101 protein-coding genes, 1 tRNA gene and 1 riboswitch (1 of these 103 cut by a window edge) are annotated in these 113,143 nt (G+C 63.5%); of the genes, 41 read left to right on the top strand and 61 right to left on the bottom strand.

What is annotated here, in order from left to right; translation table 11 throughout:
• Positions 1–791 carry the 3' portion of a LysR family transcriptional regulator gene (locus GSQ88_RS03045; RefSeq protein WP_159005890.1) on the top strand. It extends 73 nt beyond the left edge of the window, so 791 of the gene's 864 nt are visible here — the last part of the coding sequence; its start codon lies off the left edge, out of view; the stop codon is at positions 789–791.
• A gap of 14 nt (positions 792–805) precedes the next feature.
• Here the strand turns inward: GSQ88_RS03045 and pdeM are convergent, their stop codons facing one another.
• The 4 genes from pdeM to GSQ88_RS03025 all read right to left on the bottom strand — a co-directional run bounded on the left by pdeM (position 806) and on the right by GSQ88_RS03025 (position 6,664).
• The gene (pdeM, locus tag GSQ88_RS03040; protein WP_159005943.1) at positions 806–1,528 is read right to left on the bottom strand and encodes a ligase-associated DNA damage response endonuclease PdeM; all 723 of its coding nucleotides are present in this window, start codon (positions 1,526–1,528) and stop codon (positions 806–808) included.
• A 96-nt stretch (positions 1,529–1,624) separates the two neighbouring features.
• Complete coding sequence (locus tag GSQ88_RS03035; protein ID WP_159005889.1) at positions 1,625–4,213, bottom strand: ligase-associated DNA damage response DEXH box helicase; 2,589 nt, start codon at positions 4,211–4,213, stop codon at positions 1,625–1,627.
• Positions 4,214–4,404: 191 nt separating this feature from the next.
• The gene (locus GSQ88_RS03030; RefSeq protein ID WP_159005888.1) at positions 4,405–5,634 is read right to left on the bottom strand and encodes an ABC transporter substrate-binding protein; all 1,230 of its coding nucleotides are present in this window, start codon (positions 5,632–5,634) and stop codon (positions 4,405–4,407) included.
• A 103-nt stretch (positions 5,635–5,737) separates the two neighbouring features.
• Positions 5,738–6,664, bottom strand: a complete 927-nt coding sequence (locus tag GSQ88_RS03025; protein WP_159005887.1) for a class I SAM-dependent DNA methyltransferase — start codon at positions 6,662–6,664, stop codon at positions 5,738–5,740.
• A gap of 167 nt (positions 6,665–6,831) precedes the next feature.
• Between GSQ88_RS03025 and GSQ88_RS03020 the strand changes: the two genes are divergently transcribed.
• The 5 genes from GSQ88_RS03020 (at position 6,832) to GSQ88_RS03000 (ending at position 12,303) form a co-directional block, all read left to right on the top strand.
• Entirely contained in the window at positions 6,832–7,866 is a 1,035-nt protein-coding gene (locus GSQ88_RS03020; protein ID WP_159005886.1) for a ligase-associated DNA damage response exonuclease, read from the top strand.
• On the top strand, positions 7,863–9,701 hold the full coding sequence (locus tag GSQ88_RS03015) for an ATP-dependent DNA ligase (RefSeq protein WP_159005885.1): 1,839 nt from the start codon (positions 7,863–7,865) through the stop codon (positions 9,699–9,701). The genes GSQ88_RS03020 and GSQ88_RS03015 overlap by 4 nt, the downstream gene beginning before the upstream one ends.
• Positions 9,702–9,775: 74 nt before the next feature.
• Positions 9,776–10,078 (top strand): DUF6460 domain-containing protein, encoded by a 303-nt coding sequence (locus GSQ88_RS03010; protein ID WP_159005884.1) that lies wholly within the window; start codon positions 9,776–9,778, stop codon positions 10,076–10,078.
• A gap of 22 nt (positions 10,079–10,100) precedes the next feature.
• A complete protein-coding gene (locus GSQ88_RS03005; protein ID WP_159005883.1) occupies positions 10,101–10,835 on the top strand; it encodes an MBL fold metallo-hydrolase in 735 nt (244 codons plus the stop codon).
• Between the two features lie 202 nt (positions 10,836–11,037).
• The gene (locus GSQ88_RS03000; protein ID WP_159005942.1) at positions 11,038–12,303 is read left to right on the top strand and encodes an MATE family efflux transporter; all 1,266 of its coding nucleotides are present in this window, start codon (positions 11,038–11,040) and stop codon (positions 12,301–12,303) included.
• 152 nt (positions 12,304–12,455) lie between these two features.
• Here GSQ88_RS03000 and GSQ88_RS02995 read toward each other — a convergent pair whose 3' ends face one another.
• Positions 12,456–13,553, bottom strand: coding sequence for a quinone-dependent dihydroorotate dehydrogenase (locus GSQ88_RS02995; RefSeq protein WP_159005882.1), 1,098 nt, complete (start codon positions 13,551–13,553; stop codon positions 12,456–12,458).
• On the bottom strand, positions 13,550–13,894 hold the full coding sequence (locus GSQ88_RS02990) for a DUF952 domain-containing protein (RefSeq protein WP_159005881.1): 345 nt from the start codon (positions 13,892–13,894) through the stop codon (positions 13,550–13,552). Before GSQ88_RS02990 ends, GSQ88_RS02995 begins: the two co-directional genes overlap by 4 nt.
• Positions 13,895–14,071: 177 nt before the next feature.
• On the opposite strand from GSQ88_RS02990, the gene GSQ88_RS02985 reads away from it, so the two are divergent.
• Both GSQ88_RS02985 and GSQ88_RS02980 read left to right on the top strand, forming a co-directional pair.
• Positions 14,072–14,725 (top strand): S24 family peptidase, encoded by a 654-nt coding sequence (locus tag GSQ88_RS02985; RefSeq protein WP_159005880.1) that lies wholly within the window; start codon positions 14,072–14,074, stop codon positions 14,723–14,725.
• Position 14,726: 1 nt separating this feature from the next.
• Entirely contained in the window at positions 14,727–15,257 is a 531-nt protein-coding gene (locus GSQ88_RS02980) for a mismatch-specific DNA-glycosylase (protein WP_159005879.1), read from the top strand.
• A 579-nt stretch (positions 15,258–15,836) separates the two neighbouring features.
• Here the strand turns inward: GSQ88_RS02980 and GSQ88_RS02975 are convergent.
• The 6 genes from GSQ88_RS02975 to GSQ88_RS02945 form a co-directional block, all read right to left on the bottom strand.
• Positions 15,837–16,619, bottom strand: a complete 783-nt coding sequence (locus GSQ88_RS02975; protein ID WP_159005878.1) for a class II aldolase/adducin family protein — start codon at positions 16,617–16,619, stop codon at positions 15,837–15,839.
• Positions 16,620–16,865: 246 nt separating this feature from the next.
• Positions 16,866–18,506, bottom strand: coding sequence for a lysine--tRNA ligase (locus tag GSQ88_RS02970; protein ID WP_159005877.1), 1,641 nt, complete (start codon positions 18,504–18,506; stop codon positions 16,866–16,868).
• A 169-nt stretch (positions 18,507–18,675) separates the two neighbouring features.
• Entirely contained in the window at positions 18,676–19,530 is an 855-nt protein-coding gene (locus tag GSQ88_RS02960) for an ABC transporter substrate-binding protein (protein ID WP_159005876.1), read from the bottom strand.
• 217 nt (positions 19,531–19,747) lie between these two features.
• Complete coding sequence (locus GSQ88_RS02955; protein ID WP_159005875.1) at positions 19,748–20,338, bottom strand: SCO family protein; 591 nt, start codon at positions 20,336–20,338, stop codon at positions 19,748–19,750.
• A gap of 25 nt (positions 20,339–20,363) precedes the next feature.
• On the bottom strand, positions 20,364–20,558 hold the full coding sequence (locus GSQ88_RS02950) for a hypothetical protein (protein WP_159005874.1): 195 nt from the start codon (positions 20,556–20,558) through the stop codon (positions 20,364–20,366).
• 153 nt (positions 20,559–20,711) lie between these two features.
• On the bottom strand, positions 20,712–21,233 hold the full coding sequence (locus GSQ88_RS02945; RefSeq protein WP_159005873.1) for a hypothetical protein: 522 nt from the start codon (positions 21,231–21,233) through the stop codon (positions 20,712–20,714).
• A gap of 299 nt (positions 21,234–21,532) precedes the next feature.
• Here GSQ88_RS02945 and GSQ88_RS02940 point away from each other — a divergent pair, with 299 nt between their 5' ends.
• The 3 genes from GSQ88_RS02940 to GSQ88_RS02930 all read left to right on the top strand — a co-directional run bounded on the left by GSQ88_RS02940 (position 21,533) and on the right by GSQ88_RS02930 (position 25,781).
• Positions 21,533–23,191 carry an FAD-binding dehydrogenase gene (locus GSQ88_RS02940; protein ID WP_159005872.1) on the top strand — a complete coding sequence of 553 codons (1,659 nt, stop codon included), beginning with the start codon at positions 21,533–21,535 and terminating at the stop codon, positions 23,189–23,191.
• 262 nt (positions 23,192–23,453) lie between these two features.
• Complete coding sequence (locus GSQ88_RS02935; protein ID WP_159005871.1) at positions 23,454–25,352, top strand: putative bifunctional diguanylate cyclase/phosphodiesterase; 1,899 nt, start codon at positions 23,454–23,456, stop codon at positions 25,350–25,352.
• A gap of 78 nt (positions 25,353–25,430) precedes the next feature.
• A complete protein-coding gene (locus GSQ88_RS02930; RefSeq protein ID WP_159005870.1) occupies positions 25,431–25,781 on the top strand; it encodes a RidA family protein in 351 nt (116 codons plus the stop codon).
• 213 nt (positions 25,782–25,994) lie between these two features.
• Here the strand turns inward: GSQ88_RS02930 and GSQ88_RS02925 are convergent, their stop codons facing one another.
• Positions 25,995–26,339: a winged helix-turn-helix transcriptional regulator gene (locus tag GSQ88_RS02925; protein ID WP_174247905.1), complete on the bottom strand. Its 345-nt coding sequence runs from the start codon at positions 26,337–26,339 to the stop codon at positions 25,995–25,997.
• Between the two features lie 103 nt (positions 26,340–26,442).
• Here GSQ88_RS02925 and GSQ88_RS02920 point away from each other — a divergent pair, with 103 nt between their 5' ends.
• The 3 genes from GSQ88_RS02920 (at position 26,443) to GSQ88_RS02910 (ending at position 29,215) form a co-directional block, all read left to right on the top strand.
• Positions 26,443–27,915, top strand: coding sequence for a CDGSH iron-sulfur domain-containing protein (locus GSQ88_RS02920; RefSeq protein ID WP_159005869.1), 1,473 nt, complete (start codon positions 26,443–26,445; stop codon positions 27,913–27,915).
• A gap of 98 nt (positions 27,916–28,013) precedes the next feature.
• Positions 28,014–28,379 carry a nuclear transport factor 2 family protein gene (locus tag GSQ88_RS02915; RefSeq protein WP_159005868.1) on the top strand — a complete coding sequence of 122 codons (366 nt, stop codon included), beginning with the start codon at positions 28,014–28,016 and terminating at the stop codon, positions 28,377–28,379.
• A 275-nt stretch (positions 28,380–28,654) separates the two neighbouring features.
• Complete coding sequence (locus GSQ88_RS02910; RefSeq protein WP_159005867.1) at positions 28,655–29,215, top strand: NMCC_0638 family (lipo)protein; 561 nt, start codon at positions 28,655–28,657, stop codon at positions 29,213–29,215.
• Positions 29,216–29,302: 87 nt separating this feature from the next.
• Here GSQ88_RS02910 and GSQ88_RS02905 read toward each other — a convergent pair.
• Positions 29,303–29,376, bottom strand: a tRNA-Gly gene (locus tag GSQ88_RS02905).
• Positions 29,377–29,528: 152 nt separating this feature from the next.
• On the opposite strand from GSQ88_RS02905, the gene GSQ88_RS02900 reads away from it, so the two are divergent.
• The 5 genes from GSQ88_RS02900 to GSQ88_RS02880 all read left to right on the top strand — a co-directional run bounded on the left by GSQ88_RS02900 (position 29,529) and on the right by GSQ88_RS02880 (position 32,501).
• Entirely contained in the window at positions 29,529–30,107 is a 579-nt protein-coding gene (locus GSQ88_RS02900) for a methylated-DNA--[protein]-cysteine S-methyltransferase (protein ID WP_159005866.1), read from the top strand.
• A gap of 9 nt (positions 30,108–30,116) precedes the next feature.
• Positions 30,117–30,956, top strand: a complete 840-nt coding sequence (locus tag GSQ88_RS02895; protein WP_159005865.1) for a helix-turn-helix transcriptional regulator — start codon at positions 30,117–30,119, stop codon at positions 30,954–30,956.
• Positions 30,957–31,007: 51 nt separating this feature from the next.
• A complete protein-coding gene (locus GSQ88_RS02890; protein WP_159005864.1) occupies positions 31,008–31,367 on the top strand; it encodes a VOC family protein in 360 nt (119 codons plus the stop codon).
• A gap of 189 nt (positions 31,368–31,556) precedes the next feature.
• A complete protein-coding gene (locus tag GSQ88_RS02885) occupies positions 31,557–31,955 on the top strand; it encodes an SRPBCC family protein (protein WP_159005863.1) in 399 nt (132 codons plus the stop codon).
• 129 nt (positions 31,956–32,084) lie between these two features.
• On the top strand, positions 32,085–32,501 hold the full coding sequence (locus tag GSQ88_RS02880) for a hypothetical protein (protein WP_159005862.1): 417 nt from the start codon (positions 32,085–32,087) through the stop codon (positions 32,499–32,501).
• A 3-nt stretch (positions 32,502–32,504) separates the two neighbouring features.
• Here the strand turns inward: GSQ88_RS02880 and GSQ88_RS02875 are convergent, their stop codons facing one another.
• Together GSQ88_RS02875 and GSQ88_RS02870 are read right to left on the bottom strand one after the other, a co-directional pair.
• On the bottom strand, positions 32,505–33,974 hold the full coding sequence (locus tag GSQ88_RS02875; RefSeq protein WP_174247904.1) for an MATE family efflux transporter: 1,470 nt from the start codon (positions 33,972–33,974) through the stop codon (positions 32,505–32,507).
• A gap of 343 nt (positions 33,975–34,317) precedes the next feature.
• Positions 34,318–35,379 (bottom strand): hypothetical protein, encoded by a 1,062-nt coding sequence (locus GSQ88_RS02870; protein WP_159005861.1) that lies wholly within the window; start codon positions 35,377–35,379, stop codon positions 34,318–34,320.
• A 129-nt stretch (positions 35,380–35,508) separates the two neighbouring features.
• Between GSQ88_RS02870 and GSQ88_RS02865 the strand changes: the two genes are divergently transcribed.
• On the top strand, positions 35,509–36,846 hold the full coding sequence (locus GSQ88_RS02865) for a PQQ-dependent sugar dehydrogenase (RefSeq protein WP_159005860.1): 1,338 nt from the start codon (positions 35,509–35,511) through the stop codon (positions 36,844–36,846).
• 279 nt (positions 36,847–37,125) lie between these two features.
• Here GSQ88_RS02865 and GSQ88_RS02860 read toward each other — a convergent pair whose 3' ends face one another.
• The 3 genes from GSQ88_RS02860 to GSQ88_RS02850 all read right to left on the bottom strand — a co-directional run bounded on the left by GSQ88_RS02860 (position 37,126) and on the right by GSQ88_RS02850 (position 41,165).
• On the bottom strand, positions 37,126–38,622 hold the full coding sequence (locus GSQ88_RS02860) for an NHL repeat-containing protein (protein WP_159005859.1): 1,497 nt from the start codon (positions 38,620–38,622) through the stop codon (positions 37,126–37,128).
• Between the two features lie 89 nt (positions 38,623–38,711).
• Positions 38,712–39,926: an amidohydrolase/deacetylase family metallohydrolase gene (locus GSQ88_RS02855; protein WP_159005858.1), complete on the bottom strand. Its 1,215-nt coding sequence runs from the start codon at positions 39,924–39,926 to the stop codon at positions 38,712–38,714.
• A 132-nt stretch (positions 39,927–40,058) separates the two neighbouring features.
• Entirely contained in the window at positions 40,059–41,165 is a 1,107-nt protein-coding gene (locus tag GSQ88_RS02850; protein ID WP_159005857.1) for a 2'-deoxycytidine 5'-triphosphate deaminase, read from the bottom strand.
• Positions 41,166–41,267: 102 nt separating this feature from the next.
• Positions 41,268–41,347, top strand: a riboswitch (SAM riboswitch).
• Between the two features lie 76 nt (positions 41,348–41,423).
• On the opposite strand from GSQ88_RS02850, the gene GSQ88_RS02845 reads away from it, so the two are divergent.
• Positions 41,424–42,629: an O-succinylhomoserine sulfhydrylase gene (locus GSQ88_RS02845; protein ID WP_159005856.1), complete on the top strand. Its 1,206-nt coding sequence runs from the start codon at positions 41,424–41,426 to the stop codon at positions 42,627–42,629.
• A 22-nt stretch (positions 42,630–42,651) separates the two neighbouring features.
• Here GSQ88_RS02845 and GSQ88_RS02840 read toward each other — a convergent pair whose 3' ends face one another.
• The 6 genes from GSQ88_RS02840 to GSQ88_RS02815 form a co-directional block, all read right to left on the bottom strand.
• Entirely contained in the window at positions 42,652–43,188 is a 537-nt protein-coding gene (locus tag GSQ88_RS02840) for a GNAT family N-acetyltransferase (protein WP_159005855.1), read from the bottom strand.
• 30 nt (positions 43,189–43,218) lie between these two features.
• Complete coding sequence (locus GSQ88_RS02835) at positions 43,219–45,576, bottom strand: Orn/Lys/Arg family decarboxylase (protein WP_159005854.1); 2,358 nt, start codon at positions 45,574–45,576, stop codon at positions 43,219–43,221.
• Positions 45,577–45,654: 78 nt separating this feature from the next.
• Positions 45,655–46,836 (bottom strand): patatin-like phospholipase family protein, encoded by a 1,182-nt coding sequence (locus GSQ88_RS02830; protein WP_159005939.1) that lies wholly within the window; start codon positions 46,834–46,836, stop codon positions 45,655–45,657.
• 224 nt (positions 46,837–47,060) lie between these two features.
• The gene (locus GSQ88_RS02825) at positions 47,061–48,092 is read right to left on the bottom strand and encodes an SGNH/GDSL hydrolase family protein (protein ID WP_502706685.1); all 1,032 of its coding nucleotides are present in this window, start codon (positions 48,090–48,092) and stop codon (positions 47,061–47,063) included.
• Between the two features lie 126 nt (positions 48,093–48,218).
• On the bottom strand, positions 48,219–49,073 hold the full coding sequence (locus tag GSQ88_RS02820; protein WP_246735037.1) for an SGNH/GDSL hydrolase family protein: 855 nt from the start codon (positions 49,071–49,073) through the stop codon (positions 48,219–48,221).
• Between the two features lie 8 nt (positions 49,074–49,081).
• Positions 49,082–50,248: an OpgC domain-containing protein gene (locus GSQ88_RS02815; protein WP_502706684.1), complete on the bottom strand. Its 1,167-nt coding sequence runs from the start codon at positions 50,246–50,248 to the stop codon at positions 49,082–49,084.
• Between the two features lie 353 nt (positions 50,249–50,601).
• On the opposite strand from GSQ88_RS02815, the gene apaG reads away from it, so the two are divergent.
• Positions 50,602–50,994 carry a Co2+/Mg2+ efflux facilitator ApaG/CorD gene (gene apaG, locus GSQ88_RS02810; RefSeq protein WP_159005852.1) on the top strand — a complete coding sequence of 131 codons (393 nt, stop codon included), beginning with the start codon at positions 50,602–50,604 and terminating at the stop codon, positions 50,992–50,994.
• Positions 50,995–51,899: 905 nt separating this feature from the next.
• Here apaG and GSQ88_RS02805 read toward each other — a convergent pair.
• The 3 genes from GSQ88_RS02805 to GSQ88_RS02795 form a co-directional block, all read right to left on the bottom strand.
• A complete protein-coding gene (locus tag GSQ88_RS02805; protein ID WP_159005851.1) occupies positions 51,900–52,907 on the bottom strand; it encodes an Hsp33 family molecular chaperone in 1,008 nt (335 codons plus the stop codon).
• A 250-nt stretch (positions 52,908–53,157) separates the two neighbouring features.
• The gene (gene argF, locus GSQ88_RS02800) at positions 53,158–54,084 is read right to left on the bottom strand and encodes an ornithine carbamoyltransferase (protein WP_159005850.1); all 927 of its coding nucleotides are present in this window, start codon (positions 54,082–54,084) and stop codon (positions 53,158–53,160) included.
• Complete coding sequence (locus tag GSQ88_RS02795) at positions 54,081–55,280, bottom strand: aspartate aminotransferase family protein (protein ID WP_174247902.1); 1,200 nt, start codon at positions 55,278–55,280, stop codon at positions 54,081–54,083. The genes argF and GSQ88_RS02795 overlap by 4 nt, the downstream gene beginning before the upstream one ends.
• A 514-nt stretch (positions 55,281–55,794) precedes the next feature.
• On the opposite strand from GSQ88_RS02795, the gene GSQ88_RS02790 reads away from it, so the two are divergent.
• Positions 55,795–56,307 carry a GcrA family cell cycle regulator gene (locus tag GSQ88_RS02790; protein WP_159005848.1) on the top strand — a complete coding sequence of 171 codons (513 nt, stop codon included), beginning with the start codon at positions 55,795–55,797 and terminating at the stop codon, positions 56,305–56,307.
• A gap of 299 nt (positions 56,308–56,606) precedes the next feature.
• Here GSQ88_RS02790 and phoB read toward each other — a convergent pair whose 3' ends face one another.
• The 10 genes from phoB to GSQ88_RS02740 form a co-directional block, all read right to left on the bottom strand.
• Positions 56,607–57,308, bottom strand: coding sequence for a phosphate regulon transcriptional regulator PhoB (gene phoB, locus GSQ88_RS02785; protein WP_159005847.1), 702 nt, complete (start codon positions 57,306–57,308; stop codon positions 56,607–56,609).
• A 41-nt stretch (positions 57,309–57,349) separates the two neighbouring features.
• Positions 57,350–58,066 carry a phosphate signaling complex protein PhoU gene (gene phoU, locus GSQ88_RS02780; RefSeq protein ID WP_159005846.1) on the bottom strand — a complete coding sequence of 239 codons (717 nt, stop codon included), beginning with the start codon at positions 58,064–58,066 and terminating at the stop codon, positions 57,350–57,352.
• Between the two features lie 116 nt (positions 58,067–58,182).
• Positions 58,183–59,004 (bottom strand): phosphate ABC transporter ATP-binding protein PstB, encoded by an 822-nt coding sequence (gene pstB, locus GSQ88_RS02775; protein ID WP_159005845.1) that lies wholly within the window; start codon positions 59,002–59,004, stop codon positions 58,183–58,185.
• The gene (gene pstA, locus GSQ88_RS02770) at positions 59,001–59,846 is read right to left on the bottom strand and encodes a phosphate ABC transporter permease PstA (RefSeq protein ID WP_159005844.1); all 846 of its coding nucleotides are present in this window, start codon (positions 59,844–59,846) and stop codon (positions 59,001–59,003) included. The genes pstB and pstA overlap by 4 nt, the downstream gene beginning before the upstream one ends.
• A 4-nt stretch (positions 59,847–59,850) precedes the next feature.
• Positions 59,851–60,840 carry a phosphate ABC transporter permease subunit PstC gene (gene pstC, locus GSQ88_RS02765; protein ID WP_174247901.1) on the bottom strand — a complete coding sequence of 330 codons (990 nt, stop codon included), beginning with the start codon at positions 60,838–60,840 and terminating at the stop codon, positions 59,851–59,853.
• A 123-nt stretch (positions 60,841–60,963) separates the two neighbouring features.
• Positions 60,964–61,974 (bottom strand): phosphate ABC transporter substrate-binding protein PstS, encoded by a 1,011-nt coding sequence (gene pstS, locus GSQ88_RS02760; RefSeq protein ID WP_159005842.1) that lies wholly within the window; start codon positions 61,972–61,974, stop codon positions 60,964–60,966.
• Positions 61,975–62,115: 141 nt separating this feature from the next.
• Positions 62,116–63,414 (bottom strand): ATP-binding protein, encoded by a 1,299-nt coding sequence (locus GSQ88_RS02755; protein WP_159005841.1) that lies wholly within the window; start codon positions 63,412–63,414, stop codon positions 62,116–62,118.
• A gap of 32 nt (positions 63,415–63,446) precedes the next feature.
• Complete coding sequence (locus tag GSQ88_RS02750; protein WP_159005840.1) at positions 63,447–64,502, bottom strand: lysylphosphatidylglycerol synthase domain-containing protein; 1,056 nt, start codon at positions 64,500–64,502, stop codon at positions 63,447–63,449.
• A gap of 321 nt (positions 64,503–64,823) precedes the next feature.
• Positions 64,824–65,120: a hypothetical protein gene (locus GSQ88_RS02745; protein ID WP_159005936.1), complete on the bottom strand. Its 297-nt coding sequence runs from the start codon at positions 65,118–65,120 to the stop codon at positions 64,824–64,826.
• A 5-nt stretch (positions 65,121–65,125) separates the two neighbouring features.
• Positions 65,126–66,520: an OmpA family protein gene (locus GSQ88_RS02740; protein WP_159005839.1), complete on the bottom strand. Its 1,395-nt coding sequence runs from the start codon at positions 66,518–66,520 to the stop codon at positions 65,126–65,128.
• A 201-nt stretch (positions 66,521–66,721) separates the two neighbouring features.
• Here GSQ88_RS02740 and GSQ88_RS02735 point away from each other — a divergent pair, with 201 nt between their 5' ends.
• Entirely contained in the window at positions 66,722–67,780 is a 1,059-nt protein-coding gene (locus tag GSQ88_RS02735) for a polysaccharide deacetylase family protein (RefSeq protein ID WP_159005838.1), read from the top strand.
• Positions 67,781–68,023: 243 nt separating this feature from the next.
• Positions 68,024–68,824, top strand: coding sequence for an SDR family oxidoreductase (locus tag GSQ88_RS02730; protein WP_159005837.1), 801 nt, complete (start codon positions 68,024–68,026; stop codon positions 68,822–68,824).
• A 196-nt stretch (positions 68,825–69,020) separates the two neighbouring features.
• Here GSQ88_RS02730 and GSQ88_RS02725 read toward each other — a convergent pair whose 3' ends face one another.
• From GSQ88_RS02725 to GSQ88_RS02705, 5 genes are all read right to left on the bottom strand, one after another.
• Positions 69,021–69,860 (bottom strand): alpha/beta fold hydrolase, encoded by an 840-nt coding sequence (locus tag GSQ88_RS02725; protein WP_159005836.1) that lies wholly within the window; start codon positions 69,858–69,860, stop codon positions 69,021–69,023.
• Between the two features lie 19 nt (positions 69,861–69,879).
• Positions 69,880–71,316 (bottom strand): benzoyl-CoA 2,3-epoxidase subunit BoxB, encoded by a 1,437-nt coding sequence (gene boxB, locus GSQ88_RS02720; RefSeq protein ID WP_159005935.1) that lies wholly within the window; start codon positions 71,314–71,316, stop codon positions 69,880–69,882.
• 133 nt (positions 71,317–71,449) lie between these two features.
• Positions 71,450–73,138 carry a 2,3-epoxybenzoyl-CoA dihydrolase gene (gene boxC / locus GSQ88_RS02715; protein ID WP_159005835.1) on the bottom strand — a complete coding sequence of 563 codons (1,689 nt, stop codon included), beginning with the start codon at positions 73,136–73,138 and terminating at the stop codon, positions 71,450–71,452.
• A gap of 133 nt (positions 73,139–73,271) precedes the next feature.
• Positions 73,272–74,087 carry an alpha/beta fold hydrolase gene (locus tag GSQ88_RS02710; protein ID WP_159005834.1) on the bottom strand — a complete coding sequence of 272 codons (816 nt, stop codon included), beginning with the start codon at positions 74,085–74,087 and terminating at the stop codon, positions 73,272–73,274.
• Positions 74,088–74,228: 141 nt separating this feature from the next.
• The gene (locus tag GSQ88_RS02705) at positions 74,229–75,806 is read right to left on the bottom strand and encodes a benzoate-CoA ligase family protein (RefSeq protein ID WP_159005833.1); all 1,578 of its coding nucleotides are present in this window, start codon (positions 75,804–75,806) and stop codon (positions 74,229–74,231) included.
• Positions 75,807–75,945: 139 nt separating this feature from the next.
• Here GSQ88_RS02705 and GSQ88_RS02700 point away from each other — a divergent pair, with 139 nt between their 5' ends.
• The 3 genes from GSQ88_RS02700 (at position 75,946) to GSQ88_RS02690 (ending at position 77,911) form a co-directional block, all read left to right on the top strand.
• Positions 75,946–76,854 (top strand): helix-turn-helix transcriptional regulator, encoded by a 909-nt coding sequence (locus GSQ88_RS02700; RefSeq protein WP_159005832.1) that lies wholly within the window; start codon positions 75,946–75,948, stop codon positions 76,852–76,854.
• A gap of 238 nt (positions 76,855–77,092) precedes the next feature.
• Complete coding sequence (locus tag GSQ88_RS02695) at positions 77,093–77,512, top strand: hypothetical protein (protein WP_210253730.1); 420 nt, start codon at positions 77,093–77,095, stop codon at positions 77,510–77,512.
• A 153-nt stretch (positions 77,513–77,665) separates the two neighbouring features.
• The gene (locus tag GSQ88_RS02690; protein WP_159005830.1) at positions 77,666–77,911 is read left to right on the top strand and encodes a hypothetical protein; all 246 of its coding nucleotides are present in this window, start codon (positions 77,666–77,668) and stop codon (positions 77,909–77,911) included.
• A 181-nt stretch (positions 77,912–78,092) separates the two neighbouring features.
• Here the strand turns inward: GSQ88_RS02690 and GSQ88_RS02685 are convergent, their stop codons facing one another.
• Positions 78,093–78,878, bottom strand: a complete 786-nt coding sequence (locus GSQ88_RS02685; protein WP_159005829.1) for an IclR family transcriptional regulator domain-containing protein — start codon at positions 78,876–78,878, stop codon at positions 78,093–78,095.
• Between the two features lie 121 nt (positions 78,879–78,999).
• Here GSQ88_RS02685 and GSQ88_RS02680 point away from each other — a divergent pair, with 121 nt between their 5' ends.
• From GSQ88_RS02680 to GSQ88_RS02670, 3 genes are all read left to right on the top strand, one after another.
• A complete protein-coding gene (locus GSQ88_RS02680) occupies positions 79,000–80,358 on the top strand; it encodes an aromatic ring-hydroxylating dioxygenase subunit alpha (RefSeq protein ID WP_159005828.1) in 1,359 nt (452 codons plus the stop codon).
• Between the two features lie 46 nt (positions 80,359–80,404).
• Positions 80,405–81,853, top strand: a complete 1,449-nt coding sequence (locus GSQ88_RS02675) for a glutamine synthetase family protein (RefSeq protein ID WP_159005827.1) — start codon at positions 80,405–80,407, stop codon at positions 81,851–81,853.
• A gap of 300 nt (positions 81,854–82,153) precedes the next feature.
• Positions 82,154–82,930, top strand: coding sequence for an RDD family protein (locus GSQ88_RS02670; RefSeq protein ID WP_159005826.1), 777 nt, complete (start codon positions 82,154–82,156; stop codon positions 82,928–82,930).
• A 42-nt stretch (positions 82,931–82,972) separates the two neighbouring features.
• Here the strand turns inward: GSQ88_RS02670 and GSQ88_RS02665 are convergent, their stop codons facing one another.
• The 7 genes from GSQ88_RS02665 to GSQ88_RS02635 all read right to left on the bottom strand — a co-directional run bounded on the left by GSQ88_RS02665 (position 82,973) and on the right by GSQ88_RS02635 (position 89,908).
• Positions 82,973–84,409 carry an MFS transporter gene (locus tag GSQ88_RS02665; RefSeq protein WP_159005825.1) on the bottom strand — a complete coding sequence of 479 codons (1,437 nt, stop codon included), beginning with the start codon at positions 84,407–84,409 and terminating at the stop codon, positions 82,973–82,975.
• Between the two features lie 74 nt (positions 84,410–84,483).
• On the bottom strand, positions 84,484–84,963 hold the full coding sequence (locus tag GSQ88_RS02660; RefSeq protein WP_159005824.1) for a MarR family winged helix-turn-helix transcriptional regulator: 480 nt from the start codon (positions 84,961–84,963) through the stop codon (positions 84,484–84,486).
• A 244-nt stretch (positions 84,964–85,207) separates the two neighbouring features.
• Positions 85,208–85,933 carry an ABC transporter ATP-binding protein gene (locus GSQ88_RS02655; protein ID WP_159005823.1) on the bottom strand — a complete coding sequence of 242 codons (726 nt, stop codon included), beginning with the start codon at positions 85,931–85,933 and terminating at the stop codon, positions 85,208–85,210.
• Entirely contained in the window at positions 85,926–86,693 is a 768-nt protein-coding gene (locus GSQ88_RS02650; protein WP_159005822.1) for an ABC transporter ATP-binding protein, read from the bottom strand. The genes GSQ88_RS02655 and GSQ88_RS02650 overlap by 8 nt, the downstream gene beginning before the upstream one ends.
• Positions 86,686–87,633, bottom strand: coding sequence for a branched-chain amino acid ABC transporter permease (locus GSQ88_RS02645; RefSeq protein WP_159005821.1), 948 nt, complete (start codon positions 87,631–87,633; stop codon positions 86,686–86,688). Before GSQ88_RS02645 ends, GSQ88_RS02650 begins: the two co-directional genes overlap by 8 nt.
• Complete coding sequence (locus GSQ88_RS02640) at positions 87,630–88,547, bottom strand: branched-chain amino acid ABC transporter permease (protein WP_159005820.1); 918 nt, start codon at positions 88,545–88,547, stop codon at positions 87,630–87,632. Before GSQ88_RS02640 ends, GSQ88_RS02645 begins: the two co-directional genes overlap by 4 nt.
• Positions 88,548–88,735: 188 nt before the next feature.
• A complete protein-coding gene (locus tag GSQ88_RS02635; RefSeq protein ID WP_159005819.1) occupies positions 88,736–89,908 on the bottom strand; it encodes an ABC transporter substrate-binding protein in 1,173 nt (390 codons plus the stop codon).
• A 371-nt stretch (positions 89,909–90,279) separates the two neighbouring features.
• On the opposite strand from GSQ88_RS02635, the gene GSQ88_RS02630 reads away from it, so the two are divergent.
• On the top strand, positions 90,280–90,852 hold the full coding sequence (locus GSQ88_RS02630) for a DUF805 domain-containing protein (RefSeq protein ID WP_246735036.1): 573 nt from the start codon (positions 90,280–90,282) through the stop codon (positions 90,850–90,852).
• Positions 90,853–90,884: 32 nt separating this feature from the next.
• Here the strand turns inward: GSQ88_RS02630 and GSQ88_RS02625 are convergent, their stop codons facing one another.
• A complete protein-coding gene (locus tag GSQ88_RS02625) occupies positions 90,885–91,775 on the bottom strand; it encodes a sigma-70 family RNA polymerase sigma factor (RefSeq protein ID WP_159005818.1) in 891 nt (296 codons plus the stop codon).
• A 21-nt stretch (positions 91,776–91,796) separates the two neighbouring features.
• Positions 91,797–92,099, bottom strand: a complete 303-nt coding sequence (locus GSQ88_RS02620; RefSeq protein ID WP_159005817.1) for a hypothetical protein — start codon at positions 92,097–92,099, stop codon at positions 91,797–91,799.
• 181 nt (positions 92,100–92,280) lie between these two features.
• On the opposite strand from GSQ88_RS02620, the gene GSQ88_RS02615 reads away from it, so the two are divergent.
• From GSQ88_RS02615 to atzF, 5 genes are all read left to right on the top strand, one after another.
• Positions 92,281–93,687, top strand: a complete 1,407-nt coding sequence (locus GSQ88_RS02615) for a DHA2 family efflux MFS transporter permease subunit (RefSeq protein WP_159005816.1) — start codon at positions 92,281–92,283, stop codon at positions 93,685–93,687.
• 114 nt (positions 93,688–93,801) lie between these two features.
• Positions 93,802–95,076: an NAD(P)/FAD-dependent oxidoreductase gene (locus GSQ88_RS02610; RefSeq protein WP_159005815.1), complete on the top strand. Its 1,275-nt coding sequence runs from the start codon at positions 93,802–93,804 to the stop codon at positions 95,074–95,076.
• 378 nt (positions 95,077–95,454) lie between these two features.
• On the top strand, positions 95,455–96,177 hold the full coding sequence (locus GSQ88_RS02600; RefSeq protein ID WP_159005814.1) for a cysteine hydrolase family protein: 723 nt from the start codon (positions 95,455–95,457) through the stop codon (positions 96,175–96,177).
• A gap of 2 nt (positions 96,178–96,179) precedes the next feature.
• A complete protein-coding gene (locus tag GSQ88_RS02595) occupies positions 96,180–97,835 on the top strand; it encodes a regulator (protein ID WP_159005813.1) in 1,656 nt (551 codons plus the stop codon).
• Between the two features lie 54 nt (positions 97,836–97,889).
• Positions 97,890–99,692 carry an allophanate hydrolase gene (gene atzF, locus GSQ88_RS02590; RefSeq protein WP_159005812.1) on the top strand — a complete coding sequence of 601 codons (1,803 nt, stop codon included), beginning with the start codon at positions 97,890–97,892 and terminating at the stop codon, positions 99,690–99,692.
• 42 nt (positions 99,693–99,734) lie between these two features.
• Here atzF and GSQ88_RS02585 read toward each other — a convergent pair whose 3' ends face one another.
• The 6 genes from GSQ88_RS02585 to ugpB all read right to left on the bottom strand — a co-directional run bounded on the left by GSQ88_RS02585 (position 99,735) and on the right by ugpB (position 105,136).
• Positions 99,735–100,481, bottom strand: a complete 747-nt coding sequence (locus tag GSQ88_RS02585) for a GntR family transcriptional regulator (RefSeq protein ID WP_159005811.1) — start codon at positions 100,479–100,481, stop codon at positions 99,735–99,737.
• Positions 100,482–100,517: 36 nt separating this feature from the next.
• On the bottom strand, positions 100,518–100,907 hold the full coding sequence (gene hpxZ / locus GSQ88_RS02580; RefSeq protein WP_159005810.1) for an oxalurate catabolism protein HpxZ: 390 nt from the start codon (positions 100,905–100,907) through the stop codon (positions 100,518–100,520).
• Between the two features lies 1 nt (position 100,908).
• A complete protein-coding gene (locus tag GSQ88_RS02575; RefSeq protein WP_246735035.1) occupies positions 100,909–102,300 on the bottom strand; it encodes an AtzE family amidohydrolase in 1,392 nt (463 codons plus the stop codon).
• Positions 102,301–102,328: 28 nt separating this feature from the next.
• Complete coding sequence (locus GSQ88_RS02570; protein ID WP_159005809.1) at positions 102,329–102,511, bottom strand: DUF4089 domain-containing protein; 183 nt, start codon at positions 102,509–102,511, stop codon at positions 102,329–102,331.
• Positions 102,512–102,781: 270 nt separating this feature from the next.
• Positions 102,782–103,759 (bottom strand): aminoglycoside phosphotransferase family protein, encoded by a 978-nt coding sequence (locus GSQ88_RS02565; RefSeq protein WP_246735034.1) that lies wholly within the window; start codon positions 103,757–103,759, stop codon positions 102,782–102,784.
• Positions 103,760–103,822: 63 nt separating this feature from the next.
• Entirely contained in the window at positions 103,823–105,136 is a 1,314-nt protein-coding gene (gene ugpB / locus GSQ88_RS02560; protein WP_159005931.1) for a sn-glycerol-3-phosphate ABC transporter substrate-binding protein UgpB, read from the bottom strand.
• Between the two features lie 454 nt (positions 105,137–105,590).
• Here ugpB and GSQ88_RS02555 point away from each other — a divergent pair, with 454 nt between their 5' ends.
• The 3 genes from GSQ88_RS02555 to GSQ88_RS02545 are packed head-to-tail and all read left to right on the top strand — an operon-like array spanning position 105,591 to position 110,105.
• Positions 105,591–107,648 (top strand): sensor histidine kinase, encoded by a 2,058-nt coding sequence (locus tag GSQ88_RS02555; protein ID WP_502706683.1) that lies wholly within the window; start codon positions 105,591–105,593, stop codon positions 107,646–107,648.
• Positions 107,618–109,363 carry an ATP-binding response regulator gene (locus GSQ88_RS02550; RefSeq protein WP_159005808.1) on the top strand — a complete coding sequence of 582 codons (1,746 nt, stop codon included), beginning with the start codon at positions 107,618–107,620 and terminating at the stop codon, positions 109,361–109,363. The genes GSQ88_RS02555 and GSQ88_RS02550 overlap by 31 nt, the downstream gene beginning before the upstream one ends.
• Before the next feature lies 1 nt (position 109,364).
• Entirely contained in the window at positions 109,365–110,105 is a 741-nt protein-coding gene (locus GSQ88_RS02545) for a response regulator (protein ID WP_159005807.1), read from the top strand.
• A 394-nt stretch (positions 110,106–110,499) separates the two neighbouring features.
• Here the strand turns inward: GSQ88_RS02545 and GSQ88_RS02540 are convergent, their stop codons facing one another.
• Positions 110,500–111,099 carry an NADPH-dependent F420 reductase gene (locus GSQ88_RS02540; RefSeq protein ID WP_174247899.1) on the bottom strand — a complete coding sequence of 200 codons (600 nt, stop codon included), beginning with the start codon at positions 111,097–111,099 and terminating at the stop codon, positions 110,500–110,502.
• Between the two features lie 41 nt (positions 111,100–111,140).
• Positions 111,141–111,875: an SDR family NAD(P)-dependent oxidoreductase gene (locus GSQ88_RS02535; protein WP_159005805.1), complete on the bottom strand. Its 735-nt coding sequence runs from the start codon at positions 111,873–111,875 to the stop codon at positions 111,141–111,143.
• 268 nt (positions 111,876–112,143) lie between these two features.
• Here GSQ88_RS02535 and GSQ88_RS02530 point away from each other — a divergent pair, with 268 nt between their 5' ends.
• The gene (locus tag GSQ88_RS02530) at positions 112,144–113,040 is read left to right on the top strand and encodes a LysR family transcriptional regulator (protein ID WP_159005804.1); all 897 of its coding nucleotides are present in this window, start codon (positions 112,144–112,146) and stop codon (positions 113,038–113,040) included.
• Positions 113,041–113,143 lie beyond the last annotated feature (103 nt).

Genomic DNA, 113,143 nt, shown 5'->3' with positions numbered 1-113,143 from the left:
GGGTTCATCGCACCCAGTCGACCGTCAGCCAGCAGATCAAGCGGCTGGAGGACGATGTCGGCCAGCCGCTGCTCGACCGCTCCGGCAAGGACGTCACCCCGACCGAGGCCGGCGAACGGCTGTTGTCCTATGCGCGCCGGCTGTTGTCGCTGGCCGAGGAGGCCCGCGACGTGATGGCGCGGCCCGGCAGCGAAGGCGCGGTCAGGCTCGGCATTCCCGAGGATTTCGCGGCCTATCGGCTGACCGAATTGCTGGCGGCGTTTTCGCGCTCGCATCGGGGCTTGCGGCTCGACGTGCGGGCCGATCAGAGCGTGTATCTGCGCCGCGACCTCGAACGCGGCGAACTCGATCTGGCGCTGCTCAAGCGCGGCGCCCACGAAAAAGGCGGCATCGCGAGCTGGCCGGAGCGCGTGCATTGGGTCACCAGCAAGAGCCATCCGATTGATCCGGAGATGTCTCCGGTGCCGCTGATCGGTTTTCCCGCCGGCTGCGTTTATCGAACCGGCGCGATCCATGCGATCGAAAGCGCCGGACGCGCCTGGTACATAGCCTTCAGCTCGTCCAGCCTCTCCGGCATCCAGGCCGCGGTCGCCGCCGGATTAGGCCTCAGCATCCTGCCCGAGATGGCGATCCAGTCCGACCATCGCGTGCTGACCGCCAAAGACGGCTTTGCGCCGATCGACAAGACCGAAGTGGCGCTGGTGGCCTCCCCCAACGCCAGCCCCGCGACCTTGCGCCTGGCCGACCACCTCGCCGAGTTTTGCGATGCCGTACAGGCCAAGGCGGCGTAGCAACAAACGCGCGCTCAATAACACCGCGACGCGGCGATCGTATGCAGCCGGCCGTCGCCGAGCACATGCGCGACAAAACCCGGCGATCCGAATATTTTTGCGAACGCCGCGTCGCGGATGTTGAGACCGCCGGCATAGGCGCCGAACGCCGGCATCACCGCGCGTTCGCCGTCACTGGCAAAACAGCGCCGCTCCACCGAACGGCCGCGGGTCGAGACCCGCGCCTTCGGATGCAGATGCCCGGCAATCTCGCCTGATGCGCCGGTCGGCTCGTGCCGGAACGCGATCGGGCCGATCGCGACGTCGCTGGCGACCACGCCGCCGAGGTCGGACGGCAGCGCCGGATCGTGGTTGCCCGAAATCCAGATCCAGTCGCGCCGCATTTGCAGCGCGGTGATGGCGTCGCGGTCTTGCGCGGACAAGCGCCGATGGGCAGTGCGATCATGAAAACTGTCGCCAAGCGCGATCACGGTGCGCGGATCGTGGCGCGCGATGACAGCAGCAAGCCGGCTCAGCGTAGCGATGGTATCATAAGGCGGCAGCAGCACGCCGCGCGTGGCAAAGCTGGAACCCTTTTCCAGATGCAGGTCGGAGACGACCAGCAGGCGCTGCTCCTCCCAGAACAACGCACCGGAAAGATCGGCGACAAATGTGACGTCGGCGACGGTGAGGACGACGTTTTCCCCTCCCCCTTGCGGGGAGGGGTTAGGGGTGGGGGTGGCGCCAGCCGAATGCATCAATGTCGTCACACCCCGCGGCTACCCCCTCCCAACCCTCCCCCGCAAGGGGGGAGGGAGCGCGCCGTGCACGCCGCGAAGATCGGATACCGCTTGTTACCCCATTGCCTCCTTGACGAGTTCGCTGGCGGCCTCCGCCAAGAGCTCGTCGGATGCTTCGCCATAAACTGACTCGCGGCCGATTTCCAGCATCACGGGCACCGCCAGCGGTGAAACATGATCGAGTTCCCGGTGCACGATCCGGCCCTGGATCCGCGCCAGCATATCGCCCAGCCGCTTGAGGTCGAGCAGGCCGGTCGCAGCGTCCGCCCTCGCTGCGCGCAGCAGCACGTGATCGCCCTGGTGCTTGCGCAGCACGTCGTAGATCAAATCGGTCGAGAACAGCACCTGGCGGCGGCTTTTCTCCTCGCCGGTAAAGCGCCGCGCGATCAGGCCGGAGATCACGGCGGCGGTGCGGAACATGCGTTTCATCAGCGCGGATTCGGCCAGCCACGCCTCGAGATCGTCGCCCAGCATGTCCGGATCGAACAGCGCGTTGAGATCGAGGGTGCCATGCCGGATCATGAACGACATGTCGCCCAGCCCCCACACCGCCACCGCGTATTCATTGGCGACGAAACCGAGCGGACGCACCTTGGCGCGCTCCATCCGCCGGGTTAGCAGCATCCCCAAGGTCTGATGCGCCAGCCGCCCCTCGAACGGATAGCAGACCAGGTAATGCTTGTTGCCGCGCGGAAACGTTTCCACCAGCAATTCGCGCGCCGCCGGAACCCGCGAAAAATCGGTTTGCAACGACAGCCAGTCGCGCACCTGGTCCGGCAACGCGCTCCAGGCGCGCTTGTCGTCGAGCAATTTGCGGACCCGTTCGGCGAGATAGGTAGAGAGCGGAAACTTGCCGCCCATATAGGACGGAACTTTTGCATCCTTGTCGTTGGCGCGCGAGACGTAGACCTGATCTTCCATCAGCGCCTCGTACCGCACCACCTCGCCGCCAAAGACAAACGTGTCGCCGGCTACCAACCCCTCGATGAAATATTCCTCGATTTCGCCCAGCATTCGCCCGCCGCGGCCGAGCATGCCGGTCGAGCCCCCGCCAGTTTTCTGGCCGCCGCCGCGCGAGCGCACCAGACGTACTTTCAGCATCGGCTCCTCGACGATGGTGCCGACATTCATTCGATAGCTTTGCCGCACCCTGGGATTGGTGACGCGCCAGCGGCCCTGTTTGTCCTGCTTGATGCGGGCGAAGCGTTCATAGGTTTTCAGCGCGTAGCCGCCGGTGGCGACGAAATCGAGCACGTCGTCGAAGTCTATACGGCTCAGGCCCGAATAGGGCGCGGCCGTGAGCACTTCCTGGTAGAGATCATCCGCCAAAAACGGCTCGCCGCAGGCACAACCGAGCACGTGCTGCGCCAACACATCCAGCGCGCCAATCCGCAAGGGCGGAGTGTCCTGCGCGTTTTCGGCGATCGCATCGATCGCAACCGTGCACTCGAGCACCTCGAAGCGGTTGGCCGGCACCAGCACCGCGCGCGAGGCTTCATCGATGCGGTGGTTGGCGCGGCCGATCCGCTGCATCAGCCGCGAGGAACCCTTCGGCGCGCCGACATTGATGACGAGATCGACATCGCCCCAGTCGACACCGAGATCGAGCGACGAGGTACAGACCACGCCGCGCAGTTTCCCCGCCGCCATCGCGTCCTCGACCTTGCGGCGCTGGGCGACGTCGAGCGAGCCGTGATGCAGCGCGATCGCAAGCCCGTCGTCGTTCATGCGCCACAGATCCTGAAACAGCATCTCGGCCTGGCTGCGGGTGTTGACGAACACCAGCGTGGTCTTGTTGGCCTTGATCAGCTGATAGATCTCGCCGAGCGCGTGGCGCGCGGAGTGACCGGCCCAGGGCAGCCGCTCCCGTGTGTCGAGCATCTCGACCACGGGCGCCGCGGCACCGCCGGCGACGACGATATCGGCCGCTTCGACATTGCCGTCGCGCTGCGGCACCAGAAACCGCGCCAGCGATTCCGGTTCGGCAACGGTCGCGGACAGGCCGATCGCGCGCATATCTGGCGCCAGCCGCCACAGCCGCGCCAGCCCGAGCGACAGCAGGTCGCCGCGCTTGGAGGTTACCAGCGCATGCAATTCGTCGAGCACGATACGTTTCAGCGACGAAAACAGAAACGGCGCGTCATCGGACGACAGCAGCAGCGCCAATTGCTCCGGTGTGGTCAGCAGGATGTCCGGCGGGTAGCGCCGCTGCCGCGCCCGCCGTGACACCGGCGTATCGCCGGTGCGGGTCTCGACCTTGATCGGCAAACCCATCTCGGCGATCGGCGTCTCCAGATTGCGCGCGATATCGACCGCCAGCGCCTTGAGCGGCGAGATATAGAGGGTGTGCAGGCCGCGTGAGCGCTGCACACCGCGACCGGTGGAGACGACATTTTTCTTTGTGCCCTCGGCGGCGAGCGCCGCAGGAGAAGACAACTCCACCAAGGTCGGCAAAAAGCCCGCCAGCGTCTTGCCGGCGCCGGTGGGCGCAATCAACAGCGCCGAGCGGTCGTCGCGCGCTTTCGCCAGCAGCGCCAGCTGATGCTCGCGCGGCGACCAGCCGCGCGCGGAAAACCACTGACGGAAACGCTCCGGCAGCAGCGCATCGGTCTCGATCGGGGGAGCGGGCGAAAGTACAGGCACGCCCCAGAGCTAAGACGTCGGAGCGGCTTCGTCGAGGGGGCGTTGCTGGGGGAACGCACGAACCACCCACTCGTCATGGCCGGGCTTGACCCGGCCATCCACGTCTAGCTTTGCGGTGAAGTAAGGAAGACGTGGATGCCCGGGTCAAGCCCGGGCATGACGAGTTGAGAGGGCGGAAATGGAAAGGCCGCTCACTCCGAGACCGCCTTCTCCGAGATCTGCCAATCCTTGCCGTCAAAGCTCGAGATGTGCAGCGTCTTCATCGGCGAGTAGTCGTCGGGCGTGTAGCTGTAATCGATGTCGTCGAGAAAAAATGGCGAGTGATAGCCGGCTAAGGTGGTCGCGTGTTTCAGCACATTGGCGCGGGTCAGTTCATCGCCGCAGCGGCGCAGGATTTCGCCCATCGTTACCGCCTGGCCGTAACCGGCATAGGCGATGGTATTGTCGGGATCGACCATCGGCAGATATTTCGCGCGCAAGGCCTCGAACGCCATCGCGTCCTTGTCCTTTTCCCAACGCCCCGGTCCGGCCTCCTTGGAATAGCGGATCGCAACGCATCCGGCCGCGTTCTCGAAACCGGCGGCGCTGAGGATGGAACGGCCGACCGATCCCGCCGACAGCAATTGCAGCGGCTTCCAGCCGAGTTCGGCGGCCCTGCGCACCGATTGCGATGTCGCCTTGCCGGTGGAGATATTGTAGAAAACATCCGCGCCCGATTTCGAGAGATTGATCAGCTGGGAATCGATCGTGGGATCGGTCAGATCGTAGGTCTGCTCCAGGACCACCTTGGCGGTGCCGCCGGCTTCTTCCAGAACCTTCTTGAAGGGCCCGAGGAAGTCGCGACCGAAATCGTCGTTCTGGTAGAGGATGCCGACCTTGGCCTCCGGCTTCACCGCCACGACATGCCTGGCGAGAATGCGCGCTTCGGTCGGATACAGCGGCAGGCCCGCCATGGTCCATTTGTTGTTCTTCGGATCGTTCCATTTCGACGCGCCGGTGTTGAGCAACAACTGCGGCACGCCTTTCGAATTGAGATATTTATGCACGGCCGTCTGCGGCGCGGTGCCGAGCGAGCCGAACAGCGCCAGCACTTCTTCCTGCTCCACCAGCCGCCGCGTCGCCTCGACGCATTTCGGCGCGCTATAGGCGTCATCCAAGGTGAGGAAGTTGATCTTGCGGCCGTTGATGCCGCCGTTCTCGTTCAACGACTGGAAATAGGCTTCGCCGACCCGGCCGAGCACGCCATACAGCGAGCCCGGGCCGCTGTGCGGAATGGTCTGACCGAGCTTGATTTCGCTATCGCTAGCGCCGGGATCATACTTTTTTTCCGCCGCACGGACATAAGGCACGGCTACGCTGGAGGCGAGAATCGTCGCAAGCGCGGTGGCGCCGAACTGGCGCCGCGTCTGTTGGTTGTTCATTGTTTTGTCTCTCCCTAGAGCAGGTATTGACCTACATTCCCGAGGGATCGGCAAGTGCGAATTTCAGATTTCGCAACGCAACGCCGTGGTTGCTTTCGCGACCTCACGCTTTGGTCGCGACCACCACAAGGCCGGGCACCGGGACGGCGTCCTCGTTGCGGGCCGAGAGATCCTCGCAATGCGCCAAAGTGAGACCGGCGGCTTCGATCAGCGCACGCACGTAAGCTTCGCCATGGGCGTAGCGCAGCCCCCCGCCGATCCGCACGCCACAGCCCTGATGGGTCTCGACCGTGAAGGCGAGCAAGCCGCCCGGCGCCAGCACGCGCGCCACTTCGCCCAACACCGGCGCGAGATCGGCGACATAGACCATGGCGTCGGCCGCAAGAATCAGATCGGCGCTGGCGTCAGATTGACCGCGCAAGCCCTCGACCATGTCGGCCACTTCCAATTCCGCGTACAGACCGGTGGCGCGCGCCCGCTCGATCATGCGCGGCGACAGGTCGATCCCGATGAAGCGATCGACCTCCCTGGCAAAAGCGGTCGCCGCCAGCCCGGTACCGCAGCCCAGATCAATGGCGCGCGTGAAGAAGGCGGGCTTGCGGGCGCCGGCGCGGACCGACAATACCGCTTTGAACAGCAGCGCAGGGCCACGATAGCCGAGATCACCGACCAGGGACGCCTCGAACCGCGGCGCATATTGATCGAACAGCACCTGCACATAGGCCTTCGGCATATCGGACAACGGCTCGGCGCCAAGCCGCATCAGCCGCAGGCCGGCGCCGTGCAGGTCATCCGGATCGCTGCCGCGCGCGCGGCGAAACGCCGCGATCGCTTCATCGCGCTGGCCGAGTTGCTCCCGAAGTTCCCCGAGCGTGAACCAGGCCGAGGCAAAATTCGGCGCCAGTTCGGTCGTCTGCAACAACAGATCGGCGGCGGCGACCAGATCGCCCTTCAATTGCAGATCGCGGGCGAATTCGAAACGGCGGTCGGCAATCATATCACCGGAGGACAGGAACAAGCGCGCGGGCATTTTTTGGAACCAGATTCCGTCGTTGCCGGGCAATCCGGCAATCATCCATCATTGCCGGGCTTGACCCGGCAATCCATCAATCAAAGGACTCTTCCGGAAGATGGATGCGCGGGTCAAGCCCGCGCATGACAGCTAAAAATCATCAGAGCCCACCCTATATATCCAAGATGCGCCCGCAAGACATCCTGATGCCCGTGCCGGCCGGTCTCTGTTGCAAGCCCGGCGGCTTCCATATCGATCCGGTGCGGCCGGTCGAGCGCGCGGTCATTACCCATGGCCATTCCGACCACGCCCGGCCCGGCCATGGCGCGGTGCTGGCCACACAAGAGACCCTCGACATGATGCGGCTGCGTTATGGCGACAATTTTGCCGGCAGCACGCAGGCGATCGGCTATGGCGAGGAGATCAAGCTCGGCGACGTCACCATCAAATTTCATCCCGCCGGCCACGTGCTGGGCTCGGCGCAGATCGCCGTTAGCTGCAAGGACATCTGCATCGTCGCCTCCGGCGACTACAAGGATGCACCGGATCCGACCTGCGTGCCGTTCGAGGTGGTGACGTGCGACGTCTTCATCACCGAGGCCACCTTTGGGCTGCCGGTGTTTCGTCACGGCGACGCGGCGGTCGAGGTCAAGAAGCTGTTGGCCTCGGTGGCGCTGTTTCCGGAGCGCGCGCATCTGGTCGGCGCCTATTCGCTCGGCAAGGCGCAACGGGTGATCGCGCTGTTGCGCGCCGCCGGCTATGACGCCCCGATCTATCTGCACGGCGCGATGGAAAAGATCACGCGCTATTACGAGAGCCGAGGCGTCAAGCTCGGCGAATTACGGATGGTCAAGGGCGTGAAGAAGGCCGATCTCGCCGGCACCATCACCTTGGCGCCGCCATCGGCCACTTCCGACGTCTGGACCAGACGTTTCCCCGATCCGGTCACCGCGTTCGCCTCGGGCTGGATGCGGGTGCGCGCCCGGGCGCGGCAAGGCGGGGTCGAACTGCCGCTGGTGATTTCGGATCACGCCGATTGGGACGGATTGACCTCGACCATCGATGCCACCGGCGCGCGCGAGATCTGGGTTACCCATGGCCAGGAAGACGCGCTGGTGCATTGGTGCAAGACCAAAGGCCTTGCCGCACGGCCACTCGACCTCGTCGGTTATGGCGACGAGGATGAAGGCGAAGCGCCGGTGGCCGAGGCCGAAGCATGAACCGCTTCGCCGAACTGCTCGATCGCCTGGCCTACGAGCCCGGCCGCAACAACAAGCTGCGGCTGCTAGCGAATTATTTTCGCGCCACCGAAGATCCCGACCGCGGCTTCGCGCTGGCGGCCCTGACCGGCGCGTTGTCGTTCAAACACGCCAAGCCGGGCCTGATCCGCGACCTGATCGCCGACCGCACCGATCCCGTGCTGTTCGCGCTGTCGTATGATTACGTCGGCGATTTGTCCGAGACGGTGGCGCTGATGTGGCCGAAGGCGGCCGCGCTTTCTACTCCCTCTCCCGCTTGCGGGGGAGCGTTGGGGTGGGGGTCTGGCCGCTTGCTCAGCGGAGAGAAAGAACCCCCACCCGGATCGCCGGACAGCGCAAGCGCGCTGCCGGACGATCCGACCTCCCCCGCAAGCGGGAGAGGTGATGAACTCTCGCACCATCTCCACAACAACCCGCCGCCGCCGACCCTGACCGAGGTCGTCACCACGCTGCGCACACTGGGCAAGACCGAACTGCCAAAACAGCTTGCGCGCTGGCTTGATGAGCTGGATGAGACCGGCCGCTGGGCGCTTCTAAAACTCGTCACCGGCGCGATGCGGATCGGCATCTCGGCGCGGCTCGCCAAGACCGCGGCCGCAGCCCTTGGCGACAAGGATCCGCACGAGATCGAATTGATGTGGCCCGGCCTTAAGCCGCCTTATCTCGATCTGTTCGCCTGGCTGGAAGGCCACGGTGAAAAGCCGGTCAATCTCGATCCCGCGCCGTTCCGCCCGGTGATGCTGGCGCACGCGATCGAGGATGCGGATTTTGCCCATCTCGATGCGTCCGACTACATCGCCGAATGGAAATGGGACGGCATTCGCGCCCAGGCGGTCGCCGGCCGCGACCAAAGCGGCAACACCGTCGTGCGGCTTTATTCGCGCAGCGGCGAGGACATCACTAAAAGCTTCCCCGATTTGCTGCCGTCGCTGCATCTTGCGGGCGCCATCGACGGCGAACTGCTGGTGCTGCGTGACGGCCGGGTGCAGACGTTCAATGTGTTACAGCAGCGCTTGAACCGTAAGGTGGTCTCGCCAAAACTGACAAAAGACTATCCGATTCACTTGCGGGCCTACGATCTGCTCAGCGAAGGCGACACGGATTTGCGCGAATTGCCGTTCGCCGAGCGCCGCGCAAAACTCGAAGCCTTCGTCAAGCAACTCGACGACCCCCGCATCGATCTCTCACCCACGATCCCGTTCGACGATTGGCAGGCGCTGGCCGCGGCGCGCGCCGATCCCGCCGCCGCTGGCGCCGGCGAGGATTCTGAAGCGGTCGAGGGCGTGATGCTCAAGCGCCGTGACGCGCCGTATTTGCCGGGCCGCCCGAAAGGCCAATGGTGGAAGTGGAAGCGCGACCCGCACATCATCGATGCCGTCCTGATGTACGCCCAGCGCGGCCACGGCAAGCGTTCGTCGTATTATTCGGATTACACCTTTGGGGTCTGGACCAAGGGCGAGGACGGCGAGCAATTGGTGCCGGTCGGCAAGGCCTATTTCGGCTTCACTGATGAGGAGCTGTTGCAGATCGACCGCTTCGTCCGGCGCAACACTACCGAGAAATTCGGCCCGGTTCGCCACGTCGTGCATGAACCCGATCAGGGCTTGGTGCTAGAGGTCGCCTTCGAGGGGCTGGCGCGCTCGCCGCGGCATAAATCCGGCGTGGCGATGCGGTTCCCGCGCATCAACCGCCTGCGCTGGGACAAGAAGCCTGGCGAGGCCGACCGGTTGGAAACGCTGGAGCAGATGCTGAAATCCGAGATATCCCCGCCATCCGCGGCAACAAGCGACCATTGACCGCCGCAAGCGGGTTCCCCATCGGCCCTCTGCCGTAGTACAATGCGATCAAAGTTTCGTGCAGGAGATCACCGATGCCCAACGACACCAGGGAATTGCCGGCGACGGGCGGCGGCATGCACCGCTTCCTCGGCGGCTCGCCGCTGACCGTGGCGTTTCGGCTGATCCTGCTGTCGATACTGGTCGGCGTGGTGCTGGCCGCGATCGGATTCGACCCGTGGAATATCGTCCACAGCATCCGCTTGCTGTTCCAGCGGATCTGGGATCTCGGCTTTGACGCGGTCAACGGGCTGTGGCGCTACTTCCTGCTCGGCGCCGTGATCGTGATTCCGATCTGGCTGTTATCGCGGCTGTTCGGCACGCCGCGCCCGCGTTAATTTATCGATTGGACAGCGGCCGATGCGATTGCAATTTGTCGGCTGCGGCGACGCGTTCGGTTCCGGCGGCCGATTGAATACCTGCTTCCACGTCGCCGGCGACCGCATCAATTTCCTGATCGATTGCGGCGCATCCTCGCTGCCGGCGCTGAAGCGGCTCGGGATTTCGCGCGATGATATCGACCTGATCCTGATCACGCATTTTCATGGCGATCATTTCGCGGGGCTGCCGTTCCTGCTGCTCGACGCCCAGTTTTCCCGCCGCACCCGCCCGCTGGTGATCGCGGGGCCAGAAGGCATCGAGCAGAAACTGCCGCAGCTCATGGAAGCCTTGTTCGAGCATTCATCCAAAACAAAGCCAAAATTCGATCTCTCGGTCCTCACGCTCAAACCCGAGGAAACGCGCAGCTTTGGTGCCGTCAACGTGACGCCCTACCCCGTCGTGCACGGTGAATCCGGCGGACCGTTTCTCGGCTATCGGATCGAGGCGGAAGGGCGCGTGATCGCCTATAGCGCCGACACCGAATGGACCGAGACGCTGATCCCGCTGGCGCGCGAGGCCGACCTGTTCATCGCGGAGGCTTATTATTACGACAAGGTCGTCAAGAACCATCTCAGCTTGACCACGCTTCAGACGCATCTCGCCGAGATCAAACCGAAGCGGCTGGTGCTGACGCATATGAGCGATGACATGCTGGGACGGCTGGATACGCTCCAGCACACGACCGCGCATGACGGCATGATCGTCGAGTTGTAGGCATGTTTTCTTCGTCATTGCGAGCCAACGGGTCGGCGCGAAGCGCCGCCCGACGACAGGCTCCGCGAAGCAATCCAGAGCCACAAGTGCCGGGGGCTCTGGATTGCTTCGTCGCTTCGCTCCTTGCAATGACGGTGGCGCTCTGTTGAACCCCCCAACCAAAGTCACCACCGCGCGCGTGTTCGCGATCGCTGGTCCTGCGATGATCGCCAATTTGACGACGCCGCTGATCGGCATCGTCTCGACCACCGCGATCGGACGGCTCGGCGATGCCGCCTCGCTGGGCGGCGTCGCGATGGCGTCGGTGCTGTTCGATTGCATGTTCTGGCTGTTCGCCTTCCTGCGCATGGGCACGGTCGCCTTCACCGCGCAGTCGATCGGCGCAGGCGAAACCGGGGAAGTCCGCGCCATCCTGGTGCGCGGCTTTATCATCGCAGGCGTGATCGGCGCCGGCCTGATTGCGTTGCAGCTTCCGCTCGCGGCGCTGCTATTGGGCGCCATGGGCGGCAGCGAAAGCGTCACCCGCGCCGCCCGAACCTATTTCACCATCCGGATCTGGTCGGCCCCGCTGGCGCTCGGCAATTATGTCGTGCTGGGCTGGCTGATCGGACAGGCGCAAGCAAGACTCGCGCTGGCGACGCAGGTCACCATCAACCTGATCAACATGGCCGCCACGATCGTGCTGGTGCTGGTGTTCGACTTCGGGATCGCGGGTGCTGCGATCGCCGCCTTGATCGCCGAGGCGACCGGCCTCGTGCTTGGCGTGCTGATCGCACGGCGCCTCTCGGGTGGACGACTGGCGGTCGCGCGCGCAAGCCTGTTCGATCGCGAAAAGCTGCTGAAGATGCTCGCGGTCAACCGCGACATCATGATCCGCACCGCGTCATTGATCGCAGCGTTCCTGTTTTTCACCGCGCAGGGCGCCCGCGCCGGCGACGTGACGCTGGCGTCGAACGCGGTGCTGAACAATTTCCTGCTGGTCAGCGCCTTCTTCCTCGACGGCTTCGCCAATGCCGCCGAGCAGTTGTGCGGCCACGCCTTTGGCGCCCGTGACCGCGACGGTTTCGCCGGCGCGGTGAGGCTGGTCGTAGCCTGGGGTTTTGGCTTCGCCATGGCGGTCAGCGTGGCCTTCACACTATTCGGCCCGACGCTGATCGATGTGATGACCGCGAGCGAGCCGGTCCGCCACGGCGCCCGCGATTATCTCTGGTTCGTGGTCGCCGCACCGCTGCTCGGCGTGTTCGCCTTTGCCTATGACGGGATCTATATCGGCGCGACCTGGGCGCGCGACATGCGCAATCTGATGGTGCTGTCGCTGGCGGTGTTTTTATCCGCCTGGTTCGCGCTGCGTTCGTTCGGCAACGCCGGACTGTGGAGCGCGCTATTGGTGCACTACGCCGCACGCGGCGGGCTCGAGGCGCTGCGCTATCCCGCGCTGTTCCGGGCGTCGTTCAAGAGAGAAAGCTGAGCCGCCGATCTCGTGTCCCGGACGCGGTGCAGCGTGGAACGCTGCTCCGCAGAGCCGGGACCCACGAGTTTAAACGATGGGCCCCGGATCAGCAGTGCACCACGCCGCAAGCGCGGCGCGTTGCACCGCATCCGGGGCACGAGAGAGCTAACCTACTGCACCGGCCAGTCCTCGGCGGTGATGGTCGCGGCGTCGGCGCCGACGATCTCCGACAAAGAATCGCGACCCGTCCGCAGCAGCGTCGAGGCCAGGTCGTTCTTGATGTCTTCGACCAGACCAAGGCCCTTGTAGATCAGCGATGAATAAAGCTGGATCAGGCTGGCGCCGGCGCGGATCTTTGTCAGCGCGGCGCCGCCGCTATCGATGCCGCCAACGCCAATCAGCGGAAACGCGCCCTCGGCGCGGACATAGGTTTCCGCCACCATCCGGGTCGACAGTCGAAACAACGGCCGCCCCGACAATCCGCCCTGTTCCCGCGCCCGCGCCGCTTCGCGCAAGGTCGAGGGCCGCACCAGCGTGGTGTTGGCGACGATCATGCCGTCGACCCGGCGCGAGCGCGCGATGTGAACCACGTCATCCAGCTCGGACAGGCTGAGATCCGGCGCGATCTTCAACAGCACCGGCGAATCGCCGGCGTTCTGCCGCACCCGCTCCCGCGCATCGATCACCTTGGCGAGCAGATCGTCGAGCGCCGCGGCCTGCTGCAAATTGCGCAGGCCCGGCGTGTTCGGCGACGACACGTTGACGGTGAAGTAGCTTGCGACCGGCGCGAAGGTCTCGATCAACCGCACATAGTCGGCGACACGATCGTCCGCATCCTTGTTGGCGCCCACGTTGACCCCGACGATGCCACCCAAATGGGCGCGCGCGGCGAGCCGGCGCAGCACCGCTTCGGCGCCGTCATTGTTGAAGCCCATGCGGTTGACCACCGCCTCATCGCGCTCCAGCCGGAACAGCCGCGGCCGCGGATTGCCGGCCTGCGGCTTTGGCGTCACCGAACCGATTTCGACAAAGCCGAACCCCAACCGCAGCAGCGCGTCGGGCGCCTCGGCGCTCTTGTCGAAGCCCGCCGCCATGCCGATCGGATTGGGGAAGTTCAGGCCGAACGCCCGCACCGCCAGTTTCGGATCGTCCGGCCGCGGCCGCATCGGCGGCAACAGCCGCAAGCCCTGGATCGCCATGCGGTGGGCGTCTTCCGGATCGAACCAGCGCAGCAATGGCAGCGAGAAGGCATCGAAGGCGCGGATCACGGCTCGAGCTCCGGGAGGTCGTGATAGCCGTCGGACCGCGCCCGCATGCTGAGCACGCCGGTGACCGCGCCGAGATCGAGCTCGCCATAGAGATGCGGAAACAGCTCGTCGTTACGCGACGGCTCCCAGCGCAGCGCGTCGCCGAGCGTGTCGGCATCGACCTCGATCAGGAACAGCCCGGTCTGGCCGAAGAAGTGCCGCCGGGCGGTCTCGTTGACCTGCGAGGCCACCGAGAAATGGATAAAGCCATCGCGGGTATCGTCGGCGCTGCCGCGGTATACCCCCTGCCGCTCGGCCTCGCGCCAGGCCGAAGCCGGGCAAATCTTGTAGATCCTGCGCACTTGCCGAGCGTCCTGTTTGTCGTTGAGTCTCTTGGGATTTCCGAGGAATTTCCGGCCCCGAAAACTGACCGTATCGGCGCCACAGGCGCACTTCAAGGGCAGCGTTCCCGATTGTGAAAATCGTGCCAACAAGGTAATAATTCCTATCTTCGACCTCGTTCGAGACCCCACCGGACCATGGCCAGGCCGCCAAAAGCACAGCCCGTGCTCACCCATGAGCAGATCTGGACCGCGCTGGAGCGGCTGGCGGAGCGCGCGGGATTGTCGGCGTCGGGGCTGGCCCGGAAGTCCGGCCTCGATCCCACCACCTTCAACAAGTCCAAGCGCGTGACCGCCGACGGCCGCGAACGCTGGCCCTCGACCGAATCGATCGCCAAGGCGCTGGCCGCCACCGCCAGTTCGGTCGACAGCTTCGTACAGTTGATCGGCGATGGCCCGCGGCAGGCGCCGTCGATTCCACTGCTCCGCTTCGCGCAAGCGGCAGCGAAGGACGCCTTCGACGAGGATGGATTTCCGGCCGGCAAGCCCCGCGAGGCGATGGCGCTGCCGTCGGCCGATGACGAGCATGCCTATGCGCTGGAGATTTCCGGCGATGCGATGCGGCCGGCCTATCGCGATGGCGACATCATCGTGGTCTCGCCGTCGACGGCGATCCGGCGCGGCGACCGCGTGGTGCTGAAAACGCTCACCGGCGAAATTCTGATCGGCGAGTTGAAGCGCCGGACCGCGCGGACGCTGGAACTGCAATCGCTGGACAAGAGCTGCGACGAGCGCAGCCTCGCGGCGGCCGAGGTCGCCTGGGTTGCCAGGATCCTGTGGGCGAAACAGTAAGATGGCCGCCAGCGCGCCGGATATCTTGCAGGATGTATTGCAGGATGGTCTGCAGATCGTGCTGTGCGGCACGGCGGTAGGCACCGCATCGGCACTCGCGGGAGCTTATTACGCGCACAAGCAGAACAAGTTCTGGAAGATCCTGCACGAGACCGGGCTCACGCCGCAATTGCTGCAACCGCATCAATATCGCGACCTGCTGCGGTATCGGATCGGTCTCACCGACTTCGTCAAGACGCATTCCGGCATGGATCATCAGATCCCGCTGTCGGAACTGGCGGAGATGTCGCGCGCACGCCTCGGGGAGACGATCGCAACCTTTCGTCCGCAATTTCTCGCCTTCACCAGCAAGAATGCCGGGCAACGATTTCTTGGCGGCCGACGCGATTATGGCGAGCAGACCGAACGGATCGCCGACACGAGAATATGGATCCTGCCCTCGACCTCAGGCGCAGCCAACGGCAGCTGGCGTCCGGAAATCTGGCACCGGTTTGCGGAGAGGGTGAGGGCTGTAAGTGACCGAGCGAGATGATAAGCACGGCCCACATTGAGGCGGATGCGCTCTTCCCTCTCCCCTTGTGGGAGAGGGTGGTACGATGCGCAGCATCGTGACGGGTGAGGGGTCGCGACGCCTCGCTATGTTGCTACCCCTCATCCGGCGCTTCGCGCCACCTTCTCCCACAAGGGGAGAAGGAAGTAGCTCGCCGCTTATCTCTGCGGTGCCCGATGGTGTCGATGCCGCCTCGGGTGAAACGCGCGCGGGGTGCTTTCACCCCCGGCTGTTCCAGATGTCGCACTTCCGTATGATTCAGTCGGGCGCGGATAGGGTACGCCGGCCGTCGCGCCCGGCATTGAATTGCCCAACGTGACTCCGTTCAAGCCGGGCGTCTCAATGGCGGTCTGTGCGAACGCCAAATTGCTGATCAACGTGAGCGCTATCGCCACAGCGAGTGTCAAAATCTTCATTGCGGTCGCCTGTATTGCGGCATGATCGACCGACCACGCCAAGCGACTGCGTTCTTCCATGCGCCAAAGCGTTTATCAACGCTGCATTCCGTCGCATCGCGTCGATGTGAACGCGATGCGCATCGTGACGGGGCGAGACTCCGGATTACGTCGCGTAATCCGGCTCCTTGCGGTCGAGCATGCGCTTGAGCGCGTCGAAGTGCCGCTGCGCCGGTGTTGGCCCCTGGTACAGATGATTGCCGCCGATATCGCGCTTGGTCTTCTCGACCACGGCATCCGGCAGTTGCTTCAGTCTCTGCCCGGTCCACATCGCGTAGATCTGCACTTGGGCGGCGCGCTCGATGTAATAGAGCCGGTCATAGGCGTCAGCGACGGTTTCTCCGACCGTGGAGATGCCGTGATTGGCCATGAACAGCACCGACTTGTCGCCGATCACCCTGGCGAGGCGGGCGCCTTCGGCCGGATCGAGCGCGGGACCCGTGTACTCATCGTCATAGGCGATCTCGCCGGACATCCCGACCTCGGTCTGGCCGATCTCCTTGATGCGCGGATCTTCCAACCGCGTCAGTGCGCTGGCATAGGGCATGTGGGTATGAAACACCGCCTTGGCCTGCGGCAGCGCCTTGTGGATCGGCGCATGGATGCAATAGCAGGAGCGTTCGACTTCGCCCTCGCCGCGCTTGACCTCGCCATCGTCGATGCCGACCTCCATGAAGGACGAGGCCGTCACCTCCGACCAATGCATCCCGAACGGGATCTGGTAGTAGCGGTCGCTGCGGCCCGGCACCACCAGAGTCAGATGATTGAAGATGCCTTCGGAAAAACCCTGGTTGAAGGCGAGCCGGTGCGCGGCCGCGAGATCGACCCGCGCCTGCCATTCCTCGGCGCTGCTGTTGTCGAGCGCTTTCGGCGAAACCCTGAACTGCATGCGTACCTCCTGATGCTGGCCGCCCCTCAAGCGGAGGCTTGGGCCGTGTCATGCTTGGGATGTTAGCGCAATTCGGCGCGGGTTTGGCTGAAATTGCCGAGGGGCTCCTATCCGGATTTGCGGGCGCCACTTCCCATCATTGGCTTGACCCGGCAATCCATCGACCAAAAGAAGGATTCTACGAAGCAAGATGGATGCGCGGGTCAAGCCCGCGCATGACGGCTTGCGCGACCGCAGGGCTGATGATTACGCGCTCCTCGCCAGCGCCCCGTCGATCATCGCTACCGCATTCGGCACCCCATAGACCGCGACGAACGAGCCGAAGCGCGGGCCTTTTTCCTGGCCGAGCAGCACCTGGTAAAGCATGTTGAACCAGTCGAGCGAGACGCCGGGGCGGCCGTCCTTGCCCTTCTTCACCGCGTCGAGGAACGGCTCGCGCCGCCCGATTTCATAGACCACGTTCTGGATGTCTTCGGCGGAAGATTCCGGCGCCAGTTGCGACAGTGCGTCGCGCAAATCCTGCAACGCGACGCGTTCGTTGTCGGTCGGCTCGCGGAACTTCTTGGTCGGCGCGACGAAGTCGCGATAGTAATTGATGGCGTAGCCGACCATCGCATCGAGCTTCGGATGGGTCTGCGGCGTGACGCCGGGACGATAGCGCCCGATGAACCCCCAGAGGGTCGCGGCGTTCTCCGCGTTCGACGACGACACCAAAGTCAGCAGCAACTGGAACGTGACCGGCATGTCGGCGACCGGCGGATGGCCGGCGTGGACATGCCAGACCGGATTTTGAAGCTGCTGCTTGGCATCCTGCCGCGAAAACCCGTCGAGGAATTGCTGGTAGTCATCGACGTTGCGCGGGATCACGTCGAAGTACAAACGCTTCGCCGATTTGGGCTCGCGATACATGAACAGCGACAGCGATTCCGGCGAGGCATAACGCAGCCACTCGTCGATGGTGAGCCCGTTGCCCTTCGACTTCGAAATCTTCTGGCCCTTGTCGTCGAGGAACAGCTCGTAATTGAAGCCTTCGGGCGGCGTGCCGCCGATCGCCGCGCAGATCTTGCCTGACAACTTGACCGAATCGATCAGATCCTTGCCGGCCATCTCGTAATCGACGCCGAGCGCGGTCCAGCGCATCGCCCAATCCGGCTTCCATTGCAGCTTGCAATGGCCGCCGGTGACCGGCAGCGTAACGCGCTCCTTGGTTTCGGGATCGTCGTAGGAGATGGTCCCGGCCTTCACGTCATGCTCGATGATCGGGACATACAGCACCATGCCGGTGCGCGGACAAATGGGGAGGAACGGCGAATAGCTCGCGGCGCGCTCCTCGCGCAGGCTGGGCAGCATGATGGTCATGACCGATTCGAGGCGCTCCAGCATCCGGAGCAGCGTCGCGTCGAACTTGCCCGACTTGTAATAATCGGTGGCGCTGGCGAATTCGTAGTCGAAGCCGAAGGTGTCGAGGAACGCCCGCAGCCGCGCGTTGTTATGCGCACCGAAACTTGGATGCGTGCCGAACGGATCAGGCACCGTGGTCAGCGGCTTGCCAAGATACTGCTCGAGCATCTCCTTGTTCGGCACATTGTCCGGCACCTTGCGCAGGCCGTCCATGTCGTCGGAGAACGCGAGCAGCCTCGTCTTGATCTTGTCCTCGGTCAGCACCCGGAACGCATGGCGGACCATGGTGGTGCGCGCGACCTCGCCGAAGGTGCCGATATGCGGCAGGCCCGACGGGCCGTAGCCGGTCTCGAACAGCACCTCGTCTTTCGGCTTCTTCTTCAGACGCGCGACAATCGCCTTGGCCTGCTCGAACGGCCAGGCGTTGGATTGTTCGGCGAGCGCGCGCAGGTCGCCGGGCGTAGCAGCAAGATCGATCGTGGACATCTAACAAAGCTCTCCAAGGCGCGGAACCTAACGCTTCCGCAACAAAATGCAAAATGACGGCCGGGAATCGTAGGGTGGGCAAAGCGAAGCGTGCCCACCAACGTATTCCGCGAGTGAACTGGTGGGCACGGCGCAAGCGCGCCTTTGCCCACCCTACGAAGTCACTTCCTCAGAACGGGCTCACGGAAAAATAATGCAGCCACAGATCGGTGTAGCGGCCTTTTTCCCAGATCCGGAACAGCGCCCAGTTCAACGCCTGCCGCAACAGGTCGTTGCCCTTGCGCACCGCGATGCCGACGCCCTCACCGAAATAACGGCTCTCGACGAACGGACCGCCCGAGAACGCGCAGCAATCGCCGGAGTCAGTGCCGTTGATCCAGAACGCCAGCGAGATCGCATCGCCGAAAATGAAATCGACCTCGCCGCGCCGCAACGCAGTCCGCAGCGCATCATCATTGGGATAGGAATGCAACTCGGCGTCGGTGAACATCGCCTTGAGATAGGCCTCGTGCGATGAGCCGGTGATGACGCCGACTTTCTTGCCTTCGAGATATTCGGGGCGAATCTCCGTCATCACCGCATCCTTGCGCGACACGAACCGCGCCGGCGCCCGGTAATAAGGATCGGTGAAATCGACCCGCGCCCGCAATTGCGGCGTCACCGCCAGCGAGGCGATGATGGCATCGCCCCGGTTGGAGGTGATCGCATCGATCAGCGTCTCGAACCGCCGCATCTGGATCGTGCAGGTGACTTTGATCTCGTCGCACAACGCCCGCGCCAGGTCGACATTGAAGCCGGCGGGGTTGCCGTCCGGGCCGGTAAAGTTGAACGGCGGATAATCGGTTTCGGTCAGGAACCGGATCACCGTCAGGCGGGACAGATCGGGCCGTTCCGGCCGCCGCCGGGGATCCCAGAAGCCGGGCACCGCCTGGGGAGCCGCCGCACTCGCAGGCTTGGCAACGGCGTTTTGCGCCCGCGCAGGCCACCCGGACACGGCGAGCGCCAGCAGGATGCAAGCCGACATCCCGACGACCGCCGGGATGCTGCGAAAAGCCCGCGGCCATGGCTGATGGCCCCATGAAAGGATGATCTTTGACGGCATTATCGGCGGTTGGCTCAGGAATCTTCTCGGGAACTCGATGGCCTTATAGACCATCCGGCCGATAACGCGAGCCGCAGCCTTCGCGAGCAAGCAGCCTCGGCGAGCAGCAGCCTTGGCCCAAAAACGCGACGCCGGAGGCTCAGAGGTACTTTTTGAGGTCGGCCGCGGCTTCCTCGGGCTTGCGGTCGAGTCGGAACGGCGAGACGAACTTGCCGTCGCGATTCATCAGATATACCAGCGCGGTATGGTCCATGGTGTAGTCGCCATCCTTCAGCGGCACCTTCTTGGCATAGACCCGGTAATCGGAAATCGCCTTCGCCACCGCGGCCGGGTCGCCGGTCAGTCCCTTCAGGTGCGGATCGAAGCTCGAAAGATAGTCCTTGATCGCCGCCTGGGTGTCCCGCTCCGGATCGACCGAGATGAAATAGGCGTTGACCCGATCGGCGTCGGTGCCCATCGCCCGCAATATCTCGGAAATCTCGAACAGTTCGGTCGGGCACACATCGGGGCAATGGGTGAAGCCGAACATGATCAGCGTCGGACGCCCAAGCAGATTCTTCTCGGTCACGGTTTGACCGCTCTGGTCGGTCAACTGGAACGGCCCACCGATGGCGGCCGGCGCGGCCACGTTGCGCAATCCGCCCAGGGCCCACAACATCACGAGCAGCCCAACGACGAGGCTTCCGGTGAAGGCGCCAACAATAACCAGCGGGCGTTTGGTCCGATCCATCATAAAATTCCCCAAGGAGTCCCGGTCAGAAGCAGGCCGAGATGCCGGCCGCGATGGTCTCGAAAAACACCGTCGTTCCATAGTGGAACCAAAGCGCCAGCGCCCCGAGCATCAGCACGGTGCCGAGGGCAGCGGCGCCCGCAACGATGGCCTGCCCGACCCGGCGCGACGGCGGGATCGATGGCGAGACTTGCTGCGGCGTCGAGAACGGCTGGGCCATACGCAACCATCTGAATGAACAGGTTTTGTCGACGCGGCACAACCGCCGCCGACGCTTTCTAATCCAGATAGAACCCATCGCCGGGGCGGGCAAGCGCCAGGACGCTGCGCCCGATCACGTCATGCTGAGCGGATTTAGGTTGGCCAGACCCGCCTAGCGGGCCAGCGCCCTAGTGCCGCGCCCGATCGCGTCATGCTGATGCGCGGGTGCCGGAGGCGTCGCCGACGACGAAGCTTGGGCGTCCATGTAGCACGGCTTGTACATGCTCATCAGCGCTTTGCCGCGCAGGAAGATCATGTGCGGGGTCAGGCCGCCGCGCGCGCTGATCCAGTGTTTTACCGGCGAGGGATACATCGAATAGAGCATCTGGGTGGCTTCGCGATTGGTGACGGCACGGCCATTGGCGCCGAAGTCCCATGCCGCGTGGAACCCGAGATTGGCGTGCGAGGTGACGCAGATCTTGTCGTGGGGAACCGCCCCCAGAACGATGGTGCAGGCCGAAGCGCACAGACCGTCGATGATGACGGTATCGCCCGAAGTACGCAGGTCCTGATATTTGTCGACGTAGGTGCCGATCCGGCCGCCGCGGTCCTCGCCGATCCTAACCACCGCATGGCTGGCGCCGATCCCGGCCAGCAGGAGGACCACCGCGAGCAACCCCGTCACCAGCTTCATATGCAGCCCCAGTCCAATCTAGTCGAACCCGAATCTGATCGTCTTCCGTGATGCACCCGCAGCGTGTTGCGGGATTGTCATTTTGTCCAGATGCCTGACCTCGCTCAAAAAAGATTCAAGTTAAGTGTTGCCGGCCGGTTGCACTCGTCCACCGAAAGGTCCCAAACTGAAACAGCTTAACGCGCAAGCTACCACAGGCTGGGCCGGGCGGCTTCGGCCAATCAAGCCCGGTCACACAAGGAACCGTTGACCGGAGGTCTCGCCACGGGCTTCACTCCCCTCAAGGGCGGAGCCCGACAATGGCTGATGATGCGGACGTAATCGTCGTCGGAGGCGGACTGGCGGGGCTGGTCGCGGCGACCGAAATTGCCGACGCCGGCAAACGCGTCATCGTAGTCGACCAGGAAGGCGAACAAAGCCTTGGCGGCCAGGCGTTCTGGTCGCTCGGCGGATTGTTTCTGGTGGACACGCCGGAACAGCGCCGGCTCGGCATCAAGGACAGTTTTGAGCTGGCGCTGCAGGACTGGATGGGATCGGCCGGCTTCGATCGCGACGAGGATCTGTGGCCCAGACGCTGGGCGCAAGCCTATGTGGCGTTCGCCGCGGGCGAGAAGCGCAGTTGGTTGCGGGCGATGGGTCACCGTATTTTTCCGGTGGTCGGCTGGGCCGAGCGCGGCGGCTACGACGCGATGGGCCATGGCAACTCGGTGCCGCGGTTTCATGTCAGTTGGGGCACCGGCCCCGGCGTGGTCGAACCGTTCGAACGCCGCGCGCGTGAAGCCCAAACCAGCGGCCAACTGACGTTCCGCTTCCGCCACCGCGTCGATGCGTTGACGCTCACCAATGGCGCCGTCGATGGCGTCACCGGTTCGATCCTGGAGCCCGACGATGTCGCGCGCGGCAAGAGCAGTTCGCGCAAGATTGTCGGCGACTTCAAATTGCAGGCGCAGGCGGTGATCGTGGCGTCCGGCGGCATCGGCGGCAATCATGAACTGGTCCGGCAGAACTGGCCGAAACGATTGGGCGATGCGCCCAAGAACATGATCTGCGGCGTGCCCGAACATGTCGATGGCCGAATGATCGGCATCACCGAGGCCGCCGGCGCGCGGCTGATCAACCGCGACCGGATGTGGCACTATGTCGAGGGCATCCGAAACTGGAATCCGATCTGGCCGGCCCATGGCATTCGCATCCTGCCCGGACCGTCCTCGATGTGGTTCGACGCGTCCGGCAAGCGGCTGCCGTCGCCGCTGTTTCCCGGCTCCGACACGCTGGGCCAACTCGACTACATCATGCGCAGCGGCCATGATTATTCGTGGTTCGTGCTGACACAAAGCATCATCAAGAAAGAATTCGCGCTGTCGGGTTCGGAGCAGAATCCCGACCTCACCGGAAAAGACTGGCGGATGACGCTCAAGCGGGCCACCAACAAGGGCGCGCCGGCGCCGGTCGAAGCGTTCAAGACCCACGGCGCCGATTTCGTGGTGCGCGATAATCTGGCCGACCTCGTCGCCGGCATGAATGCGCTGGCCGGCGATGATCTGCTCAAGCTCGAAGCCCTGAAATCCCAGATCGAGGCGCGCGACCGCGAGATCGCCAATCGCTTCGTCAAGGATACCCAGGTGATGAACATCCACAATGCGCGCCGCTATATCGGCGACCGGCTGATCCGCACCGCGAAGCCGCACCGCATCCTCGATCCCGCCCATGGACCCCTGATCGCGGTCAAACTCAATATCCTGACCCGCAAGACGCTGGGCGGATTCGAAACCGACCTGGACTCGCGGGTGTTCGGCCAGAACGGCGAGATCATGCCCGGGCTCTACGCCGTTGGTGAAGCGGCGGGCTTCGGCGGCGGCGGCGTCCATGGCTACCGGTCGCTGGAAGGCACATTTCTCGGCGGCTGCCTGTTTTCCGGGCGCAACGCGGGGCGTGCGGCGGCAAAAGCCGTGGGTTAAGGCGAACCCGCATTTGCGAGATCGCCGCGGCACGAAACATTAATCAAATCCCAAGGGATCCCGAAGGGATCGTCGGGGATCAACCGAGAGCGGTAATTCCTTAAGATTGTTCTTAAGGTCCTGTGGTCCAATCGTCGCAAAGAGAAGAGTCCGGTGCAGTCCCGCTGAATCGGACTCGTTGCTTATTTCTGTTTCGGATGATCCGCGGGCAGATGCCCTCGCGTTTGCTCGAAACGAAACCGCATTTTGCCCGGCGCATTGGATGGCGAGTGATACGTTGAGTCTGTGGCATCGCATGATGGAGCGCCTGCCTGTTTCACGGGCCGGTCAACGCCGGTTCGCGCAAACGCTCGCGGCCATTCGCCAGGATCTGTCCTGGCGCTTCGCGGCTCCCGGCGCCTTCCGGCAGCGTTTCGAGCACGCCATCGCGACGATGCCGCAGGGCATTTGCCTCTACGACGCGCAGGACCGGCTGCAACTCGTCAACGAGCAGTTCTGCAAGATCTACCATCAGGACATCTCGAATCTTCCGACCGGCATCAGCCTCTACGACGTGCTGGCTAACAGTTGCGAGATCGGCAATTACCCCGGCCGCAGCGTCGATGAGATCTATGCCGGCCGCAAGGCGTTCATCGATAAATGCGAGAAGGGAACGTTCCTGCAGCAGCTCGGTGACGGACGGCTGATCGCGATCTATCACCAGCCGCTCGACGATGGCGGATGGGTCTGCACCTACGAGGACATTACCGAGCGCCGCCGCGCCGAGGCCCAGATCGAATTCCTCGCCCAGCATGATGGCTTGACGCAGCTTCCCAATCGGCTGCTGTTCAACGCCCGCCTCGACGAGGCGCTGGCCAAAGCGAATCTCGAGGCCAATGGCGGTGACGCCTGCGCGCTGCTCTGCCTCGATCTCGACGGCTTCAAGGAAGTCAACGACCGGCTCGGCCACGCCGCCGGCGACGCCTTGCTGAAGGAAGTCGCGGAGCGGCTGTTGAAATGCGTCCGCAAGGACGACACCGCGGCCCGGTTGGGCGGCGACGAGTTCGCGATCGTGCTGCCGAATACGTCGGCTGCCGAGGCCATCAAGACCGCGCAGCGCGTCACAGCCGCGCTCAGCGGAACCCATCTACTGGGCGAATTGGGCGAAGCGCAGATCGGCGTCAGCATCGGGATCGCCTGCGGGCCGGAACACGCCGGCAGCGCCGACGCGCTGATGTTGCTGGCGGACAAGGCGCTCTATGCCGCCAAGCACAGCGGGCTTGGCATCCCCCGGCTCTATGACGATCAGCTCGCGCACTTCACCGCGGCCTCGCTGCCTGAGCGTTCCGCCGGCCGCAAGGGCCGCGGCCTCTCGCCGGCGATGGAAGCCCTGCGCAACGCGGCAGCGCTCGCCAACGATCTGCGCGCGGCGCTGCACGACGGCCATCTCCATCTGTGTTATCAGCCGATCTACGACACGGTCACAGGGCGCCCGATCGTCTTCGAGGCGCTGGCGCGCTGGAACGATCCGGTCCGCGGCAATGTCTCTCCCGCCGAATTCATTCCCGCGGCCGAAGAGAGCGGCTTCATCGGGCCGCTGACCGAGTGGGTGCTCAAGAACGCCTGCAAGGAGGCCTCGCGCTGGAAGGAGCCGGTTCAGGTCAGCGTCAATCTGTCGCCGCTGACCGTGGCGCAGCCCGCGCTGGTTAAGACCGTCGAACGGATTTTGCGCGAGACCGGACTTAGCCCCGAGCGGCTGGTGCTGGAATTGACCGAAGGCCTGCTGCTCGAAAGCTCGGATGCCGTCACCGATTGCCTGCGTGGACTGAAGGCGCTCGGCGTGCAGATCTGGCTCGACGATTTCGGCTCCGGCTACGCCAACATCGGCTATTTGCACCGGCTGTCGTGCAATGTCGTCAAGATCGATCGCAGTTTTCTCGCCCAGCACGACAAGCGGCGGGAAATACTCGGCGGCATGATCGCGCTGGCGCAAGCCTGTGGCCTGCGCGTCGTGGTCGAAGGCGTCGAAACATCGGATCACCATCTGCTGCTGCGGGAACTCGGCTGCGACCTGTTGCAAGGCTTCCTGTTCGCGCGCCCGATGCCGCCCGACCAGATCGAGGCGTCACTCCGTTCGGTCGCCGAACTGCCGTTTCGCGACAGCGAATCGATCGTCGCCTGATCGGCGATTTCCTGCGATTGCAGTGGCGGACCGCGCTTCGGCGCGCTATGAACCGCCGGCACATTTTTGGAGAAAAACATGACCATCCAGCGTTTCGAGACCGGCCCGCGCATGAGCCAGATCGTCGTCCATGGCGACACTGTCTATCTCGCGGGCATCGTAGCCAATACAACGGCCGGAGAAAGCGTGACCAAGCAGACGCAAGAGGTGCTTTCGATCATCGACAGCCATCTGGCGAAGGCCGGAAGCGACAAATCGAAGTTGCTGACGGCAACGATCTACATCACCGACATGAAGAACTTTGCCGAGATGAACGCGGTGTGGGACGGCTGGGTGTCGGCGGGAAATACCCCGGCGCGCGCCACCGTCGAGGTCAACCTCGCGGGCCCGAAATACGGCGTCGAGATCATGGTCATCGCGGCGCGGTAACGCGCGTTTTTTAATCGGCCGCGACTTCGCTTCACCTCTCCCGTTGGGAGAGGTCGGCGCGTAGCGCCGGGTGAGGGGTTACGCCCCCTCGTTAAGCGCCCCTACCCGATTTGCACCGGACGATGCTTCGCATCGCCGGGAGCAAATCGACCTCTCCCCGGGGAGAGGTGAAGTGAAGCGCGGATAGCATCGGCTCAATCCAGTCTCATCCCACTAATTCATATCCGTATCGAGAAACCGGACGCCGAACGGCGCGGCGTTGTCGTGGCCCCAATCGTAGAGCGCCTGCAACATCGGCTTGAGCATTTCGCCGCGCCGGCTCAGCGAATATCGCGACTCGCGGCCGGACCGTTCCCGCTTCACAAAGCCGGTTTCGCAGAGGTCGCGCAGCCGCTCGGTGAGCACCTTGTCGCTGAGCGCCGGAATGTCATGGCGCAATTCGGCATAGCGCATCGGCCGGATCTTGAGCCGGCTCAGGATCACCGTCTTCCACTTGCCGCTGAGCAGGTCGAGCGCGAACTCGACGGGACAGCCGTATTTTCGCTTCGTCTTACGCATGATCGCGCTCCTGACTACTTTCCATCTGGTGCGTTGAGAGCCGCTATCGATCCATTCTAAGCACGTTTCGAGATGTTCGGAAGAAGCCGGGGACATTCGAAACATGACGCAGGACAATTTAATACAAGACAATTTGAACCAGGACGACTCGATACAGCAACCCCACGAGACTTCCGCGGCAGCGCCGCGCATCGTCGTCAGCCACAACGGTCCCTACCGGGTCGATGGATCCATCGAGATCGTCGACCACCTCGGAATCCCGATCGTGGCCGAAGCTCCCGTTCGCCTGTGCCGTTGTGGACAATCACAGACAAAGCCGTTCTGCGACGACAGCCATGTCAAGCGCGGCTTCGTCGATGCCAAGGATGCACGGCGGGTTCCCGACCGGCTCGACGTTTACGAAGGCCAGCAGGCCCATGTGTTCGATAACCGTGGCAGCTGCGCCCATTCCGGATTTTGTACCGACCGCCTGCGCTCGGTGTTCCATCTCGGGCGCGAGCCGTTCGTTTCACCGAGCGGCGCCAGGCTGGATGAGCTGCTCAATGCGGTCCGCAAATGCCCCTCGGGCGCGCTCGGAATCGGGATCGGACCGGCACGTGATGCAGCGTTGTCCGACACGGTTCGCGCGCCGCGGATCGAGGTTTCGAAGGACGGCCCCTATCGCATCACCGGCCATGTCGAGCTGGTCAATGAAGAGGGCGTCCGTATGGCTCGAAACGACGGCGCCTCGTCGGAGCATTTCAGTCTTTGCCGGTGCGGGTCCTCGCTGAACAAGCCTTTCTGCAGCGGCATGCACTGGAGCGCCGGATTTCACGATCCGGTGCGCGATCCCCTGCGCGAGCCGACGCTGTTCGAATGGGCCGGCGGCTACCCCGCGTTGCTGGATATGACGCGGATATTCTACAGCCGCTACGTGCCGGAAGACCCATTGCTCGGGCCGCTATTCGCGGAGATGTCGCCGGATCATCCGGAGCGCGTCGCCGCATGGCTCAGCGAGGTGTTCGGAGGCCCGCCGTTTTATTCGCAGCGATATGGCGGCTACCAGCGCATGGTGTCGCAGCATCTCGGCAAGCGCATCACTGGGGAACAGCGGGCGCTGTGGGCTACCTACATGCTGCAAAGCGCGGAGGATGCCGGGCTTCCGTCCGATGCCGAATTCCGTGCCGCCTTTGTCGCTTATGTCGAGTGGGGATCGCGGATCGCGCTGGAAAACTCCGGAGACGGCGCCAAGCCGCCGCCCAACATGCCGGTGCCGAAATGGTGGTGGGTCTGCAACGCGTCACCGGGCGCGCGCGCCTCGGCGACCGCAGGCGATCAATCGGCTGAGGTCGAAGCAAGCCTGACATTGCCCGGCGCCGATGAACCCGTCCGGTTCGACGATCATATTCGTCCGCTGTTCCGCCCGATGGACCGCAACTCGATGCTGTTTGCGTTCGATCTGTGGAAAGAAGCAGACGTCATCGCCCATCGGCAGCACATCCTGCTCCGGCTGCGCGCCGGGACCATGCCGTGCGACGGTGCATGGCCTGACGCTTATGTGACGGCTTTCGAGCGCTGGGCCGCCGATCAAACCTAAGTTGGAATCGATAACCTGCGAGGTAATCGATTTCGCCGCGCCGACCTTCGATAGTCACCTCACGCCGGATCAACCGGCGGCATCGAAGGAGCAGCGACATGACCGACATTCAGACCATTGCCTACCGCTATATCACTTTGTGGAACGAGCGCGCGGCGAACCGCCGCCGCGAAATGCTGGAGACCAACTGGACCCCGGACGCGACCTACATCGATCCCTTGATGAGCGGCGACGGCCATGACGGCGTCGACGCCCTGATCGCCGGCGTGCAGCAGCGCTTTCCAGATTTCAGGTTCACGCTGATCGGCGAGCCCAACGGCTACGGCGACCACGTCCGTTTCTCCTGGGGACTGGGTCCCGACGGCGCCGACAGCCCGATCAAGGGCACCGACTTCGCCGTGCTGGCGGATGGCCGCATCCGCAGCATCACTGGCTTTCTCGATCAGGTGCCGCAGGGCGCCTGAGCGATCGCGGTGCGCGGCTGCCCGGCCGGTCCAACGGGCAGCCGCATATCTTCTTGGGCGACCACGGCAACAATGGCGTGAGAATGCCTGTGAGCATTCCGCCGATGGCGATGAGCCATAGCGGATCGGAAATTTTTCGATCATAATTCTTCACCGGCCGTGAACCAGACCACCGGATGACGACTGGTCAGAGGCATCACGAGTGCGACACACTCTCGCGCATGTGAGGAATCGACCGACACTCATTTGGCCGAACGACCATTTAGAAAAGTCCGATGCAGATGCGTGTCGCAAGATCTTTCTTCTTAGTCCTTCTCGCCTACTACTTCATCGGCGACGCCAAGGCCGCTTCTATGAGTGTGGTGGTAGGAAGCTTCGCCCTGGCGTGCATGAACCACGTCGATGAGCCTTCGGGAATGTCCGAACTCAACAAGGGCGGAGTCAAATTGCCGCCTGAGCAGGCCGACCCCCTGCTCAAGCCGGACCACGGTTCAGCCTATCTGCATGGATTTGACAACGGCGGACGGATGATTGTCGCCATGAAGGACGCGGGCGGCTGCAAGATCACTTCGATGGAAGCGTCGCGTCGCGACGTGGAAGAAATGATCCTGGAGGCATTCCGGCGCGGCCCGATTCCCAATCGGCTTCTTGGTAGCGAAAAAGGCAAACAGGTGCTCCGAACCACCTATGCCGTCAGCTACCGAGGCAAGCGTCTATTTTTGGTGGTCTTTGGGCCGGACGATCCCGGAAGCGCGGGTGTCAATGTCGAAGTTTCCCCAGCGGGACATCCTCCCGCAAATGTTCGGCCGGAAGCGACGATTGATTGGCCGACGTAACCCTATGTCGCTGAGAACCGTTCCCGCGTGGCTTACAGCCGGACCGATCTGACCGTACAGGCTGGAGCGCGCTGGTCTTGCGCCATTTGGAGCGGGCGGAGGGAATCGAACCCTCGTATGCAGCTTGGGAAGCTGCCGTTCTACCATTGAACTACGCCCGCATCGCTTCCCCTGATTAGCCGAGACCGCACCGTCCGCCAAGCCGGTAGGCCGCCCGCCGGCCCCTCTCCCACCCTTAACTCAACCTTAATTTTCCAGGTGCGGCGAATTGTGGCGGTGTTATGATCCCGGCCGGGGTTGGGGGTGGCGTAACATGGCTGGGCGTGGGTTCACGGTATTCGATACCGGCATCGGGCGATGCGGTATCGCCTGGAGCGACAGCGGCGTGGTCGGAGTGCAGCTGCCGGAGGCGCGCGAGATCGAAACCCGAAGGCGGCTGTTTCAGCTTTATCCCGGGGCGCGCGAGACGCGTCCGCCGCTCAATGTCGACATCGCGATCGAGGGCATTGTCGCGTTGCTGCGCGGCCAGGGCGGCGATTTCGCCGATGTCACGCTCGACTTCGAGGGCATCCCGGCCTTCAACCAGCGGGTCTACGAATTTGCGCGCGGCATCCCGCGCGGCGAAACCCGGACCTATGGCGAGGTCGCCGCCGGCCTGCGGGCGTCCGGCGCGGCGTACTCGGTGGCGCAGGCGATCGCGAGAAACCCGTTCATGCTGATCGTGCCGTGCCACCGCGTGCTGGAAGCCGGCAGTTACGCGGACAAGATATCGCTGTATGGCGGCAGCATTTCCAAGCGCCGGCTGCTGTCGATCGAGGGCGCGATCTCGCCCCTGAGCAAGACGCTATTCGATGTGCTGTTGCCGGTTGCGCCGCCGCGCCCGCAGAACTAAATCCTCTGGATGGCCGCAACGACGCTTTTGCAGCGCCCCTCTATCACGGTGTCCGACTTCCGTTGCGACGCCGCACCCGGCGACGCGGCGTTCGTGGAACAACATCGCTGTCATTCGATCTCCTATGTGCGCAAGGGCAGCTTTGCTTGCCACAGCCGCGGCCGGCGGTTCGAACTGGTGGCGGGATCGGTGCTGATCGGCTATCCCGGCGACGAATATTTTTGCAGCCACGACCATTGCTGCGGCGACGAGTGCCTGTCGTTTTTCCTGACGCCCGAACTGGTCGAGGCGATCGGCGACCGGACCGAAATCTGGCAGGTCGTCAGCGCCCCGCCGCTGCCCGAACTGATGGTGTTCGGCGAATTGGCGCAGGCCGTGGCCGATGGCCGCAGCGATGCCGGACTGGACGAGATCGGACAATATTTCGCCAGCCGCTTTGTCGAGCTGGTTTCGGGGCGCGCGCCAAAGCCGGTGACGGCGACGGCACAGGACCGCCGCCGCGCGGTGGAGACCGCCTTGTGGATCGACGCGCATTCCGATCAGCAGATCGACCTGGAGCAGGCCGCGCGCCAGGCCGAACTCAGCCTGTTCCATTTCCTGCGGCTGTTCGGAAACGTGCTCGGCGTCACCCCGCACCAATATCTGGTGCGCTCGCGGCTGCGCCATGCCGCGCGGCTTCTGGCCGACGAGGACCGGCCGGTCACCGACATCGCCTATGATGTCGGCTTCGGCGATCTCTCCAATTTCGTGCGCACGTTCCACCGCGCCGCCGGGGTTTCGCCGCTGAAATTCCGCCAGGCCTCGCGCGGTGACCGCAAGATTTTCCAAGAACGGCTGGACCTGCACTGACTAGGGTGATGCCGATGCGGCGCGATCGAACGCGCCCGATTGGAGATCATCATGTACGACCATCTCGGACTTAAGGTGAAAAACCTCGACGCCAGCGTGCGCTTCTATACCGAGGCGTTGGCGCCGCTCGGCTATGTACTGTGCTCGCGCGACGAGAGCGGCGCGGGCTTTGGGCCTGCGGACGCGCCAGCGCTGTGGCTTTATGCGCATCAGGGCGCAGCCGGCGCAGGCACCCACATCGCGTTCCGCGCACCCGATCATGCCGCGATCCAGACGTTTCATGCCGCGGGGCTCAAAGCCGGCGGCCGCGACAATGGCGGCGCCGGCTTGCGGGCCGATTACAGCCCGACCTATTTCGCCGCGTTCCTGATCGATCCCGACGGCAATAATGTCGAGGCGGTTTGTGCGTAGGCGCGCGCCGCGGCGTCCGCGACCGCGTAGGCCGCCGTCATCACACATACCGCCGTCATCCTGAGGAGCCGCGCATAGCGCGGCGTCTCGAAGGATGGTGTTCGACTCGGTACTTGCGGCCATCCTTCGAGGCTCGCCGAAGACGGCGAGCACCTCAGGATGACGGCAGTACCCGTAAAGGAAATCTCCATGGCCTCCATTCACAAAGACATTTCCATCGACGCGCATCCCGATCACGTCTGGGCCGCGGTGCGCGATTTCGGCGCGGTGCATCGGCTGGCGCCGGGCTTCGTTGTCGACACCAAGCTCGAGGACGGCGCCCGCATCGTCACCTTTGCCAACGGCAGTGTCGCGCGCGAAGTGCTGGTCGATTGCGACGAGGCGCGGCGGCGGCTGGTTTATGCCATCGTCAGCGAACGGGTGACGCATTATAGCGCATCGGTGCAGGTGTTCGACGCGGGTCCGGGGCGCAGCCGGGTGAGCTGGATCGTCGATGTGCTGCCGAACGACATCGCGCCTTACATCAGCGGCCAGATGGATCTGGGCGTGCTGGCCATGCAAAAGGCGCTCGCCGGCACAACGGCCTGATGGGCCCTCGGGGGCATCTGAGGTCTCACCCGCAAACGTGATCTTGCTCACGGAAGCCCGGCCGCCGTTTCCTTAGCCTCGTCCTCGTGCGTGCTGCTGTCGCGGCACCGGCCGAGGAGGAGCAAAGCCATGACGGGAGCTGACAAGGTCGTGTGTCAGGCGGCCACGCTGCTGTTGCTGTTGACGCTGACGTCGCTGCCGGCAAAGGCCCAGTTTCAGGGCTTCGGCGGCGGAGGTGGCGGCGGCGATTTGATGACGCAGATGGCGCCGATGCTCGAAATGATGAAGGCGAAAATGGGCAAGCGCCGCTTCGGCATGATGATGCAGACCATGGGCCCGATGATGGGCCAGATGATGGAAGGCGGCGGCGGCATCCCCGGCGGCGGCGAAGGCTACATTCCGCAAGGGCTCGGCATCGGCGGTGGTGGCGACATCATGGGGATGCTCGGCGGCGGTGGCGGCGGCGAGTTGATGGGCATGATTCCGCAACTGATGCGGATGGCCAACTTCGGCGGCGGCGGCCACCGGCGTCACCGGCGGCGCTGATGATCAGGACAACTCCGGGCTGGTCTCGATCACTGGACCGGCCCGTGGCTCCCATCGCGTCAGCACGACGCTGAGCGACGACAGCACGCCGAGCACCACCATCGAAGCCGCCGCCAGTGTGAAGAAGTTCGCGGCGGTCGCATCATGGGTCGAGAGCCACCAGCCGCCGCTGGCGATGAACAGCAGCCGCGCGGTTTGCGCCAGCACCGGCCCGATCACCTTGGCCGCGCCCTGCGAGGCAAAATACATCGAGGTCGCCAGCCCGATGAACGCGTACATCGGCGCCGCGGTCGACAGATATTGATGGCTGGCCGCGCGCACGGCCGCATCGTCGGTGAAGAGATTGACCCAAAGATCAGGGAAGATCGCGATGATGCTGGCGATCGCGCCGACCGAGACGAAAGAGATGGTGCCCGCGATCCAGGCGATCCGTCGCGCCCGGGCGATGCGGCCGGCGCCGACCGTCATGCCGATCATCGGCACCGAGGCAATGCCGACCGCGAAGGCGATCGAGGTCAGCATGAATTCGAGCCGGGCGCCGATGCCGTAACCGGCCAGCACAGCGGTGCCGAAGCCCGCCAACATGTGGGTGAAGATGCTGATCGTCAGCACCGATTGCAGCGGCGAGAAACACGAGATCAGGCCGACCTTGAGGATGTCGACGAACATCGCCCACTGGATTCGAAGTCCCCTGACTTTGGGAATGACGCGCGCCCTTCCCGAAAACAGAAACCACGCCATGATCGACAGGCTGATCGCATAGGCCGTCAGCGAACCGGCCGCGACGCCGCGCATCCCGAAGCGCGGGATCGGACCGAGGCCGAGACCGAGCGTGCCGCCGAGAATGATCTGACAGACCGCGGAATTCAGAATCAGCAGCGACGGCAATTTCATGTTGCCGGTGCCGCGCAGGACTCCCGCCATCGTGTTCAACAGCCAGGGCAACACCGCGCCACCGAAGAAGATCTGCGCATAGCCGATCGCGTTGGCCAGCACCGTGCCGCGGCCGCCGAGCAATCCCAGCAATTGGGGCCCGAAGATCAGCATGCCGAACATGAAGGTCAGCCCGAAGCCGAGGCCGATCAGCAGCGCATGCGAAGCCAGCGTCGAGGCGCGCTCGAGTTCGCCGGCGCCGAGCGCGCGTGCAATCGACGACGCCACGCCGCCGCCCATCGCGCCGCCGGACATCGTCATGGTCAGGATGACGCAGGGAAACAGCAGCGCCATCGCCGCCAGCGATTCCACACCCAGGCGGCCGATATAGGAGGTCTCGGCGATCACCACGCAGGTGCCGGCGCTGAGCGCGATCACATTCGGCCACGCCAGCCGCAGCAGCGTGCGCAGGATCGGGCCATCGACCAGCGCATTCCCGGCAGGTGCCGCCATGGCCGGGAGCGATTGGGCAGGAAGGGATTGTTCGCCGCCATCGGGGGAAACGCCCGGAACAAGTTCGGCGACAGCGATATCCGACATTTCCTCTCCCACATCAGCACGATCTGGCCGCCGCGCTGCCACGTTCCTAGCACGGCACAGCCAACGGCCACCTGCACCCAGCGCATGGGCCGCCTGCGCTACCCTCTTCTCCCTCGCCTCGCCTCTGAGGTCGTGAAGCTATCTCGGACGTCGTCCCCGATGAGTTAACGGCCGTTGTCCACCCGCGCAACAACTCCACCGTCATCCTGAGGTGCGAGCTCTTGCGAGCCTCGAAGGATGGCCGCAAGCACGACGCTGAACAGCATCCTTCGAGGCTCGCCGAAGACGGCGAGCACCTCACGGGTGAACGCAATTGCGTTCATCCCGGGGATGACGGTTCCGATTACCCGATCGACCAGACGAACGGTGCCCGGGCCGCCGGGCGCCGATGCACGGCGATGTGGCGACCGCAGCCCGCAGCGAGGCCCTCGAACAGGCCTTCGAGCACCCTGGCGCAGGCCGGATGATCATCGGCGACATCCGCCATCAGCTTCCAGGTCTGCTGCCGGATTTCAAATCCGCCGTCGGTTTCGCTGATGTCGGCAACATCGTCCTGCGCCTCGAACAGCGCGCCCAGGAACGTCGCGAAGTCTTTCGCATCGCCGCGGTCTGTCGACAGACCCGCCGATATCTCGTCGAAATACTGCATGCCGATCAGTTTGCCGGTCAAATGCAGCAGATAGCCGGCATCTTCGGGGCCGAACAATTGCACCATCGCGGGCGCGGCGGTGCGGACATATTCCATGGCGTAGTTGCGATAGGCCTTTTCCAGCCGCGGCCTCGGCCAACTCGCGACCGGCAATGCCGGCGCTTTGGCCGCATCGAACAAGGGGGCTTCGAGGTGACGCGCGAACACCAGCCGCTGATCGGGCTCCAGCGGGTGGTCGTATTCGCAATAATAGCCCTCAAGGCCGTCCTGGCCGTCGACGCTTTGCTTGGTGCAGACAAAGCCCATGTTCGGATGACCGAGCGTGACGCCGTTATTGGCGTGCCAGCCGCGCAGCATCGCGCGCGACACCTCGCCGGGGATGCCGCAGATCGCGGTACCCCGCCAGATCCAGCGCGGCGGCGGATAGCGGATCCAGGCCTTGGTGTCGGACTCGTACATGTATTCGACATGGACGCCGCCGATCCAGTTGGAGAGATAATGATATTGCGCCGCGGCCACCGCCGGCGGCAGACCGCTGAGTCCGAGTTTCTCCAGGCCCGGCAGGAAGCGCTCCTGCTGTTGGCGGCGGAATACCCGGAACACGAATTCAGCGGCATCCGCAGTCCCGCGCCGGGTCACCACGGTGAGGATCAGGCCGGTGAAATAGGCGTGGTAGAGATCGGCGACGCTGCGCCATTTCCGCCATTGCGCTTCCTGTGATTGCGATGATGGTTGCGCCTGGTGCTGCACGCTCATTTTCACTCCTGAATCGTTTCTTCGTTGACCGCCCCGCCCGTGGCGGTCGTTTCACGGGAACTTCATGACAAAGGCCGTGAACGTTCCGCGGTTTTCGGCATTATAGGGGGCGGTATGCAAGGAGCCATCATGCGAAACAAGATTCTACTGGCGATGTGGATGGGTGCTCTCGCGCTACCGCTCGCCGCCTGCAACGACCCGCAAGACACCGTTACCGCCGAGCAGAGTTTTGGGCCGTCGCCGAGCCTCCCCGCACCGCAACATGCGTGGATACCGACCGTCAATGTCGCCACCGCTGTCGGCTGGCCGGCCGGCGGCAAGCCTGTCGCCGCCAACGGCATGGCCGTCAACGCCTTCGCCAGCGGGCTCGACCATCCGCGCACGCTGTATGTGCTGCCCAACGGCGACGTGCTGGTGGCCGAATCCAACGCCCCGCCGAAGCCGGACGACGGCAGCGGCATCAAGGCCTGGGTGACGCGGCTGGTGATGGGCCGCGCCGGCGCCGGCACGCCAAGTGCGAACCGCATCATCTTGTTGCGGGACGCCGATGGTGACGGCATCGCCGAGACCAGGAGCGTCTTCATCGAAGGGTTGAATTCGCCATTCGGGATGGCGCTGGTCGGCAACGACTTCTATGTCGCGGACTCCGACGCCATCATGAAATTTCCCTATCACGCCGGCGACACCAGGATTTCCGGGCCCGGCGAGAAGCTCGCCGACCTGCCGGCCGGCCGCATCAATCATCACTGGACCAAGGACCTTGTCGCCAGTCCGGATGGCACCAAGCTCTATGCCACCGTCGGCTCCAACAGCAATGTCGGCGAGAACGGCATCGACGCCGAAACCAATCGCGCCGGGTTGCTCGAAGTCGATCGCGCGACCGGCAAATGGCGGGTGTTCGCGTCTGGCATTCGCAATCCGAACGGCCCGTCATGGCAACCGCAGAGCGGCGCATTGTGGGTGACGGTGAACGAGCGCGACGAACTCGGTGACGATCTTGTGCCCGATTACATGACCTCGGTGAAGGACGGCGGATTCTACGGCTGGCCCTACAGCTATTATGGCCAGCATGTCGACACCCGCGTCGAACCGCAGCGGCCGGATCTGGTGGCGAAGGCGATCGTCCCTGACTACGCGCTGGGCGCGCATACCGCCTCGCTCGGGCTGACCTTCAACACTGGCAATCTGTTTCCGTTCGAAATGGCCGGCGGCGCTTTTATCGGCCAGCACGGCTCGTGGAATCGCAAGCCGCGTGCCGGCTACAAGGTGATCTTCGTGCCGTTCGCCAATGGCAAGCCCGCCGGTCCGCCGCGCGACGTGCTGACCGGATTCCTCAATGCCAATGGCGAGGCGCAGGGACGCCCGGTCGGTGTCAGGATCGACAAGCAAGGCGCGCTATTGGTCGCCGACGATGTCGGCAACGCGGTGTGGCGCGTGACGCCGTCGTCGAAGTCGGCGACGCGGTAAACCTCATGGCGAGGGCGCAACGACGCTCCGCCCCGCCGGTAAGTCGAGAGCACGATCGATTATTGATCGAATCGGCCGCGATTTCCCTTCACCTCTCCCGTTGGGAGAGGTCGGCGCGTAGCGCCGGGTGAGGGGTTAGCGCCTCTCGTTTGATATGAGAGCCCTCACCCGATTTGCTTCGCAAATCGACCTCTCCCCGCCGGGGAGAGGTGAAGCGAAGCGCGCGGATAGCCCCGGCTCAATCCAATCTCATCCCGCTCTAGTTCACGCCTCCGGCCATTATTTCATCTCCGCCGGTTCGCCACCGACGACGGCCGATCCGCTGCCGCTGCAACCATTGTCGCCGTAGCGGATGAACTTCTGGACGCGTTTGCCGGTGTCCACTTCGGCGGTGTAGATGTTGCCTTTGCTGTCCAGGCTGACTTGGTGCAACCAGTGGAAATCGCCGGCCATCCGCCCGGCCCGCCCGACGCGGCCCAATTGCTCCAGATTGCCGCGGTTGAGGATGTAGATCGTCTGGTTGGTGTTATCGCCGACATAGAGGCAGGACTGCGCCTTGTCCCTGGAGAAGTTCATCGACACCGCAGTGCCCGGCATCACCGGCTGGGTATAGGTATTGCCGCTAACCCAGCGTTCGGTCACGAAGCCGCATTTGCCGGCCTCGCCGTTCGGATTGCTGCAGGTCTGGCCTAGCGCGGGATCCTTGCCGTCGAACACCTGGATGCGATCATTGCCGCGATCGCAGACATAGATCTTGCCGTCATCAGCGATCTTCACGCAGTGCACCGGATTGCGGAAGAAGGCTGGCTTCTTCTCGCCCTTGGCGGATGCCTCCGGCCAGGTGCCGGCGGCAGCAGCAGCGGCATCGTCGACCGGGTTATTTCCGTAGGCGCCGAAATGGCCGATATATTTGCCGGTATCGGCATCGACGATCAGCACGCGGCGATTGCCATAGCCGTCGGCGACGTAGAGACGGTTGGTCCTGGGATCGATCACCATATCCGCCGGCTGGTACAGCAGCGGCGTGCCGTTTCTGCCGCCATCCTTGTTGTTGCTATCCGGTCCGGGCGGTGTGCCGCCGATCCGCATCTTGAAATTGCCGTCGATATCGAACTTCAATACGAAGCCGTCGCCGCCGCTCTTGTTGGTGGTCCAGGCAATTTCCTTGGCGCCTGGTTTTGGCGCGGCGGCATTGCCGGCGATCCAGACATTATCCTTCTGGTCGACATAGATGCCGTGCTCGCTGTTCGGCCAGATGCAGCCGTCTTCCGCCTTGCATTTGGTCTTGAAGAATTCCGGATCGGCGGGACCGCCCCACGAACGCAACAGTCTGCCGTCGGCGTCGAATTCCAGCACCGAGGGCGCGGCGCGGCAGCAATCGGCGCCAAACCCGTTGACCCGCGCAAAGCCCAGCGCGTTGGCCGGCTGCCCCTTGGCATCGGTCGACCCGGCAACGGCTTTCTCGAGCCCGACCTCGTCGTCGTTCAGCGTGCGCGGCCGGTTGTAGACCCAGACATGGTCGTGGCTATCGACGTAGAGCCCGCCAATCTGTCCCAGCAGCCAACTATGCGGCAACGGCCGCGGCCAGGTCGGATCGGCTACGAAGTCCGGCGTCTTGCCGGATTTGGATCTGTCGTGGACGCCGGTCTGTTTTAGCAGTTGATCCAGGATGCCGCTGTTCTTGAGACCGCCGGGGTCTTGCGCCAGGGCAGGTGCGGCCAGCAGGACGGCTGCGACACACGACAATAGCGACGTGATCTTCAAGGCGTTCTTCATCCCGGACTCTTTTCTTTTTTTGAACGAGCCGAAACTCTCGTTGGATTTCGACAGGCTGTCAATTCGCGCACGCCAGATCGGTCATCGCGCTAGGCACGGGGCACGCTCTTGCCCGCAAGCACAGTGCCGACCGGAAACAGCCGTTGATGGCCGGTGCGCGTAGCCTTGTAGTTGTCGAGGAAGTCGAACGTGCCTTCCCGCAACTCCATGATCGCCACGTCGGCCGGCGCACCCACATTGAGTGTGCCGCGATCGTCGAACGAAGGAAATACGCGCGCGGCGTTCACCGTGGCGCAGGCGACGATCTGGCTCAGGGGCATCCCGAACGTGATGAACTTCGACATCACGTTAGGCAGGTCGACGACGCCCGTGGTCTTCGACTTTGTGTTCCAGTCGGTCGAGAAGGTATCGGGCCAGAAACCTTGACGTGTCGCCTTTTCCACCGAGTCCCAATCGAAATGATCGGCGACACCATTGCCGAAATCGAACAGCACGCCGCGGCGCCGCGCCGCGGTGACATCCGGGATCAGGCGGCCGCCCTCGTCGAGGATGCCGTTGGCGCCCGGCGCGTACATATGGGTGACGATGTCGCCCCGCTTGAGCAATGCCAGCAGCGATCGCATCGGCGAATAGTTCTGCCCGACATGGATCATCACCGGCAGGTTGAAGGGCGCGGCCGCTTCCTGGGCGCGCCGTAGCGCCTCGAGATCGTTGGCGCCCGCGACATTGTTCGACAGCCGCGCCTTGACGCCAACCACGACATCACGATGGCGGGCGATGGCGCCTTGCGCCAGCGCGACATTGGCCATGTTGATGTCATGCAGTTCGCCGCCGGGCGCGATGACGCCGGTACGCGCGATGTTGACCAGGATACGGCCGGTTTGCGGGGCGCCGCGCGCCACCGCCGCAACCTGATCGATGTTGTCGGCGCCGCCCGACCCGGCGTCGACCCAGGCGGTCACGCCATCCTGTAGGCACATCGGCGGACCATCCTTGCCGAGGCCGGCATGGGTGTGAATGTCGATCAGACCCGGCGTGATAACCTTGCCCTGCGCGTCGATCGTCTCGGTGGCATCGCCCGGGATATTTTCCGCAACCGCGACGATCTTGCCGCCCGAGATCGCAACATCGCGCACCGCATCGAGCCCTGCGGAGGGATCGATGACACGGCCGCCCTTGATCAGGAGGTCGTAGGTCGCCGCAAAGGCTTTCGGAATCCGGGCGCCTAGCGCCAGGCCGGCGACGCCGGCATAAACGAACTGGCGCCGATCGATCATGGTCGACAGCTTCCGCGGCTTGGTCATCACTACCTCCCTGCTTTTTTTCTTATGAGCGCAGGCTAGCATGGACCGAAAGTCTAACGCCGATATTTCACGACGTCAGGGCAAAATCGCAGAGCTGCCATTCGAGTACTTCATCAGCGAGCGTGAGCGCGGCTAGACCTTGAAATGCTTGCTCAGCTTCAGGCCCTGGGCCTGATAGTTCGAGCCGATGCGCTGGCCGTACATGGCATCGGGGCGCGCCAGCATCTTCTCATAGACCAGCCGGCCGACGATCTGACCGTGTTCGAGGATGAACGGGACTTCGCGCGAGCGAACCTCCAGCACCGCGCGTGACCCCTGCCCGCCGGCGCCGGCATAGCCGAAGCCGGGATCGAAGAAACCGGCATAGTGCACCCGGAATTCACCGACCAGCGGATCGAACGGCACCATCTCGGCGGCGTAATCCGGCGGCACCTGGACGGCTTCCTTGGAGGCTAGAATGTAGAATTCGCCGGGATCGAGAATCAGGCTGCCGTCGGGCCTTGCTGCGATCGGCTCCCAGAATTCACCGGCCGCATAACCGCCGCGACGGTCGACATCGACGACGCCGGTATGCCGCTTGGCGCGATAGCCGACGAAGCCATTGGCGTTTTCACCGGCGAGATCGACGCTCAAGGCCACGCCATTGGCGAGATCGGCGTCATCGATATCGACCAGCCGCTCCAGGTCATGCAGCGCCTCGAGTTCATCGGCGCTCAGGATGGCGTCGCCGACGCGAAAGCGCACCTGCGAGAGCCGCGATCCCTCACGCAGCAGCACCGGAAATGTTTTCGGACTGATCTCGGCATAGAGCGGGCCGTGATAGCCCGCACCGATCATGTCGAACCGCCGCGTGCCGTCGGCGATCACGCGGGTGAAGACGTCGAGCCGCCCGGTCGAGCTTTTCGGATTGGCGGCGGCGACGATTTCCGGCGGCAGCGCCAGGCTCTCCAACAGCGGCACGATGTAGACGCAATTGGTCTCCAGCACAGCGCCGTCGCTGAGATCGATTTCGTGCAGCTTCAATTCATCGATGCGCTCGGCCACCGTCGCACCCGGCCCCGGCAGAAAACTCGCGCGCACCCGATAGGCGATATCGCCAAGCCGCAAATCGAGGCTCGCCGGCTGGATCTGGCTTTCGATGAACGGATAGGCGGGCCGAATAAGGCCAGCATCCGCCATCGCCGCGATCATGCGGTCAGGCAGGATGCCATGGGCACCGGGTTGAAGCGTGAACGACAATTTCTGAACCCACCACGCCGAACGCTGGCTACTGGAAATATAGACTTTTACCGGTTATCCGATGCCCGCCTTGACGGAAAGGGCACGACGGAATAAGAGCATGACTTATCCCGTGGTGATTTGAGCCGGCCGGCTTGCAGCCACGTTAAATAAGTCGCTAAACAGGCCGGGGACACGTGTGATCCCGGCCTTTTGGAATTTTTTCCCAGGCCGGTTTTTTTGTGACCATTTTCAAGGAATGGTCACGATGGAGGTCACATGTCTGAGAGTACCAAACCCGTATCGCCCACCGCCCACTACCGTCCCGAAACCCGTCTGGTCCATTCCGGCACCCTGCGGTCCGAATTCGGTGAAACGTCCGAGGCGCTGTTTCTAACCCAGGGCTATGTCTACGACACTGCGGAACAGTGCGAGGCCCGGTTCAAGGGCGAGGACCCCGGCTACATCTATTCGCGCTATTCCAATCCGACGATCGGGATGTTCGAGCGCCGCATGATCGAGCTCGAAGGCGCCGAGGCAGGCCGCTCGACCGCGACCGGCATGGCCGCGGTGACCACCGCCGTGCTGGCGCCGCTGAAGGCCGGCGACCACGTGGTGGCCGCCAAGGCGATGTTCGGATCGTGCCGCTATGTGATCGAGGACCTGTTGCCGCGCTACGGCATCGCCTCCACGCTGGTCGATGGCCTTGATCTCGACCAATGGCGCAAGGCGGTGCGGCCGAACACCAAGACCTTCTTTCTTGAAAGCCCGACCAACCCCACGCTCGACGTGCTCGATATCGGCGCCATCGCCGAGATCGCGCATCAAGGCGGTGCGCGGCTGATCGTCGACAACGTATTTGCCACCCCGATCTGGCAGAGCCCGCTGACGCTCGGCGCCGACGTCGTGGTGTATTCCGCCACCAAACATATCGACGGTCAGGGCCGCTGCCTTGGAGGCATGATCCTCGGCACCGAAGCCTTCGTCGCCGAGCACCTGCACAACTTCATGCGCCAGACCGGCCCCTCGATATCGCCGTTCAATGCCTGGGTGCTGCTGAAGGGGCTGGAGACGCTGGGCGTCCGGGTACGTGCGCAAACCGAAAGCGCGGCCGTGATCGCCGACGCATTGGCGCAGCATCCGAAAATCTCGCGGCTGGTCTATCCCGGTCGCGCCGATCATCCGCAGGCGGCTTTGGTGAAGAAGCAGATGCGCGGCGGCTCGACCTTGGTCGGCTTCGAGGTCAAGGGCGGCAAGGCAGGCGCGTTCCGGGCGCTCAATGCGCTGAAGATCGCGCGGATCTCAAACAATCTCGGCGACGCCAAGAGCCTCGTGACCCATCCGGCGACCACCACGCATCAGCGGCTGGCACCGGAGGCCCGTGCCGAACTCGGCATCAGCGAAGGCTTTATCCGGCTCTCGGTCGGACTTGAGCACCGCGACGATCTGATCGAGGATCTGCATCAGGCGCTGGACAAGGCGTGAGGTCAAGTTCGCGCGGCGGCCATCATGGAGGGGTGGTGGAACCGCCGGCGAGCGAGCGCTGCACCATCACGGTGTCGGCCCAGCGGCCATGCCGGTAAGCCACGGCGGGCAGCAGGCCCACTTTGGCAAAGCCGAACTTCTCGTGCAGATGAAGCGAGGCGGCATTGTCGGCATCGATATAGCCGATGATCTGCCGGAAACCCGCCGCGGCGCAGACGTCGATCAGTTCCTGCATCAATAACGGCCCGATGCCGCGGCCGACATGCGCGTGGTGGATATAGATCGAGTGTTTGACGGTGTAGCGATAGGCCGGCCGCTTGCGGAACAGCACGACATAGGCGTAGCCCACGACCTCGCCGCCCAGCGTCGCGACGAGGTGCGGGAAACGCCGGTTGCGCAGATTCTTGCGGCGGTCGCGCAGGTCGTCGGGCTGTGGCGTCTCGCTGTCGCTGACGCCCTCTTCGACACCCTGGCGGATATGATGGCGATAGATCGCCAGCATGGCCTCGACGTCGGTGTCGCGTGACGGCCGGACCACGACCGGCTGCTGGTATTCCATCGGCTACCCTGGCTCTGTTGACGCGTTCGCTTATTCCGCGACCACGTACGTGTAAAGCCGGATGCGGCCGTCGGTATCCAGGCCGCGGTAAATGCCCTGGATTTCCACCTCAAAGCCCGGGAAGGCATTGAAGCCCGCCTCGAACATCCTCAGATAGTCGATCATCGGTTGCGCGCGTTCGGTCAGCCGTTCGCCGGGCACGATGGTGGCGATGCCCGGCGGATAGACCACGAACGGCGTGGTGGCGACGCGGCCGGCGATGGCGTCGATCGGGAGATAATCGACGTCGTTGCGCACCAGCGCGCGGGCCGCGGCATGCGGCGACATCGCCATCTCCGGCAGGTGCTCCGGCGAGAATTGCTTGGCCTGCAGCGCGCTGACATCGGCCTCGCGAAAGAAACGATGCATCTCGCCGCAGAGGTCGCGCAGCCGCACCCCGGCATAGCGCAGCGGCCTGCGCCGATAGAATTCGGGTATAGCCTCTTCCAGCAGCGCGTTGTCGTCGTGCAGTTTCTTGAAGGCGACGAGCCCGCTGATCAGCGTGCCGGCCTTGCTGGCCTCGACGCCGGGCGTCAGCAGGAACAGCAGCGAGTTGAGGTCATTTTTTTCCGGAACGATGCGGTTCTCGCGCAGATATTGCGCCACGACCGGCGCCGGAATGCCGTGTTCGGCATAGCCGCCGCCGGCGCGGTCGAAGCCCGGCGTCAGCAGCGTGAGCTTGTTGGGGTCGGTCATCGCAAAGCCGTCCGCCATGCCCGCAAAGCCATGCCAGGCAGCGCCCGGCGCGAGCTGCCAATAAGAGGGATTGATCGCGAGCTGGTCGGTGCTGACGTTCTCCCAGGCGACATTGTGGACACCGCCCTCGCGGGAGGCGTCGGGAATTTCCACGCGGTCGGGCACAAACGGCTCGAAGAACCAGCGGCGCTCGACCCGCGTCTCCTTTTCCTCGAATTCGCGACGCACCGCGCGAATTTTCTTACGCAACTCGATGCCCAATCGGATCGTGTCGTCCCACAAGACTTCACCCGAGCGCCCCTTCATCATCTGCGCGCCGACGTCGAGCGAGGCGAACAGCGGATAGAACGGCGAGGTCGAGGCGTGCTGCATGAAACTCTCGTTGAAGCGCCGGTGCTCGACCCGACGCTTCTGGCCGCGGATATGGCGGTCCTTGATATGGATTTGCGAGGCCTGCGAGAAGCTCGCCAATTGCTTATGGGTCGACTGGGTCGCGATGATCCCCGGCGCATCGGCACCCAGGCCGGCTAGGCCCATGGCGAAACGTCCCGCATAGAGCGGATGGAATTTCATGAAGCCGGCCCAGGCCTCGTCGAACAGGATGTAGTCGCAGAGATGGCCGATGCGTTTGAGGATCATTTCCGCGGAGTGAATGGTGCCGTCATAGGTGCATTGCTCGACCACCGCGACGCGGAACGGACGCGGCTTCTGCCACGCCTCGGGATCGCTAACCAAAGGATGATGGCGGATGCTTTGGCGCAGCGCCTCCTCGTCGAGAGCCTCCCAGCGCATCGGGCCAATCAGGCCCCAGGCGTTGCGCGAGGTCGGGACATAGACCGGAACGCCGCCATTGATCATCAGCGCGCCATGCAGCGCGGCCTTGTGATTGTTGCGATCGAACAGCACCAGATCGCCTTCGGTGACCAGCGCCGAGAGCGCCACCTTGTTGGACGTCGAGGTGCCGTTGAGCACGAAATAGGTCTTTTCCGCGCCAAAGATCTGCGCGGCCTCTTTCTGCGCCTGCAACGCCGGACCTTCGTGGGTCAGGAGGTCGCCGAGATCGAGCACCGAGTTGTCGAGGTCGTCGCGGAACACGGCCTCGCCCAGATGCTCCATGAAGACCCGGCCGATCGGGCTGCGGCTGTAGAACACCCCGCCATTGTGGCCCGGGCAGGTCCAGAGCTGATTGCCCTCCTCGGCATAGTCGACCAGCGCCCCGAAGAACGGGGTTTTCAGCGTCTCGGCATATTGCTTGAGGCGGCTGACCAGGTTCTTGGCGATGAAGGACGGCGTTTCCTCCGACAGGAAGATATAACCGTCGATGAAGTCGAGCACCTCCACCGGCAGGTCCTCGAACCGCTTGCGGCGGATCAGCAGCATGATCGGGAAGTCGAGGCCGCGGCGGCGCATCAAATTGATCAGCGCCGCGGTCTTGCCTTCGAGGCCCTTCTTGCCCCAATCGACCACCATGCACCCGATCGCGGCGTCGGTCTGAACCGCGATCTCGGCATCCTCCAGCTTGCGGGCCTTGACGACCTCGAAGCCGGAACGCTCGATTTCAGCGACGATTTGATTGCAGCGGACGCCTTCGAGGTCGTCGGCGTCGAAGGTCGGCATTGCGAACAGGAATGTGAAGCGTCTGAAATAGTCCATGTGTCCACCGGTTATGTCCCAGCGCGATCTCTCGCCGCGTTACGTGACAGTTTGGTGACTAGACAGGGCTGCGACCGCTCAATTGCGCGCCTGCGTCGCCAATTCCAGCCCCGGTGGCGCCTTGACCCAGGCGTAGTTGTCGTGGCCGAGATCGTAGCCGCGATTGAACAGCGCGGTCATGTATTTCTGATCGAACGGTTCATCGCTGGTCTGGCTGAAATCGGCCGGAATGCTCGCCAGATTGAACTCGATGCCCTCATCCTTGGTCACCGAATAAATCCGGTAGAGGTCCCCGATCGCCTGGTTCTTGATCAGCGTGGAAATCGAACGCTGCGTGATCGACACCACGTTCTCGCTGACCGATTGCCATTCCGGGTCGATCTTTCCGTTTCGGATCACATACAAATGCGGCGACGCCACCGGCTTGCCTTTTGGACCGTGCGAGACCACCTGGAATATCGACGGCGCGATGAACACCTGCCGGGTCACGCCGCCATCGACATGCAGTTCGTCATAACTCTGGCCGCCAACCCGCACCTGAATCCGGACCGGTGGGAACACGCCGGGAAGCGTCGCCGACGCCAGCAGTATCTTGCGAAACAGGCCCAGCGCCTCGCGATTGTTGCTCATCGCGATGCGGCCCATGTCCCACAACACCGGCCGCTGGGTATCGAGACTGGTGGTGCCGATCAGCAGGATTCGTCCCTTGATCCGCTCCCGGGCGACTTCCTGCAGCAGGGCCTGATCGACATATTTCTCGATCAGTTTTGTCAGCGGCGTGTCGTCGGCCAGCGCCGATCCTTCGATCAGGCCGTGAACGTTGTAGGTGAAGATGTCCTTTCGGCTGTATTTGGTGAAGATCTCGCGCAACTGACCGTCATGCTCGCGCCCGAGGAAGACGAACGGCGCGATCAGCGCGCCGGAGCTGACGCCCGTCACCAGGTCGAAGATCGGCCGGGTGCCCGCATCGCTCCAGCCGACCAACAGGCCGGCGCCGAACGCGCCATTCTCGGCGCCACCGGATATCGCGAGCAGGTTCGAGGCCGGCGGATGCCGCTCGATCCGCGATGACGGCCGCGCTTCGGTTTTGCGCGTTTCGGCTTTGGGCGTGTCCGCCATCATGATCGCCTGGATTTCGCGCGCCGACGCGTCGCCCCAGAAGCGGATGTTGTGAAATCCCTCGAGCTCGATCTGGCCGGCATTGGCTTGCGGCAACACGTTGCGCGGGGCCAGCGACGCACATCCGCTCGTCAGCAGCATCGTCGCGCCGACCAAGCATGCGCGAAGCACCCGCGAGTATCGTGGGTGGCAACTCAACGCGGCGGCCGCTGAAACATTTTGAAATTTTCGATGCTTTCAGCCGAGACCACCCGGCTGCTCGAGATTTCATTTCAGCTATATCGCGGGGGCAGATGCGTGTTGGTATTGAGGCATTACGGTGGCTCACGCGGCGGCAGACACACCGGCGCGGCATCAGTTACCGGTCACATCGGCCGATAGGTCTGCACCGCGGACGGCACATTGATGCCGAGCTTGATCTGGCCGACCGATTTGATGATGTCATCGCCGAGCAATTGCGCGAAGCAGGCGTAGCCCCAATCGTTCATATGCAGGCCGTCGGCGATCACGAAGCTGTCGATCGGCAGCGCCTGTCGATCGTGCCATTCCCGCATCACCTCGAAGCGCGGAAAAATACCGACATGGCGAAGCTGGGCGACCTTGCTGAGCAGTCGCACCATCCTGCTGGCGCTTTCCGCATGCTCGGTCACCCTCGGCGAATATTGCGGATCGACCAGCACGAGATCGGCGCCGGCGGCCTGGATGCGCGCGACGCCATCCTCCACCATCTTGGCGGTATCCGCGGGGTCGAGGTTGCGCAACACCGCATTGGTGCCGACCTGCCAGATCACCAGATCGGGCTTGGCGTCGATCACCGACGTCTGCAGCCGCTTCATCATTTCCGGCGCGTCCTCGCCGCCGACACCGTGATTGAGCACGGTGATGTCGGCGCCGGCATATTTCCGGCGCAACTGCGCCGCCAGCCGGTTGGGATAGGTGAACTCCGGAGACGTCGAACCGTAACCCTGCGTCGAAGACGATCCGAAGGCGATGATGGTCACCGGTTGTCCCGATGCCAGCTTCGCCGCGACATGCGGCAGCGACCCCATCGATGTCGCGCCGCCCTTCGGAGGCAGGCACGGAACGCGGCCGAAAATGTCGCTGGCGGATTTCGCGACCTGCTTCACCTTGTCGATCGCCGTGGTGGTGAGGCTCTTTCGCTGCGCCGGATCGCTCGCGCCGGTCGGCTGGGAAACGGCAGGCTTGACATCAGCAGGCTTGGCATCAGCAGGCTTGGCCGCATCCGAGTTTGCAGCATCGGACTTGGTAGCATCAGACTTAGGAGAGTCGGAATTAGATTTGGCGCCGTCGGTTATCGCAGCCTGCTGGGTGGCCTGGGCGCGCGCCGGCAGCATCAGCGCCGGCGTCAGCAGCAACGGCGCCGCGACGGCAGCCATCATCAGCAATGATCGTGCGGGAAACATTCCGGCGAGAAATATTTGGGTACAAATTTTCTTCGCAGGATTCTTGGCGGGATTCTTGGCAAGAAAAGAAGAGATGTCGTGACTCATTAACGCGTAATCCTAGTTCTGCTGGGCCGGAGCGAGATGCGCCGCGTCGATCACAAATTTCGACAGCGCGCGGCCGAGGCAATCGTGAACGCGCTTGACCAGCTCGAGGCCGTGCGAGGCGCTGAAAAAGTCGAAGTCTCCAGAATCATTCCATTGATGCATGATGCCGAACCGGTCGAACAGCGGAACATCGTATTGCTGCGCCACCACCCGCAGATTATCCAGATAAGGCGGCGCGGAAATCATCGATTCCGTGCGTGGGCTATATTGCAGATTCATTAAGATCACGTCGGTTCCGGCCTTTTGCATCGCGGCAACGCCATCGTCGACTGCGGTACGAAAATCATCGGGATCAATCGATCGCATAGCATCGACCGTGCCGGTCTGCCAGATGACCAAAGTAGGCTTTTTGTCTTCCATCAGCTTGGCGAAGCCGGCGGCGACCTCCTCGGAGGTCTTCTTGGACTGTAGTTCTACGGATACGTTAACCGTAACCGAGGGCAGCTTCTCCTTCAGCATGGCCTGCAACCGCGCCGGATAGGCGGCGGATTCCAACGACGGGATGGTCGAGGACCGGCTGCCCACCACCAGGATATCCAGCGGATGGCCGCTTTTTACCGCGTCGGCGACCTTGGTCAGCGAACTTTCACTGCTCAAGAGATAGTCTGGAACGTCGCAGCTCTGCGGTGTCGTCGCAGGGGTATCTTGAGGCGCATTTTGCGGCGCCGCTTGAGACGCGTCCGGAGACGCATCTTTAGACGTTTCTTTGGAAGTTTCTTGCGCGCGCGCGGGGACCGCGGTCAAAAGGCCCGCCAGCACATTCAGCCCCAGGAAGGCTAACAAGATAGCTACCGAGACAGCCCTCAAGCCGGCTCTCATAAGCTTCCCCCTGCCATATCCGCGTTGCCGATCGTGCCTTTCGTCCGCGAGGCGCTTTTATCGGCGGAGTGCTTGTACCATGAAAACAGCCACGCCGCGCCCGACATAATGACAATGCCGGTTAGGGTTACGACGGCGTGCAGCCCGGCCCCCCCAGGGGTTTCGGCCAGGATGAAGTGCCCGGCGAACGCCAGGAATACGCCGAGGCAGAAGATCTCCAGCGAATGCTGCCCGCACAGGATCAGCGGCCGCAGCCAGGGCGATTTCAGCCCGCGCCAGTCCTTGGGCAGGAAGCGCACGGTGACGGCCGCCAGCGCCAGGAAATGGGCGAACCGCAACACGTCCAGATCGGTCTTGTCGATCGGATACATCCATTGCTCGAGCCAGCGCGGCATCAGGAAGGAGAGCTGCGGCAGATACCATGTCAGCGTGACGCAGAACGCCGCGATCAGATAGGCCAGTGAAATCCACAACGTGATCGGCGACGCCAATAGCCGCGACATTCGCTTGGCGCCGCCCTGCGCGCACCAGGCGCCGAACACGAACAGCAATTGCCAGGCGAACGGATTGAAAGCCCAGACGCCGTTCGGATACGCGCTGAGATAAAGATCGTACTGCCAGGTCACGGCATAGAGCAGCACCGACAACCCCAGCGTGACGTCGGTTCTCCACTTCATCAGCCACAGGATGAAAGGCAGAAACATCATCAGCACGATGTACAGCGGCAGCACGTCCATGTTGACGGGACGGAATCGCAACAGCAGCGCCTGGACGATGGTGATGTCCGGCTGCTTGAGGAAATCCAGGATTCCCATTTCTTCCGAATAAAGCGGGTTGTCGAAACTGGTGGCGACGTAGGAAATCTCCGCGAGAAAGATCGTGAACAAGAACACATGCGCGACATAGATCTGCCAGACCCGCCTCAGGATGCGCGCGGTCGCGATCACGAAACCAGCCTCGCGCATCGCGCGGCCATAGACGAAAGCCGCCGTATAGCCTGAGATGAAAATGAAGATCTCGGTGGCGTCGCTGAAACCGTAATTGCGCAGCGTCAGCCAGGTCAGCACATTGGGCGGCAAATGATCGATGAAGATCAGCCATAGCGCCAGCCCGCGAAACAGATCGAGCCGCAATTCACGCTCGTTGACGACGGCGACCGACATCACCGGCACAGCACCAGCCGCGGCCGGTGCGACATCTCGCAGCACCGCCTCGGGGGCGCCCGCAAGCGGCGGTCCGGTTATTCCATCGGCAACGGAAATCATCTGGAACCCGTCAGGACAGGGTGGCTATTGCGCTTGCACGGCACGAAACCAGCGGATGGCGGAGTGTAGCGGGCCCCGATTGGCAAGCAAGTTACGGGCATTTAAGGTATTGAGGTTCATTGATATCCGGTCGCCCGCGATCTAGGCCGGAACTATGTTCAAACCGCGATGGCAAGTGCGCCTTCAGGCGTTTGGTTCCTCCGGAACTTTTCGATATGGTGACGGACGATTTCTCAAAGAAGTTCGCTCTCATGTACCGTGCCGTTACCCGCCAGATCGAAGTCACCGTCGAACCGAATTTCCTGCCGGAACGTTCGTCGGTCGAAAAATCCCAGTATTTCTGGTCCTACACCATCGTCATCACCAATTCCGGGCCCGAGACCGTGCAATTGCGCACCCGGCACTGGATCATCACCGACGCCACCGGCCGCAAGCAGGAAGTGCGCGGCGAAGGCGTGATCGGCGAGCAGCCGGTGCTGGCGCCGGGCGAACGCTTCGAATACACCTCCGGCGTGCCGCTGCCGACCACGTCGGGATTCATGACCGGCCGCTACCAGATGGTGACCGAGGCCGGCGAGCGCTTCGAAATCGACGTCCCGACCTTCTCGCTCGACAGCCCGGATAGCAAGAGGGTGTTGAACTAGTTCGAGTAGAGCGCGACGCGGCATCACACATCAGCGTCGTCCCGGCGAACGCCGGGACCCATAACCCCGGGCGCTGGTTGTTACAGAAGGCATCGGCCGCATCACCCGAACGCGAGTCCTCGCCCTATGGGTCCCGGCTCGGAGGCCGGGACGACGTGGATTGATTGTTCGGATTTCAACATTCAACAACAACGCCGCTAACACACCGCCGCATTCTCGCGACGGCATGCGCCCGAGTTTTGCAAATTCGCTCGCCCCCAAAACAAAGAGGGCGCAGGGAAGACCGGGTGCGCGCTGCACCCGCGGTCTCATGTGCAAAGGTAGATAAAAAAAACGCACATGAGCATACAGGTTCAGCGGAAACACTCCGGCCTTCCCTGCGCAATGGTTTACGGCTTATTCCGTGCTCTCCCCGGCGAGACCAGAGCTTGTTTGTCACCGTCATTCGCAAGAAGCGTGAGCTCCTCGCGAACTTGACACCAGCCATTGGGGCGTCAGGACCACACGACTTTGCCGTCCGCTCGACTATCGCTCGTCTGGCGATACTCTTGCGTCCATCGCATCCCACCCGCGCGTTTCGTGACGTGCGCAACGCCCCTCTCGTCGGGTGGGACGCACACAATACGCAACTGAGTTGGGTCAAAAACAAAGCGAAATATTTTTCGCGAAGGGGCTGGACAGGTTTTGGCGCGCGAAGGTGAGTTGCCCGTCGGGCAGATCCGCTAGCGCTCACGTCATCCTGAGGAGGCGCGAAGCGCCGTCTCGAAGGATGGCCGCACGCACTGCGCGGAACAACATCCTTCGAGGCTCGCAAGGGCTCGCACCTCAGGATGACGGTACCGTTGCTGCAAGCACTCGTCCGCCGCAGTTCGTCCGGCCATGACGAGCTTTGATACGCCGCGCCGCTACTCCACACCCGCCTCGTCCGGCGTGAACTCATACACCGATGAGCAAAACTCGCAGGTCACGACTACCTTGCCGTCCTTCACCATGTCGGCGCGGTCACCCGGAGCGAAGCTTTTGAGCATCCCGGAGACGGCCTCGCGCGAGCAGGAGCATTCCGCGCGCAGCGGCAGCGGCGGAAACACCCGAACGCCGCGTTCGTGAAACAGCCGGTACAATAAACGCTCGCCGGACAAATCCGGATCGATCAGCTCGACGTCTTCGACGGTCGAGATCAGCGACTGGCCTTCGACCCAGGCGTCGTCTTCCTCGACAGCATCCGTGACGGCGCCTTCCGGCGCATCGCCGGGATGCAGATCCGCCTGCCGCAGGCGCTCCGGCGCCTTCGGCAGGAATTGCAGCAGCATGCCGCCGGCGCGCCAGCGATGTTTTGGGCCATCGCCTTCGCCGCCGCGCCATTCCTCGCCGACCGCGAGCCGGACCTTCGTCGGGATCTGCTCGGAGCGCAGGAAATATTCATGCGCGGCATCTTCCAGATTGCCGCCCTCGAGCGCCACCAGCCCCTGATAGCGGCTCATGTCCGCGCCCTGGTCGATGGTCATCGCCAGATGGCCTTTGCCGAGCAGCGCGCCGGAATCCTGACCGGCCTCGAGCCGGCTCGCATCGTAGCGCGCATAGGCGCGCATGCGATCGGCGCCCCGGTAGTCCACGATCATAAACGAAACCGGGCCGTCGGTCTGGGTTTGCAGAATGAAACGGCCGTCGAATTTCAGCGACGAGCCGAGCAAGGCGGTCAGCACCATCGCCTCGCCGAGCAGCTTGCCGACCGCGGGCGGATAATCGTGCTTGGTCAGGACGTCGTCGAGCGCCGGGCCGAGCCGGGTCAGGCGGCCGCGCAGGTCGAGCGAGCCCACCTCGAACGGCAGCACCGCATCATCGATCGGAACCGCCGACGGCGCACGGATCGGGGGCTCAGTGGATATTTTGATGTCAGGGGATTGTGAGGTCATGGCGCCTTATTTGGGGTCGGAACCTGTGGATCGGAAGGGGGTACGGTCATCCCGGCGAAAGGCCCGGACACACCGAAACCATCATCCTGAGGAGCGGCCACTTGGCCGCGTCTCGAAGGATGGTGTTCAGCGCAGTGCGTGCGGCCATCCTTCGAGGCTCGCAAGAGCTCGCACCTCAGGATGACGTCCGAGATAGCTTCACCAGCCTTCGCCGGGACGACGATATGCAAACTACTATTGCGCAGCCCCGCTACGCCACCTGCTCGAAACACCACGCCAGAATGCCTTTTTGCGCATGCAGGCGATTTTCGGCCTCGTCGAACACCACCGACTGCGGGCCGTCGATCACCTCGTCGGTGACCTCTTCGCCGCGATGGGCGGGCAGGCAATGCATGAACAGCGCATCGGGTTTGGCCAGCGACATCAGCTTGGCGTTGACCTGGTAGGGGTTCAACAAATTGTGGCGATGCTCGCCGTCCTTGTCGCCCATCGAGACCCAGGTATCGGTGACCACGCAATCGGCGCCGCTAACCGCGGCCTCCGGATCGTTGCCGAGCACCACCGGGGCATGGGTCGCCTTGATCCAGTCCTTCATCGCCTTGTTCGGCGCCAGTTGCGGCGGGGTCGCGACATTGAGGGTGAATTTGAAACGCTCGGCGGCATGCGCCCACGACGCCAGCACGTTGTTGTCGTCGCCGGTCCAGGCAACCGTGCGTCCCTCGATCGGTCCGCGATGCTCCTCGAACGTCATCAGGTCCGCCATCACCTGGCAGGGATGCGAGCGCCGCGTCAGCCCGTTGATCACGGGCACGGTGGCGTGGGCGGCGAGCTCCAGCAGCGCATCATGGTTGAGAATGCGGATCATGATGGCGTCGACATAGCGCGACAGCACCCGCGCCGTGTCGGCGATGGTCTCGCCGCGGCCAAGCTGCATTTCCGCGCCGGTCAGCATGATGGGTTCGCCACCGAGCTGCCGCATCGCGACATCGAACGACACCCGCGTGCGGGTCGACGGCTTCTCGAAGATCATCGCCAGCGTCTTGCCCTCGAGCGGCTTTTCCCGCTTGGCATCGCTCTTGAGCTTGGCCTTCATGGCCATGCTGGCCGTGAGCACGTTGCGCAGTTCCGCGGTCGGAAGCTCGTTGAGGTCGAGAAAGTGACGCAGCGCCTTGCTCATTGCCCTGCCGCCCGCTTTGAGCCTGACAGCGCCACGCAGGCGCGATCGAGCCGCTGCACCGACTCTTCGATCTCGGCCTCGGTCACGATCAGCGGCGGCAGGAACCGCACCACATTATCGCCGGCGCCGACCGTCAAGAGCTTCTGGTCGCGCAGCGCATTGACCAGATCGCCCGACGGCACCACCGCCTTCAACCCGATCAATAGTCCCTCGCCGCGCACGTCGGCGAGCACATCGGGATAGCGGTCGACCACCGAGGCGAGCTTTTGCTTGAGCAGCAGCGACATCCTTTGCGCGTGTTCGAAGAAGCCCGGCTTGAGCATGACGTCGAGCACCGCATTCGCGGCCGCGACCGCCAGCGGGTTGCCGCCGAAGGTCGAACCATGCGAGCCGGGAACCATGCCGGACGCAGCGTCGGCGGTGGCCAGAACGGCGCCGATCGGAAAGCCGCCGCCCAGCGCCTTTGCCAGCGACATCACATCGGGCGTCACGCCGAGACGCTTATACGCGAACAATTCGCCGGTGCGGCCCATGCCGGTCTGCACCTCGTCGAACACCAGCAACAGGCCGTGCTCGTCGCACAATTGGCGCAACGCCTTGAAGAAGGCATTCGGCGCCGAGCGCACGCCGCCTTCGCCCTGGATCGGCTCGATCAGGATACCCGCAGTATGCGGCCCGATGGCTTTCTTCACCGCGTCGAGATCGCCATGCGGCACCTGATCGAAGCCATCCATCGGCGGCCCGAAACCGTCGAGATATTTTTCCGACCCGGTCGCGGCCAAGGTCGCCAAGGTGCGGCCGTGGAATGCACCCTCGAAAGTGATGATGCGATAACGCTCGGGATGGCCCTTGGCGGCGTGGTATTTGCGCGTGATCTTGATCGCGCCTTCCATCGCCTCGGCGCCGGAATTACAGAAAAATACAAAATCAGCGAAGCTCTGCTCGCACAGCCGCGCGGCGAGCCGGTCGCCATCCGGGCTCCTGAACAGATTGGACATGTGCCAAAGCTTGGTCGCCTGCTCCTGCAACGCGGCGACCAGATGCGGATGCGCGTGGCCGAGCGCATTGACCGCGACGCCGGAGGTGAAATCGAGATAGCGCTCGCCATTGGTTGCGATCAACCACGCGCCCTCGCCGCGCTCGAAACCGAGATCCACCCTGGCGAAGACGGGAAGCAAATGCGACGTGGTGGTCATGGCGATCACTGAAGGTTAGAGCCGGCTGCGGTTGCGGGGTTGGCGCGATGCAGCAACAGCTGGCCCGGAAAACAAAACGTGCCGCCTTTTCGGGGCGGCACGTGGCAGGCATTCTATGCGGCCAGGGAGTGGAGTCAACCGGGCCAGAGGCCCGGCGGACCGCGCCAAAGCCGCGGAAGTCAAGATTTCGAATCTCCGTAGGATTCCGGTGTGGTGGAAAACACAAATTGCAATGATTAAATAGCGGAACATGTGGACGCGCTGCCGCGGACTCTTGCGCCGGAGTCACGCCATATTGTAGCTTCTCGGCTGTCGGGTACGACATCTCGTGCGGCGGTTCTGATCCTCTCAAGTCCCAGTGTTGAGCGTACACGTTCGGGTGCACTTTGCGTGCCCGGCGAGGGCTAAGGGATTCTGAGAGCTAAGGAATTCTTGCTGCCAGGGATTTTTGAGATTTGAGACCGCAGCGCCGCCGATTGCGAATTGGCCCGCGCAACGCGAAGGGAAGAATGCGATGACGGTATTGACCTGGTCGGACGATCGCGTCGAGCAATTGAAGAAACTCTGGGAAGGCGGACTTTCCGCCAGCCAGATCGCCGCGGAACTCGGAAATGTGACGCGCAATGCCGTGATCGGCAAGGTGCACCGGCTCGGCCTTTCCGGCCGCGCCAAGAGCCCCTCCTCGGCAGCCCCTCGGCAGCGCAAGGCGCGGCCGGCGGCCCAGCAGATGATGCGGGTGGCGCGACCGGTGTCACGCGGCAATACCGCGCTGGCCCACGCCTTCGAGACCGAGATGGAGGCCGATCCGATCGCCTATGACAATGTGGTGCCGATGAGCCAGCGGCTGTCGCTGCTGGAGCTCAACGAGGCCACCTGCCACTGGCCGATCGGCGATCCCTCCAGTTCGGAATTCTTCTTCTGCGGCGGCAGGGCGCTCAATAGCCTGCCCTATTGCGCGCACCACTCGCGGATCGCCTACCAGCCGGCCGGCGACCGCCGGCGTCAGCCGCCCAAGCCGGTGCGGTAAGACTTCACGACTGCAACAGTATCAGCGTCGTCCCGGCCTAGCGCGCAATTGCGCGTAAGGCGCCGGGACCCGTAACCACCGGCGTTAGTGGCTATACACGGCCGGTGCTCCAGCTTTTCAAAATCAAAGACGACGTCATCCTGAGGTGCTCGCCGTCTTCGGCGAGCCTCGAAGGATGGCCGCACGCACTGCGCTGAACACCGTCCTTCGAGACGCGCGCAAGAACGCGCTCCTCAGGATGACGGCAGCGTGTGGAGCGGGCCAGTACGCGTCGCGCGTTAACCGTCGCTCTGCGACCGCTACTCCACCTTCACGAACCGGTCGTCGAGCGCGTAGCCGGCGCCGCGGACGGTGCGGATCGGATCCTGCTCGCGGCCCGGGTTGAGCAATTTGCGCAGGCGCCCGATGTGGACGTCGACGGTGCGCTCGTCGATATAGATATCGCGGCCCCAGACGCTGTCGAGCAGTTGCTCACGGCTGAACACCCGCCCCGGATGCTCCAGGAAAAATTCCAGCAGCCGGTACTCGGTCGGGCCGAGATCGACCGGACGTCCCGAGCGCGCGACGCGGCGCTTCTCGCGATCGAGCTCGATGTCGCCATAGGTCAGCACGGTGGCGAGACGCTCCGGACTGGCGCGGCGCAGCAGGCCCTTCACCCGCGCCAGCAGTTCCGGCACCGAGAACGGCTTGACGATGTAATCGTCGGCGCCGGTGGCAAGGCCCCTGACCCGCTCGCTTTCCTCGCCGCGCGCGGTCAGCATGATGATCGGCAGCTGCCGGGTCTCCGGCCGCGCCCGCAACCTGCGGCACAGCTCGATCCCCGACAATCCCGGCAGCATCCAGTCCAGCACGATCAGGTCGGGAACGCGTTCCTTCAGCCTGGTGTCGGCGTCGTCGCCGCGCGCGACCGTTTCGACGTCATAGCCCTCAGCATCAAGGTTGTAGCGCAAAAGCGTGGTCAACGCTTCCTCGTCCTCAACCACCAGAATGCGCGCGCTCATGTCTCTTCTTCCTCTTATTGGTATTCGATGATCCGCTTCGCTTAGTTTCCAGGTACCGAGGTCGCGAACGTCGTCATGTCGCCTTTCGGGCGCTTGTCGAGCATCTGCTGGCCCTCGATCATGTAGAATACGGTCTCGGCGATGTTGGTGGCGTGGTCGCCGATCCGTTCGATGTTCTTGGCGCAGAACATCAGATGGATGCAGAAAGAGATATTGCGCGGGTCTTCCATCATGTAGGTCAGGAGCTCGCGGAACAGTGAGGTGCAGATCGCATCGACCTCCTCGTCGCCCTTCCAGACCGTCATCGCCGCCGGCAGATCGTGCGCGGCGTAGGCATCGAGCACGGATTTCACCTGCGACTGCACCAGGTCGGTCATATGCTCGAGGCCGCGGATCAGCTTGAGCGGCTGAAAATCGCTTTCAAGTGCGGCGACCCGCTTGCCCATGTTCTTGGCGAGATCGCCGATCCGCTCCAGATCGGTCGCGACCCGCATCGCGCCGACGATCTCGCGCAAATCCACCGCCATCGGCTGGCGACGGGCTATGGTCAAGACCGCGCGTTCCTCGATCACATGCTGGAGATTGTCGATTTCGGCGTCGGCGGCCACCACACGCTTGCCCAGCGCGACGTCGCGGCGGATCAGCGCATCGACGGATTCGACGATCATGCGTTCGGCAAGACCGCCCATCTCGGCGACCAGCCGGGTCAATTCCTGCAGATCGCTGTCGAACGCCTTGGCGGTATGTTCAGTAGCCATGTTTCTCTCCGTATCGATGCGCTGGTTCGGCCGTTCGCTTCGGCGTCAACGCCTTCAAACAAGCACGCCTGCAAACAGCACGCTTGCAAACAGTATGCCCGAACCAGCCGGCACGCTTAACCGAACCTGCCGGTGATATAATCCTGGGTCCGCCGATCGCTTGGCGAGGTGAAAATCTTGTTGGTATCGTCGAATTCGATCATCTCCCCGAGATACATGAAGGCGGTCTTGTCGGAGACCCGTGCGGCCTGCTGCATGTTGTGGGTGACGATGGCGATGGTGTAGTCCTCGGCCAATTCCTGGATCAATTCCTCGACCTTGGCGGTCGAGATCGGATCCAGCGCCGAACAGGGTTCGTCGAACAGGATCACCTCGGGGCGCACCGCCACGGTGCGCGCGATGCAAAGCCGCTGCTGCTGGCCGCCGGACAGGCTGAGGCCGGAGGCGTTCAGCTTGTCCTTGACCTCATTCCACAGCGCGCCGCCACGCAGCGCCTTTTCGACCCGGCCGTCCATCTCGGACTTGGATATCTTTTCGTAGAGGCGGATGCCGAAGGCGATGTTTTCATAGATCGTCATCGGAAATGGCGTCGGTTTCTGGAACACCATGCCGACGCGGGCGCGCAGCAGATTGAGATCGAGCTTGGGATCGAGCACGTTGGTCTGGTCGAGCATCAACTGGCCGGTGGCGCGCTGTCCGGGATAGAGGTCGTACATCCGGTTGAAAACCCGCAGCAGGGTCGACTTGCCGCAACCGGACGGTCCGATGAAGGCGGTCACGCGATTGGTGCCGAGCGTGAGATTGATGTTCTTCAGCGCATGGTGCTCGCCATAATAGAAGTTCAAATTGCGCACGCTGACCTTGGCCGGCGCCTCGGGCAATGGCGCCGAGGAAGCCGGCGCGCTGTGAAGTGCCGTCGATACGGAGACGTCGGTCATTTTGCAGCCCTTTCGGCGCCAAGATAGCGGGCGCCAATATTCAACGCGAGTACGGTCAAGGTGATGAGCAAGGCCCCGCTCCAGGCGAGTTCTTTCCAGTAGGCGTAGGGGCTCTGCACGAAGTTGTTGATGGTCACCGGCAGGTTGGCCATCGTCTTGGTGAGGTCGAGGCTGAAGAACTGGTTGGACAGTGCGGTGAACAACAAAGGCGCGGTTTCGCCGGCGACGCGGGCGGTCGCCAGCAGCACGCCGGTGATGAGGCCGGAGCGCGCCGCGCGGTAGGCAATTCGCTTGATGACCAGCGAACGCGGCAGGCCGAGCGCGGACGCCGCCTCGCGCAGCGGATTGGGCACCAGCCCCAGCATGTCCTCGGTGGTGCGCACCACGACCGGAATCACGATCACCGCCAGCGCCAGCGCGCCCGCGATCGCCGAGAAGCTGCGCATCGGCACCACCACGGCGCCATAGACGAACAGGCCGATGATGATCGAGGGCGCAGAGAGCAGGATGTCGTTGATGAAGCGGATCACTGACGTGAGGCGGTCATGCTTGCCGTATTCGGCGAGATACGTCCCCGCGAACAGGCCGAGCGGCGCGCCGATGCCGACCCCGATCACGGTCATGATGACCGAGCCGACGATGGCGTTGAGCAGGCCGCCTTCGGTCGAGCCCGGCGGCGGGGTGTTCTGCGTGAAGATCTGCACGCTCAGCCCCGCGAGCCCGTTGTAGAACAGGGTGAACAGGATCAGCGCCAGCCATGTCACGCCGAACAAAGCGGCGCCGACGCACAGCGCGCGGACCACGATGTCCTTGCGGCGGCGGGATGAATAGATCGGGTTCATGCGCCTAATTCCCGGCTTTCTTTTCCAGCCGCATCAGCATCAGCCGCGCCGCCGCCAGCACGAAGAACGTCAGCACGAACAGCAGCAGACCGAGCAGGATCAGCCCCGATTGATGCAAGCCGTCGCTTTCGGCGAATTCGGAGGCGATCGCCGCGGAAATCGTGGTGCCGGGCCCGAAGATCGAGCCCGAGATGCGGAACGAATTGCCGATGATGAAGGTCACCGCCATGGTCTCGCCGAGCGCGCGGCCGAGCGCCAGCATGATGCCGCCGATGACGCCGACCCGCGTATAGGGGATCACCACGTTGCGGACGACTTCCCAGGTGGTGCAGCCGACGCCGTAGGCGGCTTCCTTCAGCACCGGCGGCACGGTCTTGAACACGTCGACCGAGATCGCGGTGATGAACGGCAGCACCATGATGGCGAGGATCAGCGCCGCATTGAACAGGCTGAGATAAGACGGCGGCCCGCCGAAGATGGTGCCGAGCACCGGAACGCCGTCGAACAGCGAGATCATGAACGGCTGGAACGTGTAGGCCAGAAACGGGCCGAGCACGAAGAAGCCCCACATGCCGTAGATGATCGAGGGAATCCCCGCGAGCAGCTCGATGGCGATGCCGATCGGACGCCGCAGCATTTGCGGACACAGCTCGGTCAGGAAGATCGCAATGCCGATCCCGACCGGAATCGCGATCAGCATCGCGATGAAGGATGTCACCAGCGTGCCGTAGATCGGGCCGAGCGCGCCCAGCACCGGCGGATCGGCCGACGGCGCCCAGCGTTGCGTCCACAGGAACGCAAAGCCGTATTCCTTCATCGCCGGCCACGCGCCGACAATCAACGAGATGATGATGCCGCCGAGGATCAGCAGTACCGAGATCGCGCAGAGACGCGTGATCCAGTAAAACGTGACGTCGCCCAGTTTGAACGCGCTGAGCGCCTTGGCGCGATCGTAGGGTTCGGCAGCTTCCATCAGATCGCTTTGAACGGCCATGTCCGCCACGCCAATCCCCTATATTGTACTACCAAACCGGTTGGAAATCCGGCTTCGATGCTTCGGACGTCCAACCCGGGCGAACCCGGGTTGGCTGGATCCTCAAAGAGACGGATCTCGCGATCAGCTCTTGATATCGGCGGCCCAGGTCTTCTCGATCAGCTTGACCACCGCGTCCGGCATCGGGATGTAGTCGAGCTCTTCGGCCATCTTGCCGCCCTTGGAGAAGGCGAACTTAAAGAACTTGATGGCTTCCTGCGAGGCCGCCTTGTCGGTCGCATCCTTGTGCATCAGGATGAAGGTCGAGGCGACGATCGGCCACGACTTGTCGCCGGGCTGGTCGGTCAGGATCAGGTAATAGCCGGGAGCGTTGGCCCAGTCGGCGTTGGAAGCGGCCGCCTGGAAGGCTTCGGTGGCGGGCTGCACGGTCTTGCCGGCCTTGTTGACCAACGCGGTGTAGGTCAGCTTGTTCTGCTTGGCGTAGGCATATTCGACGTAGCCGATGGTGTTCTTGGCCTGGCCGACATTGCCGGAGACGCCTTCATTGCCCTTGGCGCCGACGCCGACCGGCCATTCGACCGCGGTGCCGGAACCGACTTTGGACTTCCAATCCGCACTGACCTTGGCGAGGTAGTCGGTGAAGTTGAAGGTGGTGCCCGAACCATCCGCACGGTGAACGACCGAGATCGCGGCCGACGGCAGCTCGAGCTTCGGATTGAGCTTCTTGATGGCGGCGTCATCCCATTTGGTGATGGTGCCGAGATAGATCTTGGCCAGCGTATCGCCGTCCAGCACCATGTCGCCGGGCTTGATGCCGTCGATGTTCACGACGGGCACGATCGCGCCCATGATCATCGGCCACTGCGCGAAGCCATCCTTCTCGAGCTGCTCGGCCTTGAGCGGCGCATCGGTGGCGCCGAAGGTCACGGTGTTGGCCTGGATCTGCTTGATGCCGGCACCCGAACCGATCGACTGATAGTTCACGCCGCTAGTGGTTTCCTTCTTGTAGGCATCCGCCCACTTCGACAGGACCGGGAAGATGAAGGTCGAGCCGGCGCCGGTAATGTCGGCGGCAAACGCCGACGTCGATGCGGCGACCAGGCCGGCAGCGACGATAGCTTTGATAAAATTCATTGGGGTCTCCATGTGGTGAGCGAAGCGCCTGATACGCCCGATCGCGCTCACGCCCGGTCCGTTTAGGAGCGGTCGTTGCTGCTTTTACGAAGGTTTCGTGACAGCTAGATGACAAGCACAAGCAATTGAAATCGCTTGGCTTTACGTCCCGGAGGGGGGCTTGGCCTGGGGAAAACAGGCGGTAAAGGTGGCGCCCTTTTTCAGCACGCTTTCGATCAAAAGCCGGCCGCGATGGCGGTTAACAATATGTTTCACCAGCGATAATCCGAGCCCGGTGCCGCCCTGGGCCCGGCTGTCGCCGACATCCACCCGGTAGAACCGCTCGGTCAGCCGCGGCAGATGTTCCGGGGCGATGCCGGGGCCGAAATCGCGCACGATGGCCCGGAATTCGGGCACGCCCTCGCCTGATACAGCCGAGATCAGCGAGACCACGACCTTGCCGCCGGAGGCGCCGTATTTCAGCGCGTTCTCGATCAGGTTTTCGAACACCCGCAGCAGCTCCTCGCGATCGCCGGCGATCACCACCGGCGCATCCGGCAGATCGGTGTCGATCGCGACCTGGCGCTCACGGGCCAGCGGCTCCAGCCCGTCGGCGACCTGGCGGATGATCGGGACGATATCCACCAGCGTGTCGGGGCGGACATGGGCCGAAAGCTCGACCCGCGACAGCGACAACAGGTCGTCGATCAGCCGCGCCATGCGGGTGGCCTGGGTGTGCATGATGCCGAGGAAGCGCTCGCGGGCCTTGGCGTCTTCCTTGGCCGGCCCTTGCAATGTGTCGATGAAGCCGGACAACGCGGCCAGCGGCGTGCGCAATTCATGGCTGGCATTGGCGACGAAATCGGCGCGCATTTCCTCGACCCGGCGCAGCGGTGTCTGATCGTGGAACGTCATCAACATGCATTTGTCGGTACCGCCGAACAGGGTCGGCACCGGCACCGGCGTCACGATCAGCTCCATCCAGCGATCGACCGGGACGTGATCGAGATAGGTCGCCCGCCTGGTCTCCGAGGTGGCGATGGCTTCGCGCAGCGCGGTGATGATCTCGGGCGAGCGCAGCGCGAACTGGGCAAGTTCGTTCTTGCGCAATGCCGGCGCAAGCTGGGCCGCGGCGGCATTGAGGTGAATGACGCGGCCGGCGCGATCGAGCAGCACCGCGGGATCCGGCATGCCGGCCACCACGGCGCTGACCGCGGCGGTTTCCACCGGATTGACCCCGCGCACGTCTTCACGCGACGCCACCGCGTTATGCAACCGCCACGGCACCAGGGCTGCCGCCGCGATACAGGCAAAAACCACCGACGCCCGCAGCGGCGACAATTCGTCGAGCCCGACCAGCACGGCCAGCGCGAGGCCGGCGACAAGCAGGATAATGGCCGAGTGCCGCAGCCGATCCGGCCACGGCGAGTAGAAAGGCGAGGAAGGAGCTTCAATTGCCATCGGGGCCGGCTCTCCCGTTCGGGGCGGAGTGGTCAGGCGCCCGTGTCCCTGCGTTCCCGCACATAGGCAGCTTCGCGGTGCGGCTCAACCTTGAGCCCATCGGTCACCTGACGCAGGCGCTTGTTTCGCCCGCCGATGATAACCTCCCGAAACGTCAGCAAGATTACAGATATGACAAACGGCGCAATATAATACAGCAGGCGGAACAGCAGCATCCCGCCCAGCAAATCCTCGCGGTCCATCTGCCACAGCCCGACCAGCATCGCGGCGTCGAACACGCCGAGCCCGCCCGGCGAATGGCTGGCAAAGCCCAACAGCGTCGCCGCCACGAAAATCACCGCGACCACGACAAAGCCGAGATTGGGTTCGTCGGGAACCAGCACATACATCGCCAGCGCACAGAACCCGAGATCGACGATACCGATCGCGATCTGCAGCAAGGTCAGCGATCCGCCCGGCAGGATCACCGTCCAGGGCCCGCGCCCGACGCCCCGTGGCCGCAGCGAGACCCAGGCCACATAGACCACCAGCGCCAGGATGATGCCGAGCGCGGCGAGCCGGTTCAGCCAGGGCGGAAGCTGATCGATCGCGGTCGCCGCTTCGGGATGATAGGCGATGCCAAGGCCCAGGACCGCGGCATTGCCGAGCCAGAACGTCAGGCCGGCCAGAAAGCAGATTTTCGCGACGTCGATCGCGTTCAATCCCCACGCCGAATAGATCCGGTAGCGCACCGCGCCGCCGGTGAACACGCTGGCCCCGACATTGTGCCCGATCGAATAGCTGGTGAAGGCCGCAAGCGCATTGATGCGGTAGGGAATATCGGGCCGGCCGATCGCGCGAACCGCGAACAGGTCGTAGAAGGTCAGCGTGAAATAACCCGCCGCCACGAACAAGGCGGCCAGCACGATCTGGTGCGGTTCGGTGTCCTTGATGGCTTCGAGCACCTCTTGGGCGTCGATGTGCCGCAGCATGTGATAGAGCACGTAGCACGCGATCCCGATGACCGCGACGCTGATCGCAACACCCAATCTATGCAGGATCTGCTTCTGGCGCAGCAACGTGACCGCCCTGCGTATTGCTTCCAGCATCTAGACCTCGAATTGCGATCCCAACTACGATCTCGCGGGCGAACCTTGACGTGTGATCTTGCGTGCGGCTTGAGCGCGCTTCCATGTCGGCGGGCTGCCGGGCGAACGTCGCCGCCACTGGCGCCACACTTCCCGGCGCCATGTGGTAGCGCGTTTTGGGCCGGAGTGGAATTCGCTTGGCGTGAATAAAACGCGATCCTTCAATATATTAGGGGGATATTAGCGGGCAATTCATGACGTTGGATGCACAGTTTTGCTGCATTCGCGGGCGCCGGCGCCGATATCCTTGTCGTCAACGGGCGGTGGACGGGGCATTTTGCCTCAAGCCGCCGGCCGGTGGCGCGACACTACCCAGTCGCGCAGCCACGATCCGACCGCGCAGCCGGCCAGATATAACGCAAACATCACCAGACCGAGGTCGAGCCAATAGCCGGGCCGGCCGGGGACCAGCCGCGCCAGCGCCACCGCGATGAGTGCCGCCACCAGTAACGACAGCCAGCGCGCCGTCACCTTCGATACGCCTTGACCGCGTTGAACCACCGCGACCCAGCCCGCGGCCAAGCCCAGCAACAGCGATCCCACCAGCCAGCCCCAATGAAACGTCACGAGATATGTCATGGCCATCACTTCACCAGGAATTCGATGCGGCGATTCTGCGCCTTGCCTTCGTCGGTGTCGTTGGAGGCGATCGGCTGCGTGCTGCCGTAACCCACCGCCGTGAAGCGGTCGGCGGGCAGCCCTGCCTTGACGAGATAATCCGCCACCGCCTGGGCCCGCTTCTCCGACAGCGCCTGGTTGAAGGCATCTTCACCGTCGCCGTCGGTATGTCCTGATATCTCGATCGTGGCGGCCGGACAGCGCATCGCCGTTTCGATCAGCCGGTCGAGCAGACCCGCCGAGTCCGGATCGATCACGGCGCGCCCGGATTCGAAGCGGATGTTTCCCTTGGCGAGCAGATCCGAAAACAACTGTTGGCACACCGTGGCATCCACCGGCGCCGTCGCGGGCTTGACGGAAATGTCGGCCTTGAATTTCCAGCTTTGCGGGAAATCCTTGCCCAGACCGCCGCGGATCGCAACCGCCGCCGCATCATAGAAGGCGTCGCCCGACAGCTTGACCTCGCGGTCCGTCACCACCAGCGTACCGGTCGACAGCCGCGCCAGCGCGCCCAGCGCCGGCGCCACCGCGCTTGCGAATCCGGCCGGCGCGCCGACGCTGGACTTGAGATTATCGACCACTTTTTCGCTGAAGAATTTTCGCGAGGCGGTCGCGACCAGCGCGGTATGCACCGTGTTATCCGGCACATAGCCGGTGAGCGTCAGCGTCACCGCGACCGGATCCTTGTAGGCCTGAAAGATATAGGGCGGGGCCTCGATATCATTGGCGGCGACCGAAAACCCTTCCGGCAATTTTTTCAGGCCGGCGGCGATCGCTTCGCGGCCACCGAGCTCGCGCGCCATCCCGGAAAGGCTGACCTTGGTATCGGAAATGCTGATCTTGCCGACCTTCAGTTTTGCGATCTGACCGATCAGCAGCAACGCCGCGTCGTCGAAACGTGGCGGCGCGCCCCGCGACAAGTCCATCCGGTCGACGACCTCGACATTGCCGAGGGCGGTGCGGGTCGCCTCGAACAATTTGCCTTTGCTGGCCGGCAACGGCGCATTGCCGCCCAGCGTGACCCGGACGACGTCCCGCTCAGCCGACCAGACGAACGGCTTGGCTTCCGGAACGAGGCGGGTTTCGTCGTTGACCAGCCGCACGCCCGGCACGGCTTCGACCGAATCAACCGCGCCGCGACGGCCTTCTTCCGAAAAAGCATCGGCGGCAAACGTGACGTCGCGGCCTTCGACCGCGATTTGCTTCTTGTCCAGTACGCTATTCTGCAACGCTGCGCTGCTGCGCGCCGCGAGATCGGATTCCAGCGGCGTGGTATTCGACCATGCCGCGACCACCCAAAGGATCGCCAACGGAATTGTACCGGGCCACCATTTGCTGCTCCATCTGAAAAGTCCGTGCATTCGCCGTCCTGCGGTCTGGGAACCGAGAGAAAACAAACCCTTGCGAGGCTGTCAAACTGGAAATAACACGGAACAATAGGATCAATGGCGACCGTCCGACTAACCGTTTCTTCAGCGCCGCCCGCTAGCCTCAAAGCTGCAACCCAAGACTGTATGTTAAGACTGCATGTCAAGACTGCATATCAAGGCCGATCGCTCCTGATGAACCAGTTTCGCAACACTGTGATCCGCGCCGGGCTGGAAGCGCTTTACTTCAGCCGCGCCCACCATCTGTTGCGGCCGATTTTCGCGGGCGTCGGCGCTATTTTCATGCTGCATCATGTTCGCGCCGGCCGCGACGCCGCGTTCCAGCCGAACCGGCATCTCGAAATCACGCCCGAGTTCCTGCGCTCCATGCTGTCGCACCTGCGGACCCAGGGCATCGACATCGTCACCATGGACGAGGTGCATCAGCGATTGACCGAACGTCATTTCGCGCGGCGCTTCGCCTGCTTCACGCTCGACGACGGCTATCGTGACAACCGGGATTTCGCGCTGCCGGTGCTGCGTGAATTCGACGCACCCTGCACCGTTTATGTCGCCAGCGATTTCGCCGAAGGAAGCGGCCGGCTGTGGTGGATCGCGCTGGAGATGGTGATCGCCAAGGCCTCCCGGATCGACGTCGAGATCGGCGGCACGGCGGTCCACCTCGATACCACCACGGCGGCAGCCAAGCAGGCCGCGTTCGACCGGCTGCACACCTGGCTGCGCGGATTGCCGGGTGAGTTCGATGTCCAGCGCGAAATGACCGCGCTGTGCAAACGTCACGGCATCGATGAGGCCGCGATCTGTCCTTCGCTCTGCATGTCCTGGGATGAGTTGAAAACATTCGCCGACGATCCGTTGATTTCGATCGGCGCGCATACCATCACCCATTGCAATCTGGCGCAGCAGACCGAAGCCAACGCCACCCACGAAATGGCGACCAGCCGCGCGCGGATCGAAGGCGTGTTGCAGCGCCAGATCCTCCATCTCGCTTATCCCTATGGCGACAGGATCGCGGCCGGCGCCCGCGAGTTCGCGCTGGCGCGCGCCAGCGGCTTCAAGACCGCGGTGACGACGCGGCCGGGCATGGTGTTTCCCGAGAACGCCCGGCATCTGACGGCGCTGCCGCGGGTCTCGCTCAACGGCAACTATCAGGACGCGCGGATCCTGCCGGTGCTGACCTCGGGCGCCGCCACCGCGATGTGGAACGGCTTCCGCCGCGTCGACGCGGCGTAGGGTCATCGACGCCTGCAAGCCGTCATCCTGAGGTGCGAGCTCTTGCGAGCCTCGAAGGATGGCCGCACGCACTGCGCTGAACACCATCCTTCGAGGCGCGCAAGAAAGAGCGCGCACCTCAGGATGACGTCCGAGATAGCTTCGCAGGCTTTCAGGATGAGGGCTACATGTACATCAAGTCATTTCCTTGACTCGCAAATGCTCCCGCCTCAAAACCACACTCAAACGCAAATGGAGGAACGCATGTTCAAGGATCTGTTCTCGCTTTCTGGCCGCGTCGCATTGGTGACCGGCGGATCTCGCGGCATCGGCAAGATGATCGCGGGCGGCTTCCTGCATCAGGGTGCGGCCAGGGTCTATATCACCGCGCGCAAGGCCGGGCCGTGCGAGGCCACCGCCAAGGAGCTCACGGCGGAATATGGCGGCGAATGCATCGCATTGCCGATCGATATTTCGACGGTCGAAGGTTGCGAAAAACTCGCCGCCGAAATCATCAAGCGCGAGCCGAAACTCGACATCCTCGTCAACAATGCGGGTGCCGCCTGGGGTGCCGACTTCGACGAATTCCCGGAAAGCGGCTGGGACAAGGTGATGGACCTCAACGTCAAGTCGCTGTTCTTCCTGACCAAGGCGCTGGCGAAGCCGCTGCGCGCCGCGGCGTCGCACGAACGGCCCGCCAAGGTCATCAACATCGCCTCGGTCGACGGCATTTTCGTCAATCCCGGCGAAACCTATTCCTACGCCGCGAGCAAGGCCGCGGTGATCCATCTGACCCGGCGCATGGCGACCAAACTGATCAAGGACCACATCAACGTCACCGCGATCGCGCCGGGCGCGTTCAAGTCGGACATGAACCGGGCCGCACGCGACCATAGTGACGAAGTCGCACAGCGCATTCCATCGCGACGCATCGGCGCCGACGAGGACATGGCGGGTATAGCGATCTATCTCGCGTCGCGCGCCGGTGACTACGTGGTCGGCAACACCATCGCCGTCGATGGTGGTGTCGTCTACGCCAACCCGGGACTGGAGATCGCGGGCTAGGCGGCGCGTAGCGAATAGCGAATGGTATTTTTTCTATTCGCTATTCACGCTCCCAGAGCCTGTGAATCTATCTCGGACGTCATCCTGAGGTGCGAGCTCTTGCGAGCCTCGAAGGATGGCCGCGAGTCCATGTGTTGTGTCCATCCTTCGAGACGCGCGCAAGGGCGCGCTCCTCAGGATGACGGCCGAGGTAGCTTCAAAGGCTCGACGCGAACTCGTCGACGATGCGGTCGAAGGCTTCAGCCTTCTCCCATTGCGTGGCGTGGCCGGCGCCTTCGATCACCTGAACCTGCCCGCGCCACAGCGTCGGGGCGGCCAGCCGCTGCAAATAGCCGAGATCGACGATCTGCTCTTCGCCACCCTGCACGATCGCGAGCGGAATCTTGAGATGGCGCACGATCTCGACCTCGTCGTCGAAGCGGCCAGCCTGCACGGCGGCGCCGAGATAGCCTCGCGCGTTGCCGTCGGTTTGACGAAAATCGGCAGCGACAAAGGACGGCACCGGCGCATAGCCCGGCGCAAAGGACGTTTTCAGCCACTCCTCGATTTCCGCGTCACTCGGCGCCGGCGTGAAGGCTACGGCCGACAACCCCTTGAAGCCGGCAAATCCGTCGGGCGTCTTGCCGATCGGCGGCGTGCCGAAAATCATCAACCCTGCCGCCATCGGCAGCGACGCCGCGGCATTGAGCACCGCATGTCCGCCAAGGCTCCAGCCCACCACCACCGCGTCCTTTAGGCCGAGTTCGCGCGCGACGGCCGCGAGGCAGCCCGCATAGCCCGGACCTGAATAATCCTGCTCCGGATTGGGCGGCGGCGACGAGGCGCCGTGACCCGGCAGGTCGATCGCAATCAGTCGATATTTCGCGCCGAGCGGCCCCTGCAGCTGCTTCTGCCAGATCCGGGATGACGACGAGTTGCCGTGGACCAGCAGGATCGGGCGGCCGGTGCCCGGGCTCTCGAAGCCCGTGATGGTCTGGCCGCCGATCGCAAGCCGCAGCGGGCGCAAGGCCGCGCCCGGAAAACTCTGTTCGCTCATCACCACCCCAACATCCAGCTTAGGTATCGATCTTCACATACTCGAAATCGCCGGGCTTGTTGTCGATCCCGACCTTGGGCGGAGAGATCCACGAGGCGAACTCGCCCGCTTCGGTGACGGGCTTCATCAGCGAGGCGATGAAATCGCCGTCGGCCGCCGACGGCACCCACTCGCCCTTGCGTCTGTTCCAAGTGGCGTCGTCGATCAGCAGGCCGTCCGGGGTGGCGTTGATGTCCCTGAATTCGCCGATCTGGCGATGGAACGCGACATTCGGCAACTCCAGGCGGATATCGTAGCCGGCCAGCGCAATGATCTTGTTCCAGCGCAACAGCCCCTTGGCGCAGTCCTGTGTGTAGTCGTCGCGCAGCCGCATGTTGAGCGCGGTGAGCGCCGGCTCATCGACCCGCTTGACCTTGCCGTCGATCAGCTTGAGCACCGGATAGGTCGAGTTCTGCAAACGGTGATCGTCCTCGATCGCGGTCTCCTTGTAGCGGCCCTTGATGCCGGCGTTGAAGGCGTTGGCGGCGTTGGTCGAGACTTCCGAGCCGAACAGGTCCAGCGACAGCGAGTAATGCAGGTTCAGTTTCTTCTGGATGGTCGGCAGGTCGATCACGCCCAGCGCCCGCACCTTGGCGATATCCTCGGGGTCGCTGATGCCGGCGGCCTTCATGGCCTCGCAGGTCCGCTGCACGACGCGACTGATGCCGGTCTCGCCGACGAACATATGATGCGCCTCTTCGGTCAGCATGAAGCGGCAGGTGCGCGACAGCGGATCGAAACCGGACTGCGCCAGCGAGTGCAACTGCATCTTGCCGTCGCGGTCGGTGAAATAGGTGAACATGAAGAACGACAGCCAGTCCGGCGTCGCCTCGTTGAAGGCGCCGAGCATGCGCGGGCTGTCGGCGTCGCCGGAACGCCGGCGCAACAAATCGTCGGCTTCCTCGCGGCCGTCGCGGCCGAAATATTTCTGCAGAAGATAGACCATCGCCCAGAGATGGCGACCTTCCTCGACATTGACCTGGAACAGGTTGCGCAGGTCATACAGCGACGGCGCGGTCTTGCCGAGAAAACGCTGCTGCTCGACCGAAGCGGGCTCGGTGTCGCCCTGGATCACGATCAGGCGGCGCAGCGTGGCGCGATGCTCGCCCGGCACTTCCTGCCAGGCCGGCTTGCCGAAATTCTCGCCGAACGGAATCACGCGGTTTTCTTCCTGCGGCGCCAGCAGGATGCCCCAGCGATAGTCCGGCATTTTCACATAATCGAACTTGGCCCAGCCGCGCGGATCGACCGAATAAGCGGTGCGCAGATAGACCAGCGATTGCTGGAAGCCTTCCGGCCCCATGTCGCTCCACCAATCCATGTAGCCGGGATGCCAGCCCTCCAGCGCTTTCAGCACCTGGCGATCCTCGGACAGATTCACGTTGTTGGGAATCTTGGTGGAGTAATCGACGTTCATGACGTTCATGGCGTGCTCCTTGGCTACATTTTCCGTCATGCCCGGCCTTGTGCCGGGCATCCACGCCTTCTCTTCGAGCGCGAAAAGACGTGGATGGCCGGGTCAAGCCCGGCCATGACGCTGCAAACTTTTCTCAAATCCGCGTCATATCGAACTGCGCCTTTTGGCCGGTGCCGTAGCGGCGCAGCGCGCCGTCTTCGCCGACCGCGTTGGGGCGCTGGAAGATCCAGTTCTGCCACGCCGTCAGGCGCGAGAAGATTTTCGATTCCATGGTCTCAGGCCCGACGAAGCGCAAATTCGCTTCCATGCCGGTGAGGCCGTCCGGGGAAAAGCTGGTGCGCTCCTCCAGAAACACCCGAACCTCGTCGTCCCAGTCGATGTCGTCGAGCGCGAAGGTGACGAGGCCGAGCTGCTCGGCTTCCTCGGCATCGATCGCCTTGCCGATTTCCGCCTGCGCGCGTTCCAGATCGGCCGGATCGGCCTGAAAGCGCGATTGCAGCCGGGTCAGGCCGTGGCTCATCGGATAGGCGCCGAAATTCATCGCCGTGAGTTCGATGGCGGGCGGCTGGCGGTTATCGCCCTGTTTCTGGCCGATCAGCATGTAGGAGCGGTCGGCAGCGAACACCAATTCGGCCAAGGTGCCGACGAAGCACGAGCCCGGCTCGACCAGGGTCACCAGCGTGCGCGAGGTGACGTCGATGCGCTTGAGCACGCGCTTCCAGTAATGCCTGATCTCGTTGACCAGCCAATGCGCCTTGTTGGCTTCGAGAAAGCCGTCGCAGGCCGCGACATTGGCGCGCTCGCCATGCGACTTGAACAGCAGCATCGCGGTCTGAAGCTCGTTGATGCGCAGATGCAGGATCGCATCGTCCAGCTCGCGCGCGACCTGCAACGGCCAGAACGACGCGCCTTGCGCGATCATGCCGTCGATATCGGCGGGCGGCGCCGTTTCCGGCGCCTTGATCGAGATGGTGGCGATGCGCTCGGCGCGATTGATGTCGACGCTGACAAAGCCGTAGCGGATCGCGCTGTCGTCGATGGTGCGCTCGAGCTTGGTCAGCACGATGCCACGGCCGTTGCCATTACGCTTCGAAGCCGCGGCGAATTGCGTCGCGCGCTCGGTGATTTTCGCTTCCAGTCTGCTGGTGGGCGCGATCTCGTCGACCAGCCGCCACTGCACCGCGCGCTTGCCCTTGATGCCTTCCTCGATGGTGCAGAAGAAATCCGCATGGTCGCGGCGCACCTTGCGCTTGTCGACCACCCGCGTCAGCCCGCCGGTGCCCGGCAGCACCGCCAGCAGCGGCACTTCAGGCAGCGACACCGCGGCGGCGCCATCGTCGGCGAGGATGATGTGATCGGTCGCCAGCGCCAGCTCATAGCCGCCGCCGGCCGCGGTGCCGTTGACCACGGTGATGAAGCGCTGCCCGGAATTCTCGCTGGAATCTTCCAGCCCGTTGCGAGTCTCGTTGGTGAATTTGCAGAAATTGACTTTATGGGCGTGGGTCGCCCCCGCCAGCATGCGGATATTGGCGCCGGCGCAGAACACCCGGTTCTTGCCCGAGCGCACCACCACGACCTTGACGCCGGGATGCTCGAACCGCAGCCGCTGCACCGCGTCGGCGAGTTCGATGTCGACGCCGAGATCGTAGGAATTCAGCTTGAGCTGATAGCCCTCGAACAGCCCGCTATTCTCATCGACATCCATCGTCAGCGTCGCGACGTCGCCATCGACGGCGATCTTCCAATGCCGGTAACGCGACGGATCGGTCTGGAAATCGATGTACTTGGCGCCGCCTGCGAGAATGCGATCTTCACCGGCCATGGGCCACCCTTGAGCTCTGTTATTGATTATCCTGACATGCACAATAGTGCATGTTTTTGGAATCGTCTAGCTTAAAACGCAGAAACATGCATTTTGTTTCATGATTGGCCGAAACGGCTGGTCGGCCAAAGGCCTAGGCCGCCGCTCCGCTGCGGCCGTCGGTACGTAGAGCGGCCATGGCGAATTCGGTTACGGCTTGGAGCGTCGGCTCAAGTGCTTCCCGATGCGGCGAATGTCCGACCTCCGGCAGCATCGTCACATCGACCGGGCAGTAGCATTCCTGCTGCGCGATCTCGATCTGGCGGATGGTGCCGTAGCGGTCATCCGCGCCTTGCACGATCGCGACCGGGACGCGGATGTAGGCGAGATATTCCGAAATATCCCAGGCGCGGAATGTCGGATCGAGCCAGGCGTCGTTCCAGCCATAGAAGGCATTGTCGACGTCCTTGTGCCAGCGCGCCAGCTTCTCTTTCAGGTTGGACGTCTCATAGGCGGTCTTGATCTCGGCGATCGAGGCCACCGAAATATCCTCAACGATGAAATGCGGTGCGATCATCACGACGCCCTGCACGCGATGATCCTGATGGGCGCCGGCATAGATCGCCGCGATCGAGGCGCCGTCGGAATGTCCAAGCAGGAGCCCGCGGCGGTAGCCGATTGCATCGAGCAGCTTCGGCAACACGTCGATCGCCTCGCGCTGCATGTAGTCGAGCGGCCGCGGCAGTTGCGCCGGCGTCGAGGCGCCATAGCCGGCACGGGAATAGAGCAAGATTCCGGCGCCAGTGGCGGCCTGGAGCTGTTCCGGAAAGTCGCCCCACAGCCCGGCCGACCCGAGCCCTTCATGCAGCATCACGATGGTCGGCGCGTCGGCTGGCGCAGGCCCGAGCAGGCGGTATTCAAGATCGGACGCGTCGATGGTGAGAAAGCCGGTGGGAGCTAGAGTGGTCATGTGATCTCTCGGTCGTCATGCCCGGGCTTGTCCCGGGCATCCACGTCTTCACGGCATGGCGGCAAGCAAGTCGTGGATGGCCGGGTCATAGGCGAGCGGAAGCGACGCCGTCCTTCAGACGGCTGTGCCCGGCCATGACGACTAGTTCGTTTCCCGCAGCTTGAACCTTTGAATCTTCCCGGTCGCCGTCTTCGGCAGCGCATCGACCACGTCGATCCAGCGCGGATATTTCCAGGGGCCGATCTTCTGCTTGACGTGCTCCTTGAGCGCCTCGTGCAATCCATCGGTTTTGGCATCGGCGCGCAAGACGACGAACGCTTTCGGCTTCAGCAGGCCTTCCGGATCGGCCTCGGGCACCACGGCCGCTTCCAGCACCGCGGGATGGGTGATCAGCGCGCTCTCGACCTCGAACGGCGAGACCCAGATGCCGGACACCTTGAACATGTCGTCGCTGCGGCCGCAGAACGTGTAGCGCCCGTCGGCATCGCGAATGTATTTGTCGCCGGTGCGGGTCCAGTGGCCCTCGAAGGTACGCCGGCTCTTGCTGCGCTGGTTCCAATAGCCTTCGCCGGCGGAGGGCGCGTCGACCAGGAGTTCGCCGACCTCGCCGTCGGGCACCTCAGTGCCAGCCTCGTTGACCAGCCGCACCTTGTAGCCGGGCACCGGACGCCCCGCCGAGCCGTATCTGATGTCGCCCGGCGCGTTGGACAAAAAGATGTGCAACAACTCGGTCGAGCCGACGCCGTCGAGAATGTCGACGCCAAAACGTGACTTCCAGCTATTGCCGACCGATTCCGGCAGCGCCTCGCCGGCTGAGGTGCAGACCCGCAGCCGTGAGCCACAGCCCTCGTGCTTGAGCGTCTCGTCGTTGAGCATCGCCGCAAACAGCGTCGGCACGCCGAAGAAGATGCTCGGATGATATTTGTTCATCAGCGCGAACATCACCGCGGGTGTCGGGCGCTCCGAATTGAGCACCGTGGTGGCGCCGACCGACATCGGAAAGGTCAGCGCGTTACCGAGGCCGTAGGCGAAGAACAATTTTGCCGCCGACAATCCGACGTCGTCCTCGCGAATGCCGAGCACCTGCCTGGCATAGGTCTCCGCGGTCGCGGCCAGACTCGCATGCAGATGCCGCACGCCCTTGGGCATGCCGGTCGAGCCCGACGAGTACAGCCAGAACGCCGGCTCATCGGCATGGGTCGCAACCGTTGCGAATGAGGAGCTCTCGCCTGCGATCTCGTCCGACAATCGCTTGTAGCCGTGCGCGTTCTCACCGGCGACGACTGCGTTCGCGCTGGAGACGACGACGTGTTCGAGATCCGGTAGCCGGCCCAGCATATCCCTCACCACCGGCAGCAGCGCTTCGGAGATGAACAGCACGCGCGCCCGGCAGTCGGCCAGCACGTAGGCGTATTGATCGGAGGTCAGTAGCGTATTGAGCGGCACCGGCACCACGCCGGCGCGGATCGCGCCGAGGAACACAATCGGAAAATCGGTGGTGTCGAGCATGATCATGGCGACCCGCTCTTCGCGGCGGACGCCGAGACGGCGCAGCATGTTGGCGGCGCGACGGCTTTGCGTTTGCAACTCGCCGTAGGTCAGCTCGCGCACGGTATCGGTGAAAGCCAGCTTTGCGCCGCGGCCTTCTTCGACGTTACGGTCGAGCAGCCAAGTTACTGCGTTGTAAGTGACGGCGTTGTAGGAGCCCGACTCGCTCATGCCGCGCTCCGGGCCGACGCATTCCGATTGGCCAAGCGTGCCACGACGCTTTCTCCCCAGCTTTTTAAGAATTATAATTCATAGAAAGCCATCAGATGTTGTTGCTGTCAATCCTTATCGGCATTATGTTTCCGAACGCATGAGCGAACATCCCGACCCCGAAACCGGCTTTCTCGAGCAACTCGGCCAGCGTGTCCGCACCATGCGGGCGCTGCGCGGCATGTCGCGCAAGGTGCTGGCAAAAGTCTCCGGCATTTCCGAGCGCTACATCGCCCAGCTCGAAAGCGGCAAGGGCAACGTCTCGATCGTGCTGTTGCGCCGGGTCTCGAACGCGATGGGCGCGCACCTCGAAGATCTGATTCCGTCCGCCGAGGCTGCCGCCGATTGGGCCGTGCTGCGCGATCTCCTGCGCAAGGCCACGCCGCAACAGATCGCGCAGGCCAAGGACATTCTCGCCGGCCAGCACGCCGCGGCGCAGCGGCAGATGTCGTTTTCGGGCATCGCTTTGATCGGGCTGCGCGGCGCCGGCAAATCGACGCTCGGCCGGATGCTGGCCAAGAAGATCGGCTGGAGCTTTGTCGAGCTCAACAAGGAGATCGAGGCACAGAACGGCCTGTCGGTCGCCGAGATCATCGCGCTCTACGGCCAGGAAGGTTTCAGGCGCATGGAGCAGGCAGCCCTCGGGCAATTGCTGGCGCGCAAGGAATTGATGGTGCTGGCGACCGGCGGCGGCATCGTCTCGGAGCCGCTGACCTTCGAGCAGATCCTGTCCTCGTTCTACACCATCTGGCTCAAGGCCGAACCGGAAGAACATATGGCGCGGGTGCGCCGCCAGGGCGATCTGCGCCCGATGGCGGACGATCGCTCGGCGATGGCGGAACTGCGCACCATCCTGCTCAGCCGCGAGCCGCTCTACGCGCGCGCCTCCGCCGTGGTCGATACCGCGGGCCTTAGCGTCAACGACGCCGCGTCGCGGCTGATCGACGCGGTGGCGCCGGTGCTGCACAACGACGCGCGCGCCTTCGGCCTGCGCAGCGCGGCGTCATAGCAAGCAACTCCCCTGCGCAAAAACTCCTGAATTTCTCGGCTGCGAACTTTGTCCTGGGCGCACGATAATCCGGCTCTGAAATTGGAGCCGAATGATGCGCATGCGAGCTGTTGCGATCTCTTACGCCAAGAGCCTGGCATGGATCGCGATACTGATCGCGGTAGCGCGCGAAGTGGCGGGGACCGGCGCAATACTGCTCTACGATTTTAGGCACGGCTGGCACAGCAACATTCTCTTGATGGCGATCATCTCGCTGGCCCTTTGGGTCATCGCCACAATCGCTTCTTTGATCACGTTTGCCCCGGTCCAGGCTTTTCAGATCCTGGTCATCGGCATCATGCAACGGGAATTCGGAGATCGGGCGCGTTTCGCGGCGTTGTCCAGCCTGCCGATCACGGCCGTCCTGACCTGGTATTGCTATGACTATCTAACGCCGAACGAATTTCATTTCGGCGCAAGAATTGGTCTGTATCAGAACGGCATTTCGATCGCACGGTATCTGGCCGCGTTGGCCGTCCAGACGCCCACTACCTTGTTCGCATTTCTTTATTTCGAAGCAGATCGGCACCGCCGTTCCAAGGCGCCCATCCTCATCGCGGCACTTGCGGTCGCCATCGCGATCGGTGGTGGTATCTTGATCTACATCCAGGCCCGGTAGCAAATCCGATTTCCATCCGCCCTCGCCGTTGTTAACCACGGCTTGAATTCGATGCCGATAGTTGCGGCCATTCACCCTTTGCTAGTGTTACTGAAACGTTAAGCCAACAGACAAAACCCCGAGAGATCGCCGGGTTCAAGGCTGGGTTCGACGATGAGTGCGCTTGAGGCAGAAGAGCTTGGAGAAGAGCTTGGAGAAGAGCTTACGGTACAGGCCCCGAGCCGACCGCCGCGCGCATCGTGGCGCCGCGTCGGCATGATCGTGCTGACGATTTTCGTCACCCAATACACCGTCACTACGCTGCTCGTCGGCCTCTCGGTCGCGGGCACGCTGCATTATTTCGTGACGCCGCAGATCGTCGCCAAGTTCGAAGCGATTGCGATGGCGCTCAGGCGCTAGCTGAAACGTGGTGAGATTGGATCGAGTTAATTCTTGCATCGCCGACCTGTCGCTGCCTTCTCCCTCCCCCCTTGCGGGGGAGGGTCGGGGTGGGGGGTAGCCACAAGCTCAGTGCTTGGAGACCCCCACCCCCGACCCCTCCCCGCAAGGGGGAGGGGAGCGCGCATCACGCTCTAGCCGCTCACAGCAGCATCGACTTCACGCTCTCCGCGCCTTCGCGCAACAGCGGGAGAAACCGCTCGATCATTTCAGCGGTCGAGACGCGATCGACATGCGCGCCCATATTGATCGCGGCGATGATGGTGCCGTCGTAGCGGCGGATCGGCACCGAGATCGAGCGGAATCCCGGCTCGGCCTCACGGTCCACCAGCGAATAGCCCTGCGCGCGGTCGGCGATGATGGTGGCGAGCAGCGCTGCCGGATCGGTCGCGGTATGCGGCGTCATCGGCTCACGCCGCATCGCCGGCAGAAGCGAGGCCAGTTCGGCGTCGTCCCATTGGCCGAGCATGATGCGGCCGACCGACGTGCAGAAGGCCGGCAGCCGATAGCCGATATCGAGGCCGGCGGAGAACACCCGCGCGGGACTGCCGCGCGCGATGAAGACCACGTCTTCGCCGTCGAGCACCGCCAGCGAACTGATTTCCTGCGCCGATGTCGCGACCCGGTCGAGCACCGGCTGCAACACCGTAACCACCTGGCTGGACCGCAGATAGGAAGCGGCCAGCGTCAGCACATGCGGCGTCAGCGTGAACAGCTTGCCGTCGGTCGCGACAAAGCCGGAATGTTCGAGGGTGAAGAGAATGCGGCGTGCGGTGGCGCGCGGCAGACCGGCGGCGCGCGCGAGATCGCTCAGGGTCATCGGTCCGCTGGTGGCGCCGAACTTCTGGAGCAGGCGCAGCCCGCGATCGAGACTCTCGACGAAGTCGGTGGCACGTTGCTCGCTGTCGCTGCGCTTCAGCTTGGGCATGTCTCGCCTCTCGTAGGGGTGCTCAGAAAATCCGCTTGCCTTAAACGCATTCTAAGCTAAAATCGCCCATAAGTTCAATAGACGAACAAATCTGCCCCTTTGCTTTCGAAAGAGCCTCGCCATGATGAGCCAGGAAGCGAACGACCTGATCACCCGCACCGGCGCGAATGACCCGTGCGGGAAATTGATGCGGATGTACTGGCAGCCGGCGGCATTGGTCGACGAGTTGCAGGGGCAGCGTCCGGTGAAACCCGTCAAATTGCTGGGCGAGAACCTGGTGCTGTTTCGCGATGAAGCCGGCCGCTACGGCCTGATCGATCGCCATTGCGCGCATCGCGGCGCTGATTTGGCGTTCGGTCGGCTGGAAGATGGCGGCCTGCGCTGCGCGTTTCATGGCTGGCTGTTCGACGTGTCAGGCCAATGCCTGCAGACCCCCGCCGAGCCGAAGAACTCGGCGCTGTGCAAGGGCATCAAGCAGCGCGGTTATCCTGTGATCGAGAAGAGCGGGATCCTCTGGGCGTATATGGGCGAAGGCGAACCGCCGGCGTTTCCCGAAATCGACTGTTTTGTTGCGCCCGATAGCCATACCTTCGCGTTCAAGGGCCACATCAATTGCAACTGGCTGCAGGCGCTCGAAGTGGGCATCGATCCGGCGCACGCCTCGTTCCTGCACCGCTTCTTCGAGGACGAGGATACGTCAGGCGCTTACGGCAAGCAGTTTCGCGGCGCCTCCGCCGGCACCGATATGCCGATGACGAAAATCCTGCGGGAATACGACAACCCGATCATCAATGTCGAGCACACCGAATATGGCCTGCGGCTGATTGCGCTGCGCGAGATCGACGACGAGCGCACCCATGTCCGTGTCACCAACCAGCTATTCCCGCATGGTTTCGTGATTCCGATGAGCACGGAGATGACGATCACGCAGTGGCACGTGCCGATCGATGACGAGAATTGCTACTGGTACGCGATCTTCACCAGCTATGCGGCGCCGGTCGACAAGAACAGGATGCGCGAGCAACGCCTCGAACTCTATGAGCTGCCGGACTATCGATCGCGCAAGAACAAGACCAATGATTACGGCTTCGACCCGCATGAGCAGGCGACCGCGACCTATACCGGCATGGGCGCCGACATCAACGTGCATGACCAATGGGCGGTGGAATCGATGGGCGCGATCCAGGATCGCACCAACGAGCATCTCGGTTCGTCCGACAAGGCGATCGTGCAATATCGCCGCCTGCTGCGGCAGGAAATCGAGACGGTGGCGGGCGGCGCCAAGCCGTTCATGTTCCTCGACGCCGCGCATGCGCGGAGCATCCAGGGCCCCGCCACCATGGACGGCATCGGACCGACGCGAGGCTGGGAAACCTACTGGATGGAAGTCGACGTCAAACGACGCCGCGGCGCGCCTTGGGCCGCACCGGTGCCGCAGGAGATCGCCGACAAGGTGCGCCATTTGTCGGCGGCCGAGTGATGTTTTCTCAGCGTCATTGCGAGCGATACAGCGGGGGGTTAACGCGTTGAGTTTTGTCGAGCGTCACGGGCTGTGGTCGGCCGAGCAAAAAGAAGCCGCGCGCCGGCTGCGGAGCATCGTCGAGGAGAAAAAGCTCGAAGTCATCCGGCTCTCGTTTCCCGATCAGCACGGAATTTTGCGCGGCAAGACGCTGGTCGCGAGCGAAGCGCTGGCCTCGCTGGAAAGCGGCTGCTCCATCACCACGACGATGCTGGCCAAGGACACCTCGCACCGCACGGTGTTTCCGGTGTTCACCGCCGGAGGCGGCTTCGGCATGCGGGAGATGGAGGGTGCGGCCGACGTGCTGATGATCGCCGACCCCACCAGCTTTCGGGTGCTGCCCTGGGCGCCGGAAACCGGCTGGCTGTTGTGCGACATCCATTTTGCCGATGGACGGCCAGTGCCGTTCGCGACCCGCCATCTCTATCGCTCCGTGCTCGATCAACTTGGGAGCCGCGGCTACGATTTCATCGCCGGGCTCGAGGTCGAATTCCACATCTTCAAGCTCGAAGATGAAAAGATGTCGCCGGAGCATTCGGGACAACCGGGCGAGCCGCCAACGGTCAGCCTGCTGTCGCACGGCTATCAATATCTCACCGAACAGCGCTACGACCAGATGGAGCCGGTGCTGGAAATCATCCGGCGCGACGTGCTGGCGCTCGATCTGCCGTTGCGATCGATCGAGGTCGAGTTCGGCCCCAGCCAGTGCGAATTCACCTTCCGGCCGACGACCGGACTTGTGGCCGCCGACAACATGGTGCTGTTTCGTAGTGCCGTGAAGCAGATCGCGCGCCGCCACGGCTATCACGCCACCTTCATGTGCCGGCCGAAATTGCCCAATCTGTTTGCGTCCGGCTGGCATTTGCATCAGTCGATCGTTACGCGAGCGGGCGGCGAGAACGCCTTCATGGCCAAGAGCGGCGGCGAGCCCGACGGCGAAGTGCTGTCGGCGTTCGGCCGGCATTATCTTGCCGGCCTGTTGCAGCACGCGCGCGCCTCGGCGGTGTTCACGACGCCGACCATCAACGGCTACAAGCGCTATCGTTCCTACTCGCTGGCGCCGGACCGCGCGATCTGGGGCCGCGATAATCGCGGCGTAATGATCCGCATGCTCGGCGGCCGCGACGATCCCGCCACCCGGCTGGAGAACCGCATCGGCGAGCCCGCGGCCAATCCGTATCTCTATATGGCCTCGCAAATTCTCTCCGGCCTCGACGGCGTCGATCGTAAACTCGACCCCGGACCGTCCGCGGACGCGCCCTATGAAACCAAGGCCGCGCTGCTGCCCAAGACGCTGCGCGAAGCGGTGTTCGCGCTCAACGACGATCCGTTCTTCCGCGACAAATTCGGCGCGGAGTTCGTCGATTATTACGTCCACATCAAGAACGCCGAAATCGAGCGCTTCCAGGCCGAAGTATCGGAATGGGAACAGCGCGAATATTTCGAGATGTTTTGAAGGGGCGGTCCCTTCACCCTCCCCTGGAGGGGGAGGGTCGGCTCACATGGAGCGCAGCGAAATGTAAGCCGGGGTGGGGTGGGCTGAGTTGAATTGGCGACGCCTCGTTCCATTGCATCGCCGCCCCACCCCGAGCCCTGCTTCCTCGCCAGGAAACAATTGAAATCCTTGAAAGATGCAACTTATAAAAGAATTAACCCCCGTCCCGGATAACTCAAACAGTTACCGCGTCTTCCCCGCGAGATTTCTGCAACGTGCCCGGCGTGGCCGCCTGCATTTCGGCTGGACAGGATGGATCAAATGGATACCGGCGCTCCGCCGTCAGACGCGGCACTCGATCTTCCGAGGGGCGGGTGTTGGCGGAGATGGCTGGCAACGCTGATCGACTGCCTTGTGGTGATGATCCCATTTCAGATCCTGGCTGTCGTGCTGTTCAATCTGACGGCGGGAATGGTCCAAATGGACAGCGGACTTTACTCGTTCTGCGCACCAGCCGAGAAGATTCCGGAATTTCTCAATCCACCACCGCCGCATGATTCGAATTTCGCGCGCGTTTGCCGTTTCTCCTTCTTTGGCATGCCGAACGGTGCGACCCTCACGGTCGGCCGTACCACGCACGAGGCATCGGCGACGACGACGGTCTCTCAGGGCTACATGCTGGACAAGGACGGAACGCCGATCAGCGGCGCCGCCATCGACTGGCTCGTCCAATTGGCGCTTCTCGCCTATCTCGTCGGCATGATCTGGAAAACCGGAAGAACCGTGGGAGGTCGCATCCTCGGACTGAGGGTTATCGATACAACCCGGCCCGACACGTCCAAAGTTCCAATCCATAAAGCGGTGATCCGCTATCTGGCGATGGCGATCGGATTCGTGCCGATGTTTGCGGCTCTCGCCTATCAATACGCCGTCACCAATCACAGCGCGGACGCCATGTTCACCGGCGATTTCTTTCGTTGGTTTGCGTATGCCGCCGTGTTCGGGGGGCTATGGGCGATCGTGCTGATCATGCAGATCGCCATGAAGACAGACCCGTTCTACGACAGACTGGCCGGAACGGCCGTTGTAAGGGTCTGAGCATCGTGCCCGCAGGCTTGATCGGGCGCGTCGAAGCGGTCGCTACTTCCTTGCCCGGAAGAAAATGTAATTCGGAACGAGCCCCAGCGCGGCCACGCCGGCCATGATCCACCATCCCCGGTGAAACGCCGTGACGCGCTCCATCAGCGAGGACGGCGAGCCGATGATGGCCACGAAGATCGCGACGCCGACCGCGAGTGCGGCCTGCCGGATCATGTTGATGGCGCCGGAGCCGGTCGCGAACGAGGATGACGGCAGCCCCGCCACGCCGACGCCCATCAGGGTCGGGAACGTCAGGCCGACACCGATGCCGATCGGGATCATGCCGATCGAAACCAGCAGCGTCTCCGGCTGCGGTCCGATCATGGTCGCCCAGAACGCCAATCCCAGCATGAAGAAGAAGATTCCGGCGGTGATCACCGACGCCGCGCCGAAGCGCGCGATCAGCCGCCCCGCCAGCAATAGCGAGGTGATCGGGACCAATAGCGGCCCGGGCGCGATGGCAAGCCCGGTCTTCAGCGCCGACCATCCCCACGCGGTCTGTTCCCACAGGGCCACCGACAACAGCATCGCGCCGAAGGCGGCCGAATACGGCGCCATCACCAGAGCCGCGCCGGCGAATGGCTTGATGCGGAACAGCGCGGGATCGACGAACGGATTGGGTGAACGGAAGCAGCGCCACACAAACAGCGCCAGCAGGATGACGGCCGCGACGGCGCTGCCGGCAATGCCCGGCGAGCCCCATCCCCAATCGTTCACCTTGACGATGGCAAATGTCAGCGCGCCGATGCCGCCGGTCACGAGCGCAGCGTCCCCCGGGTTCGGCCGCGGCGCGGAATGGCCCGGAATTTGCGGCAATTTCCACCAGCCGATCAGCATCGCGATGATTCCGATCGGGACATTGACCAAAAAGATCCAGCGCCAGTTCACCGTCACCAGCAGGCCGCCGACGACAGGGCCCAGTGCCGCGGCGAGGCCGCCGATCGCGGTCCAGTTGCGCACCGCGGCGCCGCGACGCGCCGGCGGAAACGCCGCCATCAATAGTCCGAGCGAGGTCGGCGTCATCAACGCCGCGCCGGCCGCCTGCAGCACCCGAAACGCGATCAGCGTCTCGACATTGTAGGACACCGAACAGGCTGCCGAGGCCGCGGTGAACAGTCCGACACCGAGCAGAAAGCTGAGATCGCGGCGATAGCGCTCGGCCAGCCGGCCGAAGAACACCAGCAACGCCGCATAAGCGATCGCGTAGCCGTTGAGGATCCACGACATATCTTCCAGCGAGGCGTCCTTGAAGTCACGGCCGATATTGGGCAGCGCCACATTGACGATAAAGAGGTCGAGATTGGCAAGGCAGATGCCGACGCAGACGATGGCGAGCACCATCGGCGGCGACGCATCGCCGCGCCGTCGCGCCGGGGCCGGCGGAGCTTTCACGGCCTTGGCCGGGCCAAGATGGTCGTTGCGTACGATCTTGTTCATGGGTGGCCTTTCACAGCGGGATGACGCCGCCGCTTCGACGCGCGCACGGTCGTCTGATCAATTCTTGATGGTCGTCAGCGCAGCGAACCCTCGCCGGCGTCGGCCAGCGACGGATCGCGCGCGATCGTCCCCAGCACGGCTCGCAAGTCCGCCGCAGCGCGCCTGCCAAAGCCGCCTTCGAAACGCTCCTGCGCCACGCGCCAGAGCGGCTCCGCCGCCGCGAAACGCGAGCGACCCACTTTGGTCAAGGTGATACGCCGGCTGCGGCGATCCGCCTCGTCCTGCACCAGCGCAACCAGCCCTTCCCGCTCCAGCGGACGCAGGTTCTGCCCGATGGTCGACTGATCCATAACCAGCACTTCGGCCAGTTCACGGATCGTCGGCGGCGCCGCCCCCTGCCGCGCGATTTCGGTCAGCATGGCGTATTGCGTCGATTTCAGCCCGCACGGGGCCAACACGGAATCATAGAATTGCGACATCCGCCGTGATGCCTTGCGCAGCGCGGCGCAGTTGCAACGGCTCGGTCCGATGACGGGCGTAGATGCGGAGGTCATGCCTGCTCCAATATCGGGATATTCCGACTTTAATACAGGGATATCCCGATATTTGGGTCGAGTCAATGCTTGAGAGTTCGGCTTATGTTTCGGAAAGGGTCACCGCCAACAACGGCAGCGCGCCCCCTCTCCCCTTGTGGGAGAGGGCTGGGGTGAGGGGTCACGCACTCTCGTTATGTTGCTACCCCTCATCCGGCGCTTCGCGCCACCTTCTCCCACAAGGGGAGAAGGAAGAATCTCGGCCTCAAATCCCGAGATAGCGGTGCTGCAGATCGGGCTCGGCGATCAGCTGCGCCGAGGTGCCGCTCCATACGGCGCGGCCGCGCTCGATGATGTAGTGGCGGTCGGCGATGCGAACCAAATTGCCGACATTCTTGTCGATCACCAGCACCGACTGGCCCTTGGCCTTCAGCATCGACAGGCAATTCCAGATCTCGTCGCGGATCAAGGGGGCGAGGCCTTCGGTGGCCTCATCGAGGATCAATAGCCGCGGGTTGGTCATCAGCGCGCGGCCGATCGCCAGCATCTGCTGCTCGCCGCCGGACAGCGTGACGCCCATGTTGTTGCCGCGTTCGGCCAGCCGCGGAAACATCGCGTGGATCTTTTCGATGGTCCAGGGATCGGAGCTGCCGAGCCGATTGTGGGAGGCCGCGACCAGATTCTCGCGCACCGTCAAATTGGGAAAGATCTGACGCCCTTCGGGGACCAGACCGATGCCGAGTTGCGCGATCCGGAACGAGGGCAGCTTGCGGACGTCGCGCCCGCTAAATCTCAACGTCCCGGCGCGCGCCGGCGTCAGCCCCATGATGGAGCGGACGGTGGTGGTCTTGCCCATGCCGTTGCGGCCCATCAGGGCCACCATCTCGCCCGACCGAATCGACAGCGACATGCCGAACAGCACCTGGCTGAGGCCGTAGCAGGTCTCGATATCGGCGACCTCGAGCAGCGGCGTCGTTTCGGTGTCAGTCATGACGGGTCACCGCATGCTGCTCGCCGAGATAGGCCCGCTTGACATCCTCGTTGGTCCGGATCGCGGCCGGCACGTCGCAGGCGATAACGCGGCCATAGACCAGCACTGAAATGCGATCGGCCAGCGCGAACACCGCTTCCATGTCATGTTCGACCAGGATGATGGTGACTTCCCGCCGCAGCTCCTTCAGCAGCTCCACCATGCGCGCGGATTCCGAAACGCCAAGCCCGGCCATCGGCTCGTCCAGCAGCAGCAATCGCGGCTTGGTCGCGAGCGCGACCGCGAGTTCGAGCTGGCGCTGCTCGCCATGGCTCAACCGGGAGACGATCACATCGGCGCGTGGCTCGAGCCCGACCCTGGAAAGCGTCGCGTGCGCCGCTTCGCGCAGATGTTTTTCCTTGCGGGCGTTGCCCCAGAAATAAAACGAGTGGCCGTCATGGGCCTGCGCCGCCAGCGCGACATTGTCGGCCGCGGTGAAATCCCTCAGCAGCGAGGTGATCTGGAACGAGCGCGCCAGCCCGAGCGCGCTGCGCTTATAAGCAGGCAGCCGCGTGATATCGCGGCCACCGAAATGAATGCTGCCGGAATTGGGCTGCAACTGCCCGGTCAATTGGGTGATCAGCGTGGTCTTGCCGGCGCCATTGGGGCCGATGATCGCGTGCAGCTCGCCCTCGGCCGCCTGCAAGGACAGATTGTCGGTCGCGGTGATCCCGCCGAACGTCCGCACCAGATTCTCGACGCGCAGCAGCGGCTCAGTCACGGCCGGACCTCCCGAGCATGCCCATGATGCCGCCGCGCCCGAACAGCACGATCAGCAGCAGCAGCGGCCCCATCACCAGCGCCCAATATTCCGTGAGCTGCGAGAGAAACTCTTCCAGCAGCAAATAGACGATGGCGCCGATCACGGGCCCGAACAGCGAGCCCATGCCGCCAAGGATCACCATCACCATGAGATCGCCGGAGCGGGTCCAGTACATCACGGCCGGGCTGATGAAGTCGGTATTGTTGGCGTTAAGCGCACCGGATAGCCCGCACATCATGCCCGCGATCACGAAACAAACCAGCCGGTAGCGCGTCGCCGGAAAGCCGATCGCCTGCATGCGCGCCTCGTTGGAACGCAGGCCCTGCACCACGAGGCCAAAGCGCGAGTTGACGATGCGCCAGACCAAATAGATGCCGCCGAGCAGGCAAAAGAGGCAGAGATAATAGAATTGCACCTTGCCCGACAGGTTGATCAGGCCGCCGAAATCGCTGCGCTTGTAGATCGTCAAGCCGTCGTCGCCGCCGTAACGCGCCAGTCCCGAGGCGACGTAATAGGCCATCTGCGCGAAGGCCAGCGTGATCATGATGAAATAGACGCCGCGGGTGCGTAACGACAGCGCGCCGATCACCAGCGCGAACAGCGCCGAGGATGCCAGCGCCACCGGAAACTGGATAAATCCGGAGCCGATGCCCTCAAAGGCGAGAATGCCGACCGCATAGCCGCCGATGCCGAGATAGGCGGCATGGCCAAAGCTCATCATGCCGCCATAGCCCATGATCAGGTTGAGGCTGATAGCGGCCAGCGCGAAGATCACGATGCGGGTGAACAGCGTCAGGATGAAGATATTGCCGCTCAGCGAGGAATACAGCGGCAGCAGCACCAGCCCGGCGACGACCAGGGCTGCGACGGCATTGCGGGCGTTGAACGAGGCGGTCATCGTTTGCTGGCCGGAAACAGCCCCTCGGGGCGGATCACCAGCACGATCGCCATCAGCAAATAAATCAGCATCGAGGACAATGCGGGCGCCGCGGTCGACGCCGCCGCCGAGCTCAGGATTTTTCGCAGCAGGTCCGGCAGGAAGGCGCGGCCGAGCGTATCGATCATGCCGACGAAGATCGCCGCCAGGAACGCGCCGCGAATGGAGCCAATACCGCCGATCACGATGATGACGAAGGCAAGGATCAGGATGTTCTCACCCATGCCGATCTGCACCGTGAGGATCGGCGCCTGCATCAGCCCGGCGAGCCCGGCCAACGCGGCCCCGAGCCCGAACACCAGCGTGTAGAGCAGCTTGATGTTGATGCCGAGCGCGCCGATCATTTCGCGGTTGGAGGCGCCGGCGCGGATCAGCATCCCGACCCGGGTTTTCATCACCACCAGATAAAGCCCCAACGCGACCGCCAGCGCGACCACGATAATCGCGAGCCGATAGGCCGGATAGAATACGCCGGGCACGATCTGCACCGGCACCGTCAACCACGCCGGCAGCGGCAGCGCCAGTCCCGCCGGGCCCCAGATCAGCCGCACCGCGTCATTGAAGAAAAGAATGAGCCCAAACGTCGCCAGCACATGGTCGAGATGATCGCGGCCATAGAGATGCCGCAGCGCCACCAACTCCAGCACGATACCGAGCAGCAGGGAGGCGCCGAGCGCCAATACGATGCCAAGCAGGAAATTGCCGGTCCACGCGACGAAGGTCGCGGCGAAATAGGCGCCCATCATATAGAGCGAGCCGTGCGCCAGATTGACCAGGTCCATGATGCCGAACACCAGGGTCAATCCGGCCGCCAACAGAAACAGCAACAGCCCGAACTGCAACCCGTTCAGGAATTGTTCGACGACAAGCAGCATGGTTACTCTGGGTTATCAGTAGGATGGGTAGAGCGAAGCGAAACCCATCAACCGCTTTCCGTGAAATGATGGGTTTCGCTTCGCTCTACCCATCCTACGGTCTGAGATAATTGCTAGCAAAACACGTGCCGCCAACAAAACAGCGGCGGCACCGAAAGCACCGCCGCCGGTCTAAGGCAAAGCCCAGATCACTTCATCGGACATTTGTCGTGGAAGCTGTCCTGGGCGTCCTTGACGATGGTGGCGACGGTTTTCAGCGACAGCGCGCCGTCGGCATCCTTCACCACATCCTGCAGATAGAAGTTCTGCACCGGGATGTGGTTGTTGCCGTATTTGAACGGGCCGCGCAGCGACTTGAAATCGGCCTTCTCCATCGCGGCCTTCATCACGTCCTTTTTGCTGGTGTCGCCACCGGCCGCCACCACCGCGCTGTCGATCAATTGCGCCGCGTCATAGGCTTGCGCGCCATAATAGGTCGGGCGCAGGCCGGGATATTTCTTGCGGTAGTCGTCGACGAAGCGCTTGTTCTGCTCGCCGGGCAGGTCGTTGACCCATTCCTGCGCGCCGGGAACGCCGATCGCATTGTCCTTCTGCAGCGGCAGCGACAATTCGTCGATGGTGAACGCGGTATAAAGCGGGATCTGCGCCTTGATGCCGGCCTGGGCATATTGATTGAGGAACTGGACCCCGGCCGCGCCCGGATAGAACACGAAGATCGATTCCGCGCCCGAGGCCTTGGCCTTGGAGAGCTCGGCCGAGAAATCGAGCTGGCTCGGCCACACGGTATATTCCTCGCCCTTGATCTCGCCCTTGAACGTGCTCTTGACGCCGGCCAGCATGTCCTTGCCGGCGGCATAGTTCGGGCCGATCAAAAACACCGACTTGACGCCCTTCTGGTTCATGTAAAGCCCCATCGCCGCCGGGGTCTGGTCATTCTGCCAGGAGGTCGAGAACACGTAAGGCGAACACAGATCGCCGGCGAGCTGCGACGGTCCGGCGTTGGCCGAGATCAGGAAGGTGCCTGAGTCGACCGCGGTCTTCAGCGAGGCCAGCAGCACGTTCGACCAGATATAGCCGGCGATGAAGTCGACCTTGTCGGACTGCACCAGCTTCTCGGTCTTCTGCTTGCCGATATCCGGCTTCTGCTGATCGTCTTCGTAGATCACCTCGACCGGCTTGCCGGCCATCTTGCGCCCCATGTGATCGAGCGCCAGCTCGAACGAGTTGCGCATGTCGTTGCCGATCACCGCGGTCGGTCCGCTGAAGGTCGAAACGAACCCGATCTTGATGCTATCGCCCGCCATCGCGGGGCCTGCCAGCGCCAGAGCCGTCGCGCCCGCCAGCCAGAAACCTGTCTTCATCGTCTGTTCCCTCCTCACAATTGACCTCACCCACCGGCCGAACCAATGGCTCGGTCTTGCCCCGTTGGAAGAGCGTTCCCCGCCCAGGTTTGGGCATGCGTTTATTATTGGCCGCGATGGTATGAGCGGTGACGCATTTTGTGCGCGAAATCCCGCGCTGGCGGCAAGCGCGAACCGCCACTCCCCCCTAGAACCTTCGGCCCATTCCCCAACCAGCCATGCACCATAATTCGCAGTGGCCGCGAATGGCAAGGAATTATAGTTCCACAGCGACCGGCCAAATCGAAGCCATCAGGGTAAGCCGCCGGAAACCATGACCTGAGGGATAGCGGGAGGGTTCACGGCGGCGGAAAGCAATCCAAAAGGAATCCATGCGTAATTGGGCCGAAAAGGATCGGGCGATGCTGGGTTTCATCTTCGGCTTGAATGCGCGGCTTGGACGGCTGCAGTATTTCCTGAGCATCATGGGCCTCGCCGTGGTGATGACCGGGATCTGCTTTCTAATGGCGCGCGAGAGCTTCGACGCCGCCGCCAACGGCCTCCCGCCGTCGATCGAAATGATCCAGGGGCCGGCGATCATCGTCGGCATCGTCTTCCTGTTGGTCACCTTGACCCTGCAAGCGATGCGCTTGCGGGATATCGGATGGGACCCGGTCTGCGTGATCCCCGGCTTGTTCGTGGTCCTGATGGCCGACATGGTGGTCGCGAGGAAATTCCCCAGCTTGTCGCTTGGACCCGAGCATCACGGCACCGCGGTCGGCGCATTGGTCAATCTTGGGCTGTTGCTGGCGCTGTTTTTTTGGCCGAGCGCCCATGATGAGGAACAGATGCCGACCTTCAATGAACCGCGCCGGGCTGATCCTGCGCGCAGCAGCGGCGCCGCTTCGGTCGCCGCCGAACGTATCGCGCGCGCCAGCGGCGAACTCGGCCGCCGGGCGGTCTAATCGACCGCGGCGGTCCCGGACAAACACTGCGCTCACATCGAGTACTCCGCGCCATCGATGACGTAAGCGGCGTGACGAAAGTCGCGGATCGCCGCGACCTTGTCGGCCGACCATTGCAACAGCATGAAGTATTTCGGCGGCGCGCCCATTTGGTTCGGATCGAACACCAGGATCGCAGGCCGGCCTTCCAGCAATCCCGGCACCAGATGCCAATCCGTGACCTTGGAATAATTGCCGAAATAGCGCGACACCTCGGCCTTGCCGTCGAGGCGAAGCTTGTTGACGAGTTCAAGCCGCACGTCTTCCGATATCATGGCGCGAATGGCATCGAAATCCCGCGCGTTGAAGCGCGCGACATAGGCGCCAAGCCGGTCGCGGTCGGCTTGCGACATCTGCGCCGGCGCGGAATCGTCCGGCGCATCGGCCAATTCGCGCAGTTGCGCGCGCCCGCGATGCAGCGCCGCCTTGACCGCGGGCAGGCTGAAATCCATCACGTCGCAGACTTCCCGCAGCGAGCAGCCGAGCACGTCCATCAGGATCACGCTGGAGCGTTGCGCGACCGGAAGCCGCATGAAGGTACGCAGGCTGGCGCCGGCGATCTGGCGGCTGGTGACGGCATCGACCGGGTCGGCGATCATGTCTACCTCCTCACCCGAGTGCAGCGCTTGGCTCCGGTTGCGGCGGCGCAGGAAATCCAGCGCGGTGTTGTGCGCGATCCGGAACAGCCAGCCCTCGGGATGATGAAGCGGACCGGCGGAGGCAAACGACTCCACCGCCTTGATCAAGGCATCCTGCAACACGTCCTCGCCGTCGATCACCGAGCCCGTCATGCGCGCGCAATAGCGATGCAGCTTCGGCCGCATGCTCACCAGAAGGCCGTTGAGGTCGGCGATGGCCGCCGGTGAAGCCGGGATTTCCTTCATTCTGCGCCTGCAATTCCTCGATCACTGATCCAGCATGCGATAATTGCCGACGATGATAGCACCTCCGGCCTCAGGCGGCTCGATACAACGTTCGCGAATGCCGCTCTGAAAAAGCCTGAAGGCGGCCAAACCTGGAATGGCGCTGGCGGCATCGGCCTCGGTCTCGACCAGATGGATAAAATGATCGTCCTCGAGCCGCAGCGTAAGATAGCGCACGCCTTCGGGCCTCGCATCCTTCAATTCCGCAAACACCGCGGCGATCAACGCCGCATTGGTGTCGGCCATTTCCGGCCTGGTCTTATACCTGATCAGGGTTCGTTTCATCGCTCACGCTCCATGCTTCGCACGACGAGACATCATCGCGTCCTGCCGCAGTGACGTTCGGCGGGGCGATAAGGATTCGGCCGAAAAGAAAATATTTTCGGGCTGCATCCTTGGCCGGTTCCGGTTCGTCCCTGGCATCAGCGCCGCGCAAGGCCGGCGTCGGGCAGATGGGAGAATGACGATGCAGGACATTTATGATCGGCGGGCGAAGAACTGGACACTCGGCATCGTCGCTTTGGCGTCCTTCATGATGGCGCTGGACGCGTTGATCGTGACCACGGCCTTTGCCACCATCCGCCAGGACTTCAACGTCTCGGTCGAGACGCTGCAATGGGTGGTCAACGCCTACAATCTGAGTTTCGCGGTGCTGCTGCTGACGGGTGCGGCCCTTGGCGACCTTTTCGGACGGCGCCGGCTGTTTGCCGCGGGCATAGCCCTGTTCACGCTGGCGTCGGTGGTCTGCGCGCTGTCGGGCAGCGCGGCATGGCTGATCGCCGCGAGACTGGCGCAAGGCGCCGCCGCCGCGCTGGTGATGCCGCTCGGGATGGCGATCCTCAGCGCCGCCTTTGCCAAAGAAGAACGCGCCCGCGCGCTCGGCATCTTCAGCGGCGTGACCGGATTTGCCCTCATCGTCGGACCGGCCGCCGGCGGCCTCATCAGCGAGAATCTCGGATGGCGCTGGGTGTTCTGGATCAATCTTCCGATCGGAATGATCGCCATCGCGCTGGCGCTGACACGGCTGCGCGAGAGTTTTGGCCCCAAGGCCGCCCTCGATATCCCGGGCCTCGTCACGGTCGCCGGTGCTGCCTTGGCGCTGGTATGGGGTCTGTTGCGCGGCAACACGCTGGGATGGGCCAGCCTCGAAGTCATGAGCGCGCTCGGTGCGGGGACGCTGCTCGCGGTCATGTTCTTGAGTTGGGAAATGCGGACGCCCGCGCCGATGGTGCCGATGCGGCTGTTTCGCGCGCCGGCGTTTTCCGCCGGCGTTGCCGCCAGCTTTTTGTTCTATGCCGCGATGTACGGCGTGCTGTTTCTGCTGCCGCAATTTCTGCAGACCACGCTGAGTTTCGGACCGCTCGGCGCCGGGCTTCGGTTGTTGCCATGGACCGCGACGCTGTTCGTCACCGCACCGGTGGCGGGTGCGATCGTCAACAAATTCGGCGAACGGCCGCTGGTCGCGACCGGATTGACGATGCAGGCGATCGGCCTTGGCTGGATGGCGATGCTCGCCGCCCCCGGCACCAACTATCCGGCATTGGTGGCGCCACTGGTGCTGGCCGGAATCGGCGTATCGATGGCGATGCCGGCAGCGCAGAACGCGATCCTTGGTTCGGTCGCGGCGACCGAAATCGGCAAGGCCTCCGGCATCTTCAACATGGCGCGCTTTCTCGGCGGCATGTTCGGCATCGCCGCGATGGTGGCGGTGTTCTCGGCGCAGGGCGGGGTGGGTTCGGCGACAAGCTTCGGCGCCGGCTTTGCCCCGGCGATGATGGTTGCAGCGACCTTGTCGTTGCTGGGGGCGTGCGCAGGTCTCGCGCTTCCGCCACGTCGGCGCCCAGCTTCCACCCCAGCCGCCCAGAACGCCTGAGATCGATCGCGATACGCTATCGGCCGATTGGCAAACGGCGCTTGGACCGGCGCGTGCAACAGACTACATTTAGATGGAGCGCGCGAAGACACCCGGAACCCAAGGCGGCATTCCATGACGACAGCGCCGGCAACACCCCATCGCGTCGTGGTCGTCGGCGCCGGCTTTGGCGGCCTGCAGGCGACGTTTGACCTGAGAGGCGCGCCGGTCAACATCACACTGATCGACCGGCGCAACCACCATCTGTTCCAGCCGCTGTTGTACCAGGTCGCGACCGCTTCGCTGGCAACATCGGAGATCGCCTGGCCGATCCGTTATCTGTTGCGCGACCGGCCCGAAGTGACGACGCTGTTCGCGACGGTGACCGGCGTGGACGCCAACACCAAACGCGTGCTGCTCGAAGACGGCGACGCGCAGCCCTATGACACGCTCGTTCTCGCCACCGGCGCGCGACACGCGTATTTCGGCCACGACGAATGGGAGCCGTTCGCGCCCGGCCTGAAAACCCTCGAAGACGCCACCACGTTGCGGCGGCGTATCCTGGTCGCGTTTGAACGCGCCGAGCGCGAGACCGATCCGGCACGCCGCGCCGCGCTCCTGACCTTCGTCATCGTCGGCGCGGGACCCACCGGCGTCGAACTCGCCGGCACCATCGCCGAACTGGCGCAGGACACGCTGCCGCCGGACTTCCGCAACATCGACACCCACAAGACCCGCGTCGTGCTGATCGAGGCGGGCCCGCGCGTACTCGCAGGCTTCGCCGACGATCTGTCGGCCTATGCGCAAGCCGCGCTGGAAAAAATCGGCGTCGAGGTGATGCTGGGACAGGCCGTCACCGAATGCTCGGCCGATGGCGTGGTCTATGGCGGCCACAAGCTCGACGCCAAAACCCTGATCTGGGCGGCCGGCGTCCGCGCCTCGCCCGCCGCCGAATGGCTCGGCGCACCGGCCGATCGCGCCGGACGGCTACAGGTCGAGCCCGACCTTACCGTTCCCGGCCATCCCGATATCTTTGCCGTCGGTGATACCGTCATGGTCGCGGATCCCGACGGCAATCCGGTGCCGGGCATTGCACCGGCGGCCAAGCAGCAGGGACACTATGTCGCCGACACCATCAAGGCGCGGCTGCGCGGCGGCAAACTGGCGCCATTCCGTTACAAGCATGCCGGCAGCCTCGCGCAAATCGGCAAAAAGCAGGCGGTGATCGATTTCGGCCGCTTCAAGCTGCGCGGCACGCTGGCGTGGTGGCTCTGGGGTATCGCGCACATCTATTTCCTGATCGGCCTGCGCAACCGCTTGAGCGTCGCGCTGAGCTGGCTGTGGAGCCATGCGCGCGATCAGCGCTCCGCGCGCCTGATCACGCAAGGCAGCAGCAAGGTGGTCCGCTAGAGCGTTTTCCAGCCAACGGGTCGCGCGAATGCGCGCCTGATGACAGGCTCCGTGGACACCGGGTCGCGCTAAGAAAACGCGTCAAAACAAAAGACTAGAGTCCCGTTCCGATTCCATCGGAACGGAAAAGGCTCTAGCGTTTTATCTCGCGGCCTGACACTGCACGAATTATGCGCGTGTATGCAGCGCGCTCAACTAATATGCAAAGAGCTCTGATCAAGACGGCGAACAAAGAATAAGCAGCCGTCCCACCGACCAATCAACCATTTGAATTTGATCGATGATTCCAGGCGCCGTGAGCGCCTTGCGCCGTTGTACACAATGGCACGCCCTTTGCTTAGCTCCGAGTCGGGAATTGTTCGGCTCGGGGAATTATCAATGACGAGCTCCAAATATCCAAGCCACAGCACCGTCATCGCGGAGCCGGGTCCGATCGACCTCGACTGGTCAAAGACCGCGCTCGTCATCATCGACATGCAGCGCGACTTCATGGAGCCCGGCGGCTTCGGTGAAACGCTCGGCAACGACGTCTCGCAACTGGCGCGCGCGATAAAGCCGATCGCGGCATTGCTGGGCATGGCGCGGGACGCGGGAATTCTCGTCATCCACACCCGCGAAGGACATTTGCCTGATCTGTCCGACGCACCTGTGGCCAAGGTCGAACGCGGCGCACCGTCGTTGCGCATCGGCGACCCCGGACCGATGGGACGGATCCTGATCCGCGGCGAAGCCGGCCACGACATCATCCCACAGCTCTATCCGCTCGACAGCGAGATCGTGATCGACAAGCCCGGCAAGGGCGCGTTCTACGCGACCGAAATGGGCGATCTCTTGCAGAAATACGGCATCGAGAATTTGCTGGTGTGCGGCGTCACCACCGAAGTCTGCGTCAACACCACCGTGCGCGAGGCCAACGACCGCGGCTACCGCTGCGTCGTGGTGTCGGACGGCTGCGCCTCCTACTTCCCCGAATTCCACGAGATGGGCCTGAAGATGATCAAGGCCCAAGGCGGCATTTTCGGCTGGGTCACCGACTCGGCTGCGATCCTACAAGCGATTTCACTGGAGACTTCGAAAGCAACAGCAACAGCAGGGGCATAACGATGAGCACGACCACAGGGACTGCCGTAAAGCCTGACTTCAAACCCGAGCTATGGACGCCGGGCGACTGGAATGCCTTTTTCGGTTTCGGTACCAACATCCTCGTCAACATGCTGGTGCTGACCGGCCTGTTGCGCTTCGTGCTCAAGATGCCGGATTCGCTGGTGTTCGGCCGCATTCTGCCCGCGGTTGGGCTGATGATGTGTCTTTCGACGTTCTACTACGCGTTTCTCGCCTATCGGCTGGCGCAAAAGACCGGCCGCAGCGATGTCTGCGCGCTGCCGTCGGGCATCAGCGTGCCGCATATGTTCATCGTCACCTTCGTGATCATGCTGCCAATCACGATCAAGACCGGCGATCCCCTGAAGGGCTGGTCGGCCGGCCTGGTCTGGGTGTTCTTTCAAAGCTTTGTTCTGATGATCGGCGGCTTCATCGCGCCGTATATTCGCAAGATCACGCCCCGCGCCGCCCTGCTCGGCACGCTGGCCGGCGTCGCCGTGACCTTCATCTCGATGCGCCCGGCGTTGGAGATGTACATGACGCCGCAGATCGGGCTGGTGTGTTTCGCCATCATCCTGGCCGGCTGGTTCGGCGGGGTGAAGTACCCAAAGGGAATCCCCGCCGGAGCCGTCGCCATCGTGGTCGGCATGATCATCGCCTGGGGCTCGAACTTGCTCGGCTACAATCTGGGCGGCTTGAGTGTCAAAGGCGTCGGCGATGCCTTCGCGAATTTCGGCTTCTCGGTGCCGCTGCCGGCGGTCGGTCAGGTGTTCTCCGGGTTTGAATTCCTCGGGGTCATCCTGGTCACCGCGATCCCGTTCGGCATCTACGATCTCGTCGAGTCCATGGACAATGTCGAAAGCGCGGAAGCCGCCGGCGACGAATATCCGACCACGCGGGTCCTGACCGCCGACGGCATCGTCAGCCTGATCGGCTGCCTGATGGGCAACCCCTTCATCAACGCGGTCTATATCGGCCATGCCGGCTGGAAGGCGATGGGCGGGCGGATCGGTTATTCGGCCGCGACCGGAATCATGGTCGTGGTGCTCAGCTGGTTCGGCATCATCTCGGTCCTGCTGGCGCTGGTGCCGGTGGTCGCGATCTCGCCGATCCTGCTCTATATCGGCATGCTGATCGGCGCACAGGCGTTCCAGACCACGCCGATCAAGCATGCGCCGGCGATCGTGCTGGCGCTGACGCCGCATTTCGCGGCCTGGGCCAAGCTGCAGATCGACACCATGCTTGGTTCGACGCTCAACGCCGCCCAGGCAGTCGGAGGCCTCGCCGCCGACAAGGTCGGCGCGGTCAAGACCGCGGCGATCGCCGCTCTGCCGCAGCAGGGCGTGCTCTATCACGGGCTGGAAGTGATGGGCGGTGGTTCGATCCTGGCCGGCCTGGTGCTGGGTGCGATCGGCGTGTTCGTGATCGACCGTGAGTTCAACAAGGCCGCGGCTTTCGCCTTTGCCGGCGCGATCATGACCTATTTCGGCTTCATGCACGGTGAATCGGTCGGCATTGGCGGCGGATTGGGCGTGACGCCGGGTGTGGCCCTGGCTTATGCTGTGGTGGCGGTCGGATTTTTCGCGGTGGAGAAGTTCGGCACCAGCACCGTTAGCCTTTCGCATCCGGAGATGCCTCTTGCAGCCCCTGCCGAATAAGTTGCGACGACCCGACAAGACCGAGGCGCGCCCGACCGGGCTCAGGGCGGCCTCGTGACCGAAACCGTTGCTGCCATTGTCGCCGCGCATCGCGCGGGCACACGATCGCCTGCGCAAACCGTCGCACGTACCTACCAGCGCATCCGCGACCACAACGACCCCGCCATCTTCATCAGCCTTCGCGATGAAAAGGACGCGATCGCGGAGGCCGAGGCGCTGACCAAAAAGGACGCCGCGCAGCTGCCGCTCTACGGCGTCCCGTTCGCGGTCAAGGACAATATCGACGCGCTGGGCCTGCCGACCACCGCGGCCTGCCCGGCTTTCTCGTATATGCCGGCGCACGATGCCACGGCGGTGGCAAGACTGCGCGCAGCCGGCGCCATCACGATCGGCAAGACCAATCTCGATCAGTTCGCCACCGGCCTGGTCGGCGTGCGCTCGCCCTATGGCATCCCCATCAACCCGATCCGCGCCGATTTGATTCCGGGCGGGTCGAGTTCGGGATCGAGCGTCGCGGTATCCGCCGGCCTGGTGCCGCTGGCGCTCGGCACGGATACGGCGGGATCCGGCCGCGTGCCGGCGATGCTCAACAACATCGTCGGACTGAAGCCGAGCCTCGGGCTGATCTCGACCGCGGGCCTGGTGCCGGCCTGCCGCACGCTGGACTGCATTTCGATCTTTTCACTGACGGTCGATGACGCCATCGCGGCGCTGCAAGTGGTGGCCGGCCCCGACGGCGCCGATCCGTTTTCGCGCGACCGGCCGCTGGCGGCGATGACCGCGTTTCCGCAAAATCTCAGGCTGGGCGTTCCGCGCAACGGCCAACTGATCTTCTTCGGCGACAAGGCCGCGGAGGCGGCCTTTGGCGAGGCGCTGAAGCGCTGGACGTCGCTGGGCGCCACGCTGGTCGAGTTCGACCTCGAACCGTTCTATGAGACCGCGCGGTTGCTCTATGAGGGACCGTGGGTCGCCGAGCGTTATCTGGTGATCCGCAATCTGCTGGCATCGTCGCCGGACTCGATCCACCCTGTGACGCGCGAGATCACGGCGGCCGGCGCGCGGCTGACCGCGTCCGATACCTTTGCCGCACTTTATCGCTTGCAGGCGCTGCGGCGCGTCGCTGAGCGTGCCTTCGCCCATCTCGATGCGATCGTGCTGCCGACGGCGCCGACCGCCTATTCGACCGCGCAGGTGCTGGCCAACCCGATCGAACTCAACTCCAGGCTCGGCACCTACACCAATTTCGTCAATCTGCTCGACCTTTGCGGCCTGGCCTTGCCGGCGGCGATGCGGCCCGACGGCATTCCGTTCGGCATCACGCTGCTGGCGCCGGCAGGCAAGGACGCATTGCTCGCCAGCATCGGCCGCGTCTTCCATGCCGAGACCAAATTGCCCCTCGGCGCCGGAAGCCTGCCGCAGCCGCCGCTCGCAGCCATGCCGGCCATGACCAGCGGCGACGAGATCGCCATCGCGGTGGTCGGCGCGCATCTGTCGGGCATGGCGCTCAATGACGAACTGACAGAGCTCGGCGGACGATTGCTGGAGGCAACCGCGACGGCCGCGGATTACAAGCTCTACGCGCTCGATACCACGCCGGCGAAACCCGGCATGCTGCGGGTCGCACCTGGTACGGGATCATCGATCGCGCTGGAAGTCTGGGCGCTGCCGGCAGCCGCCTTCGGCAAATTCGTCGCTGCGATCCCGCCCCCGCTGTCGATCGGCACGGTGCGGCTGGCCGATGGCCGCGGCGTCAAGGGATTCATCGTCGAGCCCGTCGACATCTCCGGCGCCCGCGATATTTCGGGCTTCGGCGGCTGGCGTACGTTCATGGCGGAGAAGGTCGCGAATAGCGAATAGCGAGTGGCGAATAGAACTTCCCTATTCGCTATTCGCCACTCCCTATTCGCCGCTTCCTACTCGCCCACTCTCCGCGTAAATCTCATACTCGCCGCGCACCAGCTCGATATGCGCGCGCATCGCGGCGGCGGCGGCGACGTGGTCGCCGCGCATGATCGCGACCACGACGCGGTCGTGCTCGGCGTGCGATTTGGCCAGCCGCCCGAGGTTGCGGAATTGCGCGCGGCGGAACGGCTGCACCCGCACCCGCGTCGCCAGCGTGATCTCGGCGATATAGCCGTTCTGCGAACCGGCATAGATCGCATTATGAAAGCGCTCGTTGACTTCGTGAAACCGCTCCGGATTGCCGGCGGAGCTCAATACCCGCAATTCCTCATGGATCGCCTCCAGCCCGTGACGTTCCGCGGGCGCCATGCGTTCGGCGGCGAGCCCGGCGCACAAGGCTTCCAGTTCGGCCATCGCCTCGAACATCTCGGTCATCCGTTCGATCGAGGGCCGCGCCACCACCGCGCCGCGATGCGCGCGGGCATCGACCAGCCCGCTGGCCGCGAGCTGGCGCAAGGCCTCGCGCACCGGCGTGCGTGAGACGTTGAAGCGGCGCGCGATATCGGTCTCATCGAGCGGCGAGCCCGGCGCCAGCGCGCCGCGCACGATTTCGTCGGCGAGTTGCAGCCGCAATTCCTCGGCGCGCGTGACCTTGTAGGGATTGGCGGTCGCGCGGTCGACGCGCTGAAGCACCGGTTCTGCCGGCCGTTGACGGTCGCTGGTCGGGAGATCGTCAAGGCTCATGTCGTTGGACCGATGCTCATTCAGGACTTGGTTCGTTCAAGGTTTGGGTTCGTCGATGATGCTGACATGGGCGGCGACAATTCTCCAGCCCTCGGCAAACCGCACCCAGGTCTGCATCTGGCGGCCGACCTTGCCCGGCGCGGTTTCGCGGTAAAACAGCGTCGAGGCCACCGCGGTATCGCGGCCATAGGTCGAGATCACGGTGCGCGCCGTCCGCCGCATCAGGCCCACGGAAGGGCGCGCCGCGCGAAACGCCATGATCTCGCTATAGCCATAGAGAATTTCGCTGATGCCGTAACGCAGCGTGCGGGAATCGTCGCGAAACAACTCGTCGAGCACCGCGACATCGTTGGAGACCAGCGCCTTTTCGTAGCGCGCGAATTGCGCGGCTACCTCGGCATGCACGTCCGGCAGATCGACTTCCATCTCATAGACCTCTTGGCTGTGGCGCCGACACGACGCCCATGCGCTCCAGCGCGTGGGCTACGCGCAACGCGATATCCTCGCGCCAGGGTGCGGCGATAATTTGCACGCCGATCGGCATCGGCTCCAGCGGAACCGGCACCGCGACCACCGGCAATCCGATAAAGGAAATCGGCTGGGTGTGGATGCCGATATTGGCGCGCACCGGCAATTCGACACCATCCAGCGTGAAGGTCACCTGCCCCAGTTTCGGCGCCACACACGGCGTCGCCGGCGCCAGGATCACGTCGACCGTCTTGAACAGCTCCAGCACCCGGGCACGGTACCAGCGGCGGAATTTCTGCGCGCGGTCGACCAATGGTGCCGGTACCATCGCGCCGGCCAGCAGGCGGTCGCGCACCGCCGGATCGAAATCATCGGGACGCCGCCGCAACCGATCAAGATGCAGCGAGGCGCCTTCGGTCGTGGAGATCACATAGGCCGCGGCGCGGGCGCGCGCGGCTTCCGGAATTTCGACGATACGGGTGGTGCCCAGCGCCTTGGCGATGCGGGCCACGGCCTCGACAGCTTCGGGGAACACGTTCTGCTGGAAATAGCCGCCGGCGATCGCGACCCTCAGATCCCCGATGTCCTGCGCGAGCGATGGCGCGACCGGCTCGACCGGCCGGGTCGCGCAGGCGGCATCGTCGGGGTCGGGTCCCTGCATCGCATCATAGGCCAGCGCGAGATCGCTCGTATTGCGCGCGAACGGCCCGAGATGGTCGAAGCTTGCGACGAACGGAAACGACCGCGCGCGCGACAGCCGGCCATAGGTAGGCTTCAAACCAAAGATTCCGCAGAACGACGACGGCACCCGGATCGAGCCGTTGGTGTCGGAGCCGAGCGCAATCGGCACCAGGCCGCCGCCGACCGCGCCGCCGGAGCCGCCGGACGAGCCGCCGGTCATCCGCGTCAAATCATGCGGATTGCGCGACGGGCCGTCATGCACATTCTCGCCGGTGAAGTCATAGGCGTATTCACCCATGTTGAGCGCGCCGACCAGTACCGCGCCGGCCGCTTCCATCCGCTCGATCAAGGTGGCATCGCGCGGCGACGGCTTGAGGTCGCGATTGATCTTCGATCCGGCGCGGGTGGCGAGCCCCTGCACGTCGAACAGGTTTTTTACCGCGAAGGGAACGCCGGCCAGCGGACCGACGGGCTGCCCGGCCGAGATCGCGGCATCGACGGCGCGCGCCTTGGCACGCGCGCGCTCGGCCGTGATGTCGGTGAAACAATTCAGGACCGGATTGTATCTCGCGATCCGCGCCAGCGCCGCCTCGGTCGCGCTAAGCGCGGAGATCTTTCGCCCCGCCACGGCCTGGGCGATTTCCGAGGCTGACAAATCATCTGAACTCACGGCCGCTGCCATATCGGGTCCGGTCATATCAGGCCGAGTAGACACTGGCCGACTCGGCTTCGTCGGGCAATGCGAACTCGTCGACCAGCCGCGCCAGCCTGAGCGACACCTCGAGATTCGCCCGCACCGCGGGCCTCCAGGCGTCCTTGACCGGCAGCGCCAGTGCGCTCGCCACGGCGTCGATATAATCGTCCAACGGATCAGCAGCCATTACGGTCTCATACCCAGAAAATCGCGACGCTTCATGTGGCGCTCCAAACGCCGGAGGGATCGGTTTCAAAGCGTCGCAAGGTTTGTGCCAACGCTCAACAGGAGCCAAAATAGGTATAACTATCTGATTATACTTGAAATACTCCAATAGAAATACGCTCAGAATCCATCGAAATAGGCCGACCGAATGCATACAGAGAATGATGAACTGCCTAATTTTGTTGCAATCGGCCTTGAGCGATAGCCAAACGCCCGCGACGCGCCGATCCCGTCATACCGGCCAGAGCAATTCCGCCAGCTCGAACAGGTCGTCGGCTTTTTCCTGCCAGCCCTCAATGCAGATGTGTCGGATCGGATCGCTCTGGCGATGCAGCAGCATCAGCGCCATCAGCCGGCGCTTCAGATCCGGGCCGATATCGGCGGCCGCATAGCCGTAGCCTTCGAACAGGCTGCGGACGCGGCGCGGCATGCCGGCCGTCATGAAGGCGCTCGGTCCAAGCAGATCGTACTCGCCCCAGCCCGTCAGCACGTCGCCGAAATCGAACAGCCCGGACAATTGCCAGCCGCCGGTTTCCTGACCGAGCAGAAAGTTCTCCGGAATGTATTCGCCGGTCAGGATCACCGGCGGCGCGTCCATGGGAATGAGCGGTATCGCCGCGGCCAGGAAATCGTCGAGGCCGGCGAGAAACTTGCGCGGCAATCCAAGGCGCGTATGCCGCGCGCGGCATCCGTCGATCTGCCGCCGCATCAACTGATCCCAGCGCGGTTCGATGGTCGACAATTCGCCAAGCGGGGCACGCTGTACTTCGGCGATGGTCTCGCCGATCCGGCGCAGCACGCGCTCCTTCTGATCCTCCGGCAAGCCGGGCCATGCCTGGGCGCCGAGCACGCCATGCAGCCGCGTGATCGCGAGATAGGGCCATTGGTCGCGTTCGCCTTGCCGCACGATCTCGGGAACGGCAATGCTGAGGCGCCCGCGAAGCTGTGACAACGAAGCCCGCTCCGAGACGAACTGGGCGCGCAGCATCGGCGGGAAAATCTTCAGCACCAGCCGCTCATCGAGCGCGAGGACAAGATTGGTGCCGTTCAAAAACGGCTTCGGGTCGGCATGCGGCAATCCCTCGCTGCGCGCGATGTCGAGCGCGGCCGGCAGCCATTGTGACGGATCGGCACGCCATGCCTGGAACGCCGCGAAGTCGGGTAGCGTGGGCAGCGAATGCATGATGGCGATCGGCTCTCGAAACGGCATGCGGAATCGAGCGCCTTCTATAACCGGCTCCGCGCCGTGCCGACAGCCTATGGCGAGCACAGCTTACGGATTGGCGCTCTCGAACTGCCGCAGCAGCCGGTTGCCGCGCTCGACGGCGGAATCCAGCGCCGCCTGCGCCGATTTCTTGCCGCTGAAGGCCTGCTCCAGTTCGTCGTCGATCACATCGCGGATCAGCACGAACGATCCGAGCCTGATCCCTTTGGAGTTTTCGGTGGTCGGTTTCAGGGTGATCTGCTCGATCGAGATCGCAGCACCGGGATTGCGATCGTAGAAGCCTTGGGCGCGGCTCAAATCGAAGGCTGCCCGGGTCACCGGCAGATAGCCGGTGTTCTGATGCCAGGCTGCTTGAACCTCCGGCTTCGACAGGAAGGCAAAGAATTTGGCGACGCCGCGGTATTCGGCGTGCGGCCGGTCGCGCAGCACCCACAAGGTGGCGCCGCCGATGGTCGAGTTTTGCGGCGCGCCCTGCACGTCGGGCCAATACGGCAACATGCCGTAACCCACCTCGAATTTCGAATTGGCCTTGATATCGGCGCGCGTCGCCGACGAGCCGATGAAGATGGCGCACTCGCCATTCTGAAAGCGCGGCTCCGCCGAGGTCGCCCGACCGCTATAGTCGAAGACCTTGTCGACCTGCCACTCCGCGAGTTGCGCGATATGGCGCACCATCACCGGATTGTTGAAATTAAGCGCTGCATCGAGGCCCTCGAACCCGTTGGCCCTGGTCGAGACCGGCAAATTGTGGAACGCGGAAAAGTTCTCGACATTGATCCATGACGGCCAGGATGTGGTGAAGCCGCAAACCGCGCCGGCCGAGCGCAGCCGCTTTGCCGCGGCGCCGAGTTCGGGCCAGGTCTTGGGCGCGGTTTCCGGATCGAGACCCGCACTCCGGAACAGATCCTTGTTGTAATAGAGGATCGGCGTCGAGCTGTTGAACGGAAACGACAGCATGTTGCCGGCGATATCGGTATAATAACCGCTGACCGCGGGAAGATACGCCGCCGGCGAGAACGCTTCCGATTCGTCCCGCATCAGTTCGAACACCGGATAGATCGCGCCCTTGGCGGCCATCATGGTCCCGGTCGCGATTTCGTTGACCTGAACGATGGCCGGCTGGCTCCGCGAGCGAAACGCAAAGATCGCTGCCGTCACGGTTTGGGTGTAATTGCCTTTGTAGCTCGGCACGATGCGGTATTCGGTTTGCGATGCGTTGAAGTCTGCGGCGAGTTGCTCCAATTGCCGCCCGAGCTCGCCCGACATGGCATGCCACCAGACGATATTGGTGAGGGCCTGGGCCGGAGACGCCAGACTGATCGCCGAGACGGTGATCGCCGTAAGGGTGATCGCCGCGATCATGGCAGCCGATTGCAAAAATCTCGAAACGGGATTCACGGTCCAACCATCCATCTGCCGCGGCCGTCACATAATTTGACGCGGGCCGCGCCCTGATAAAACCCCGGGTCCGCGGTTTCAATCCGCCAAAAGGTCGCCCCGCAGCGCACCATTGCCGGGTTTTGGCGGTTCCGGCAGGATGGCCACCTCTGACCGGCGTCTGCTAAACGGATTGAACCTTTTTTGAGCGCCATCGACTCCACGGTGAGGGGTTGAAGTTGCCTGTGTACAACCGCGCCGGCCTTTGGCGGATTGCACCCACCGTTGTTGCGCCGCGGCTGACGGCGGCTTCAGCGAATGTTGTTGCACGCGAATTGAGCACCGCTGGGGCCCCGTTGATCTCCACCTGTGGCCGTGGAGTGAATTGATCTTGCCAACAGCCCCCGACGAAACCACGGAACGGTCGGCGAGCGCCACCCTGCGCGACCGTTTTCGCATCGTCAGGCTGCTTCGTGCTATACCGATCCGCTGGCGCATCCTGTCGATTGCCGCGCTGAACTCGGCCGTCGTCCTGGTGCTGGCGGCGATGATCTGGAACGGCGCGCAAGTGCTGCGCTCGGCCTGGGACGACGTCCGCCAGGTGCGCCAGTCGGACCAGGTTCTGGCGTTGCTGGAGAGCGAGACCAGTCGGCTGCAGAACCTGATTCACCGTTACATCAACCAGCCGAGCCCGGAATTTTTCGCCGAGATCCTGCTGCTGCGCGAGGCCATCCTCGGCACCCTGACCACGCGCGCCTCGACCGATCCGATGCTGTCGGGATCGGTGGACGAACTCGAGCGTGTCACCGAACGTTTCCTCGACGGCTTCGGAGAACTGCGTACCGTCCAGGCCGCCATCTCGAAAACCTACGAGCAACAGGTGTTGGGCTCGACCCGGGACATGGCCGGGCTCTATTCGATCATCGAGGGCGCGACCGGACACCGCGACGCCCCGATCTGGCCGGAGCTCGGCAAATCCCGCGAGGCCTTTACCGCGACGCTGGTCGCCGCCAACGGCTATTATTTTTCGCAAAATCAGGCATCGGCCGAGGAGGCCCGGCGCAATATCGATACCATCGACAAAACCGTTCCCGAGATGGCAAGCCTCGCCGACAACGACCTGCAGCGCATGGCGCTGGAGCGCTTGAAGGACCGCACCGGCGCATTGCGCGAGGGACTGACGAAGCTGTCCGAACAACTCGCGAGCCGGACCGAACTGTTGCGCAACAGCATCGACGCCAGCCAGGCCGAAACCATCGGCGCCATCGACGAATTGTCGGTCAAGATGCGCCAGCGCGAGCAGAAGGCGCAGGAAACCTTCGACCGGACGCTGGACGACATCTCCCGCAGGGTGCTGTCCATCGCCGTGATTTTTCTCGGCATCATCCTCACCGCGGGCGTCATGATCGCGCTGAGCATCCGGCTGCCATTACATCAGATCATATCGGCGATGCAGGCGATCACATCGGGCGACTATGACCGGCAGGTGCAGGGAACGGCGGCGCGGGACGAGGTCGGCGCGATGGCCCGCGCGGTCGAAGTATTCCGCGAAAGCGCCATCGCCAAGCGGGCGACCGAGGATGAGCTGCGGGCGTCCAAGGAACAGGCCGAGGGTGCTCTTTTGGAGCTGCGCGCCGCCCAGCAAAACCTGATCGACGCCGAGCGCCTGGCCGCACTGGGCGGCCTGGTCGCCGGCGTCGCCCATGAGGTGAACAATCCGATCGGTATCAGCCTGACGGTGGCGTCCAGTTTCGCCCGCCGCAGCGAAATGTTCGAGGCCGAGTTGAAGTCCGACAGCCAGTTGCGGCGATCGCAGCTGGAGGATTTCGTGCGGGCGTCGCGCGACGCCTCCCAGCAATTGGTCGCCAATTTGCAGCGCGCCGGCGAGCTGATTCAGTCCTTCAAGCAGGTCGCGGTGGACCGCTCGCACGCCGAACGCCGGCAATTCAGCCTAAGCGAGGCGACCGACCAGATCATCGCCAGCCTGCGGCCGGTTCTGAAAAAGGCCGTGATCTCGCTGTCGGTCGACGTGCCCCCGGGCCTGGTGATCGACGGCTATCCGGGCTCCTATGGGCAGATTTTGACGAATCTGATCCTCAACGCCGCCAATCATGCGTTTGTCGACGGACGGTCGGGGACGATCTCGATTGCGGCGAGGGCCCGCGGCCCGGACGATATCGAGATCATTTTTGCCGACGATGGGGCCGGAATGACGCCGGACGTGCAGCGGCAGGCGTTCGATCCGTTCTTTACGACCCGCCGCAACGAGGGCGGCACCGGTCTCGGCCTGCATATCGTTTATAATCTGGTTACCCAGCAGCTCGGAGGCCGCATGATGCTGGACTCAAGGCTGGGACAAGGCACTACATTTCGCATTATCATGCCGAAGACCGCCAAAGGCGGTCACGGAACGACAGACACAACCGCGGACCAAACCGCAGACGCAACAAGCGACGGAATCTCTCAATGGCCGAACAGGACGATGTCCTCCACCTGATCGAGGATTCCGGAACCGTTCCGGAAGAATCGAGCGCGCGGAAGTGGAAAATCGCGGTCATCGACGACGATCAGGCCGTCCATGAAGGCACCCGGTTTGCGCTGAGCGACTACAGCCTCAACGGCCAGACGCTGGAGGTCCTGTCGGCCTATTCGGCGGCCGAGGGCCGCGTCCTGATGCGCGAGCACCCGGACATCGCCGCCGTGCTGCTCGACGTCATCATGGAAACCGACGCCGCGGGCCTCGATCTCGTCGAATACATCCGCAACGAAATCAAGAACGAAACCGTCCGCATCATCCTGCGCACCGGACAGCCCGGACAGGCGCCGGAGCGTCGCGTCATCGTCCAGTACGACATCAACGATTACAAGGCCAAGACCGAGCTGACGGCGGACAAGCTGTTCACCTCGCTGACCGCCGCCTTGCGCAGCTATCAGCAGCTCGAGCGCATGGTGCAGACCCGGCGCGGGCTGGAAATCATCATCGATGCCGCCTCCACTTTGTACGATTTCAAATCGATGCAGCGCCTCGCCGAGGGCGTGCTGACGCAGATCGCCTCGCTGTTGAATGTCGATTGCGCCGGCATTCTGGTGCTGCGCGACGGCGGCATGGTGGGCGACGATTTTTCGGTGCTGGCGGGCTCCGGCTGCTACAGCCGGTTCATCGGCATCGCCGGGTCGCGGTCGCTCGACCCTGATCTGCGTTCGATGGTGGAAGCCGCTTTCAAGCGGCGCAAGCATGAATTCGCCGACCACCGCTCCGTGCTCTATATTCGCACCGGCAGCGGACGGGAAGTCGTGGTGCTGCTGCAGTCGGAACACCAGCTCTCCGAAACCGATCGTTCGCTGGTCGAGATTTTCGGCAGCCGGCTTTCGATCGCGTTCGATAACGTCATCCTTTATCAGCAGCTCCACGAAGCCAACACCCAACTGGAGGACCGTGTCGCCCAGCGCACCCGCGCGTTGATGCAGGCCAATCGCCGGCTGTCGGCGCAATGGTTGCGGTTGCAGCGCGCCAACGGTTTCAAGAACGAGATTCTCGGCACCGTCGCCCATGATCTGAAGAATCCGCTGGGCGTGATCCTCGGCCGTACCGAAATGCTGACCGAGTTGATCAGCGCCGGCTCGCCTAAGGAAAGCATCACCGCCCAGGTCGAGCATATCCGCGATGCCACCAAGCGGCTGACCTTGATGGTCGATCACCTGATCTCGGACGCCATGGCGGACGCCTTCGACATCACCATCCGCCGCGAGCCGGTCGATATCGCCGCCCTGGTCAGCGAGGTCGTCAACGCCAATCAGCCTTCGGCCGCCAACAAGCAGCAGGCGCTGACGGTGTCCGCGCCGCCGAATTTCGTCACGATGTGCGACGCCGACCGGATGCGGGAAGCCATCGACAATTTGGTCAGCAACGCCATCAAATACTCGCCGATCGGCGGCAAGATTGCCGTGGTGGTGAGCCATGAAGCGAACGCGACCATCATCCGCATCGCCGACGAAGGCGCCGGCCTGTCGCCGGAGGATCTCGGACGGTTGTTCGGCCGCTTCCAGCGCCTCTCCGCCAAGCCCACCGCCGGAGAAAGTTCGACCGGTCTCGGTCTGTCGATCGTCAAGCGCATCATCGACATGCATGGCGGCCAGGTCACCGCCAACAGCCCCGGCCCGGGAAAAGGGTCGACCTTTACCGTCGTATTGCCCGCGGCCGAGATATCATGACATGACCCAGAATCAGCACATCATCATCGTCGATGACGAGGCGCCCGCCCGCGAAATGGTCGGCGAATACCTCAAGATGCACGGCTTTGCGGTGACGTTATGCGACGGCGGCAAGGCCCTGCGCGCCGCGATCGAAATCAGCGTGCCCGATCTGGTGGTGCTCGACCTCAACATGCCGGAGGAAGACGGGCTTTCGATCATCCGTGACCTCAAGAGCCGCACCAACGTCCCCGTCATCATGCTGACGGCGACCGCAAGCCCGATCGACCGCGTGGTCGGACTTGAACTCGGCGCCGACGATTACATCGCAAAGCCGTGCGAATTGCGGGAATTGATGGCGCGGATTCGCTCGGTGCTGCGACGGAGCGTGCCGGTCAGGGCCGTGGCGGCAGTGGAAACCGCCGCCGCCAAGGCCGCCAAGGACCAACTGGTTCGGTTCGGGACCAAATGGCTCGATCTGGAGGCGCAGGCGTTGCGCGACGACGAGGGCAACGAGCATCCGCTGACCGCCTCCGAATTCGGCCTGCTCAAGGTTTTCGCAGCAAATCCCAAGCGGGTGTTGTCGCGCGAGCGCTTGCTGGAGCTCGCCAATGCGCGCGACAGCGAGGCCTTCGATCGCGCCGTCGATCTGCGCATCATGCGTATCCGCCGCAAAATCGAGCCGGACCCCGCCAAGCCCGCCGTGATCCGCACCATCCGAGGCGGCGGATATCTGTTCTCGCCGGTCGGCGAGAAGGCTTGAGCGGTCTTTCGAGCCGCGCGGGCCGAAAGGACCGTAGGGCGTACTACTGCGTCACACGGGCTTATCCCTTTATCCTGAGAGCGTGTGAAGCAATCCCCGCCGTCATCCTGAGGTGCGCGCTCTTTCTTGCGCGCCTCGAAGGATGGCAGCAAGCACGACGCTGAACACCATCCTTCGAGGCGCGCCGAAGATGGCGCGCACCTCAGGATGACGGTGGAGTTGTTGCGCGGAGGACGATGGCCGCGAGTCTGTGTGTTGCGTCCATCCTTTGAGACGCCGCTTCGCGTCTCCTCAGGACGAGGGGATAAGCCAGTTGTGACGCAGTAAGACTAAGGCTCGAAGAGATTAGCGCGCGCGACCGGTTCTCGGCGTCGATCACACGGCCGTAGATCGATCACTGCTCCTTCTTGAACACATCCTGGAAGATGAGCGGGCCCCAAATGCGGCCGCGTGCGTGCACCAGCGCGCCACCCTCGTCGAGCTTTCCCAGCTTGACGGGTGCGAACCCGAGTTGTTTGGCCAAGGCCGCCACGGGAGCGATCGCGTCCTCGTCGTCACCAGACAGAAAGATGACCCGGTGACCGCCCTCGACGATCGGATCGGCAGCCAGTTTGGCCGCAATCAGATGATTGAAGCCTTTCACGAGCCTGGCGCCGGTGAACGCCTTCGCAACGAAGGCGGAGGACAGGAGGCCGTCCAGCTCCTCAAGGGGAACTGTCGCGTTCATGGCATCGATGACCGTCTTGCCTTTCCAGCTCGGCAGGGCCTTCGCAACCTCGCGATGCTCCCCGAACGGGACCGCCAGGATGATGGTGTCGGCCTCGAGTGCATCCCGCAGCGACCTGGCGACGACCGTGGGTCCAATCGCCCGAGCCTGCGGCGCCAACGCCTCGGGCGGCCGGCGGCTCGCGACGGTCACGTCGATGTTTTTACGGGCGAAGGCGTGGGCGAGGGCCTGGCCTATCTTACCGAAACCTATAATTGCGTAGCTCATCATACTTCTCCGATCCGTGTTGATATTGATTCCCGGGCCGTTCAGATGGCTGAGAAGCCGCCGTCGACAGACAACTCCACCCCATTCACGAAGCTCGAATCGTCTGAAGCAAGAAACAGCGCGACTGCCGCAATTTCCTCAGGACGACCCATCTTTCCCCGCGGGATCAGGGATTCGAACATCTGCTTTGCCTCCTCGGTGAGAACCTGGTCCTGCATCGGTGTGGCGATCGGCCCCGGGCTCAGCACGTTCACCCGGATATTCCTGCCCTTCAGTTCGTTGAGCCAAGTGCGTGCAAATGAGCGCAACGCCGCCTTGCTCGCCGCATACACGCCGTAACCAGGAAAGCCTTTCACCGAAGCAACTGACCCGGTCATGAAGATCGATCCGCCATCGCCAAACAGCGGCAACGCCTTCTGAACCGTAAACAGCGTGCCGCGCGTATTCAGGCCGAAGGTCGCATCGAAATGCTGCTCGGTAATTTCGGCCAGTGGGACGGCTTCGCCGATGCCGGCGCTCGCGTACAGGACGTCGATCCTGCCCTTTTCCCGCTTGACCGTGTCGAACAGACGGTCGAGGTCGTCGAGATTGGCCGCGTCGCCGCGCACGCCGGTCACGTTCCGGCCAATCAGCCTGACGGCCTCGTCGAGCGCCTCCTGCCTCCGGCCCGTGATGAAGACATAGGCGCCTTCTTCAACGAACCGCTTGGCGCTCGCCAGCGCCATGCCGCTTGAGCCACCCGTGATGACTGCAACCTTACCGTCTAGCTTTCCCATGACTTCTCCATTCGTGGTGTCGGGACAGCATCTGCCCCCGAGAACCTCGACATGGGTCTGCCAGCGTCAGGCGTTCAGTACGGAAACGCGCATATCGGTGGTGCGAAATCGATCCGGCTGGACGACTGAAGCCAGCCGCAACGATCGGTGTCCGCCGTTCGGAATTGGGCCGCGCTCGTCGACATAAGCTATAATGACCACCGGTACTGCTGTAAGATGCGTTAGATACGGGCTTTGGAAGGCGCACCCCGCGGTGCAGGATTGCACCATGATCGACTGGGATGATGTTCGCTACTTTCTTGCCGTCGCGCGCGGAGGCTCGGTGCGGGCTGCCGCCGAGGGCCTCGGCGTGAACCACTCGACCGTGCTGCGACGCATCGCCCAGCTCGAGGAACGCCTCGGGGTGCACATGTTCGAAAAGCTGCCTTCGGGCTACCGCCTGACGGCTGCGGGCGAGGAGGTCCTTGAGTTCGCGGACCAGATGGAAGCGTCGTCGCACCAACTGGAGACGCGCGTCTTCGGGCGCGACCAGAGCGTGCGCGGGCTTCTGCGGGTGACGCTGGCACCGCCCCTCGCGACACACCTGCTGATGCCGGACTTCGCCGATTTCGCGCGTCTGCATCCGGACATCGAGATGGAAATCTTGTCGTCCGGCGAGCTGGCGAATCTGACCAACCGAGAGGCCGATGTGGCGATCCGCGTCGTCTACGACCGCAAAACCCTGCCGCTCAATCTTCACGGCCTGAAGGGATCGGAGCTGTTCGGCGGCGTCTACATGTCCCGCGATCGACTAGCCGCGTGGCGTGCGGGCGCGCCTGATCCCATTCGGTGGATCGTCATCAGCATTCATGGAATTCCGGATTGGGCCAGCGAGGGTGAAGTCCGCACCACGGGGGTTCCGTTCAGGACCACGGACGCCGAGGGGCAGATCGCTGCGGTACGGCAAGGGCTCGGGATCACGACACTGCCGTGCTTCGTCGGCGATGCCGACCCTCTGCTGGTGAGGGTGCCGGGCACCGACCTGCACATGTATGGAACGGTTTGGCTCCTCACACAGGGGGAGACACGCAAGACGAAGCGCGTGCGGCTCTTCACGGAGTTCGTATCCCGCAGGCTCGCCGCGTACGCTCCGCTTCTCGCGGGGCTGTCCATATCGCGCGACTGACGCGCGGCATTACGGTGCGCGCAAAATCGAATTTGTCTAGGCGGTTCAATATTTCTGATTTTCAGAAATTATCCTTGACTCCAGACCCAAATCACCTGCCTAA

The organism is Bradyrhizobium sp. S69 (assembly GCF_009766005.1).
Taxonomy (GTDB): Bacteria; Pseudomonadota; Alphaproteobacteria; order Rhizobiales; family Xanthobacteraceae; genus Bradyrhizobium.
The sequence above is the reverse complement of the archived record's forward strand: the minus strand, read 5'-3'. Positions and strand labels throughout refer to the sequence as shown.

What these genes read in the sequence shown, in the direction of transcription:
- pdeM (WP_159005943.1), bottom strand. Translation starts at nt 1,528, where the DNA reads ATGCATTCGGCTGGCGCCACCCCCACCCCTAACCCCTCCCCGCAAGGG.
- GSQ88_RS03030 (WP_159005888.1), bottom strand. Translation starts at nt 5,634, where the DNA reads ATGAACAACCAACAGACGCGGCGCCAGTTCGGCGCCACCGCGCTTGCG.
- GSQ88_RS03025 (WP_159005887.1), bottom strand. Translation starts at nt 6,664, where the DNA reads ATGCCCGCGCGCTTGTTCCTGTCCTCCGGTGATATGATTGCCGACCGC.
- GSQ88_RS03020 (WP_159005886.1), top strand. Translation starts at nt 6,832, where the DNA reads ATGCGCCCGCAAGACATCCTGATGCCCGTGCCGGCCGGTCTCTGTTGC.
- GSQ88_RS03015 (WP_159005885.1), top strand. Translation starts at nt 7,863, where the DNA reads ATGAACCGCTTCGCCGAACTGCTCGATCGCCTGGCCTACGAGCCCGGC.
- GSQ88_RS03010 (WP_159005884.1), top strand. Translation starts at nt 9,776, where the DNA reads ATGCCCAACGACACCAGGGAATTGCCGGCGACGGGCGGCGGCATGCAC.
- GSQ88_RS03005 (WP_159005883.1), top strand. Translation starts at nt 10,101, where the DNA reads ATGCGATTGCAATTTGTCGGCTGCGGCGACGCGTTCGGTTCCGGCGGC.
- GSQ88_RS03000 (WP_159005942.1), top strand. Translation starts at nt 11,038, where the DNA reads ATGATCGCCAATTTGACGACGCCGCTGATCGGCATCGTCTCGACCACC.
- GSQ88_RS02985 (WP_159005880.1), top strand. Translation starts at nt 14,072, where the DNA reads ATGGCCAGGCCGCCAAAAGCACAGCCCGTGCTCACCCATGAGCAGATC.
- GSQ88_RS02980 (WP_159005879.1), top strand. Translation starts at nt 14,727, where the DNA reads ATGGCCGCCAGCGCGCCGGATATCTTGCAGGATGTATTGCAGGATGGT.
- GSQ88_RS02975 (WP_159005878.1), bottom strand. Translation starts at nt 16,619, where the DNA reads ATGCAGTTCAGGGTTTCGCCGAAAGCGCTCGACAACAGCAGCGCCGAG.
- GSQ88_RS02970 (WP_159005877.1), bottom strand. Translation starts at nt 18,506, where the DNA reads ATGTCCACGATCGATCTTGCTGCTACGCCCGGCGACCTGCGCGCGCTC.
- GSQ88_RS02960 (WP_159005876.1), bottom strand. Translation starts at nt 19,530, where the DNA reads ATGTCGGCTTGCATCCTGCTGGCGCTCGCCGTGTCCGGGTGGCCTGCG.
- GSQ88_RS02955 (WP_159005875.1), bottom strand. Translation starts at nt 20,338, where the DNA reads ATGGATCGGACCAAACGCCCGCTGGTTATTGTTGGCGCCTTCACCGGA.
- GSQ88_RS02950 (WP_159005874.1), bottom strand. Translation starts at nt 20,558, where the DNA reads ATGGCCCAGCCGTTCTCGACGCCGCAGCAAGTCTCGCCATCGATCCCG.
- GSQ88_RS02945 (WP_159005873.1), bottom strand. Translation starts at nt 21,233, where the DNA reads ATGAAGCTGGTGACGGGGTTGCTCGCGGTGGTCCTCCTGCTGGCCGGG.
- GSQ88_RS02940 (WP_159005872.1), top strand. Translation starts at nt 21,533, where the DNA reads ATGGCTGATGATGCGGACGTAATCGTCGTCGGAGGCGGACTGGCGGGG.
- GSQ88_RS02935 (WP_159005871.1), top strand. Translation starts at nt 23,454, where the DNA reads ATGGCGAGTGATACGTTGAGTCTGTGGCATCGCATGATGGAGCGCCTG.
- GSQ88_RS02930 (WP_159005870.1), top strand. Translation starts at nt 25,431, where the DNA reads ATGACCATCCAGCGTTTCGAGACCGGCCCGCGCATGAGCCAGATCGTC.
- GSQ88_RS02925 (WP_174247905.1), bottom strand. Translation starts at nt 26,339, where the DNA reads ATGCGTAAGACGAAGCGAAAATACGGCTGTCCCGTCGAGTTCGCGCTC.
- GSQ88_RS02920 (WP_159005869.1), top strand. Translation starts at nt 26,443, where the DNA reads ATGACGCAGGACAATTTAATACAAGACAATTTGAACCAGGACGACTCG.
- GSQ88_RS02915 (WP_159005868.1), top strand. Translation starts at nt 28,014, where the DNA reads ATGACCGACATTCAGACCATTGCCTACCGCTATATCACTTTGTGGAAC.
- GSQ88_RS02910 (WP_159005867.1), top strand. Translation starts at nt 28,655, where the DNA reads ATGCAGATGCGTGTCGCAAGATCTTTCTTCTTAGTCCTTCTCGCCTAC.
- GSQ88_RS02900 (WP_159005866.1), top strand. Translation starts at nt 29,529, where the DNA reads ATGGCTGGGCGTGGGTTCACGGTATTCGATACCGGCATCGGGCGATGC.
- GSQ88_RS02895 (WP_159005865.1), top strand. Translation starts at nt 30,117, where the DNA reads ATGGCCGCAACGACGCTTTTGCAGCGCCCCTCTATCACGGTGTCCGAC.
- GSQ88_RS02890 (WP_159005864.1), top strand. Translation starts at nt 31,008, where the DNA reads ATGTACGACCATCTCGGACTTAAGGTGAAAAACCTCGACGCCAGCGTG.
- GSQ88_RS02885 (WP_159005863.1), top strand. Translation starts at nt 31,557, where the DNA reads ATGGCCTCCATTCACAAAGACATTTCCATCGACGCGCATCCCGATCAC.
- GSQ88_RS02880 (WP_159005862.1), top strand. Translation starts at nt 32,085, where the DNA reads ATGACGGGAGCTGACAAGGTCGTGTGTCAGGCGGCCACGCTGCTGTTG.
- GSQ88_RS02875 (WP_174247904.1), bottom strand. Translation starts at nt 33,974, where the DNA reads ATGTCGGATATCGCTGTCGCCGAACTTGTTCCGGGCGTTTCCCCCGAT.
- GSQ88_RS02870 (WP_159005861.1), bottom strand. Translation starts at nt 35,379, where the DNA reads ATGAGCGTGCAGCACCAGGCGCAACCATCATCGCAATCACAGGAAGCG.
- GSQ88_RS02865 (WP_159005860.1), top strand. Translation starts at nt 35,509, where the DNA reads ATGCGAAACAAGATTCTACTGGCGATGTGGATGGGTGCTCTCGCGCTA.
- GSQ88_RS02860 (WP_159005859.1), bottom strand. Translation starts at nt 38,622, where the DNA reads ATGAAGAACGCCTTGAAGATCACGTCGCTATTGTCGTGTGTCGCAGCC.
- GSQ88_RS02855 (WP_159005858.1), bottom strand. Translation starts at nt 39,926, where the DNA reads ATGACCAAGCCGCGGAAGCTGTCGACCATGATCGATCGGCGCCAGTTC.
- GSQ88_RS02845 (WP_159005856.1), top strand. Translation starts at nt 41,424, where the DNA reads ATGTCTGAGAGTACCAAACCCGTATCGCCCACCGCCCACTACCGTCCC.
- GSQ88_RS02840 (WP_159005855.1), bottom strand. Translation starts at nt 43,188, where the DNA reads ATGGAATACCAGCAGCCGGTCGTGGTCCGGCCGTCACGCGACACCGAC.
- GSQ88_RS02835 (WP_159005854.1), bottom strand. Translation starts at nt 45,576, where the DNA reads ATGGACTATTTCAGACGCTTCACATTCCTGTTCGCAATGCCGACCTTC.
- GSQ88_RS02830 (WP_159005939.1), bottom strand. Translation starts at nt 46,836, where the DNA reads ATGCTGCTGACGAGCGGATGTGCGTCGCTGGCCCCGCGCAACGTGTTG.
- GSQ88_RS02825 (WP_502706685.1), bottom strand. Translation starts at nt 48,092, where the DNA reads ATGGCTGCCGTCGCGGCGCCGTTGCTGCTGACGCCGGCGCTGATGCTG.
- GSQ88_RS02815 (WP_502706684.1), bottom strand. Translation starts at nt 50,248, where the DNA reads ATGTCGGTCGCCGTCGTCAACGAGCGTGAATTGCGGCTCGATCTGTTT.
- apaG (WP_159005852.1), top strand. Translation starts at nt 50,602, where the DNA reads ATGTACCGTGCCGTTACCCGCCAGATCGAAGTCACCGTCGAACCGAAT.
- GSQ88_RS02805 (WP_159005851.1), bottom strand. Translation starts at nt 52,907, where the DNA reads ATGACCTCACAATCCCCTGACATCAAAATATCCACTGAGCCCCCGATC.
- argF (WP_159005850.1), bottom strand. Translation starts at nt 54,084, where the DNA reads ATGAGCAAGGCGCTGCGTCACTTTCTCGACCTCAACGAGCTTCCGACC.
- GSQ88_RS02795 (WP_174247902.1), bottom strand. Translation starts at nt 55,280, where the DNA reads ATGACCACCACGTCGCATTTGCTTCCCGTCTTCGCCAGGGTGGATCTC.
- GSQ88_RS02790 (WP_159005848.1), top strand. Translation starts at nt 55,795, where the DNA reads ATGACGGTATTGACCTGGTCGGACGATCGCGTCGAGCAATTGAAGAAA.
- phoB (WP_159005847.1), bottom strand. Translation starts at nt 57,308, where the DNA reads ATGAGCGCGCGCATTCTGGTGGTTGAGGACGAGGAAGCGTTGACCACG.
- phoU (WP_159005846.1), bottom strand. Translation starts at nt 58,066, where the DNA reads ATGGCTACTGAACATACCGCCAAGGCGTTCGACAGCGATCTGCAGGAA.
- pstB (WP_159005845.1), bottom strand. Translation starts at nt 59,004, where the DNA reads ATGACCGACGTCTCCGTATCGACGGCACTTCACAGCGCGCCGGCTTCC.
- pstA (WP_159005844.1), bottom strand. Translation starts at nt 59,846, where the DNA reads ATGAACCCGATCTATTCATCCCGCCGCCGCAAGGACATCGTGGTCCGC.
- pstC (WP_174247901.1), bottom strand. Translation starts at nt 60,840, where the DNA reads ATGGCCGTTCAAAGCGATCTGATGGAAGCTGCCGAACCCTACGATCGC.
- pstS (WP_159005842.1), bottom strand. Translation starts at nt 61,974, where the DNA reads ATGAATTTTATCAAAGCTATCGTCGCTGCCGGCCTGGTCGCCGCATCG.
- GSQ88_RS02755 (WP_159005841.1), bottom strand. Translation starts at nt 63,414, where the DNA reads ATGGCAATTGAAGCTCCTTCCTCGCCTTTCTACTCGCCGTGGCCGGAT.
- GSQ88_RS02750 (WP_159005840.1), bottom strand. Translation starts at nt 64,502, where the DNA reads ATGCTGGAAGCAATACGCAGGGCGGTCACGTTGCTGCGCCAGAAGCAG.
- GSQ88_RS02745 (WP_159005936.1), bottom strand. Translation starts at nt 65,120, where the DNA reads ATGACATATCTCGTGACGTTTCATTGGGGCTGGCTGGTGGGATCGCTG.
- GSQ88_RS02740 (WP_159005839.1), bottom strand. Translation starts at nt 66,520, where the DNA reads ATGCACGGACTTTTCAGATGGAGCAGCAAATGGTGGCCCGGTACAATT.
- GSQ88_RS02735 (WP_159005838.1), top strand. Translation starts at nt 66,722, where the DNA reads ATGAACCAGTTTCGCAACACTGTGATCCGCGCCGGGCTGGAAGCGCTT.
- GSQ88_RS02730 (WP_159005837.1), top strand. Translation starts at nt 68,024, where the DNA reads ATGTTCAAGGATCTGTTCTCGCTTTCTGGCCGCGTCGCATTGGTGACC.
- GSQ88_RS02725 (WP_159005836.1), bottom strand. Translation starts at nt 69,860, where the DNA reads ATGAGCGAACAGAGTTTTCCGGGCGCGGCCTTGCGCCCGCTGCGGCTT.
- boxB (WP_159005935.1), bottom strand. Translation starts at nt 71,316, where the DNA reads ATGAACGTCGATTACTCCACCAAGATTCCCAACAACGTGAATCTGTCC.
- boxC (WP_159005835.1), bottom strand. Translation starts at nt 73,138, where the DNA reads ATGGCCGGTGAAGATCGCATTCTCGCAGGCGGCGCCAAGTACATCGAT.
- GSQ88_RS02710 (WP_159005834.1), bottom strand. Translation starts at nt 74,087, where the DNA reads ATGACCACTCTAGCTCCCACCGGCTTTCTCACCATCGACGCGTCCGAT.
- GSQ88_RS02705 (WP_159005833.1), bottom strand. Translation starts at nt 75,806, where the DNA reads ATGAGCGAGTCGGGCTCCTACAACGCCGTCACTTACAACGCAGTAACT.
- GSQ88_RS02700 (WP_159005832.1), top strand. Translation starts at nt 75,946, where the DNA reads ATGAGCGAACATCCCGACCCCGAAACCGGCTTTCTCGAGCAACTCGGC.
- GSQ88_RS02695 (WP_210253730.1), top strand. Translation starts at nt 77,093, where the DNA reads ATGGCGATCATCTCGCTGGCCCTTTGGGTCATCGCCACAATCGCTTCT.
- GSQ88_RS02690 (WP_159005830.1), top strand. Translation starts at nt 77,666, where the DNA reads ATGAGTGCGCTTGAGGCAGAAGAGCTTGGAGAAGAGCTTGGAGAAGAG.
- GSQ88_RS02685 (WP_159005829.1), bottom strand. Translation starts at nt 78,878, where the DNA reads ATGCCCAAGCTGAAGCGCAGCGACAGCGAGCAACGTGCCACCGACTTC.
- GSQ88_RS02680 (WP_159005828.1), top strand. Translation starts at nt 79,000, where the DNA reads ATGATGAGCCAGGAAGCGAACGACCTGATCACCCGCACCGGCGCGAAT.
- GSQ88_RS02670 (WP_159005826.1), top strand. Translation starts at nt 82,154, where the DNA reads ATGGATACCGGCGCTCCGCCGTCAGACGCGGCACTCGATCTTCCGAGG.
- GSQ88_RS02665 (WP_159005825.1), bottom strand. Translation starts at nt 84,409, where the DNA reads ATGAACAAGATCGTACGCAACGACCATCTTGGCCCGGCCAAGGCCGTG.
- GSQ88_RS02660 (WP_159005824.1), bottom strand. Translation starts at nt 84,963, where the DNA reads ATGACCTCCGCATCTACGCCCGTCATCGGACCGAGCCGTTGCAACTGC.
- GSQ88_RS02655 (WP_159005823.1), bottom strand. Translation starts at nt 85,933, where the DNA reads ATGACTGACACCGAAACGACGCCGCTGCTCGAGGTCGCCGATATCGAG.
- GSQ88_RS02645 (WP_159005821.1), bottom strand. Translation starts at nt 87,633, where the DNA reads ATGACCGCCTCGTTCAACGCCCGCAATGCCGTCGCAGCCCTGGTCGTC.
- GSQ88_RS02640 (WP_159005820.1), bottom strand. Translation starts at nt 88,547, where the DNA reads ATGCTGCTTGTCGTCGAACAATTCCTGAACGGGTTGCAGTTCGGGCTG.
- GSQ88_RS02635 (WP_159005819.1), bottom strand. Translation starts at nt 89,908, where the DNA reads ATGAAGACAGGTTTCTGGCTGGCGGGCGCGACGGCTCTGGCGCTGGCA.
- GSQ88_RS02630 (WP_246735036.1), top strand. Translation starts at nt 90,280, where the DNA reads ATGCGTAATTGGGCCGAAAAGGATCGGGCGATGCTGGGTTTCATCTTC.
- GSQ88_RS02625 (WP_159005818.1), bottom strand. Translation starts at nt 91,775, where the DNA reads ATGAAGGAAATCCCGGCTTCACCGGCGGCCATCGCCGACCTCAACGGC.
- GSQ88_RS02620 (WP_159005817.1), bottom strand. Translation starts at nt 92,099, where the DNA reads ATGAAACGAACCCTGATCAGGTATAAGACCAGGCCGGAAATGGCCGAC.
- GSQ88_RS02615 (WP_159005816.1), top strand. Translation starts at nt 92,281, where the DNA reads ATGCAGGACATTTATGATCGGCGGGCGAAGAACTGGACACTCGGCATC.
- GSQ88_RS02610 (WP_159005815.1), top strand. Translation starts at nt 93,802, where the DNA reads ATGACGACAGCGCCGGCAACACCCCATCGCGTCGTGGTCGTCGGCGCC.
- GSQ88_RS02600 (WP_159005814.1), top strand. Translation starts at nt 95,455, where the DNA reads ATGACGAGCTCCAAATATCCAAGCCACAGCACCGTCATCGCGGAGCCG.
- GSQ88_RS02595 (WP_159005813.1), top strand. Translation starts at nt 96,180, where the DNA reads ATGAGCACGACCACAGGGACTGCCGTAAAGCCTGACTTCAAACCCGAG.
- GSQ88_RS02585 (WP_159005811.1), bottom strand. Translation starts at nt 100,481, where the DNA reads ATGAGCCTTGACGATCTCCCGACCAGCGACCGTCAACGGCCGGCAGAA.
- hpxZ (WP_159005810.1), bottom strand. Translation starts at nt 100,907, where the DNA reads ATGGAAGTCGATCTGCCGGACGTGCATGCCGAGGTAGCCGCGCAATTC.
- GSQ88_RS02570 (WP_159005809.1), bottom strand. Translation starts at nt 102,511, where the DNA reads ATGGCTGCTGATCCGTTGGACGATTATATCGACGCCGTGGCGAGCGCA.
- GSQ88_RS02565 (WP_246735034.1), bottom strand. Translation starts at nt 103,759, where the DNA reads ATGCCGTTTCGAGAGCCGATCGCCATCATGCATTCGCTGCCCACGCTA.
- ugpB (WP_159005931.1), bottom strand. Translation starts at nt 105,136, where the DNA reads ATGATCGCGGCGATCACCCTTACGGCGATCACCGTCTCGGCGATCAGT.
- GSQ88_RS02550 (WP_159005808.1), top strand. Translation starts at nt 107,618, where the DNA reads ATGGCCGAACAGGACGATGTCCTCCACCTGATCGAGGATTCCGGAACC.
- GSQ88_RS02545 (WP_159005807.1), top strand. Translation starts at nt 109,365, where the DNA reads ATGACCCAGAATCAGCACATCATCATCGTCGATGACGAGGCGCCCGCC.
- GSQ88_RS02540 (WP_174247899.1), bottom strand. Translation starts at nt 111,099, where the DNA reads ATGAGCTACGCAATTATAGGTTTCGGTAAGATAGGCCAGGCCCTCGCC.
- GSQ88_RS02535 (WP_159005805.1), bottom strand. Translation starts at nt 111,875, where the DNA reads ATGGGAAAGCTAGACGGTAAGGTTGCAGTCATCACGGGTGGCTCAAGC.
- GSQ88_RS02530 (WP_159005804.1), top strand. Translation starts at nt 112,144, where the DNA reads ATGATCGACTGGGATGATGTTCGCTACTTTCTTGCCGTCGCGCGCGGA.